Genomic DNA, 115343 nt, shown 5'->3' with positions numbered 1-115343 from the left:
CCAGCACGTGCACGTACGGGATCTTGTGCTGCGCGCCGACCGCCAGTTCCTCGATCATGAACTGGAAGTCGTAGTCGCCGGACAGGGCGACCACGGACGCCTCGGGATCGGCCTTGGCGACGCCCAGCGCGGCCGGGATCGTCCAGCCCAGGGGGCCCGCCTGGCCGCAGTTGATCCAGTGCCGCGGCCGGAAGACGTGCAGCATCTGGGCGCCGGCGATCTGCGAGAGGCCGATCGTGGAGACGTACCGGGTCTCCGGACCGAAGGCCTTGTTCATCTCCTCGTAGACGCGCTGCGGCTTGATCGGGATGTCGTCGAAGTGCGTACGGCGCTGGAGGGTCGCCTTCTTCTCCTGCGCCGAGGCCGCCCAGGCCGAGCGGTCGGGCAGGCGGCCCGCCGCCTGCAACTCCCTTGCCACCTCGACGAACAGCTCCAGGGCCGCCTTCGCGTCGGAGGCGATGCCGTAGTCGGGGGCGAAGATCTTGCCGATCTGGGTGGGCTCGATGTCGACGTGGACGAACTTCCGGCCGGCCGTGTAGACGTCCAGCTTGCCGGTGTGGCGGTTGGCCCAGCGGTTGCCGATGCCGAGGACGAAGTCGGACTCCAGGAAGGTCGCGTTGCCGTAGCGGTGCGAGGTCTGGAGGCCGACCATGCCGGCGTTCAACTCGTGGTCGTCGGGCAGCACGCCCCAGCCCATCAGGGTCGGCACGACCGGGATGCCGGTCAACTCGGCGAATTCCACCAGCAGTTCGGCCGCGTCGGCGTTGATGACACCTCCGCCGGCGACGATCAGCGGGCGCTCTGAGGCGTTCAGCAGCCCGATCGCCTTCTCGATCTGGGCACGGGTCGCGGCCGGCTTGTAGACCGACAGCGGCTCGTACGTCTCCGGGTCGAACTCGATCTCGGTGAGCTGGACGTCGATCGGCAGGTCGATCAGGACCGGGCCCGGACGTCCCGAGCGCATGAGGTGGAAGGCCTGCTGGAAGACGCCCGGGACCTGCGCCGCCTCCAGCACGGTGACCGCCATCTTCGTGACCGGACCCGCGATCGAGGCGATGTCGACGGCCTGGAAGTCCTCTTTGTGGATCACGGCGGTCGGTGCCTGGCCGGTGATGCACAGGATCGGGATGGAGTCGCCGATCGCGGAGTACAGCCCCGTGATCATGTCGGTGCCGGCCGGGCCCGAGGTGCCGACGCAGACGCCGATGTTGCCCGGGTGGGTGCGGGTGTAGCCCTCGGCCATGTGCGAGGCGCCCTCGACGTGGCGGGCGAGGGTGTGGTGGATGCCACCGGAGGCCTTGAGCGCCGCGTAGAAGGGGTTGATCGCCGCGCCGGGCACACCGAACGCGTCGCTGACGCCCTCGCGCTTGAGGATCTCAACTGCCGCGCGGGCAGCGGTCATTCGAGCCATTGCGTACTCCTGCTTCGGCTGTCGGAATGGCACTCCCGTCGCGCCCCGCCGCGAGTAGCTCTTCCGTAATACGGAAACTGTTTTCTACTATCTGGAAGCAATGTAGGTGGAGGGGCGGGGGCCGTCAAGAGAGCGGCGAGCAGTGCACGCCCGTCCGTCGGGCCACGCGAAGCGTCGGACAAGGGCGGGTGCGCAGGAGCACTATGGGACCGCCGTCCCGATGCGACGCCTTGGAGTGGCCATGCCCGAGAGCGTGCCGGTGCGCTGCCCGGCCTGCCGGCGCGAGCACCGCTACACCGCACCGTCCTATCCGTGCGTGTGCGGTGCGCCGGTCACTCCGCCGCTGGACCCGGGCGGTGTGCCGACGGCCGTCACGCACCGGGTCTGGGACGAGGAGTGGGTCGGCGTGCGCTGCGCCTCCTGCGACCGCCTGGACCAGTGGCCGCACCCGGAGCTGGGCTGCCCGTGCGGGACCCTGCTGCGGATCCCGGTGGCCCAGGCGGACGGCCGGTCCGCGCCCCTGGAGCGGCTGCCGCAGCCGGCCCCCACCGAGGTGCCGGTCGGCGGGACGCCGGCCCGCCGGGCCTTCCAGCCGGTCACGATCCGTACGGCGCGGGACGCGGTGACGGCCGCCGCCCTGTATCTGCGCTGGCTCGGCTACCAGGACATCCGCCGGGCCGACCAGAGACCCCCGTCCGGCATCGGGCTGGCCGCCAAGGGCCTGCTGGCCCAGGTCGACCCGACCGTCCGCCCGGCCGCGCTGCGGGACGTGGAGTGCCTGTGGCTGACGGCCATGACGGAGTCGTCGGCCTGCGTCTACTTCTCCCTCGCGGGGTACGACACCGACGCCCGCACCTGCGCCGACTCCCTCGGCATGCCCCTGTTCGTCCTCGACCTCACGGGCACCCCGCAGCCGGTCAACACCCTCGCCGACGACCTGGACGCGGCGGGCGCGTGACCGGCTCCCTCCGGAACCGGCCACCCTTCGGCAAGCGGCTCAGGAACCGTCCGCGTACCTCTCCCGCAGTTCGATCTTCCGCACCTTCCCGGACACCGTCATCGGGAAGGAGTCGAGCAGGTGCAGCCTGCTCGGGATCTTGTAGTGGGCGAGCCGGCCGTCGCAGAAGGCGCGCAGTTCGGTCAGGGTCAGCGGGTCGGCCGGGTCGCGGGTGATGACGCAGGCCAGGACCTCCTCGCCGTAGCGCTCGTGCGGGACGCCGACGACCTGGACGTCGGCGATCTTCGGATGGGCGTAGAGGAACTCCTCGATCTCGCGCGGGTAGATGTTCTCGCCGCCGCGGATGATGAGGTCCTTGATGCGGCCGACGATCTCGACGTAGCCGTCGTCGCGCATCATGGCCAGGTCGCCGGTGTGCATCCAGCGGCCGGGGTCGACGGCCTCGGCGGTCTTCTCTGGCTCGTTCCAGTAGCCGAGCATCACGCTGTAGCCGCGGGTGCACAACTCCCCCGCGGTGCCCCGGGGTCGGGTCACCCCGGTGGCCGGGTCGACGACCTTGACCTCGATGTGCGGCAGGACCCGGCCGACCGTGCCGGTGCGGTGCTCCAGGTCGTCGTCCCTGCGGGTCTGGAGGGAGACGGGGGACGTCTCGGTCATGCCGTAGCAGATGGAGACCTCGGCCATGTGCATCTCGGCGACCACGCGCTTCATCACCTCCACCGGACAGGGCGAGCCCGCCATGATGCCGGTGCGCAGCGTGGAGAGGTCGTAGCTCGCGAAGTCGGCCAGGTTCAACTCCGCGATGAACATGGTCGGTACGCCGTACAGGGAGGTGCAGCGCTCCTGCTGGACCGCCTCCAGGCTGGCCTTCGGGTCGAAGGACGGGGCCGGGATGACCATGCAGGCGCCGTGCGAGGTGGCCGCGAGGTTGCCCATCACCATGCCGAAGCAGTGGTAGAAGGGCACCGGGATGCACACCCGGTCCTGCTCGGTGTAGGAGATCAACTCACCCACGAAGTAACCGTTGTTGAGAATGTTGTGGTGGGAGAGGGTGGCCCCCTTGGGGAAGCCCGTCGTGCCCGAGGTGTACTGGATGTTGATGGGGTCGTCGCAGGACAGCTCCGGGTACGCTACCTCGCTCGTCGCGCGCCCGACCAGCACCTCCCAGCTCGGGTCGCCGATGTACACGACCTCGCGCAACTCGGGGCACCTGCCCCGCACTTCGTCGACCATCGCCCGGTAGTCGCTGCTCTTGTGGCTGAGGGAGGCCACCAGCAGCGAGATCCCGGCCTGCTTGAGGACGTACTCGACCTCGTGGGTGCGGTACGCCGGGTTGATGTTCACCATGATCGCGCCGATGCGGGCGGTGGCGTACTGGACGAACACCCACTCCGGGCAGTTGATCGCCCAGATGCCCACCCGGTCGCCCTTGGCGACCCCGCTCGCGAGCAGCGCGGACGCCAACTTGTCGACGTCGGCGACGAATTGGGCGTAGGTCCAGCGGCGCCCCGACGGCACGTCGACCAGTGCCTCGCGGTCGGGCCAGGCGGCGACGGCCCGGTCGAGGTTGGCGCCGATGGTGTCGCCGAGCAGGGTCGTCGCGCTCGTGCCGTGGGTGTACGAGGGTTGTGGGGTCACCGGAAGTCCTCCTCGCGGTACTCGTCCGCCGAGCCGGCGGCCGTGGCCTCTCGCAGCTCGATCCGGCGGATCTTGCCGGAGACGGTCTTGGGCAGCGCCCCGAACTCCAGTCGGCGGACGCGCTTGTAGGGGGCCAGTACCTCCCGGGAGTGCTCGAAGAGCACCTTCGCAGTGTCGGGACCCGGCTGCCAGCCCTCGGCGAGGACGATGTACGCCTTCGGTACCGCCAGGCGCAGTTCGTCCGGCGCGGGCACGACCGCGGCCTCGGCCACCGCCTCGTGTTCGAGCAGCGCGCTCTCCAGCTCGAAGGGGCTGATCTTGTAGTCGGAGGCCTTGAAGACGTCGTCGGACCGGCCGACGTAGGTGATGTAGCCGTCCGCGTCCCGGGAGCCGATGTCGCCGGTGCGGTAGTAGCCGGCGGCCATCGCCTCCGCCGTACGGTCGGGGTCGCCGTGGTAGCCGGTCATCAGGCCGACCGGGTGGGCGGACAGGTCGAGGGAGATCTCGCCCTCGTCGACGCCGGGGGCGCCGGTCACGGGGTCGAGGAGTTCGACCCGGTAGCCCGGGCTCGGCCGTCCCATCGAACCGGACTTCAGCGGCTGGCCCGGGCTGTTGGCGACCTGCACGGCGGTCTCGGTCTGTCCGAAGCCGTCCCGGACGGTGACTCCCCAGGCGCGCCGCACCTGTTCGATGACCTCGGGGTTGAGGGGCTCCCCCGCGGCCACCACCTCCCGCGGCGGGGTGCGCAGTTGGGTCAGGTCGGCCTGGATCAGCATGCGCCAGACGGTCGGTGGGGCGCAGAAGGTGGTGACGCCGGCGCGGTCCATCTCGGACATCAGCCGGGCCGGGTCGAAGCGCGTGTAGTTGTGGATAAAGACGGTCGCCTCGGCGTTCCACGGCGCGAACAGGTTCGACCAGGCGTGCTTGGCCCAGCCGGGCGAGGAGATGTTGAGGTGCACGTCACCGGGCTTGAGGCCGATCCAGTACAGGGTGGCGAGATGGCCGATCGGATACGACGTGTGGGTGTGCTCGACCAGCTTGGGGCGGGCGGTCGTGCCCGAGGTGAAGTACAGCATCAGCGGGTCGTCGGCGAGGGTGGGCCCGTCCGGGAGGAACTCGGCGGGGGCGACGTACCCGTCCTCGTACGGCTCCCAGCCCTCCTCCGGCAGTCCGCCGACGGAGATGCGGGTGTAACTGCCCGGCACGTCGGCGAACTTGGCGGTGTCCTCGGCGCGCACGATCGCGTGGCTCACGTGCCCGCGCTCGACGCGGTCGCGCAGGTCGGCGGGGCCGAGCAGCGGGGTGGCCGGGATGACGACGGCGCGCAGCTTCATCGCGGCGAGCGCGGTCTCCCACAGTTCGGCCTGGTTGCCGAGCATGACGAGGATGCGGTCCTCGGCGCCGACGCCCCGGTCGCGCAGCCAGTTCGCGATCCGGTCGGAGCGCTCGGACAGCTCCGCGAAGGACAGCCGGACCTCGGTGCCGTCCTCCTCGACGATGTGCAGGGCGGTCCGGTCGTTGCCGTCCGCGATGACGTCGAACCAGTCGAGCGCCCAGTTGAACCGCTCGGGCCGGGGCCAGCTGAACCCCTCGTACGCCTTCGCGTAGTCCTCGCGGTGCTCCAGCAGGAAGTCCCGCGCGCCGCGGAAGAGCTCCGTCGCCGTCGTCATCTTGCGTCCTCCTCGTTACCGGACCATTGCCGGGCGGCTCTCTGCCATCGTGTAATCCGTGATGCAGGTCTCACTACCCCCGAACGGGGGTGTGCGCTGCGGGAAAGGGCGATCAGGTGACGGCGGACGCTGCGGGGTCGGTGGAGATTCGGGGTGCGCTGCTGCGGATGCGGCGCCTGACCGGGCTGCCGGTGGCCTTCGGCGGCCTGGTCGAGGCGGGGCGCGGACAGGTGCGTATCAGCGAGCTCAGCGGCACCGCCACGCCCGCCCTGATGGCCCTCGCGGTGGCCTCCGGCAACGGCCTGGGCGGCCGGGCGGTCGCGCTGGCCCGCCCGTGCGCGGTCGCGGACTACTCGTCCTCGGCGCAGATCAGTCACGAGTACGACGCCCCGGTCGCCGCCGAGGGGCTGCGCTCGATACTCGCGGTGCCGGTGGTGGTACGGCGCCGGGTGCGCGGCGTGCTGTACGGCGCCCTGCGCTCGGCCCAGCCGCTGGGCGACCGGACACTGAGCCTGGCGATGGAGGCCGCGCGGGACGTGGAGCAGGCGCTGGTCGTCCAGGAAGAGGTGCGCGGTCTGATGGCGGTGGCCGCGCGGACCGAGCCGGACCGGGACCCGGCGGGAGGGGCCGTGGTGGAGCAGGTACGACAGGCGCACGCGGCGCTGCGGGCGCTGGCGCCGCGGATCACCGACCCGGTACTGCGGGCCGAACTCCTCGACGCCTGCGAGCTGTTGGCGTCGGGTACGTCGGCCGAGGAAGTGCGGCTGGCGCCCCGGGAGTTGGACGTACTGGCGTGTCTGGCGGCGGGCGCGACCAACGCGGCGGCGGCCGAGCGGCTGGGGCTGCGGCCGGAGACGGTGAAGAGCTATCTGCGCTCGGCGATGCGCAGGCTGGGTGCCCACACCCGGGGAGAGGCGGTGGCGTCGGCACGGCGCGCGGGACTGCTGCCCTAGGCGGGACTGTCGCCTTGGCCGGGACTGTCGCCCTGGGACTGTCCGGCGGGCGGCCTCAGGTGTGCCAGGGCTGCGGGGTGGGCAATCTATTCATTCAGCCACGCTTTGAATTTGCTTATGCCCCGCTGTTGTTATATCCCTCACCACCTGGTCCGTCCGAATTTCAATGAGATGTTGCCTAGAATTTGGCCCGGACACGACACACGGAGGGGAGCGGTGACCGTGCCACGGGACTTCAAGGAGCCTGCCAGATGCCGCTCCGACCTGGTCATCGGCAGGGAGGAGCTGTTCGGCGCGGCGCGCGAGCAGCTCGCCCACGGCGGCAGTGTGCTGCTCCACGGCCCCGCCGGAATTGGAAAGTCGACCGTGCTGCGGGCATTGGCCACCGAATACGGGGCGCATGCACGTACCGTCTTGCGCTGCTCGGCCACCGAGTCCGAATCCCATCTCCCCTTCCTGGCCCTGGCCGACCTGCTCGGACTGGTCGCCGACGAGGTCTCCCAGCAGCTGCCCGCGGCCCAGCGCACCGCCCTGGAATCGGCGCTCACCGGCCGCGGCGAATCGACTCTGCAACGCGACGGTCTCGCCCTGCGCCTGGCCGTGCTGTCCACCCTGCGCGCCCTCGCCGCCCAGGGCCCCGTCCTGATCGTCGCCGACGACCTCCAGTGGCTGGATCCGGCCAGCGCGGAGCTGCTCGGCTTCGCCGCCCGCCGTCTCGGCGACACCCCCGTGCAGGTGCTGTGCGCGGTACGGACCGAGGGGCAGGAGTACGACCGTCATCTACGCGCGTCCCCTCCGGACACCCTCGCCGTCCGGCTCGGCGCGCTCTCCCGCGCCCAGGTCTCCGCGCTGCTCGACCACCGCGGCTACACCGGTCTGCCCCGCTCCACGGTCCGCGACATCCACCGCACCAGCGCCGGCAACCCGCTCTTCGCCCTGGAACTCGGCCGCGCCCTGGCCGAGAACCCCACCCCGCCGCGCCCCGGCGAGCCGCTCCCGGTCCCGACCTCGCTGCGCGCCCTCGTCCTGAACCGGCTGGACATGCTCCCCGCCGCGGCCCGCCACACCCTCCTGGTGGCCAGCGCCGGCGCCCGTCCCACCCTGGCCCTGCTGCACGCGGCGGGCCGGGAGAACGCCGAGGCCGAGACCGCGCAGGCGGCCGAACTCGGGCTCCTCGCCACGGAACCCGAGGGCCCCGCCGTACGCTTCGCGCACCCGCTGATCTCGGCCGCGCTGTACGCGGAGGCGCCCGCGCAGGAGCGGCGGGCCGCGCACGCCGCGCTGTCCACGGCGGCCTCCGACCTCATCGAGCGGGCCCGGCATCTCGCCCTCGCCACCACCGGCACCGACCCGGAGGCCGCGGCCCGGCTCGCCGAGGCCGCCGCGCTGGCCCGGGACCGCGGGGCGCCCTCGGTGGCCGCCTCGCTCGGCCTGCTCGCCGCCCGGCACACCCCGGCCGACGACACCCCGGGCCCCGACGAACACCGGCTCCAGGCCGCCGAGGACGCGATCACCGCCGGCGAGGTGGACCTCGCCCGGGACATCGCGCGCGAGGTGCTGACCCGGGCGACCGCGGCCGCCGACCGGGTGCGGGCCTGGATGGTGGTGATCGAGGCGGCCGGACAGGCGATCGGCGAGGTCGACACCGTCTACCCGCAGGTGCTCGCCGACGCGGGCGACGACCCGCGGCTGCTCGGCCTGGTCCACTACCAACTGGCCTGGCGGGGACTGGTGGTGGAGGGCGACTTCGCCATCGGCCGGGAGGAGGCCGCGCACGCGGCGGAGCTGGCGGCCCGGGCCGGCGACCGGCGCACCGAGCTGCTCGCGCTCGCCTTCCAGGCGCAGACCGAGATCCTGATGGGCCACCCGGACGCCCCCGCGACCATCAAACGGGCCCTCAAGGAACCGCAGGACCCCACCGTCTCCTGCCATCACAACGGCGCGGGCGCCGCCCGGTACCGCTGGCTGATCATGAGCGACCAGCTGCCCGAGGCCCGCTCGACCGTCACCGCCCTGCTGCGCGAGGTGCGGCGGCGGGGCATGGTCGAGAGCGAGGTGCACTTCGTCCGGCTGCTCGCCGAGACCGAACTGCGCTCCGGGCACTGCGGACGCGCCCTCGACCTGGCCCGCGAGAGCATGCGGCTGGCCCGCGACTCCGGCATCGGCGAGATCCCCTCGGCCGTCCTCAACTCCCTCGCCGAGGCCTCCGGCGGCGACCCGGAGCGCGCCCTCGCCCTCGCCCACGAGGCCGTCGAGCAGGCCGAGCAGGTCGGCGACCAGATGTACGTCTCCCGGGGGCTGACCGCGCTCGGATTGGCCCAACTGGTCGCAGGGGACGCCGAGGGCGCGGCGCGCTCGCTGCGCCGGGTGCGGGAGCTGGAGCACGGCCTCGGCATCACCGACCCGGCGCGTGGACGCTGGCAGGGCGACCTCGCCGAGGCCCTCGTCCGGATCGGCGAGATCGAGGAGGCGCGTCAACTGGTCGCCGTCACCCGCGAGCACGCGCTGCGCCTGGGCCGCGAGAGCGTGCTGGCCGTCCTCGACCGGGCCGAGGCGCTGGTGCGGGCCGCGCGCGGCGAACACGAGGCCGCGCTCGCCCAGCTGACGTCGGTTCAGGACCGGCTCGCCAAGCTGGGCTACGGACTCGAGGAGGCGCGCGCCGCGTTCGCGCTGGCCGCCCTGCGCACCGACCCGCAGGTGCTCGGCCTCGCCGGACCGGGCGACCTCGCGAGACCGGGCGGGACCCCCGTCCCGGGACCGACGACCTACGACGAGGCGGCCCGGTTGTTCCGGCGCTGCCGGGCGCTGCCGTGGCTGCGTCAGGTGGACGCGGCGGCGGCTGCGGGAACGAGGGAACCGATCACCCCCTCCGCCGCGTCAGAGGGCGCGGAGGGACTCGCCGCCCTGGACGGGCTCGCCGCGATGGAGCGTCAGGTCGCCGCGCTCGTCATGGAGGGCGCGACCAACCGGGAGATCGCCGCGCGGCTGTTCATCAGCGTGAAGACGGTCGAGGCGACGCTCACGCGGGTCTACCGCAAGCTGGGGATCCGCTCCCGGGTGGACATCGTCCGACTGGCGGCGGGGCGCCGTACGAAGTGAGGCCGGCCCGGGTTTACTGAGGGCGACCGAGGGTTTTCCCTGCCCAACTCCCCTAGGGGGTTCCCTCATTGGGCGCGAGGTGTGCCGGGTTCTAGCGTGAGGACGTGCCGCTCGCCCGGGCACACGGGGGCCGGTCCCGCGGCCCCCGTGCACCACCCCCACACCCGCGCGAACCCCCACCGGCAACCCCCACTGAGGAGACTCATGTTCGGGCTCAACCGCGCCAAGAAGATCGCCGCCGTGCTCGCGGCGACCGCGGCCGCCGCGGCGACCGCACTGCTCAGCGCCCCCACCGCTGTGGCAGCCCCCCAGCCCATCGTGGGCGGCACGACGACCACGACGACGACGTACCCGTTCATGATGCAGATCACGGACGCCTCGCAGAACCAGTTCTGCGGCGGCACCCTGGTGTCGGCGACCAAGGTCGTCACCGCGGCCCACTGTATGGTCGGCGAGACCACCAGCAGCGTCAGAGTCGTCGGCGGCCGCACCTACCTGAACGGCACCAACGGCACGGTCAGCCGGGTCAGCAAGATCTGGATCAACCCGGACTACACGGACGCCACCAACGGCGACGACGTGGCCGTCCTGACCCTCTCGACGTCGATGTCGTACACCCCGGCCTCCTACGTCTCCTCCTCCCAGACCGGTGTGTACGCGGCCGGCACCACGGCCCGCGTCCTGGGCTGGGGCACCACCTCTTCGAACGGCAGCTCCTCCAACCAGCTGCGGACGGCGACGGTTCCGACCGTGTCCGACTCCAGCTGCCGTTCCTCCTACGGTTCCGACTACGTCGCGACCGACATGGTTTGCGCCGGATACACATCCGGTGGCGTAGACACCTGCCAGGGCGACAGCGGCGGTCCCCTGCTCATCGGGGGCGTCCTGGCAGGGATCACTTCTTGGGGCGAGGGCTGCGCGCAGGCCGGTTACCCGGGTGTCTACACCCGGCTGACCACCTTCTCCAGCCTGGTGACCGCGCAGGTCAACTCGTAGCCCAGAAGGTCTCCTGAGCACCCCTCAGGTGAAATACCAGGGGGCGTTGCGAGCTTCCACGAGCAGCTCGCAACGCCCCCTATCCATGCCCGGATCCATGTCCGGACGGATTCCACTTCCATGGGATCACCTCGGGAAAGGTTCCAGAAGGGTCCTAGAGGAGCGTGCCCTCCGCCTGTTTCAATGCGGCCGAGGGAGTTGATACGCATGGTGTCCACGGACCGTTTCCTGGCCTTCGCGGCGATGTCGCTGCTGGTGATCGTGATACCCGGGCCGAGTGTCCTGTTCGTCATCGGCCGGGCCCTGGCGCACGGCCGCCGCACGGCCGTCGCGACGGCGGTCGGCAACGTCTTCGGCTCGTATCTGCTGGTGGTGGCGGTCGCGGTGGGCATCGGCTCGCTGGTGGAGCGATCGGTGACGATCTACCTGGCGGTGAAGCTGGCGGGCGCGGCCTACCTCGTCTACCTGGGCATACAGGCCTTCCGGCACCGCAAGGAGCTGAGGGCGTCGGCGATGGCGACCGACTCCACGCAGCCCGCCCGCGGAGACCTCCGCACGGTCCTGGACGGCGCGCTCGTCGGGATCACCAACCCGAAGGGCGTGGTGTTCTTCGCCGCCGTGCTCCCCCAGTTCGTGGACCACTCGGCGGGCCACGTTCCGTTGCAGATGCTGGTGCTGGGCCTGATCCCGATCTCGATCGGCCTGGTCACGGACACCCTGTGGGGCCTGACCGCCTCGGCCGCCCGCGGCTGGTTCGCCCGCTCCGACCGCCGCCTGTCCATGATCGGCGGCGCGGGCGGCTTCACGATGATCGGCCTGGGTGTCACGGTGGCGGTGACGGGCCGAGCGGACTAGGCCCTCGCAGGCACGCTCACTGTCCTACGACGGTCCCGAACCGGATGTCGTACGACGTCCCCGGATGCATGATGCCGAGCATCCGCGCGCCTTCCTCGACCACGTCCGCCCGCTCGGCCTTGGTCAGCTTGCCGAAGGGCTCGACGACGAGCGCGTCCTCGGTCAGCTTCCACACGCCGGCGAGGAAGCCGTCGACCAGGAAGGTGGAGTACGCGAAGTTGCCCAGCCAGCTGCGGCCCCGGTACTCGGACGGCACCACGCGGGTGCGGTCGGCGTGGGACAGGAGCAGGTTGTCGAACTCGGGGAGGAAACGCGGCGGGGCCGGGATGTCGGCGTCGGGGCGCGGGGCGTCGGGAAGGTCGAACAGCTCGACGCCGTTCGGGTCGCGGAAGGTGACGAGCTGCGGGCGGAGGCGTTCGAAGACCTCGCGCAGCCGGGTCAGGCCGGCCCAGGTCTGCATGTCCTTGACGGAGGCAGGGCCGAAGGCGGCGAGGTAGCGCAGCACGGTGGCGTCCGGGGCGGGCGCCGGTTCTGCGGGGCGGCCCAGCCAGTGCTCGGCGGTGGTGAGGGCGACCTGGCCGCTGCTCCCCCACAGTCCGCGCGGGGTGACCTGGACGAGCGGGAGCCGGCAGCGGGCGGCGATGCCGAGGGCCTGCGGGTCGGCGTCCGGCCACTCGACGAGCAGCGCCTCGCGCAGCTGCTTCAGGGTGCGCGGCTCGGTCTCGACGAGGTCGCGCGCGAGGGCGGCGAGGCGGTCGAGGTCGACGCCGACAAGTCCCTTGCGGAACATGGTGAGTTCGCGTTCCCGGGCCGCCTGGACGAGCGGGCGCAGGGTGAGGCAGTCGTCGGCGGTGTGGGTGTGGATGGTCGAGCGCATGGTGACGATGCGGACGACCTCGCGGTCGGCCATGAGCCCGGACAGCTCCTCGGGGGCGAACCCTTCGAGGCGGGCGGCGAGCGCGTAGTACGGCGGCTTGACGTTCTGGGCCTGGAGACCGAGGAGGTGCTCGACGGCCGCGCCGGCGCCGAGCCGGGCGGGGCGCAGCAGCAGCTGCCGGTCCAGGGTCGCGCGGTTGAGCTCACGGATGCCGAGTACGGGAGCCGTCGCCGCGGCCGTCCCTGTCGTCTTCGTCATACCCCGCACGCTAACGGCGATCGCGGACAGGTACGGTCCGCAACTCTCACCGAATCCGGATCCGCCGGCCACCCGAGCGCCGTATGTCGCGTATATCCTGCCGTTGATCACACCAGCCCCGGCCAGCACCGACCCGCCCCCTCCTCACCCGCCCAGTCCCGGCCCGACCTGCCCAGGGCCCCGCGTCCCGCGTCCCGCAGCCGCGGGCTCGACCCGAGAGGCAGCCGTATGTCCGAGCGACGCGCCCGCCCCGGCTCCAGGAACCCGGTGAAGTCGGCCTGGCGCCGGGCCCTGACCCCGCCGCAACCGCCCGAGGCGCAGCCGTCTCCGCCGTCGGCCGAACCGGCACCCCAGGACCCGGCCGAGCCGGACAGCATCGTGCAGGCCGCCCTGTACCGCGACGGTGTGCGCGTCTCGGCCCCGGACTCCCTCGCCGACACCTTCCGCGAACTGCGGGAGCAGTCGTTCGGCATGGCGTGGATCGGCCTGGCCCGCCCGACGGAGGGCGAACTCCTCTCCCTCGCCGCGGAGTTCGACCTCCACCCGCTCGCGGTCGAGGACGCGCTGGAGGCCCACCAACGCCCCAAGCTGGAGCGCTACGGCGACACCCTCTTCGTCGTCCTGCGGGCAGCGCGCTACCTGGACGCCCTGGAGGAGGTCGACTTCGGCGAACTGCACGTGTTCGTCGGCCCCGACTTCGTGATCACGGTCCGGCACGGCGCGGCCCCCGATCTCTCGGCGGTACGCCAACGCATGGAGGAGACGCCGGAGTTGCTGAAGCTCGGCCCCGAGGCGGTCCTCTACGCCATCCTCGACGCGGTCGTCGACGGCTACGCGCCCGTCGTCTCCGGCGTCCAGAACGACATCGACGAGATCGAGACGGAGGTCTTCCGCGGCGACCCGGCGGTCTCCCGCCGCATCTACGAACTCTCCCGCGAAATGGTCGAGTTCCAGCGCGCCACCCGCCCCCTGGTCGGCATGCTGCACGGCCTGATCGCCGGCTTCTCCAAGTACGACACGGACGAGGAACTCCAGCGCTACCTGCGCGACGTGGCCGACCACGTCACCCACACCAGCGAACGCGTCGACGTCTTCCGCCAGGCTCTCTCGGACATCCTCACGGTGAACGCGACCCTGGTCACCCAGCAACAGAACGCGGAGATGCGGGCGTTGGCGGAGGCGGGCTTCGAACAGAACGAGGAGATCAAGAAAATCTCGTCCTGGGCGGCGATCCTCTTCGCACCGACGCTGGTCGGCACCATCTACGGGATGAACTTCCGGCACATGCCTGAGCTGCACTGGGCGCTCGGATACCCCTTCGCGATCGTCCTGATGGCGGTCGTGTGCACCAGCCTGTACGTCATCTTCAAGCGCCGGGACTGGCTCTGAGCAACCGCCCACGGGAGGCACTCCGGGCAGGCGCACGACGCGAGGTCACCGGCCCGTCCCCGCAGTGGCGGTCAGGATGCGGTCCAGCCAGCCGATGACGTCGTCGGCGCCGTTGACCACCAGCATGGGGCTGTTGCGGTCCTGGTCGAGCAGCGGGCGAAGGGAGAACTCGGCCGTGCGGAGCGCCACTTGCTCGGGGCCGGGCGGTGCGTCGAAGCCCAGCGCGTTGCCGACGATCCCGTCCCCCTGGGCGCCGCACTGGCCCATGCGCTGGCCGCGGCCGAGGACGATCCTCAACTGACGGAAAGCCGCGCCCAGTTCTGGCAGGCCCGCTACGACGTCGTCCGCGTCATCGTCGACCGCGCCGTCGACCGCCATGAGCTGGCAGCCGATACCGATCACCAGCTCGCTCTCGAACTGCTTGTCGCACCACTGCACTTCAGGGCGCTGCTCCTCCGACAACCCATCGAGGAGGACTGGATCGAGCGGACGGTCGACACACTGCTGCGCGGACTGACCGGACAGGGCCCCGGCTGAGGACGACCACGCCGAGCCCCTTGTCCGTCAGGCGCCGAACACCTGGAACTCCGAGACCTGCCCGGCCGGCCAGCCGGTGTTCGCGGTGAAGGTGAGGCGGACATAGCGGGTGCTGGTCGTGGCCGGGAGGGTGAGGGTCGCGGTGTTACCCGTTGCCGGGTTGAAGGTGTACGTCGCCGGGGCGAGGAGTTGGGTGGAGGTGCCGGCGTCCGTGCCGCCCTGGACCGAGATGGTCTGGGTGCGGGTGGACCAGGCGGTGGCCGGCGGGAGGGTGAGGACGATCCGTTTGATGCCGGTGGCGGCGCCGAGGTCGACCTGGAGCCACTGCGGGAAGGCGTTGTTCGCGGACTCCCAGTAGGAGTTGGCGTCGCCGTCGGTCGCGTTGCCCGAGCCGTAGACCTGGGTGTGGCTGCTCTCCGAAGTGGGGCGGTGGAGGGCGAGGTTGGTGGTGCTGGACGGGGGGTCGGTGGTGACGGTCGCCTGGTTGGAGGGTTGCGACACGTTTCCCGCCGCGTCGACGGCCACGACATCGAAGGTGTACGCGGTCGACGCGCCAAGTCCAGTGACGGTGAAGGTGGTTGAGCTGCTCGTGCCCACCTGGGTGCTGGTCGAGCCGGACACCTGACGGATCCGGTAGCCGGTCACGCCGACGTTGTCCGTCGACGGGTTCCAGGACAGCGAGGCCGAGTTGCTGGTGTGTCCGGTGACCGTCAGGGCACCCGGCGCGGTGGGCGGTGTGGTGTCGCCGCCGCCGGGAACGACCGGCTGTGTGGGGCGCGTCGCGGTCAGCGCGATCTGGCCCTTGAGCATGCGGCCGCCGTCCCCGGTCAGGCGCAGGTAGTAGTCGGACGAGCAGGCGGTGCCGTCCTCGTCGAGGGCGAGGAAGCCGGAATTGGTGGGCACCCACGCCTGGGTCTCGGCGGTCTTGGCGATCTGGTTGCCCTCGTTGTACTCGTCGAACATCGAGATGTAGATGCCCTGCACCCCGGCCCGCACCATGTTGTAGAACTGCCGCCACATGAAGTCGCCGTGCGCGCGCTGCCGGCCGGAGACATCGCCGGGCAGGACACAGGGCTGGAAGTCGATGCCGTTGGCGTTGCAGTCCGCCTGGTCGGGGACGGTGTACGTGTTGTAGGCGTTGTCGGCCTCGCCCACATTGCCGATGGCGCCGACCATCCACGGCGAGATCATGTTGAACGCGTGGTAGACGCCCAGGAAGCCGGGCTGCGAGCCCCCGGTCCCGGTCCGCCATTCGCGCGGGACGCCTCCGATGACGTAACACCCCTGGCTCTTGAACCAGTTGACGACGTCGAGGCAGGCGGCAGGAGTGAACGGGTGGTTGGGGTCGTTGAAGCCGAAGCCCCAGATGCAGACGACCGGCTTGCCGTTCTGCTTCGCGTACGCCGAACTCGCCGTGTGCGCCGACATCTTGTTCGTCCAGTCCGTCTTGATCTCGGACTGCATGTTCGTCCAGTTGGAGACGTCGTACATGATGTAGTACTTCCGGCCGTACGACTCGGCCGCACTGCGCACCTTGGTCGCCATGGCGTCGCGGGTGGGGCCCTCGCCGCCGGTGGGGTTGAAGCGCTGGAGCGCGGCAGTGTCGATGTTGTTCTGCTGCATCCACAGGAAGTGGGTGTTCACCGTCTGCTGGTCGTAGGACGAGAAGAGTCTGGCGGGCTGGCCGTTGCCCAGGGCCGCGTACGACGTCTGGTAGGTGTTGGTGTACTCGCGCACGTCGGGCCAGCAGCTGATGCCGGTGTTCGTCGGGGACGGCGGCTGGCCCCAGTTCTGGGTCCAGTGCCACCAGCCGTTGATGGGCGCGCCGTCGCCGATGCAGGCGAACCAGCCCTGGTAACCGACGGTGATCTTGCCGACCACGTCGCCCGGCGGACTGGCCGCCGACGCGCTCGGGGCGAGTGCGGTCCCGGTCGCTCCCACGGTTCCCACCGCGCCGGCCGCGACCGCGGCCCTCAGGAAGACTCTGCGTGTGACACCCATCTGGACTCCTCCGGGCTCTTGTTGGCTCCGCTTGGCCCCCCGCTTCGGTGGTCGGTGCCGCCGAGCGCGCTCACGCTCGCGCTCGGCGGCACCTTCAGGGGCAGGTCAGGTGTTCCAGACCTGGAACTCGGAGATCTGACCGGCCGGCCAGCCGTTGTTCGCCGTGATGTTCACCCGGACGTATCGCTGGGTGGTCGCGGTGAAGGTGATGGTGACCGTGTTGTTGGTGGCGGGATCGAAGGTGTACGTCGCCGACGACTTGAGGGTGCTGAAGGAAGAGCCGTCGGTGCTGCCCGACACGGACAGCGTCTGGTTGCGGGCGCCCCAGGTCGCGGGGAGTTGGAGGACCACGCGGCTCGCGCTCTGCGCGGAGCCGAGGTCCACCTGGACCCACTGCGGGAAGGCGTTGTTGGCGCTCTCCCAGTAGGTGCCCTGGTTGCCGTCCGTCACGTTCGACGACGGGTAGACGGAGGTATGGCTGGACTCGGTGGTGGCCGCGCCGGCCGCCAGGTTCCGGCTCACCGTGCCGGCCCCAACGCCCGTGAGCGCGACGGTGGTTGTGCCGTTGGACGCATTGCTGGCGATGCTGAGATCACCGGTGCGGGTGCCGGACGCGGTGGGCCTGAACGTGACGTTCACCGTGCAGGAGGCGCCCGCCGCGATCGACGTACCGCAGTTGTTGGTCTGCGAGAAGTCGCCCGTGACGGTGACGCCGGAGACGGTTGCGGCGGCGGTACCGGTGTTGGTCACCGTCACCGTCCGCGCGCTGCTGTCGGTGTTGAGCGCCTGGGTGGGATACGACAGTGACGTCGGGTCGGCCGACAGGGTCGCCGGCGAGGAGCCGCCGCCACTGGGGAACACCTCGAAGTCCGACAACTGGGCAGCGTTCCAGCCCGTGTTGGCGGTGATGTTCACCCGTACGTATCTCGCCGTGGCGGCGCTGAACGTGATGGTCGCGGTGTTGTTGTTGGCATTCGGGTCGAAGGTGTACCCGGCCGAGGCCTTGATCGTGGAGAAGCTGGAGCCGTCCGTGGATCCCTGTACCGACAGGGTCTCGGTGCGGGCCGACCACGCGGTCGCCGGCGGGAGCTTGAGCACGACCTTGCCGACGCTGTAGTTCTGGCCGAGGTCGACCTGGGCCCACTGCGGGAATGAACCGTTGGTGCCCTCCCAGTACGTCGAGGCGTCCGGGTCAGTGAGGTTGGACGCGACGTACGGGCTGTTGCCCGAACTCGCCGTCGCCGGGCGCCCGGCGGCGATGTTGGTGGTGCTGTCGATGCCGCTGCCGGTCAGGGAGACGGTGGTCGGACTGTTGTTGGCGTTGCTGGTGACGGTCAGGTTGCCGTTGCGGGTGCCGCCCATGGTGGGCTTGAAGCCGACGGTCACCGTGCAGGAGGCGCCGACCGCGAGGGTGGAGCAGTTGTTGGTCTGGCTGAAGTCACCGGTCGCGGCGACGGCCGAGACGGTCGCCGACGCGGTGCCCGAGTTGGTCACCGTCACCGTCTGCGCGCCGGCCGACGAGCCGACCACTGTGGCCGGGAAGGAGACGCTCGCCGGGTCGGTGTTCAGCACCGGGCCCGGCGCGGTGCCGGTGCCGGAGAGGCTGACCGTGTTGGTGGTTCCGCCCGCGGTGACGGTCAGCGTGCCGTTACGGCTGCCGGTCGCCGTCGGCGCGAACTTCACGCTGACGGTGCACGAGCCGTTCGCCGGGATCGACGAACCGCAGGTGTTGGTCTGGGAGTAGTCGCCGCTGGTGGACACCGACGAGACGGACGCGGCCGTGCCCGTCGGGTTGGAGACCGTCACGGTCTGCGCAGAGCTCGTCGAACCGGTCGCCACCGAACCGAAGTTGAGCGCGCCGGGAGTCGCCGTCACACCCTCGGGCGGGTAGGGCGGGAAGACCGGGGCCGGCCAGCCGCCGCAGTACGGCGTACCGCTGATGCCGGAGTTGCCGCCGCCGTCGGTGACGACGAAGTTGCCGCCCGAGCAGTTGTACACCGGGGAGGAGTAACCGACGCCGGTGGCTGTGACGTTGGTGAACTTGGCGGCGCCGCCGGTCTGTTCCTGGAGGGCGAAGGTGCCGGTGCCGGCGATGGTGACGTTGTTGAGGTTGACGCCGCTGATGGTGCCCTCGACCCACTGGACGGCTTCGTACGGGCTCTGTTGGATCAGTGCGTTGGTCACGTTGATGGGGCCGTTGATCGCGCCCTGGCTGCCGTCGAACCACAACGCGCCCACTCCGAACTGCCAGTTGGGGTCGAGGCTGCCGGCCCGGATCATGGTGTTGTCGGAGATCGTGGTGAGGCCGACCGGTGTCGACGTGAAGCGCTGCCCCACGTGGATGCCGCCGCCCTGGGCGAGGCCGGTGTCCACCACGCGGTTGCCGCTGACGGTGTTGTCGTGGCCGCCGTAGATCGCGATGGCGTTGGCGAGGATCTGTAGCGACACGGTGTTGTTGGAGATCGTGTCGTTGGCGTCGGCGCCTATGGCGGCGTCCGCCCAGGTGGCGATGCCGTCGTCGCCGGTGTTGCGGATGTCGCTGTTGGTCACCTTCGAGTTGGTGACGCCGCCGTGGAAGTTGATGCCGTCGGCGGTGGTGTCCCGGATGCGCAGGCCGGTGAGGGTCAGGCCGTCCATCGGCCCGTCCATCCAGGCGCCGACCTTCATGTGGGCGATCCACAGGTTGGCGACGGTGGAGTCGCTCATCGCGCCGCCGATGCCGTTGACCTGGGCGCTGTCGTCGCGTTCCTGCACATTGCCGAAGATCGCGAAGTTCTGGAGGCGCACACCGGTGCTGGCGTTGGGCGCGGAGTTGCCGTAGAAGCCGGGGGCCGTGCCGATGACGGTCGAGTACCACATGCCGGCGCCGGCGATCGTGACGTTGTTGACGCTGATGTGGCCGGGGATGTTGAAGGTGCCCGGCGGGATCCACACGGTGCCGCCGGGTCCGGCCGAGCTGATCGCGGCGTTGAACGCGCTGGTCGCGTCGGCCACTCCGGTGGGGTCGGCGCCCTTGCTGGTCACCGACACCGCACCCGAGGGCGCGGCCAGGGCGGCGCCGACCTGCTCGAAGTCGGCGAAGTCGATCGTGTACGAGGAGGCGGTGTCGCCCGCGTCGACCTGGAACTTGAAGGTCGTACCCGCCGGATACGTGGTGGTGAAGAGGCGGTGGGCCTCGTCGTAGAAGTGGTGCGGGTTGCTGCCCGGCGTGTTGGTGAAGGGGTAGCTGCCGTAGTACCAGCTGTAGGCGTTGGTCAGGGTGAAGTCGGGCTGCTTGACGTTGTTGATGTAGAGCGACAGGGCCGCGGTGTAGACCGAGCCGTTCGAGGTGTCGGGGATGCTGTAGCGGAAGTTGATCGAGTTGGTCGCCACCGGCGTGGTGAACGTGACGTACTTGCCGGTGCCCTGGAGGGTCGTCGCCTTGCGGTACGACGCCTCGTCGGCCAACTGGCCCGCGGTGTAACTCGGGCCGATGTTCGTGCCGTTGGTGTCGGAGTTCTCCGCCTGCACCTCGACGTAGGGCAGGCTCGCGCCGCTGCCGCCGGTGGCGGTGGACGCCGCCACGGCGGGCTGGACGGCCAGCACGACGACGCCGACGGCGGCCAGCATCACGGTGCTCACCGCCCAGACGAGGACGCGTCTCAGATCTCGGATGGAATGGAACACGTGCCACTCCTTACGTAACCAAATGCCGGAACTGTCCCGCTAGCGCCGCCAGGGAGGGAGGGGAGACAGGGGGTTGGTGACGATGCATGGGGGACCGTAATATCGTTGGCATGATCACGCAATAACCAGACAGAACTCTGCAACAAATAAAAATGAAGCCCGCAAGATCTAAGGCGCCCGTACACATGGCGGTGCCGCCGGACGGAGCGTCCGGCGGCACCGTGGGGAGCGTGGGGTCAGACGGCCCAGATCTGGAACTCGGAGACCTGGCCCGCGGGCCAACCGTTGTTGGCCGTGACGGTGACGCGGTAGTAGCGCTGGGTGGCGGCGGGGAAGGTGAGCGTGACGGTGTTCCTGGTGCTCGGGTCGAAGGTGTAGGCGGCCGAGGACTTCAGCGTGGTGAAGGTGGTGCCGTCCGCACTGCCGCCGAGCGTGAGGGTCTGCCTGCGGGCGCCCCAGCCGGCGGGCAGTTGCAGCACCACGCGCGAGGCGCTGCGGGCCGCGCCGAGATCGACCTGGACCCACTGCGGGAACCTGTTGTTGGCGCTCTCCCAGTAGGACCCTTGGTTGCCGTCCGTCACGTTCGACGACGGGTAGACGTCGGTGTGGCTGGACTCATTGGTGGGCTTGCCCGCGGCGAGATTGGTGGCCGGGATGTCGGAACCCCCGGTGAAGGTGAGGTAGTTGATGTTCCAGCCGCCGGTGTCCTGATGGAGCGTCAGGGTCTGGCGGCCGGCGGGCAGGGTCACGTGGGTGGTCGCGGTGCCCCAGGTCTGCCAGTCGCCGGTGGCGGGCAGGTCGACGGCGCCGCTGAGATTCGTACCGGAGGCGTCCGACAGGTGCAGCGCTCCGGGTGCCGCGACCGGGGCCGCGACGCGCAGGTCGACGGTGTAGGTGCCGGCCGTGGCGACGTCGACGGTGTAGCGGAACCACTGTCCGGCGCCGGTCCAGCCCAGGTTGTAACCGCCGCCGGTGTCCGAGGAGTTGTCCAGGTCGATGCCGTCGGCGCGGTAGGAGTTGGCGTTGCCGTTGACGGAGGTGACGTTGTACGCGACCCCCTGGCCGCCGGTGTCGTAGTTCTCCGCCTGCACCGTGCCGGGCACGGCGGCCGGGGTGCCGCCGTAGGGGGCTTCCGGAGCCGGCGGCGGCCAGTGGTTGTCACTCAACGTGGCCGTGAATCCGGTGGAGTTGTTGACGAAGGCCGAGGCGCCGGCGGTGAGCCCGGTGACCGTGTTGCCGGTGATCGTCGCGGAGCCGGTGGGCGCCGGGTAGAACGACGGTGAGATCGCGATGCCGTTGCGGCCGGGGTTGTTGACGGTGTTGTCCTGGAGCAGCGTGTTGGTCGAGGTGGAGAAGGCGATCCCGTCGTAGAGGGAGTCGGTGACGGTGTTGCCGGTCGCCGTGACCTGGTCGACGATCCCGGTGTTCTGTCCGTCGCCGCCGTTGCCGATGTGCAGGGCGGGTTGGCCCTGGCTGTAGGCGTTGCCGCCGGAGCGGACCACGGTGTTGCCGGTGACGGTCGCGGACAGCAGGTCGCTGCCGTTGACCCCGAAGCGCCCGGCGCCCAGACCGATGTAGCGAGCGGTGTCGCTGATGTAGTTGTTCTTCACCTGGTGGCCGCTGCCGCCGTAGATCCCGACGCCCTTGCCGCCCCAGGGTGCGATCGAGGTGTTGTCACTGACGGTGATGTTGGTCATCGGATGGTAGAAGGTCTGCGAACCGTCGCCGTTGGTGTTGTAGTTCACCGAGTTGATGGCGATCGCGTCGTCCCCGGTGCCGCGGACGAAGTTGTTCGTGACTGTCAGGTCGTTGCCGGTGTCCGCGTTCAGCGACACGTTGTTGACGTTGATCCCGTCCGCCCAGATCGAGGTCAGCCTGCTGTTCTTCACCGTCCCGCCGGTGCCGGAGGCCCAGAAGCCGGACATGGTGTGCTGGGTCCAGATGCCCTCGGCCAGCCAGTCGGTGCCGGTCGTGTCCATCGCGCCACCATCGCCGCCGATGGTGCTACGGCTGACGGCGTTGGCGTCGATGTGGAAGTCACGCACCATGCAGGACGTCAGGTCGAACAGGGCTGCCAGCGGTGTGCTGTTGGGGACCGGGACGTCACGGTAGACCGTGCTGTACCAGAGCCCCGCGCCCGCGATGGTGATGCCCTGCGCGTTCAGTCCCGCGGTGCCCTTCACGTAGAAGGTGCCCTGCGGGATCCACAGGATCTTGCCCTGCGCCTCGGCCTGGTCGATGCAGGTCTGGATGGCGGCCCGGCTGTCCACGGCCTGGCTGTCGGCCGCGCCGTTGGTCGGGGCGCTGGACGCCACCGCGCCGCAGCTCGTGATCGAGATCGAGTTCGCGGGCTGGGTCTGCGGCGCCGGCGGGTTCTCCGCGTCGACGGAGTCCACGTCGTAGAAGGACGCGCTGTTGGCGGCGTCCTTGCGCAGCGAGAACGTGGCACCCGCCGGGATCGGGGCGCCCGTGACGAAGGCGTGCGACTCGTCCCAGAAGACCCTCGGGTCGCCGTCGGCCGGGTTCTGGTTGTCGCTCGTGTTGTAGTTGCCGTTGCCCTCGTACACCCAGCTCTGCTTCGAGTTGAGGTTCAGGGCCTGCCGGAACACCCCGTTGACGTACAGGTTCAGCGTTCCGGTGATGCCGCCGCCGGACGCCGAATCCGGGATGCTCGCGCGGACGTTGAGGAAGGAGATCGGCTGCCCGGTGGTGTTCGTCCACTGCACCGACTGGCCCGTGTCGGCGAGATGGACATAGGAATGGCCCGAGGCCTCCAGGACAGCGCTCGAGTACTGGGTCGTCGGCGCCGAGGTCAGCGACCGGACGGACGCGCCCCCGGCCTGCGTTCCCGCCTCACCCTCGTAGATCTTGAACGGCGTGGTCGCGCCCACGGCCGCGGTCGGTGCGGCAGCGGCCGCAGCGGGTGTGGTGACGGACGCGACCGGTGTGGCGACGGCCGGTGGAACGGACACGCACATCGCGCCGACCGCGGTGACGGCGGCGACGACCGCCGCCAGTCGCCGGGGTCTGGGGATCGTCAGCATGTGGGGCTCCTTCACGGAGTGGGGGGAGACCGGCGCCCGTACCGTACTGAGACCTCATCCAGCCCGCTAGATTCCGACGAAGTAAAGAATGTACTGCGCAAGCCACTGCAAGTTTCTTGCTAGAAATACGCAAATACTGAACTAAACAGACCGACCTCCCGGCGCGCGGATGTAACCCGGATCACAGCCCTGAAGTGCAGCGCGGTGCGGGGTCCAGAGCCTTTCTCTCTGTGTAAGGGGCTTTGCCCGCACGGGGACGGTGGACGGTACGGATGGAACAGAGTCGGGCCGAGGGGTTCGACGGCTTCGTGGCAGCGCGCTGGTCGACGCTGTTCCATCTGGCCTGTCTGCTCACGGGAGGCGATCGGCACCGTGCCGAGGACCTGCTGCAGGAGGCCATGGTCAAGCTCTGGTTCGCCTGGCCGAAGGTCGGCGAGGAGGCACCGGAACCGTACGTGCGCAAGATCCTGGCACGGGCGGCGGCCCGATCGGCGCGGCGGCGCTGGTGGGGTGAGCGCCCGGTCGAGCAGCTGCCCGACCTCGCGCAGGTGGACGACGTGTCCGCGGCCGTCGTGGAGCGCTCACGGCTGGAGGCGGCACTGGCCCAGCTGTCGCCGGCGCAGCGGGCCGCCGTGGTCCTGCGCTACTACCAGGACCTGCCCGACAAGCAGGTCGCCGAAGTGCTGGGGTGTCCGGTCGGCACCGCCCGGTCCCATGCGTCACGGGGCGTGGCGCGGCTGCGCCGGATCCTCGGCGATGTCATCGAGACAGTGGGATGAGGGGGCGTTGATGGACCACTTCGAGCGGGAGCTCGCGCGGATGATGCGCGACGCCCAGGAAACGACCCCCTTCGAGCCCAGGCACCGGATCCGTCTGCGGTCCGGTGTGCAGGCCCGGCGCCGGGTGCGCGCGGCGCGCCGGGCCGTCGGCTCCGTCCTGGCCGTCGCCGGAATCGGCCTCGGCTTCTTCCTGGTACCCCATGCGCGGGTGGACGACAGGCCGCAGTCCCCCCTGCCCCGACCCGCCGTGAGTCCGACGCTCCCGACCCCCGGCCCGACCCTGACACCGGGCTCGTCCCCGAGCACGACCACCAGCCCGACACCGACAGACACCATCGGGTCGTCCGTCGGGTCGTCCATCACCCCGACCTCGACCCCGACCGGGAGTTCGAGCAGCGGGTCCTCGGACCCGCCCGTGACCGACTCGGCGGCGCCGCCGTCCGGCTCGGAGACGACCGGCGCGCCCACGGGTCAGAACTCCGCGACGGGTTCGATCACGACACCGCCGGCGACGGAGACGTCCGCGACCGTGGGCACGGCGGGCTCCGGGTAACCCGTCCCGCCCCCACCCCACCACCAGCCCCCCACCCGCATTCCCTGACCGCGGCACCGCCCTCAGGCGATACCGGCATGCCCCGCGACGGCCCACAGAAATGGACAGAACGTGACAACAGTGACGAGCCAGATACGCCGGACGAGCCCGAAGAGCCGGCCGAGCGGGATGAGCCGGATGAGTCGACTGCCGTTCCGCACACCGGTGTCGGCCCACCACCGCGAGCCCGTCCTCGACGTGGTCGTCCCCGTGTTCAACGAGCAGCAGGACCTGGAGCGGAGCGTACGACGACTGCACGCACACCTGCGCGAGACGTTCCCGTACCCGTTCCGCATCACCGTCGCGGACAACGCCAGCACCGACGAGACCCCGCGCATCGCGGCCCGACTGGCTGCCGAACTGGCCGAGTTGGAGTGGCTGCGGCTCGACGAGAAGGGCCGGGGCCGGGCGTTGCACGCGGCCTGGTCAGGGTCGCGGGCACCCGTGCTCGCCTACGTCGACGTGGACCTGTCGACCGACCTCGCCGCGCTCCTCCCGCTGGTCGCCCCGCTGATCTCCGGCCACTCCGACATCGCGATCGGCACCCGGCTGGCCCCTGGCTCCCGGGTGGTGCGCGGCCCCAAGCGGGAGGCCATCTCCCGTTGCTACAACGCCCTGTTGCGCTCCACGCTCGCCGTCGGCTTCTCCGACGCGCAGTGCGGTTTCAAGGCGGTACGGCGTGATGTCGCCGAGCGGCTGCTGCCCCTGGTGAAGGACTCGGGATGGTTCTTCGACACCGAACTGCTGGTGATCGCCGAACGGGCCGGACTGCGCATCCACGAGGTGCCGGTCGACTGGGTGGACGACCCCGACAGCCGGGTCGACATCGTGTCCACGGCACTGGCCGACCTGCGCGGAATCGCCCGCATAGGAAGGGAGTTGGCGCGCGGCACGCTCCCGACGGCGGCACTGCGCCGGGGCACGGACGGTTCACCCTCGGGCGGTCTGGCATGCCAACTGCTGCGCTTCGCCGCCGTGGGCGCGGTCAGCTCCGTCGGATACGTCCTGCTGTACCTGGTGTTGCGCCCGCAGACGGGCGGACAGGCCGCCAACGCGCTGGCCCTGCTGGTCTGCGCCCTCGCCAACACCGCCGCGAACCGCCGCCTCACCTTCGGTCTGCGCGGCCGCGGCGGCGCACTGCGTCACCAGGCCCAGGGCCTCGTGGTCTTCACGGTCGGTCTGGCCCTCACCAGCGGTTCACTGACGCTCCTGCACCGCACGGCGTCAACTCCCGCGCGCAGCACGGAGATCGGGGTCCTGGTCGCCGCCAACCTCGCCGCGACTCTCGTGCGTTTCCTGCTCTTCCGGGCCTGGGTGTTCCCCGCCAGGCGCAGCCGCGAGGCGGAGGAGACCGCGAAGTGAGCGACACGACGACCTTGACCCCGCCCGTCACCGAAGGCGCGCGCGAAGCCTCGACTGCCGTTCCCTACAAGGACATCCGCGCCTGCCTACGCCACACGGTCAGGTACTACGGCCCCGTGCTCGAGCTGTACGGCGTGCTGAAGCTGATCGGCTTCGCCGTCTTCATGTACCTCCTGGACTCCGACGGCGGCTTCCGGACGAAGGACCCGCGCTTCGGCGGCGGCGCCCACGTCTGGGACGTACTGGCCACCTGGGACGGCTGGTGGTACCAGCAGATCGCCGCGCACGGCTACCAACCGGCGCTCGTCCGGATCCCGGGCGCGACCGGACTGATCACCCTCGAAGGCAACTCGGCGGCCTTCTTCCCGCTCTATCCGGCGACGATGCGACTGGTCTCCGACTGCACGGGCCTGGGTCTGTACGGCTCCGGCCTGCTGGTCTCGGTCGTCGCCTCGTTCGCCGCCGCGCTCGGCATCTACGCCGTCACCGCCCGGTTCGGCGGCCGGCGGGCCGGGCTGGCCGCGGCCGGACTGTGGGCCGTGTGGCCCGGCTCCGGCACCGAGTGGTCGGCCTACTCGGACTCCCTCTACATCGCCCTCGCCGTCTGGGCCTGCCACGCCGTCATGACCGACCGCTGGCTCACCGCGGGCGTCCTCACCTTCGCCGCGGGACTGGGCCGCCCCACCGCGGTCGCGCTCATCGCCGCCCTCACCGTCGCTGCGCTGCGGACGCTGCACCGCAGTCGGGAGAACCTCACGGGCCCGTGGATCGCGATGGCGATCGCACCGCTCGGGCTGCTCGGCTACCTGCTCTGGGTCGGCGACCGAATGGGCGATCTGGGCGGCTACTTCAAGCTCCAGACCGGCGCCTGGGCGCACACCTTCGACTACGGCGAACACACCGTCGACGTGTTCGGCTCCATCGCGACCGGCCATTTCGACTACCTGTTCGCGTATCCCCTCGAAGACGTCATCGGCGTGGCCGTCGTCCTGCTGGCCGTACTCCTGCTCCCCCTCCTGATCCGGCTGCGCCCGCCGGCCGTCCTGATCGTCCACACAGTGCTCACCATCGCGCTGGTCCTGGGGAGCCAGCAGATATTCGGGAACGTCTCCCGCTATCTGCTCCCGTGCTTCCCTCTCTTCATCCCCCTGGCGATCAAACTCCGTACTCTCGGCCTGCCCACGTTGTGTCTGCTGCTCGGCATCGCGGCCGTCGCGTCGGGGTCGTACGCCGGATACGTGCTGTTCGAGGTGGGGGTCCCGTAGGTGGGGTCCGGACGGTCGTCCCGGCCGGCCCCACGGTCGGGTCAGCCCGGCTTGACCGCCAGCGTCGCAAAATAATGCGACAGGTATTGAGCGGATGCGTCGGACTGGTGCGGTGCTTCCGCGAAGCCGGTGAGGACGAACCCCGCGGCGAGTTGCCCGCCGATCTGGCCGGTGAGGGTGTGGCTGTACTCGAGAGGGGCGTCCGCACCGAACTTCGTGGCGCGTTCCTCGGCGGAGTACCGCGTCACATCGCTGTAGGGCAGTTTGTGCACGACGATCAGCTCGCCGCGCTCGTCGAGCGCCTCGTGGTCGAACAGATACACATCAGGGTTGAGGAAGCCCGCGAGCAGAGTTCCGCCCGGTCGCAGGACGCGGAAGCACTCACGCCACACCGGTGCCAGGTCCGGTACGAACAGGTTGGAGACCGGATGGAACACGACGTCGAACGCCGCGTCGCCGAAGGCGCCGAGGTCGCTCATGTCGCCCAGGACGGTGCGCAGTTCGAGGTGGTCGCGCGCCGCCACCATCCGGTCCTGGCCGAGCTGGCGGGGTGAGTTGTCGAACACGGTGACCCGCGCGCCCGCGGCGGCGAGGATCGGACCCTGCTGGCCACCACCGGAGGCCAGGCACAACACGTCCTTGCCGGTCAGGTCCGTCGGCAGCCAGGAGCGGTCGACCGGCTCATGCCCGACGAGAACGATCGACCAGTCGCCCGTGCGGGCGCGCTCGACATCCTCAGTACTCACCGGCCTCGACCACTCGTTGCCGTCCTGGACAGCCTTGTCCCAGGCCGCCCGATTGTGGGCGACGGGGTCGACAACCATGTCGTCCTGCACGTTCAACTCCTTGCTTCGGCCAAGCGGACCCTTGCAGTATCGGCCGCGCCATCGCGGAGGCCTTCCTCACGGCCGGCACTCTGAAGGCTGCTCCCTTCGACGTCGAGGTCCGGGAGGATCCGGTCCAGCCAGGCCGGCAGCCACCAGGCGCCCCGGCCCGCGAGCGCGAGGACCGCCGGTACGAGGGTCATGCGGACGGCGAACGCGTCGATGGCCAGGGCGAACGCGATGGGTTTGATGAGGGAGTCGTCCAGCGGGAAGAACCCGGCGAAGACGGTGAACATGATCAGGGCGGCGGCGGTGACGACCCGCACACTCTGCCGTGCGCCGTCGACGACCGACTGACGGGCCCGGCCGGTGCGGGCCCACTCCTCGCGCATCCCGGACACGAGGAACACCTCGTAGTCCATGGCCAGTCCGAACAGCACGCCGATCAGGATGATCGGCAGGAAGCTGACGACGGGACCGCTGTGCGGCACACCGAGGGCGTCGGCCAGCCAGCCCCACTGGAAAACGGCGACGACCAGACCGAGCGAGGCGCCCACCGAGAGCAGGAAACCGACGGCCGCCTTGACGGGGATCACCAGGGAACGGAACACGATCATCAGCAGGAGCAGGCTGAGGCCGACGACGATGGCGACGAAGGGCAGCAGGGAGTCGCTGAGCCGGTTGGAGACGTCGATGTTGACGGCGGTGGTGCCGGTGACCGCGATCGAGGCGCCGGTGGTGTCGCGGAGGCCGGGCGCGATGTCCCGGATCTCGCGGACCAGTTGATCGGTGCGGGCGCTGTCGGGGCCGGAGGCGGGCAGGACGGTGATGACACTCTGTGTCGGGTCGCTGGTGGGCTGGGCCGGCAGGACGGCCTTGACGTCCTTCAAGGTCCCCAGTTTCGCGGCCACTTGGGCACCGGCTCGTGAACTCTCCGCCGCCGTACCGCCGTTGGTCTCGGCCAGTACGAGCAGGGGGCCGTTGAAGCCGGGGCCGAACTTGTCGTCGATCGTGTCGTAGGCCGTGCGTTGCGTGGAGGCGTGCGGCGCCGAGCCGTTGTCGGGCAGGGCCAGGCGCAGGTCCGCGGCGGGCAGCATGAGGGTGATCAGAATGCCCGCGACGGCGAGCACGGTCAGCAGCGGCTTGGCGATGACCCACTTCGTCCAGCGGGTGCCCAGGGTGGTGCGGCGGGCGGTGCCCTCCGCGCCGATGGCCCGCCGGGCGGCGCGGCTGCCGGGCTCGGGAGCGAGCCGCGTACCGGCGAATCCCGCGATGGCGGGGACGAGCGTGATCGCGGCCAGTACGGCGATGAGGACGGCGCCGGCGGCTCCGAGGCCCATCGTGGTCAGGAACGGGATGCCGATGACGCTCAGCGCGGCGAGCGCGATGATCACGGTGGTGCCGGCGAAGACGACGGCACTGCCGGCCGTGCCGACGGCCAGCGCGACGGATTCCCTGGGGTCGGCGCCGCGGGCGAGTTGCTGTCGGTGGCGGGAGAGGATGAACAGGACGTAGTCGATGCCGACGGCCAGGCCCAGCATCAGGGCGAGCGTGACGGCCGTGGAGGAGATGCTGACCGCGGGCGCGAGAGCGAGCAGCCCGGCCAGTCCTGTGGCCACGCCGATCAGCGCGGGCAGCAGCGCCATGCCGGCGGCGAGCAGCGATCCGAAGGTGACGACGAGGACGAGCAGCGCCACGGCCACGCCGATGATCTCCGACGGACCGACGTGAACTCCGTTGCTGTTGAAGACGGATCCGCCCACCGATGTCCGCAGCCCGTCCTTCTCCGCCGCGCGGGCCGCGTCCTTGAGCGCGTCCACGGACGACGTACGGACCTCCGCGGTCTGCACGGCGTACTGGACCTGGACGATCGCCGTCGTCCGGTCGGCCGAGACGGCGCCGGAGGACCGGGGGTCGACGACCTCGCCGACCTGCGGCGCCTTCTCGGCTTCGGCCACGGCCCGGGCGATGACCCTCGCGTAGGCCGCCTCGGTGACCCGGTGTCCCTCGGGCGCGCTGAAGACGATCTGGGCGCTCGCGCCCGACGCCTCCGGAAGGGTCTTGCTCAGGCTGTCCAACGCCCGCTGCGACTCGGTGCCCGGCACCGAGAAGCGGTCGTCGAGCTTCCCGCCGAAGACGCTGACGCAGGTGATGAGCGCGGCCAGGACGAAGAGCCATATGCCCAGGACGAGCTTTCGGTGTCGGTAGGCACTGTGACCCAGCCGGTGCAGCAGGACGGCCATGACGAACTCCCTCGAACGGTGTCGATAGCCCGACTTTATCACCTGCTCAAGTCGAGTGACCTAGTCCATAGACCGTGATGAGCGTGATGGACGCCGCACAAACAGGTCAGGGCGCCCTCGTACGGAACGAGGGCGCCCTGTTGCGTGTCGAGTCGGTTCAGGGGCGCAGCCTGGGTACGGCCACCAGGTCCAGCCGGCCGCCGGCCATCGCCACCACCGCCGACACGAAGGCCTGGAGGCAGGTGTGTTCGGCCTCCTCGTCGGGGAGCGCGAGGTGTTGCAGCGTGAGCCCGTCGAAGCCGGCCAGGAAGAACCGCGCGATCGCGTCCACGGGCTGGGCGAGGGGTCGGCCGGTCCGTTCGGCCGCCTCGGTGATCAGTCGCGCGGTCACCTCGGTCACCCCCCGGTAGTGGGCTTCGAGGGCCTCGCTCAGAGCGGGCGAGCGGAGCGCGAACATGGTCAGCTCCGTGAGGAGTTGATGACTTTCGGGCTGCTCGAGCACCGTCCGCCACAGCGCCGTCACCAACGCGCTCGCCGTCTCCTCGAACCCTCCGTCGGCCGGCGCGGCCCCCTCGACCTGGGCCACCAGATCCTGCGTGAGCTGCTCCATGACCGCGAGGTACAGCCCTTCCTTCGTACCGAAGGTGTAGTGCACGGTGGCCTGGGCGACCCCCAGCTCGGCGGCGATGGCCCGGGTGCTGCCGGCCGCGACCCCCTCCCGGGTCATGAAGTCGATGGCCGCTTTGATCAGCTGGGGACGGCGCTCGGCCGCGGAGACATGAGCCATGGCACCGACTATAGCCAGGGCGACTCAGTCCCACGAACGAGTCATTCGATCAAGTCGTACGCGCGCAGCCGAACGCCCCGGCCGGACGCCCAGGGCGAACAGACTGATCGCGCCGCGGCCGCCGGGGTCCGGTCCTTGGCCGCGCGGGTCAGTTCCCGCCGGACGGCGGCTGCATACGTTTCCTCCACCACCCGCTCCGTGCAGCGGGACGAGCGAGGAGGCGGACCCGTGAGGCAAGACAGTGAGCTCGATACGTGTGTGATCGGCGCCGGACCTGCCGGGCTGGCGGTCGCCAGGGCCCTGGCGGAGCGGAATCTGCCGTACACGCACCTGGAGCGGCACACCGGGCCGGGCGGTATCTGGGACATCGACAATCCCGGCAGTCCGATGTACGAGTCGGCCCACTTCATCTCCAGCAGGACCCTGTCGGGCTTCGGCGGCTTCCCGATGCCCGACCACTTCGCGGACTACCCGCCGCACCGGCAGATCCTGTCGTACCTGCGGTCCTTCGCCGACGCCTACGGGCTGACCGACCGGATCGAGTACGGCGTCGAGGTCACGGACGTCGAGAAGAACGCGGACGGCACCTGGACCGTCACCCGGGCCGACGGCCGGGCGAGCGTGCACGGGCAGGTCGTGGTGTGCACGGGCGCGCAGTGGCACCCCAATATCCCAGAGCTGCCTGGGGAGTTCGACGGGGAGGTCCGGCACACCGTCGACTACCGCAGTGCGGAGGAGCTGCGCGGCAGGCGGGTCCTGGTCGTGGGGGCCGGGAACTCCGGCTGCGACATCGCGTGCGACGCGGCCCGCACGGCCGACCGCGCGGTGATCAGCATGCGGCGCGGGTACTGGTTCATTCCGAAGCACCTGTTCGGGCGGCCCGTGGACACCATCGCCGACAGCGGTCCCCATCTGCCGATGTGGCTGGCGCAGCGCGTCTTCGGCGGCCTGCTGCGGATCGTCAACGGCGACCCGACGCGCCTCGGGCTGCAGAAGCCGGACCACAGGCTCTTCGAGACCCACCCGGCCATCAACTCCCTGCTGATCCACCACCTCCAGCACGGCGACATCACCGCCAGGCCCGGGATCGCCCGCGCCGAGGGCAGCACCGTGCACTTCACCGACGGCACAAGCGACGACTTCGACCTCGTCCTGCTCGCCACGGGTTACGTCCACCGAGTGCCGGTCGCGCAGCGGTACTTCGGCGACGAGCAGCATCCCGACCTGTATCTGTCGTCGTTCTCGCGCGAGCACGAGGGTCTGTTCGGCATCGGGTTCATCGAGACCAACTCGGGCGCGTACCAACTCTTCGACGCGCAGGCCCAGTTGATCGCCGGGTATCTGCACGACGCGCGGCACCGGCTGCCGAACGCGGAGCGGTTCGCACAGCTGGTCCGCGCCGACCGTCCGGACCTGTCCGGCGGGCTGAAGTTCGTCGCCTCGCCCCGGCACACGGGCTACGTCGACAGCGGGGCGTTCGTGAAGTACCTCGGCAAGGTGGCACGGCAGATGGGCTGGCGCACCGAGGGCCGGGCGCCGCGGGCGCGCTCCTCGCGGCGCGTGGAGGCGACGGCATGAGCCGGTTCGACTTCACCGACAAGGTCATGCTGGTCACCGGTGGCGCGGGCGGTATCGGCAGTGCGCTGTGCCGCCGCTTCGCCGCCGCCGGCGCCCGCTGTGTCGTCGTCGACATCGACGGGGTCCGGGCCGAGAAGGTGGCCGCGGGGCTGCCGGGCGCCGGGCACACGGGCATCGGCTGCGACCTGTCGCAACGCGCCCAGCTGGAGCGGCTGTTCGAGCAGGTCGCCGACGGCTACGGCCGCCTCGACGTGCTCGTGAACAACGTGGGCATGACCAGCTCGGAGCGTTTCGACGTCCGCAGCGTCGACAGCATCGAGCGGGAGATCAGCCTCAACCTGATCTCCCCGCTGGTCGCGACCAGGATCGCGCTCCCCCTGCTCAAGGCCGCCCGGGACGCCCGGGTGGTCACCACGGTGTCCCTCGGCGGGGTCTTCCCCCTGGGCGAGACCCCGATCTACACGGCGTCCAAGTTCGGGCTGCGCGGCGCGATGCTCGCCATCGGGCTCGACCTGCGGAGCAAGGGCATCCTGGCCGGGTCGGTGCTCCCGTCGGCGACCGACACCCGGATGCTGCGCCAGGAGGCGGTCGACGGCGGGAACTCCATGCAGTTCCAGGAACCGCCGCAGCAGCCCGCCGACGTCGTCGCGGCCGTCGTGAGCCTGCTGGACAGGCCCCGCCTGGAGGCCTATCCGCGGGTCGGCGAGTCCCGGCTCGTGCGGTTCGCGATGCTCGTACCGAACCTGCTGCCCAGGCTCTTCCCCCTGTTCCGCAAGCGCGGCGACCGAGGCATGGCCCGCTATCTGGAGGAGCTCCGCCGCCGCGGACTGGCCCGACAGACCGACGGGCGCTGGGAGTTGGTGGAGGAGGCGTGACCAGGAACGAGACGCTGCACATCGGCAACCCCGCCACCGGCGAACCGATCACCACCCTCCCCGCCGCGAGCGCCGCCGACGTCACCAAGGCCGCCGAACGAGCCCAACTCACGTACGACTCCGGCATCTGGTCACGGCGGCCGGTCCGCGAGCGGGCCGCCGTGCTGCTGCGCCTGGCCGACCTGATGGGCCGTGACGCCGAGATCCTCGCCCGGCTGGACTGCGAGGACGCGGGCAAGCCGATCACGGAGTGCCGTACGGGCGACGTACCGGGTGCGATCGAGTCGATCCGGTGGTTCGCCGAGGCCGCCGACAAGGTCTTCGGCCGGGTCGCACCGGGCGGACCCGACGGCCTCGGGCTCGTCACCCGCGAACCGGTCGGCGTGGCCGCGGCGATCCTCCCATGGAACTACCCGTTGGCGATGGCGAGTTGGAAGATCGGTCCCGCCCTCGTCGCGGGCAACTGTCTGCTGGTCAAGCCCGCGGAGGCGACCCCGCGCTCGGCCCTGCACCTGGCCGCCCTCGCCGCCGAGGCCGGCCTGCCCGACGGCGTGCTCACGGTCCTGCCCGGCCACGGCGAGGAGGCCGGAGCGGCCCTCGCCCGCGATCCCCTCGTACGGGCGATCTCCTTCACCGGCTCCAACGCCACCGGCCGCCGCATCCTCAAGGCCGCCGCCGACAGCAACTTCAAGCGCGTCTCCCTGGAGATGGGCGGCAAGAGCCCCCAGGTGCTGATGGCCGACGCGCTCTCCTACGGCGACGACCTCATCGCCGACATGATCGAGGCCGCGTTCCTCACGATGGGCCAGAACTGCACCGCCGGATCACGGGTGTTGGTGCACCGCGCCATCGCCGAGGAGGTCGTGGAACGGTTCACCGCGGCGGCACGGGAGCTCGTCATCGGCGATCCCGCCGACCCCCGTACCCGGCAGGGACCGCTCATCGACCGCGCCGCCTTCGACCGGGTCGCGGGTGCCGTGGACGCCGCCCGGGCGGCCGGAGCCCAGATCCACACCGCGGGACTCCCCCACGGGCTGCCCCCGCGCGGCGCCTACTACCCGCCCACCGTGATCACCCGCGTCCCCGCCGAAAGTGCCGTCCTGACAAGGGAGTTGTTCGGCCCCGTGGTCACGGTCGAGACCTTCGGCTCGGAGGACGAGGTGGTACGGATGGCGAACGCCACCGAGTACGGGCTCGCCGCCTCCGTCTGGACCCGTGACCTCGACACCGCGCTGCGGCTGGCCCGTGGCATCGAGGCGGGCGTGGTCTCCGTCAACGCCTACAGCGAGGGCGACATCACCACGCCCTTCGGCGGCTGGAAGCAGTCCGGATTCGGTGGCGCGGAGAAGTCCACGAACGCCTTCGACCAGTGGACCCGGGAGAAGACGGTCTGGATCCGCACCCGTTGATCCCGTCCACACCCGTCGACCCCGTCCGCGTCCGTCACTCGCGGTGCGCCGCCGCCCGGAGCAGTTCCTCCCGCAGTCGGACCGGGGAGGTGCCGTGCCAGCGGCGCACCGCGCGACGCAGGGCCCGCTCGTCGGAGAAACCCGCCCGGTGGGCGATGTCACGCAGCGTCAACTCCGGGCGCAGCAGCAGCTGTTCGACGCGCTCGCGGCGTACTCCCTCGGCGAGTGCCTCGTAGGTGGTGCCGCAGTCGGCGAGCCTGCGGCGCAGGGTCCGTTCGCTCGTCGCGTGCCGTCTCGCCTGTTCGCCGAAGGACGGGATCATCGGGAGGCTCTGCGCGACGGAGATCTCCAGCACTTCCAGGAGGTCCTGCTGGTCGGTGCGGGCGGCCAGTTGGGCGTCGAGCGTCTCCAGGGTGGCGGCGTACGTCACCGGGTCCCGGCCGGGCATCCGGGCGCCGGCCCAGGCGGGGTCGACGACGATGCGGTCGGCCGGGGCGCGGAAGCGGACCGGACAGCCGAACAGGGCGCCGTACAGCTCGCGTTGCCGGGGCGGCGGCGCGGAGAACTCCACCACGCGCGGGACGAAGTCCGGGCCGACGGCCAGTCGGGACAGGGTGACCACGGAGGCGAACCCCTCCTCGATCAGGAAGGAGGCCACGCTCGGGTCGATGGCGGGGTCGGGCAGGTCGGCGCGCAGGACGAAGGCGCCGTCCTCGTGCACGCCGGTCGACCACACGGTCATCGCGCCGGAGATGTTCTGGTACCTCACCCCGGTCTCGATGGCGTGCCGCAGCGTGTCGGCGGCCAGCAGCGCGAAGCCGAGCAGCCCCCACGCGGTCAGGTGCTGGGCCGCGCCGACCTTGAGCCCCAGCCGCTCGTCCCCGGTGAGTTCCAGCGCGCGCTTGATCACCGCGCTGCCCTGCCGGTACGACACCCGCAGCGCGGCGGAGCGCATGAGCGTCTCGTCCAGGCCGACCCGGCCGAGCAGGGGCCGCAGGTCGATGCCGCGTTCGTCGGCGACCATGACGAGATAGCGCAGGATGTTCGGCTGGATCGTCGCCGACGTGCTGCGGTTGGTCCCCGACGGGTCCGGCGGGGTGGGGGCAGGGAGCATCGCACTCACCTTCTCGTGTGCGCCCACCGTAAGCACCCGGGCGCCGGGGGACGCCGGCCCTGGCCGCCCGGGTCCCCTCAACGGCCCCCGCCGTCCTGCGTCCGCCCTGCCGCGGCTGACTACGGTCCGTGCATGTCCCTCAGCGCTCCAGGTCGAGCCCAGGCCGGGCGCCCCGCCGCGAAGGCCGGTGCCCGCAGGTCGGCGACCCTCGCGTTCGCCGCGCAGGGTGTGTCCGTCGCCGCCGTGTACACGACCGTCCCGGCGGTCACCGAACACCTGCGGCTGCCCCCGCTCCTGACGACCGTCACGCTGGTCGCGGTGGCTCTGACGGCGGGCGCCGGCAGCTTCCTCGGCCTGGCCGCGGTCCGCGTCGCCGGTCCCGTCCCGACGACCCGCGGGGCCCTGGTGACGGCCGCCGCCGCGCTGACGCTGATCGGAGCGGCCCCCGGCCGGGCGACCGCGGTCTGCGCGTACGTCGTCTTCGGCATCGCGATCGGTGCCCTCGACGTTGGGATCAACACCCGGGCCGCCGCGATCGAACGCGCCTACGGCCGCAGCGTCTTCGGCTCCTTCTACGCGGCGTGGAGCGCGGGCGGGGTCGTCTCGGCCCTGCTCACCGCGGGGGCGGCCCGGCTGGGCTGGCCCGTGTCCGGCGGTCTGTCCATGCAGGCAGGCATCCTCCTGGTCGTCGCCTGCTGCCTGCGCACGCACACCCTGCCCGCCGCCGCGGAATCGTCGTCCCCGTCGGCGCAGCCGCCCCTGGGCCGCCGCCTCTGGCTCCGGCTCCTCCCCTTCGGTCTGGTCCTCCTCGTCGTCTACGTCGTGGACTCGACGGTCTCCGCCTGGTCCGCGGTCTATCTGCGCCGGAACCTCGCCGCGTCCCTCGCCGTGGCGCCGATGGCGTACGCGGCCTACCAGGCCGGCACGGTCGCCGGCCGTGCCGCCACCGACCGTCTCGTGCGGAGGTTCGGGGCGGTGGCCGTCGTACGCACCGCGGCTGTGCTGGTCGCGGGTGCGCTGGCGGGCATGGCCGCCGCGCCGACCTGGCCGTTCGCCGTGCTCGCGGCCGGGGCGGTGGGGCTCGGGGCGTCCGTGCTGGCCCCGCTGTGTCTGGCCACCGCGGCCCGGTTGCGGCCCGGCGCCGCGGAGGCCGTCCTGGCACGCCTGAACCTCTTCAACTACGCGGGTGTCGTCACCGGCGGCGCCGTGAGCGGACTCCTCGGCTCCACCGGCGAGTTCCGTCTGGCCTACGCGGCACCGGCCGCCCTGGCGATGCTCGTCCTGATCGCGGCCCGCCACTTCACCCCGCTACTGCTTGACCGCGCCGGCCAGTCCGTTGATGAAGAACCGCTGCAGCACGATGAAGATCACGACGATGGGCAGCAGGGTGATGACCGACCCCGCGCACACCAGGGTCCAGGCGGTGGAGTTCTGGCCGATGAAGTTGAACATGCCCACCGACAGCGTGTGCAGTTCGGGGCGGGAGAGGGTGAAGACCAGCGGGATGAAGAAGCTGTTCCAGGCGGTGATGCAGGCGAACAGGCCGACGGTCGCCAGCATCGGCCCGGACAGCGGCAGCATGATCCGCCAGAAGATCTGGTGGAAGTTGGCCCCGTCCACGCGGGCCGCGTCCTCGAGGCCCCGGTCGATCGTCGTGAAGTAGCCCATGAAGAGGAAGGTGCCGAAGACCATCCCGCCCGCCGACTGGACGATGACCACCGACCAGAGGGTGTTGAGGAGATGGAGGCGTTGGATCAGGTCGAAGACCGGGATGATCGTGTAGCCGTGCGGCAGGAAGAGCGTCACCCCGACCAGGCCCAGCCAGATCTTCTTGCCGGGGAAGTCGGTGCGGGCCAGGACATAGCCCGCCATGGAGGTGGCCAGCAGCGTGACGACGACGGTCCCCATGGCGAACAGGACCGTGTTGACGAAGAACCGGCTGAAGTCGGCCTGTGTCCAGGCCTCGCTGTAGTTGGACCAGTGGAACTCGTCCGGGATCGGGTTCAGCCCGCCGGAGAAGAAGCCGTCGGTGCTCTTGAGTGAACTGCCCAGCGCCCACAGGAACGGATAGAGCCAGACGAGGCCGCCGCCGAGCAGTGCGAGATAGAGCAGACCGCGTCGGCCTCGGCGCAGGCTCAACCGCGTTCGGAGGCGCGGACGTTGGGACAGTGTGGACATCGACGTAACCCTTTACTGGTTGGCGGCCGTGCGCCGACGGGTGAGCCGGCGCAGGGCGAGGACCTGCAGCGCGGAGAAGACGATGAGGAGCAGTCCGTAGAGGAACGAGGCCGCGGAGGCCAGGCCGACGTCCGGTTGCGCGGCGGCACCGGCCGAGCCGCCGAACGCCAGGTGGTAGATGTAGGTGTTGACGACCTCGGTGGCGAAGTACGGACCGCCACCGGTGAGGACCTGCACCAGGTCGAAGACCTGGAAGCTGCCGATGAACGCCAACACCACGATGACGACGCCGACTTGGCGCAGCATCGGGATGGTGATGCGGAAGAAGGACTGCACCGGCCCGCAGCCGTCGAGCTTCGCCGCCTCGTACAGCTCGGCGGGGATGGTCTGGAGTCCGGCGAGGAAGTAGACGAGGTTGTAGCCGAGGGTGTGCCAGATGCCGATCGCGATGATCACGGCCAGGGCGGTGTGCGGGTCGCCGAGCCAGTCGACATGTCCGTCCGTCACCCCGGTCTTGGCGAGCAGACTGCCCGCCGAGTCACCGAAGTTGGCGAGCATGAGCTGGATGACGACGCCGACGACCGCCGCCGAGGTGACGACGGGGATGAAGTAGACGGTCCGGAAGAACAGCGCGAACTTCAGCTTCGGGTTGTTCAGTACGAGGGCGAGCGCCAACGCCAGCAGGAGCTGCACCGGGACGAGCACGAACGCGTAGACGAAGGTGTGCTCGACGGCGCCCCAGAAGATGCGGTCGTGCAGGATCTGCCGGAAGTTGGCGAGGCCCACGTAGTCGCCTGGTTCACCGATGCCGTTCCAGCGGTAGAAGGTGTATCCGAAGGAGGCGATGATCGGGTAGATCACGAAGGCCAGCAACAGCACGGCCATGGGGGCGAGATAGACGTACGACCACGTGGCGGCGCGGATGCGGCGGCCGAGGCCGGGCCGGGGGGGGCGACCGGTGGTGCGGTGGGGGGCGGCAGTTCGCGCCGGCGGGTGGCGAGGAGTGACATGGCGGCGGCTCAGGCCTTCTTCGTGGTGTACGGCTTTGTGGGGTCCCAGTCCGCGAAGACGTAGTCGGACGTGCTGACCTTCTTGCCCTGCTCGGCCACGGCGGCGACCGCGTCGGACAGGAGCTGGAACTTCTTGTCGGCCAGGCTGCTCAACTCACCTTGTACGTCCTTGATCTGGCCGGTGTAGACGCCGGTCACCACGTCGCTGATGTCCGGCTTGGGGACGCTGGGTGCGACGGCGGCCAGTTCCGGGTTGCGCACGAGGGGCACGGGACCGCTCAGTACCTGCTCGGTCATGCCGACGAAGGCGGCGAAGGGCTTGGAGTCGATGCCGTCCGGGTTGTTGTTCGCGGGGTGCGCGGAGACGCCGTTGAGGTCCTCGACCCAGCGGCGCCCGGCGGCGGGGGACGTCAGCGCGTCCAGCCACTGGAAGGCCTCGTGCGCCTTCTTGGTCTTGGCGGAGACCGCGGCGAAGGAGCCGTTGCCGACCGGGTCGGCGTAGTAGTAGCCCTTCGGTGTCGTGGTGGGCGAGGGCAGGGTGACCAGGCTGTAGTCGGTGAACTTGTGCTGGGTCCACTCGGGTTGGTTCCACACGCCGCCGACGGTCATGCCGAACTTGCCGCGCTCGAAGAACGCGCGGGCCGCTTCGTCGGAGAGGCTGACGGAGTTGGGGTGGAAGAAGCCGCGCTTCTTCCATTCGACGAACAGCTCCAGGAAGTCGGCGTAGGCGCGGTCGGTGGCGAAGGTCCACTTCCCGACGCGGTAGTCGAGGCCGGCGCCGGGGAGGGTGGGGGCGCCGCCCGGTGCGCCCGCGCCGCGGACGAACAGGTCCAGCCACCAGGCGAGTACGCCGATGCCGTCGGCGTTGCCGAAACCGAGGCCGTACGCCTTGCCGCCGCTCTTCTTGGTGATCGTCTGGGCGGCACTGGTCACTTCGTCCCAGGTCCTGGGCACCTTCACGCTCCCGTCCGGGTTCGTGAGGCCGACGGACTTGAAGACGCCGTTGTGGATGTAGAGCTGGTACTGCGGGCCCGAGCCCTTCAGCGGGGCCGAATAGACCTTGCCGTCGAAGACGTTGGCGCCTTCCAGGAAGGTGCCCTCGGGGAAGCGCGCCCGCCACTTCGGGGTCGCCCACTCGTCGAGGGGGTGCAGCCAGCCCTTGGCGACCTGCTCGGCGACGCTGGGCACCTGCGGGATCATGAAGACGTCCGGCGGGTTGCCGCTGCGGTTGGCGAGCGCGACCAAGTCGGCGTACTTGGCGTTCTGTTGGGTCGTCTTCTTGACGCCGACCCCGCTGTGCCCCTTCTCGAAGAGGTCGATCTCCTTGTCGACCCAGGGGGCCTGGGTGACGTACCAGTCCCAGTAGGTGAGCGCGTCCGCCGACGAGGAGGACGAGCCGGAGCCGCAGGCGCTCAGGCCGCCGCCCACCGCGAGGGTGCCGGCGCCGAGTGCGGCGGTGCGCAGGAGGGCGCGTCTGGAGACGTTCGACGAAGTCATCTGGTGTTCCTCCGGCATGTAACGTTCACTGAACCGTTTACAGTAACGGGGACGTTAAGGGGGCGCCCCACAGCCGTCAAGAGGTTCGGCAATGCTGGGGAAACTCCGGACAGGCACCCGCACCTGGGCGTAGAGAATCCCGCGCCGGTTGTGTAACTTTTTCATCGGTGTTACTTACATCGGCCGTTCACCGGGGCAAGGAGAAGCAGCGCATGGCTCAAGGTCGGGGTTCCGCAGGTCGGGCGACGATCCGTGACGTGGCGTCGCGCGCGGGCGTGTCCGTCGCCACCGTGTCGCGGATCCTCAGCGAGGCGTACACGGCGCCTCCGGCCACGCACGAGCGGGTCATGCAGGCCGTGCGCGACCTCGACTACGTGGTCAACGCCAACGCCCGCACCCTCAGCACGACTTCGGGGCTGGTGGCGATGGTGGTCAACGACATCACCTCACCGTTCTTCATGAACGTCGCCTCCGGGGTGGAGGAGCAGGCCGTCGCCGACGGCCGGGTCTGCCTGGTCTGTTCCACCCAGGGGGTCCCGGAGCGCGAGCTGTCGGTGATCAACCTGATGCGCCAGCGCGGCGCGGAGGCGATCATCCTGGTCGGCGGCATGGCCGAGACCGAGGAGCATCTCACCCAACTCGCCGCCGCCGCCGAGGGGATGGACCGCGCCGGCGCCCGCCTGGTGCTCTGCGCCCGGCCGTGGAAGGGCACCAAGGCGCCGGTGGACGTGGTGGAGTGCGACATGGAGGCCGGCGCCTTCGCCGCCACCAGTCATCTGCTCTCCGCGGGTCACACCCGGGTGGCCCACCTGGCGGGCCCGCACGAGTTCAGCGTGGCCGGCCAGCGCCTCGAAGGATACGAACGGGCGCTGCGCGCACACGGCATCAAGCCCGACCCGGCACTCGTCGCCGAGACCGACATGACACGCGAGTCCGGCTACGAGGCGGCCGTGCGCCTCCTCACCGACACCGATGCCACCGCGATCTTCTGCGCCAGCGACATGAGCGCGGCGGGCGCCATCGCCGCCGCCCGCGACCTGGGCCGCTCGGTCCCCGACGAGCTCTCCGTGGTCGGCTTCGACGACATCCCGCTCGCCGAGGACCTCTACCCGCGCCTGACCACCGTGCACGTCCCCCAGCAGGAACTCGGCCGCTCCGCCGCCCGCCTGGCCCTGCACCGCCGCGCCACGGATCCGCCCAGTCGCCGTGTGGTGCTCGGCTCGCACGTCGTCGTACGCCGGTCGGTGGCACCCCCGGCCCGCCTCAACACCGCCGGAAAGGCGGACAGTTGACATCCGAAGACCGGCTCCTCTCGCCGTACACCGGCTGGACGCGTACGCACTGGGAGGCACTGGCCGACGCACAGCTGGCCGCCGTCCGCCCGTACGCCACCGACCACCACGCCCTCCTCCATCTGCCCGGCCCCGCCAGCCGCTCCGGCCGGCACAGTGACGGCCTCGAAGGCTTCGCCCGCACCTTCCTGCTCGCCGGGTTCCGCCTGGCCCACTCCGGCGACAACGACCCGGGCGGTCACGCGAGTTGGTACGCCGAGGGCCTGACCGCCGGCACCGACCCGGGCTCCCCGGACCACTGGCCGAGCATGCGCGAGTGCAGACAGGCCAAGGTCGAGTGCGCGTCGGTGGCCATCGCGCTGCACGAGACCCGGCCCTGGATCTGGGATCGGCTCGACGACGGCGTACGACAACGGATCGTCGCCTGGATGACGGAGCTGCTCGGCAGTGACGTGCCGGACAACAACTGGGTCTGGTTCAGGGCGATCACGTCGGCGTTCCTGCGTTCGGTCGGCGCCCCGTGGAGCGCGCCGGACATCGACCACGCGATCGCGCGGACGGAGGACTGGTACGCGGGCGACGGCTGGTACGCCGACGGCGGCACCGGCGGCACGCTGCGGCACTTCGACCACTACTCGGGCTGGGCCATGCAGTACTACCCGCTCTGGTACTGCCGCATCTCGGGCACGGCCGCGCACCCAGACCTGCTCCCCCGCTACCGGGCCCGGCTGCGCCGCTACCTCGACGACGTCCAGCACCTCGTGGCGGCCGACGGCGCCCCGCTGTACCAGGGCCGCTCCCTCACCTACCGCTACGCGACGCTCTGCCCGCTGTGGGTGGGCGCCGTCTTCGACGCCACTCCCCTGCCCGCGGGCCGCACCCGCCGCCTGGCGAGCGGAGTGCTGCGGCACTTCACCGAAGCCGGCTGCTTCGACGAGCGCGGGCTCCAACCGCTGGGCTGGCACGGGGAGTTCCCGGCCATCAGACAGCCCTACTCCGGGCCCGGCTCGCCGTACTGGTCGAGCAAGGGCTTCGCCGGACTGGTGCTGCCGCCGGAACACCCGGTGTGGACGGAGAAGGAGGAGGCCCTGCCGATCGAGACCCGGGACGTGCGGCGGACGGTGACCGCCCCGGGCTGGCTCGTCTCCGGCACGGCCGCGGACGGGGTGGTACGCGTCGTCAACCACGGCAGCGACCACGCCTTCGGTGACGGCGTCGACGTCGAGGCGGACGACCCGACGTACACCCGCCTCGCCTACGCCACCCACGCGGCCCCCGACAGCACGGAGGCGAGCCTGAACGACCCGCTCGACTCGCACTTCGCGCTGCTCGACGCCGACGAACGCCCCTCCCACCGCCGCCCGTTGACCCGGCTGCACCTCGGTGTGCGCACCGCCGTCTCCCGCCACCGCGCCCACTGGCCGCTCGGCCCGGTACCCGCCCCGTACGCCCACGACCCCGCGCCCGCCTTCCGTACGGGTCCGTGGCTCACGACGGCATCCGTGCTGAACGGCCCGCTGGAGGTGCGGCTCGCTCGCGTCGACGGCCCGTTCCAGGAACCACTCCGGCTGCGGCTCGGCGGCTACTGTCTGGCCGCCGACGAGCCGCCGCTCGCCCACGAGGAGACCGGGCCTGCCGCGTGGGTGAGCCGCTCGACCGGCCCGTCCAGCACGGTGGTCGGTCTGCGCGGCTTCGACCGAGCAGGCATCACCACCGCGCGGGACGCCAACGCCTTCGGCCCGTACTCGGCGACACCCTGGCTCGCCACGACCGAGGAGGTCGAACCGGGCGCGGTGTACGCCGCGTTGGTCTGTCTCTCCGGAGTGGTCGAAGGCCCGGGTGCCGCCGAAGCCGTACGTCTGGAGGTCGCGTACGACGGTGACGGCACCGCGCTCGCCTCCGTCAGCTGGCCCGACGGAACCGAGGACAACGTCCGTCTGGAGCCGTCGAGTTGACCCGTGCGCCGGGATCAGGCGCCGTACGTCTCGATCACGTGCCGTCGATGAGCCGGACCGCGATCGCTGGACTGAACTGGCCGGCGGGGACCGTCGGGGCGATGCCGCACTGTCCGTCGGAGTTGCCCGGTGTCTTCACCCACAGCAGCAGGTCCTCGGCGCCGCCCACGCGCGCGGTGACGCCGAGTCTGCGCCCGGCCGGGTTGCACCACTCGCCGTTGGAGCCGTTGCCGTTGCGGCTGGTGTCGACGACGAAGTGGGAGCCGCCGCCGAGCGCCGAGTTGATCGAGTTGCCGTAGGTCTCCGAGGACGAGGTGGTGTAGAAGTTCGAGACGTTCACGGAGAAGCCGCGGACGGTGGCGACGCCCGCGGACCTCAGTCGGCTCGCCATGGTCGCGGGGGCGACCCAGTTGGTGTGCCCGGCGTCCAGATAGGCCCAGGTGTTGGGTGCCTTCTGCTGGAACATCTGGGCGGCGTAGGCGAGCATCGCGAGGCGGTCGCTGATCTGCGCACTCGTCAGGCAGCCGAAGTCCGACAGGGCGTCCGGCTCGATGACGACCACGGCGGGGCGGTCGCCCACCGCCGCCGCGAAGGTGGAGATCCAGGTGCGGTACTCGGCCACGCTGCCCGCGCCGCCGGACGAGTGGCCGCCGCACGCGTCCCGGAGCGGGATGTTGTACGCGACGAGGACCGGCAGTTTGTCGTGGCTGTCGGCCGCACCGACGTAACTGGAGACGGCCGGCCCGATGCCCCCGCTCTCGGCGGCGAACCAGCGGGCGATCGGCTGCGAGGCGATGGCCGACTGGATGCGTGCGGCCCGGGTGTCGGAGGGGTTGTTCCGGACCCAGACGGCCGGGCCCGAGTCGGGGTTGGAGTAGAAGCCGCTGGTCAGGGAGATCGGACTGGCGGCGGCCGCCGAACCGGCTGACAGGAGCGGCAGCGGCGCAACGAGCAGACAGATCAGGGCGGTTCGGAGCGCCACGGTTTTGAGTGAGGCGGTCTTGAGCGAGCGGGTATTGAGTGAGGCGGTCGTGAGCAGGCCTTTCCAGCGCATGGGAATCCCTTCCTCTCAGCGGGCCGAGTCCGCGGCGAAGGTCGCCACCCAGGCGAGCGCGGAGTTCCAGTTGATGGCGATCTCGTTGGTCGAGTACGAGTAGATGTCGTCGATGTAGCAGGTGGCGGGGGCGCAGCCGACCAGGTTCTGCTGCGCGACCGGGTCCTGGAGGGCCGAGTCGGGGCCGCCGGCCAGTGAACCGGGCGGCGGGCTCGGCAACTTGGGGTCGATCTGGTGGGCCCAGATGCGGTTGTGCTGGTTGTGGCTGAACCGGGTGCCGTAGCCGGTGACGAAGGACTGGTTCAGGGCGTTGCGGCCGAGCAGGTAGTCCAGCGACTCCAGGACGGCGCCGCGGTAGACGTCCCGGTGGGTGAGGTCGTACGCGGTCGCGATGACCATGGCGTTGTTCGCGGTGACGCTGTTGGAGCCCCAGGCGTAGGCGCCGTCGGCGGGCAGGCTGGGGTTCGGGTAGCCCTGCGACCGCTCGTCCCGCACGAACCCGTCCGCGACCGCGAGGACCCGCTTGCGGGCGGCGGCGACCATGCGGTCGGGGAAGCGGTTCGGCAGCCGGACGACGGTGAGGTCGGCGAGCGCGCCGGTGTCCCGCCAGGAGAACCCGGCCGGGGTCATCCTCGTGTCGATCCGGGACAGATAGGCACGGTCGTGCGTGGTGGCGTACAACTCCGTTGCCGCCCAGGAGAATTCGTCGGTCACGTCCGTGTCGGCGTACGCTCCTCCGCCGACGCTGTCGCTGCTCGGGGCGTACACGTCGGGGTGGGCGAGCGCGGCCTTCCAGGCGGTCTCGGCGGCGGTCAGGCAGGTGCGGGCGAAGCCGGCGTCATATCGGGCCCAGACCCGGGCGCACTGGGCGCCCGCGGCGGCCAGGTTGAGGGTCGCGGCCGTGGACGGCGCGTGCAGGTAACGGGGTTCGGAGTCCTGGTCGGGCTGCGTGGGCAGGGCACTCCAGGCCAGGTCGTGGATCTTGTGGTGGGCCATGCCGGCCAGCGGCTCGCCCGCGGGTACCTGCATGCTCAGCAGGAACTCCGTCTCCCAGCGGGACTCGTCGAGGACGTCCGGGACGCCGTTGTGGTTCTCGGGGATGCTCAGCAGTCCGTCGCGCAGGCCTGCGGAGTCGCCCTGGGCGCGGGAGCGTTCGTAGGAGTCCATCAACTGCCATGCCGCGAGGGCCCCGTTGACGACGTACTTGCCCTGGTCGCCGGCGTCGTACCAACCTCCCTGGACGTCCAGGGAGTAGTCGCACGTGCCTGGCAGACAAGGGACGTCGGTGTCGCCCTTGTTCGGGGCCACGCCGATGTGACCGGCGGGCCGGGCGTAGGCGTCGCCCGCGTACCGGGCCTCGATGGGGGTGCCGCTGCGGACATCGTAGAAGTACCCCAACGCGTCCTTGCGCAGGGAGGTGTACGGGTTGTCCGCGATGGCGAACGGGTAGCTGGTCGCGTCGCCGACCGCGAGCGTGTACCCCGTACCGGCCTTGCGCACCGAGCTGAAGTCGGCGATGTGCACGTGGTCGCCGGAGGCGGTGTCCGTGCCCTGGACGTGGGTGCGTCCGACCTTCACGACCGCGCCGGAGGCGTCGAGCAGGCGCCAACGGACCGGTTCGGTCGAGGAGTTGACGATGGACGCCCTCTTGGGGCCGTGGACCGCGTAGCCGTACTGGTTCGTCCGCACCGGGGAGCCGAAGTCGCGTCCGCCGCCCGGGGGTGTCGCGCCGCCGGTGAGCGAGACGTCGTCCAGGCAGAGGGTGAACGGCTGGGTGGCGCCGCCCTGTTGGAAGGAGAGCTGGGCGTGCAGGTCGGCGCGCGTGGAGGTGCCGGTGAACTGGAAGGTCTTGGGTGTGGTGGTGACGGCGGCCGTCTTGTTCAGGGTGGTCGTGACCGGAGCGGTGGGCACCTGCAGTACGGCGTGGATCGACACGTCCCGGGTGGCGGACGCGGTGAAGCGGAGCGTGTAGGGCTGTCCGGCCTCCAGGGGGATGTCGTTCTGGCCGATCATGGAGTCCCATACGTTGACGGTCCCCGCGGGGACGTTCGCGCACAGGCGGCCCAGGTCGACGGTGGACGGCGTGTTGCCACTGCTCCACCACGGTGTCTTCACGCTGTCGAACGTGCCGTTGAGCAAACGTTCGTAGGGTGCTTCCGCGGCGTGCGCGGGCATTGTGGCGGTCGCGGCCAGGGTGGCGGCGGTCAGGGCGGGCGCGAGGAACACCGCGCCCCATCTGTGCTTGCGGAGTCTGGTCCTGCGGTACATACCGGGCCCTTCTCGGTGACAGGGTTCCCGGCTCGGTGCGGCGTCAGTGCCAGATGGTGGGTGGGGGCGACGAGGCTGTCAAGACTTCACACACAGGAGCCTTTTCCGCGTCCGGACCCTTCACAGACTGAACCCACCGCTCCTACTCTGCGACTGTAAGCGCTTCCAATTCCGACGGGAAGCATCACGCAGGTACCGGCCGAGCTGTGGCGTCACCCCAGCTTTACCCCTGTTCAGAAGCGAAATGCACGTCGGGGTCGATGGGACTCCCGGCTGTTATCGCTCTCGGATTTCGACAGACGGAGGTTCACCGCAGTGAGCACGTTCGATCCCGGCTTCCTGTGGGGTGCCGCCACATCGAGTTACCAGATCGAGGGCGCGGTCACGGAGGACGGCCGGGGTCCCTCCATCTGGGACACCTTCGCGGCCACCTCGGGCGCCGTCCGGGACGGTGACACCGGAGCCGTCGCGGCCGACCACTACCACCGCTTCCCCGAGGACATCGCGCTGATGGCCGAACTCGGCCTGCGCGCCTACCGGTTCTCCCTCGCCTGGCCCCGGATCCAGCCCTCCGGCTCCGGTCCGGCCGACCGGCGCGGCCTCGACTTCTACCGCCGCCTCACCGACACCCTCCTCGACCACGGCATCCAGCCCTGGCCCACCCTCTACCACTGGGACCTGCCCCAGCCGCTGGAGGACGCCGGCGGCTGGCCGGTCCGGGACACCGCCGAGCGGTTCGCCGAGTACGCCGCTCTCGCGCACGGCGCGTTGGGCGACCGCATCACCCACTGGACCACCCTCAACGAGCCCTGGTGCTCGGCGTTCCTCGGCTACGCCACCGGCCGGCACGCCCCGGGCCGCCGCGAACCCGCCGCCGCCGTACGCGCCGCCCACCACCTGCTGCTCGGCCACGGCCTGGCCGCCGAGGCGATACGGAGCGCCGGCACGCGCGTCGGCATCACCCTCAACCTCACGCACGTCACCCCGCTCTCCACCGAACCCGCCGACCTGGACGCGGCCCGCCGCATCGACGGCATGCAGAACCGGCTCTTCCTCGACCCGCTGCTGCGCGGCACCTACCCCGCCGACGTACTCGACGACCTCCGCGAGGTCACCGACGCCGGCCACATCCACGACGGCGACCTGAAGCGGATCGGGGCCCCGCCGGACCACCTCGGCATCAACTACTACGCGCCGATGCTGGTCGCCGGCAGTGCGACTCCGACCCAATCCGCCTATGTGGGCTCGCCGTTGGTCCGCGTCGCCGACGGGGGCCGGCCACGGACCGCGATGGGCTGGGAGATCGACGAGGGGGGACTGCTGCGCCTGCTCCTGCGGATCAAGGACGACTATCCGGCCCTGCCGCTGTACATCACGGAGAACGGGGCCGCCTTCGAGGACGTGGTGGCGCACGACGGGGTGCACGACGCGGACCGCGTGGCCTATCTGGACGGCCACATCCGCTCCTGCGCGGCGGCGATCGACCTCGGCGTGCCGCTCAAGGGCTACTTCGTCTGGTCGCTCCTCGACAACTTCGAGTGGTCCTTCGGCTACGCACCCCGCTTCGGCATCGTGCACGTCGACTACCCGACCCAGCGCCGCACACCCAAGGACAGCGCGCGCTGGTACGCGGCGGTCATCCGGCGCGGCGGCCTGTGACACCGCGGACTCCGTTCGCGCTTACAGTGCTGCTACCGCCCGCCCCGTCCGCAGGAACAGGAGCCGCCCCACATGACCAGACGGCCGCCGACGCTCGACGAGGTGGCGCTGCGCGCCGGGGTGTCGGTCGGGACGGTCTCGCGGGTGATCAACAACCGGCAGCACGTGAGCACGAAGGCGCGCCGGGCGGTGGAGAGTGCCGTGGCGGAGCTGGGCTACGTGCCCAACATGGCGGCGCGTTCGCTCGCCTCGCAGCGTCGCGGCGCGGTGGTGCTGGCGATCTCCAGCGACGACCCCGCGCTCTTCGCCAACCTCTTCTTCGCGGAGGTGATCACCGGCGTCAACGCGGTCATCGAGGAGACGGACCTCGAACTGCTGCTGGTCCTGGCCGCCTCCGAGCGCGGCCGGACCCGGCTGTCCCGCATCCTCCAGTCCCGGGGCGCGGACGGCGTGATGCTGCTGGCCCTGCGCGAGAACGATCCGCTGGCGAAGGTGGCCGAGGCGGGGGGCGTGCCCGTCGTGCACGGCGGCCGCTCCCTGGACCGGACCCCGCGCTGGTACGTGGACGCCGACAACCGGGGCGGGGCCCGCCAGGCCGTCGAGCATCTGATCTCGACGGGCCGCCGTGCCATCGGGACCGTCACCGGCCCGCAGGACCTGCACGCGGGCGTCTCCCGCTATCTGGGCTTCCGCGAGGCGGTCGCACTGGCCGGTCTGTCGGACCACCGCGTGGTCCACGCCGACTTCAGCGAGGTGGGCGGCGCCACCGCGACCGCCCGGCTTCTCGACGAACACCCCGATCTGGACGCGGTGTTCGTCGCCTCGGACGCCATGGCGGCGGGTGCTCTGCAAGTCCTGCGCGAGCGCGGCCGGGCCGTCCCCGAGGACATCGCGGTCGTCGGGTTCAACGACGTCCTCACGGCGCGGCACACCCAGCCGGCCCTGACGACGGTCCACCAGCCCATCGTCGCCCTCGGCCGCGAGATGACCCGCATGCTGGTGCGCGTGCTGGACGGCGAGGAGCCGACGCCCCTGATCCTGCCGACGGAACTGGTGATCAGGGGATCGGCGTGACAGGGTCCTTCGGCACGGCGGGCATCACCTGCGCCTTGACCTCGTCGTAGCAGCGCGCGGGCCGGTCAGGCGAGCTTGAGCAGCAGGTCGGTGAGTTCGGCCGGCGTGGTGATCATGCAGTCGTGGCCGGCGGTCAGTTCCCACACCTGGGTCGGGGTGCCGTTGGGCTGGGTCGCGGGGACGGGGCGCCGTTCGAAGCCTTCCGGCTCGCTGCCCACGCAGTGGATGTGGGTCCGGGGGACGGCGTTCGCGGCGGGGTTGTCCAGGCGGACCGGCTGTTGGAGGCAGCGCGCCGACTGGTCCGAGAGCGTCGTGCGCAGCCAGGCGATGTCCGCCGGGTCGGTGACCCCGAACAGGCCGCCGGGCGGCGGGAATTCGGGCAGCGGCGGAATCCGCCAGCCGGTGCCGGACCGCGCGGCGAGGTCGATCAGCGTCTGCGTCACGGGCATGACGTCGACCGCGCTTTCGCCGTCCCGCGGGACCATCGCGTCGAGGTAGACCAGGTGCGCGATGCGTTCGGGGACTCGGTTCGCCGCGACCGAGACGACCAGCCCCGCATAGCTGTGCCCCACGAGAACCACGTCGGTGAGGTCCTCCTCGACGATCAGGCCGACCACGTCGTCCACGTGTGTGTCGAGGCCGACCTCGGGGCCGAGCAGGTGCGCCTTGTCGCCGTGGCCGGTCAGCGACGGCGCGAGCACCCGGTGTCCGGCCGCCGTCAGCAGCGGGACCACCCGCTCCCAGGCCCGTCCGCTGTGCCAGGCACCGTGGACCAGTAGATACGTGGACATGGCTGTCGCTCCTCGTCGTGGTGGGATGGCCGGCGCCTCGTCGTGGCGGGAGTGGTCGGCGCCGCTGATCGGCGCGCCCTCCGCCGGCCACCGGTCACGCTGCCGCCCGGGCTCCGACCGAGCCAGGGCCCCCGCGATCCTGGGGGTGACAGGACCAGGCAGGCCCGCGACCACGCGACCTACAGTGGGGAGATGCCGGACGAACCGAATCCGCTGGGCGAGTACGTGCGCGCCCGCCGCGAGCTCGTCACCCCTGAGCAGGTCGGTATCCCCGTGATCGGGGTACGACGGGTGCCGGGGCTGCGCCGGGAAGAGGTCGCGATGCTCGCCGGTATCAGCGCCGACTACTACCTGCGCCTGGAGCAGGGCCGCGACCGCAACCCTTCCGTGCAGGTCCTGGAGTCCATCGCGCGCGTGTTGCGGCTCGACGAGGACGCGACGGCGCACCTGCTGCTGCTCGGCGCCGACCGGCCCCGGCGGCATCGCACCAGGCCCCGGCCGCGGAAGGAGACGGTCCCGTCGGGCATCGCAAAGCTCGTCGCCACGCTTCCACTCCCGGCGCTGGTCGAGGGGCGCTACTTCGACGTCCTCGCCGCCAACTCCCTGGCGACGGCGCTGTCACCGCGCTTCACGGCGGGCGCCAACCGGCTGCGGTCCCTGTTCCTCGACCCGGCCGAACAGGCGCTCTACCCGTACTGGGAAGGCGCGGCCGGGGGCATGGTCGCCGGCTTCCGCGAGTCGGTCGGCACCGACACGGACGACCCCCGGTTCATCGAGCTGGTCGGCGAACTCTCCCTCGCCAGCCCGCTGTTCAGCCGGCTCTGGGCCCGGCACGACGTACTGGCCTGCGAGGCCGCGCCCAAGTACATCGACCACCCGCAGGTCGGCGGGTTGCGGTTGAACCGGGAGCGGCTGAGCATCGACGGCGCGGCCGGCCAGACGCTCGTCGTCTACCACCCGGACCCCGGCACCGACAGCGCCGACCGACTGGCGCTGCTCGCTTCCGCCGCGCAGACACCAGCCGCCGGCGCCGGATCCGTCTGAGCGATTACCTGCCGTGGCCGTCGGAGCGCTTGCGGTGGAGGGTGAAGTTCTCGAAGACCGACAGCTCGCCGTGCGGCTTGTTCACGTTGTAGTAGGTGACGTGCATGCGGGTGGTGTCGCCCGGGTGGCGGCCGGGGTCGACGGTGAACGCGGCGAAGCCGTAGGGGTGTTCGGTGTCCCGGACGCCGATCCAGACCGCCTCCTCCTTGACGTACGTGGAGGTGCGCTTGCCGTTGGAGCCGGGGGTCGCCGACACTGCGGTGATCACCTTGCCGGTGCCGTCCTTGAAGAAGGCCTGGTTGGTGGTGCCGGAGACGCCTCCGCCGCCGAGGATCATGTGCACGGTGCCGAGGCCGGTGTCGATGGAGTCGGTAGCATGCGAGACCGGGTTGGGGGTCAGCGTCTCGCTGCCGTTGACCACACCGCGAACGGCCAGTGAGCGCTCGTAGTTGTGCTCGTGGCCGCACAGCACCAGGTCCACGCCGTAGCGGTCGAAGAGCGGGCCGTACTTCTGGCGCAGGCCCAGGTCGGCGCCGTTGGCGTCGGAGGAGCTGATCATCACCTGGTGCATGGCGACGACCACCCAGTCGACGTCACGGGAGTCCCGCGCCGCCTTCAACTCCTTCTCCAGAAAGGCGAGTTGGCGTCCGCCCGAGTAGCCGCTGATGTAGACGTCACCGCCGTCCTGGAGACAGTTGTCGTCGTTCTGCAGCACGATCACCCGGACGGAACCGGCCGTGAACGCGTAGTAGAGGCCCGCGAGTTCGGCGTCCGTCTCGGTGGAGGGGAGGTCGAAGTAGGTCTGGTAGGCGCCCAGGCCGATCGGGCCGTTGGCCTTCTCGATCTCGTGGTTGCCGGCCGCCGGCATCCAGGGGCGGAAGCGCGCCGAACGGGTGTTGTTGGTGAAGAAGTTGTTCCAGGTGCGCACCCGGTCGACGTCCAGGTTGGCGTAGCAGAGGTCGCCGTTGAGCAGGTGGAAGAGCGGGGCGACCTGCTCGATGCCGGTGACGATGTCCTTGGTCGCCGGGGTGGAGTTCGCGTCCAGCGCGACCGTGCCGTCGGCCGCCCAGGTCACCTGCGGCGCGGACTGGTCGCCGAAGCTGGTGAAGGTGAGCGGCTTGCGTCCGCGCGGGGCCGTGCGGAACGTACCGCTGTCGGGGGTCGTGCCCTCGTGCGTGGCGAGGTAGATGTAGTCGGTGCCCGGGGTGAGCCGGTTGAGCGCGGCGTGGTGGACGTACACCGTGCGGTTGGAGGTGCCGTCGACGTAGGTGACGGTCCGGGCCTTCGCGCTGGAGCCGAAGCCGTGCTCCAGGGTGCCGTAGCGCACCAGCGGTTTGGAGACGGGTCTGTCGGTGATCCACGACACCGTCATCTGGGTGCGCGGATCGGCCCCGAAGGTCAGGTGCAGCCCCTGGACCGGGGGTGCGCCGGACGAGTCGGCGGTGAGGTGAAAGGCCGGGTCGGCGAGCGGAGCCGCCTCCGCGGTGCCCGCCCCCAGCAGCGGGGTGACGGCGGCGCCGGCCCCCGCGGTGCCGAGGAGGCCCAGCGCGTGCCGGCGGCTGAACCCCTCGGAAGATTCGGATGTACTGGTCGACCCGTCCGATGTCCCCGCATGTGCGGTCATGGTGCCCTCCCTGACGAGCAGTTGAGCTGAACGACCGCACCCTGGCGGGCCACAAAGGCCCCTGAGTGAACGTTGCGTTGCCAGTTGGTCGTTGCGCCGCGTGGGACGGGCGGGGTAGGAGAACCTTGCCCCTGCCTTTGCCAGCGGTCGCCCAGCTGTTGGCACGACCGGGGGTGAACCGGCGCGCCGGGAGGGTTTGTTCGCTACTTCACGGGAGAGCTCGTCGGCTACTTCACGGGAGGGCGGGCCGGCTACTTCAGGACGTCGGGCTCCTGCTCCACGACCAGGTCGGCGAGCAGGTTGAAGTTGTGCCGGGCCATGTTCGCGTTGCTGAACTGGCGGTGCGCGAGGACCACTTCCTCCTCGCTCATGACGCGCGGGGTGCCTGCGGCATCGGCCAGGAGCTGCATCTGGCAGGCGCGTTCCATGGTGATGAACCACCAGGCGGCCTCCTCCACGGACCGGCCGACCGTCAGCAGCCCGTGGTGGCGGAGGATGGCCGCCCGGCGAGCGCCGAGGCGGACGGCGATCCGCTCGCCCTCGGACTTCTCCAGGACCAGGCCCTTGTACTCGTCGAACAGGACGTGGTCGTCGTAGAACGCGCACGACTCCTGGACGATCGGCGCGAGCGGCTTGTCCAGGGAGGCGAAGGCGCGGCCGTGGATCGTGTGGGCGTGGGAGACCGCGACGACGTCCGGGCGCGCGTGGTGGATGGAGGAGTGGATCCAGAAGGCGGCCTTGTTGGTCCGGCGCTCCCCCTCGATCACCCGCCCCTCCTCGTCGATGAGCAGCAGGTCGCTCACCCGGATCTTGGAGAAGTGGACCGCGTACGGATTGACCCAGAACCGGTCCGGGAACTCCGGATCCCGCGCGGTGATGTGCCCCGCGATCCCCTCGTCGTAGCCGTAGCGGGCGAAGATCCGGAACGCCACCGCGAGCTGCCGCTTCCGGTGCGCCCGCTCGGCCTCGACGCTGTCCTGCGCCTCCGCGAGCTGGGGGATGTCCAGCTCCTGGACGTCTTCCGTGTTCGTTGTGCTGCTGTCAGCGGTGACGGCCATCGAGTCCCGCCCTCCCATGCGCCGAAGTGAAGTGAAGTTCCGTTCAGACTGCAACCATCTCCCTCCACGCGTCAACCTCCCAGGCAACAGGACTTGCCTACTGGGCAACTCGACACGCCACTCACAGGACGCCGGCTCACAGGACGCCGGCGAGTCAGTCCCCCCGCCGCCAGGTGCCCAGCACCATCAGCGTCTTCGTGCCGATCACCGCGCCCGTACGCCGAAGCCGGTCGATGACGTCACGCAGGTGCTGGACGTTGGTGACCCGGACACGCACCAGGGCGTCGGGGTCACCGGCCACCGTGAACACCTCCTGGGCCTCCGCGACGCTGGCGGCGGCCATGGCGATCGTCTCGACCTTGACGTCCCCGGCGAACCGGAGCTCGACGAAGGCCTCCAGGCTGGTGCCGAGCTTGCCGTGGTCGAGCAGGACGGTGTAGCCGGAGATCACCCCGACCCGTTCCAGCCGGTCGACCCGCCGCTTGACCGCCGACGGCGACAGCCCTACACGGTCGGCGATCTCGGTCATGGTCCGGCGGCCGTCCTCCACGAGCAGGTCGAGGATGGCCCGGTCGACGCCGTCGATCAGCTCCGTGTCTTTCATGTGCCACCTCGGTCATAGGTGCAGGTTCTTTGCTTGAAGTCGCTTCATCGTCGGAGTTCCTTGCGTCGTGCGCAAGATGTCCGCCACTTAATTGCAATGCCCTCGGAGCGCGGGCTCCACTGTCTGCATCCGCCCGCAGCCGACCCCCGGACGACGGGGGCAGAAGACAAGGGGCCCAGCGGTGAAGGTTGAGCGCGAACTGCCCTCCAGCGAAGCCCGCGAGCTGCTGGAGCTGACGATCGACATCGCGGACCGTGAACTCGCGCCCCGCGCGGCCGAGTTCGAGGAGACGGAACGCTTCCCGCGCGAGGTGTTCGGCCTGCTCGGCGAGGCCGGACTGCTGACGCTGCCCTACAGCGAGGACGCGGGCGGCGGCGGCCAGCCCTACGTCGTCCATCTCCAGGTCCTCGAAGAACTGGCCGCGCGGTGGGCCGCCGTGGCGGTCGGGGTCAGCGTGCACATCCTGTCCTGCCACCCGGTCGCGGCCTTCGGGTCGGCGGCGCAGCACGAGGAGTTGCTGCCCTGGCAGCTGAGCGGTGTGGCCCTCGGGGCCTACTGCCTGTCGGAGGAACACGCGGGCTCCGATCCCGCGGCTCTGCGCGCGGTCGCCGACGAGGACAAGGACGGGGACCGCTGGCTGGCCCGGGGCACCAAGGCCTGGGTCACCCATGGCGGACAGGCGGACTTCTACACCGTGTTCCTCCGGACCTCGCCGGACGCCCGGCGCGGGATCTCCTGCTTCCTGGTCGACGCCACCGCCCCCGGGCTCAGCGCGGGCGCCCCGGAACGCAAGATGGGCCTGCGCAGTTCGACGACGGCGGTCATGCACTTCGACGACGTGGCGATCCCCGCCGACCGGCTGATCGGTGAGCCCGGGCAGGGGCTGCAGATCGCCCTGTCCGCACTCGACGCCGGCCGGCTCGGCATCGCCGCCGTGGCCGTGGGGATCGCGCAGGCCGCGCTGAACCACGCCGTCGGATACGCCCGTGAGCGGCGGACGTTCGGGCGCTCGATCATCGAGCACCAGGGGGTGGGCTTCCTGCTGGCCGACATGGCCGCGCGGACCGAGGCCGCCCGGGCCACGTATCTGGCCGCCGCCCGCCGCAAGGACGCCGGGCAGCCGTACAGCCGGCAGGCGAGCATCGCCAAGCTGATCGCTTCGGACACGGCCATGTCGGTGACCACGGACGCGGTGCAGGTGCTCGGCGGGGCGGGGTACGTCCGGGAGCACCCGGTGGAGCGCTATATGCGGGAAGCCAAGATCACCCAGATCTTCGAAGGCACCAACCAGATCCAGCGGTTGGTGATCAGCCGGCATCTGGCCGGTGAGTGAACCGGTGCGTGAGCCGGTGAGTGAGCCGGCGCCCGTTCCGGTGACCCGTCCGACGCAGAGCACTCCCGGAAAGAGACCTCACATGGCACACCCCGAACACCCGGATCCCGAAGTGGCGTCCGCCGACCCGCCGTTGCAACTCCTGGACCCCGCGGGAGCGCTCCGCACCGATCCCCGGCTGGAGTTGGATCCCGCGACCGTCGATCTCCCCGCCCTGTACCGCGACATGGCGCTCACCCGGCGCCTGGACACCGAGGCCATCGCCCTGCAACGGCAGGGCGAGTTGGGGCTGTGGCCGTCGCTGCGCGGTCAGGAGGCGGCGCAGATCGGCGCGGCGCACGCACTGCGCGGCCAGGACATGGTCTTCCCGACCTACCGCGAACACGGTGTGGCCTGGTGCCGCGGCCTGGACCCGGTGTCCCTGCTGGGGCTCTTCCGGGGCACCACGCTGGGCGGTTGGGACCCGTACGCCCAGCGCTTCAATCTGTACACGCTGGTGATCGGGGCCCAGACCCTGCACGCCGTGGGGTACGCGATGGGCCTGTTCCGGGACGACCGCACCGGCTCGGGGCGGGCCGATCGCGACACGGCGGTGCTGGCGTTCCTCGGTGACGGCGCGCTCAGCGAGGGCGAGACGAACGAGGCGTTCGTCTGGGCGGCCGCGCAGAGTCTGCCGGTGGTCTTCTTCTGCCAGAACAACCAGTGGGCGATCTCCGCGCCCTACAGCGTGCAGAGCCCGGTCCCGGCGGCCCGGCGCGCGGCCGGGTACGGCTTTCCCGGTATACGGGTCGACGGCAACGACGTACTCGCCTGTCTGGCCGCCACCCGGCAGGCGCTCCAGCGGGCCCGTTCGGGCGGCGGTCCGACGCTGATCGAGGCGGTCACCTACCGGATCAACGCGCACACCACGGCCGACGACGCGAACCGGTACCGCGACGCCGCCGAGACCGAGGACTGGGCCGCGCGTGACCCGTTGGCCCGGCTCCGCGCCCACATGGTGTCGGTGGGTGCCGTGGACGAGGAGTACTTCGCGGGTGTCGACCAGCGCGAGCGCGAACTGGCCGATCGGCTGCGCGCCGGCTGCCGTGCCCTGCCCGAACCGGATCCGGCCGCCCCCTTCGAGCACGCGTACGCGGAGATGCCGGCCGAACTGCGCCAACAGCTCGACGACCACCTGGAGTTCGTCGCCCTCGGGCAGCAGGACGGAGGACCACGGTGACCGTGTCCATGGTGAAAGCCCTCAACGACGGCCTGCGCCAGGCCCTGCGCGACGATCCCAAAGTGCTCCTCATGGGTGAGGACATCGGCCGGCTCGGAGGCGTGTTCCGCGTGACGGACGGGCTACGCAAGGAGTTCGGCGACCTGAGAGTGCTCGACACCCCGCTGGGCGAGGCGGGCATCGTCGGCGCCGCCATCGGTCTGGCGATGCGCGGCTACCGGCCGGTCTGCGAGATCCAGTTCGACGGTTTCGTCTATCCGGCCGTCAACCAGATCGTCAGCCAGCTCGCCAAACTCCGGCACCGCTCGGCGGGGTTGCTGTCCATGCCCGTGACGATCCGTATCCCGTACGGCGGTGGCATCGGCTCGATCGAGCACCACTCGGAGTCGCCGGAGACCTACTTCGCCCACACGGCCGGCCTGAAAGTCGTCACCTGCTCCTCGCCGCACGACGCCTTCCACATGATCCGGCAGGCGGTGAGCGACGACGACCCCGTGGTGTTCCTCGAACCCAAGCGGCACTACTGGGCCAAGGGCGAGGTCGGCCTGGACGTCCAACTCCCCCTGCACCGGGCCGAGATCCGACGCGCCGGAACCGACGTGACCCTCATCGCCTACGGGCCCACCGTCCCCGTCGCGCTCAAGGCGGCCGACGCGGCGGCCGAGGAGGGGCGCAGCGTGGAGGTCGTGGACCTGCGCAGCCTCTCCCCGTGGGACACCGCCACCGTCCGCGCGTCCGTGCGGCGCACCGGCCGGGCCGTCGTCGTCCACGAGGCCGCCCGCTCCCACGGGTTCGGCGCGGAGGCCGCCGCCCGGCTCCAGGACGAGGAGTTCTACCACCTCGAAGCACCCGTCGTGCGCGTGACCGGGTACGACACCCCCTACCCGCCGAGCCGGCTGGAGTCGGACTGGCTCCCCGGTGTCGACCGGATCCTCAACGCCATCGACCGCAGCCTGAGTTACTAGGAAGGGTCCGTCACCGTGTCGAACCCGCAGCAGTTCCTGCTCCCCGACGTCGGCGAAGGCCTGACAGAGGCGGAGATCGTCACCTGGTCGGTCCAGCCCGGCGACACCGTCGAGGTCAACCAGGTCCTCGTCGAGGTGGAGACGGCCAAGGCCGTGGTCGAACTCCCTTCGCCGTACGCCGGTGTGGTGATCGCCCTGCACGCCGAGGTGGGCGACTCGCTCGACGTCGGCAAGCCCCTCATCACGATCGGCTCCGCATCGGTGGCGCCCGCGCAGCAGCAGTCGGACCCGGAACAGGCGGCGCTCCTGGTCGGATACGGGCCGCAGGAGCAGAGCACCCGACGTCGGCGCGGCACGCCCGTCACCGCTCCCCCGGCCACGCCTCCGGAAGCCGGGCCGGCGAACGGCGCCGTCACCCGAGCCGCCGTCACCCGAACCGCCGCCAAACCCCCCGTACGCAAGCTCGCCAAGGACCTCGGAGTCGACCTCGCCACCGTCTCCCCCACCGGCCCCGGCGGAACCGTCACCCGCGACGACGTCCACCGGGCCGCCGAACGCACGCCAACGGCACCAACGGCACCCATCGCAACCGAGCCCGCCGCCGAGACCCGCGTCCCCGTCCGAGGAGTGCGCAAGCACACGGCCGCCGCCATGGTCGCCTCGGCGTTCACCGCACCGCATGTCACCGAGTTCATCACGGTCGACGTGACCGCCACGATGCGGCTGCGCGAACTCGTCGCGGGCAGGCGGGAGTTCCGGGACGTACGGGTCACTCCCTTGCTCTTCTTCGCCCGCGCTCTCCTGATCGGCCTGGCCAAGACCCCCGAGGCGAACAGCAGTTGGGACGAGGACCCGCAGGAGATCGTGCTGAAGCACTACGTCAATCTCGGGGTCGCGGCGGCCACGGACCGCGGTCTGGTCGTGCCGAACATCAAGAACGCGGACCGGATGTCGCTGCGGGACCTCGCGGACGCGCTCGCGGAGTTGACCGCCACGGCCCGCTCCGGCCGCACGTCTCCGCAAGCCATGCAGGGCGGCACGGTCACCCTGACCAACGTCGGCGTCTTCGGCGTCGACACCGGCACCCCGATCCTGAACCCGGGCGAGGCCGCCATCCTCGCCGTGGGCGCCATCCGCCGTATGCCCTGGGTGGTCCAGGACGACCGCGGCGAGGAGCGCATCGAACCGCGCTGGGTCACCCAACTGGCGCTCTCGTTCGACCACCGGCTCATGGACGGCAAGCAGGGGTCCGAGCTGCTGGCGGATGTGGCGGCCGTGCTGCACGAGCCGGGGCTGGCTCTGCTGTAGGCGCACCTCAGACCAACCAAGCCTAGCAGGCAATAAAACTTGCCTATCAGGTTGACCCGGGTGGAGTCTGCCCACGATCCTGTACGCATCGGCCGCGCGGTCGTGGGACCTCGGGCCGTCGAAGCCCGGGTCGGACCTCAGGGAGAGTGGAAGCGATGGCGACCTTCGTACTCGTGCACGGTTCGTGGGGCGGCGGCTGGGTCTGGGACCGGCTGCGGCCGCTGCTGGAGGAGGCGGGCCGCACCGTGCTGACGCCCACCCTCACCGGTCTCGCCGAACGGCACCATCTCTCCACGCCGGACGTCGGGGTGAGCCTCCACGCCCAGGACATCGCCGAGCTGCTGACCTTCGACCGCGTCGAGGACGCGATCCTGGTCGGGCACAGCTACGGCGGAATGGTCATCACGGGGGCGGCCGCGCTCGTCCCCGACCGTGTCGGGCAGGTGGTGTACGCGGACGCGTTCTCGCCGACGACCGGTGACTCGGCGTTCTCCCTGGTGCCCTGGCTGGAGAAGGCGTTCGCCGAGACGCCCGCGCCGGTGGAGTGGGAGGTGGCACCGCTGGATCCCACCCTTCTCGGCGCGGACGAGGAGGGCGCCGCCTGGCTGGCCGGCAGGCTGACGCCGATGCCCCTGCGCACCCACCAGGAACCGCTCGGACCGGGCAGCGAACAGGTGCTCGCCGCGAAACCGGTCAGCTACCTCCACTGTGCCGATCAGGGTTTCTTCGCGGACCTGATCCCCTCCGCACAGAGTCGCGGGTTCCGGGTCGTCGGCCTGACCGGGATCAACCACATCGGCCTGCTGACCGAGCCGCGGACGCTCGCGGACGAGCTGCTGGCCCTGGTCCCGGCGGCGGATTGACGGCCGACAGACGGAGGACAGCCGCCGACCGACCGTACCCGACAGGCGCGCCGAATTGCCTCACAGGCGTGTTATCGTGCCGAAATGTCGATCGAGGACGACGCGGATCTCTGGGTGGCCCAGCGCCTCAAGGACCTGCGCAGCGAGCGTGGCATCACCCTGACGACGCTGGCCGAGCAGACGGGCATCTCGTCGGCGCACCTGTCGCGCCTGGAGAAGGGGCTGCGCAAGCCGTCCATCGGGAGCCTGCTCCAGATCGCCCGCGTCTACGGCGTCTCCATCAGCGAGTTGGTGCAGGAACCGGACGCGGACGACTTCCATCTGGTGCGCGCCGACGCGGCGATGACCCGCGACGGCCAGGACGGCCGGTACACGGTCCTGAGCGGACCGCGCGAGACGATGTCCGTGATCCGGGTGGTGCTGGAGTCCGGCAAGCACACCAAGATGGCCAAGCACGTCGGCGAGGAGTGGCTGCACGTGCTGTCGGGGGCGATCACGCTCGACATCTCCGGCAGGTCGCTGGACCTGGCGGCGGGCGACTCGGTGCACTTCGACTCGTCGAAGGAGCACCGTGTCCTCAACGACGAGGATGCCGACGCCACCGTCCTGATCGCGTCCACGGCCGCGACCGTCCCTATGCGCCACCCCATCCCCGCGTCCCGACGCGGCGCGGCCGGCTGATCACGCCGGTGCCACTCAGTCGTCCGGTACGCCGATGCCGCTCAGCGCGCTGACGGTCTCCTCGGTGCGCGCGAGAGAGCGGGCGCCTAGGCGGAACTGGGCGAGTCTGTCGACGATGGTCTGCCCGACCGGCGTGTGGCCCCAGATGCTGATGCCCTGGTGGGTACTTGGCTGCCAGGTGGACTCGTCGACGACGACCGGGTTCCAGCCGACCTCCCATTCGAAGCCCGACGGGGTGACGGCGTAGTACGACAGCTCCTTGTCGTTGGTGTGCCGGCCGACGGACAGGGCCATGTCGAAGCCGAGTTCGTGCACCCGCTGGTAGCTGCGGGCCACGTCGTCGAGGGTGGCCGCCTGGATGTTGAGGTGCTGGACGCGGGTGCGGACCGGGTCGACGGGCAGTCCCTTGAGCGCGGCCACCGCGATGGAGTGGTGGCGTTCGTTGACACGCAGGAAGCGGATCCGGATCTTGGCGCCACTGATCGTCTCGTCGATGTAATCGGTCAAGCGAGCGTCGAAGACGGTGGTGAAGTAGCCGCGGATCCGCTCCGGTCGGGTGGACGTCAGCGCGATGTGCCCCATGCCGGAGTCGCCGGTGACGAAGCCGGACGCGAGCATGCGCAGCGGCTCGGGCGAGGTCAGCGGGGTCGTGTAGATCTCCTGGGCGATGCCCTTCGGACCGGGGAAGCGCAGCAGGCGTTCGACACCCCTCAACTGCGCCTCCTCCGCGGTCCCTTGGGTGACGGGAACGCCATGGGCCCGGATCCGTGCCTCGATCCGCTCGAAGCTGACGTGGTCGTCGATGTGCCAGCCGGTGGCGACGACGTCCTCGGCCGGCCCGCGCCGCAGCAGGAAACGGCACTCCTGGTCGTCGAGGCGGAACCGCATCAGGCCGCTGTCGAGGGCGTCGTGGTGCATGCCGATGGCGTCGGTGCCGAAGCGGCGCCAGTCCGTGAGGCGTTGGGTCTCCACGACGAGGTAGCCGAGGTGGACCGCGCCGAAGACGGACGCCTGTCCAGGGGCGCTCATCGTCGGCCCGCCAGGAAGTCGGCGCACACGCGGTTGAACAGGTCGGCACGCTCGAACTGCACCCAGTGGCCCGTGTTGGCGACCAGATAGAGATCGCAGTTGGGCAGCCGCTCCGCCAGCATGCGGCCGCCGGAGGGCCGGTTGACCTGGTCGGCGGCACCCCACAGGACCAGGGTGGGCACGGGCAGCCGGGACAGGCGTTCGTCGCGCGTGAAGTCCATCCTCCACAGCGTCCGCAGCGCGTTCGGGCCCGACGGGCGGGTCAGCGGCGGTGCCGCGACGACCTCCGGGTCGATGCTGTCCCGGTAGCGCGCGTCGATGACGCTGTCGGGCACGTCGGCCGCGTTGAAGACGAGGTACTGCCGGATGAACTTCTCCAGTTTCGGCCGCGAAGGGCCGTCCCCCGAGTAGTAGTTGAGGAGGCTGCGCAGGCCCGGCGTGGGCAGCGAGCGGGTGGTGCCGATACCGCCGGGACCCATCAGGACCATACGGTCGACCCGGTCGGGAGTGTCCAGGGCGAGCCGCAGCGCGCAGGCGCCACCGTAGGAGTTGCCGACCAAGTGGGGGCGGTCCAGGCCGAGTCGGTCCAGCGCACCGCGTAGCGCGTCGGCCAGGTGTCCGAAGGGGTCGGCGGCGTCGACGCCCTTGGTGCTGCGGCCGTAGCCGGGCAGGTCGGGCACGATCACCCGGTACGTCTTCGCCAACTCCGCGATGTTGCGCGCATAGTTGGCGACCCCGGAGGCGCCCGGTCCACCGCCGTGCAGCAGCACCACGGGTGGGCCGTCACCGGTCTCGGCGACGAAGATCTCCTTGCCGGAGACGTCGAGCACGTACTCCTGCATGGTGGGCAGTTCGGTGTGCGTGGTCATGGCGGTCCTCATCCCGTGGTCGTGACCGTAGTAAGGGGTGCCGGGGTGAACCCGGCCGGCGGGGGCGGGAGTTGGGCTCCCGCGGGTGCCGCCGCGTAGACGTAGCCGTCCGGGCGCAGGGCGAGGACGGTCGCGCGGTGCTCGGTCAGCCAGGGCAGCAGCACGCCGTCGCTGTCGACGACCGTGCCCTCGGCGGGGCGGGATCCGGCGGGCGTGACGGTCAACGCGGGGATGTTCCAGCGGGGTTGGGCCGTGGCGGTGCGCGCGTGCAGCAGCAGCCAACGGCCGGCTAGTACGTCGTCCAGCCGGACGCGTGTTCCGTCGGGTGCGGTCACCCAGGGCTGGGGGATCTGGCTGCCGGACGCCTTGGTGCGCGGCCGGGCCTGGAAGCCGGCCGCGTAGCGCGCGACGGGTATCCACTGGGAGTCCTGCAACCGGTCGCCGAAGCCGGGCACCCGTCCGAGGACGCGCAGCCCGTTGTCGCGCGCGGCCGCCACCGCCCGCCGCCGCTCGGTGATGACCCGGCCGACGAACACCGCTCTCCTGGTGACCTCTTTGACATGCGGCTTCCGCTCGGCCTCGTAGCTGTCGAGCACGTCCGCGCCCAACTCGCCCCGCAGCACCGCGTCGAGCTTCCAGCACAGGTTGGCCGCGTCGCGCACCCCGGCCGCCATCCCCTGTCCGATCCACGGCGGCATGGCGTGCGCGGCGTCGCCCGCGAGGAAGACCCGGCCCACCCGGAAGCGGTCGGCGAAGCGGACGTGATGGCTGTAGACCGCGGCCCGTTGGATCCTGACGTCGTCCCTGCCGATCCCGTACCGCGCGAGCAGCCGGTGGATCGCCTCGTCGGTCGTCAACTGCCTCTCGTCGTCGCCCGGCAGGATCGGGAACTCCCAGCGGTGGTGGCCGAGCGGGGTCGGACAGTCCACCGCGGGCCGGGCCGGGTCGCAGCGGAACCGCAGCCGGTCGTGGCCGGGCCACGGCTTCAGCATCTCGGTGTCGATGACGACCCAGCGGTCCTCGTACGTCCGTCCCTCGTACCCGACGTTCAACTGGGCGCGGGTGAGGCTGGAGCCGCCGTCGGCCGCGATGACGTAGGCGGCGCGGATCCGTCGTACCGAGTCGTCGTCGGTGGAGACCACGGTCAGCTCGACGCCGTCGGCGTCCTGGCGCAGCCGCAGGCACTCGTGCCGCAGCAGCACCTCCACGTTCGGGTAGCGGTCGACGCCCTCGCGCAGGACCTGCTCCAACGCCGGCTGGTAGATGAACATCTGCGGCGGATGGCCGTGGCCGCGCGGTGTGGGGCGGGCGCTGAGGAAGGACCGGCCCCGGGCGTCCACGAAGTCGACCGGCCGCTCGGCCAGCATGTCCTGCTTCAGCCGCTCGGCGAGGCCCGCGCGCTGCCAGATCCGTACGACCTCCTCGTCAGTGGAGATCGCCCGCGCTCGGGAGTGGACCTCGGCGTCCCGCTCCACGACGACCACCCGCAGGCCCGTCGCCCCGAGCAGGTTCGCGGCGGTGACGCCCGTGGGGCCGTAGCCGATCACCGCCACGTCGTAGGCACCGTCTGTGTCCATCAGCCACCTCACTGTGGTCGTGCTGTACTGCCGCGGCTCGTTGCTGTAACGCTCACTCCAATTGGAGTGGTCGATACGGTAAGCTCGTCGCCAGAGCCGGTCAAGGGCCGGGCGGGAGCTGAGCAGGACAGGAGGGTGCATCCCATGACCAGCGGGAACGCCACGCGCAAGCAGCGCGCCAACGGGGTGGAGTCGCGGCGGCGCATCCTGGACGCGACCGTGGAGATCGCCGGTGAGCGCGGCTACGAGGGCACGTCCATCGCGGCCGTGAGCGCCAAGTGCGGACTGCCCGCCAGCTCCATCTACTGGCACTTCAAGGACAAGGACGACCTCATCGCGGCCGTCATCGAGCGCAGCTTCGAGACCTGGCTGACCGCGGTCGAGCTGCCCGACGAGGACACCGGAACTCCTCTCGAACGTGTCCTGGTCATGGCCGCGAACATCGCCAACTCACTCCTGGACGCACCGGACTTCCTCCGCCTCGGCCTGATGCTCGCGCTCGAACGCCGGCCGACCGAACCGCGCGGACGCACCGTCTTCCTCCAGGTCCGCGAGATCTCCCGGCAGCGGATCGCCGCGGTGACCGCAAGCCTCTTCCCCGACCTGGGCGCGAAGGACGTGGAGACGCTCACCGCCTACGCCATCGCCGGTGCCGACGGGCTGTTCGTACACCGGGAGATCAACGGCGACTCCGTCGACCTGGTGGCGATGTTCGAACTGCACGCCCGGCTGGTCCACGACGCGGCCGTCCGCATGGCGAGCACGGCAGCTACGACAGACACGGCAAGCACGGCCGAGAGGAACCAGGGATGACCGCCGCCGCCCGTCGCATCGACGTCCACCAGCACGTCGTACCGCCCTTCTACCGCGACCTGCTCGCCAAGGCGGGGCTCACCGAGGCCGGTGGGCGGGCGCTGCCGGCGTGGAGTGCCGAATCGGCTCTGGAAGCAATGGACTTGCTGGGGACGGAGACGGCTTTCCTGTCGGTCTCCACGCCGGGCACGGCCTTCCTGGACCCACCGGCAGAGGCGGCCGATGTGGCGAGCCGGCTCAACGACCACTCCGCCGCCCTCTCCGCCCAACACCCCGGCCGCTTCGGGTACTTCGCCACCCTGCCGATGCCCGATGTCGCAGCCTCCACCGCGGAGGCCGTACGGGCGCTGGACCAACTCGGCGCCGACGGCGTCACGTTGCTCGCCAACAACCAAGGGGTCTACCTGGGCGCGGACGGTCAGGACGCGCTCTGGCGGGCCCTGGACGAGCGGAGTGCCGTGGTGTTCGTCCACCCGGCCGAGCTGCCCGCCCCCGCGGTCGACGGCATCCCCCCGTTCGCCGCCGACTTCCTCCTGGACACCACGCGGGCCGCCTACCTCCTCGTACGCAACGGCATTGTGCGCACGTACCCGAACATCCGGTTCATCCTCAGCCACGCGGGCGGGTTCGTGCCGTACGCCTCGCACCGCATGGCCATCTCCCTCGCCGGTGACATCGGGCGCAGCCCGCTGGACACCCTGGACGACTTCCGGAGCTTCTACTTCGACACCGCGCTGTCCTCCAGCCCGGCCGCGCTGCCGACGCTGCTGGCCTTCGCCCGGCCCGGGCACGTCCTGTTCGGCAGCGACTGGCCGTTCGCGCCCGTGCCCGCCGGCCAGTACTTCGCCCAGGGCCTCGACACCGGCGTGCCGCCCGAACTCCTGCACGCCGTCAACCGCACCAACGCCGAAGCCCTGTTCCCCCGCCTGGGCGGCACACCGGCCCCCGCTCCTCGCGTCCAGCTGCGGCAAACCGCTCGCCGAGCGGCCGCCCGCCTCCTGTTCAAACTCGTCCAGCCCGGCACCGGCTGAGAACCGACCGAGGAACCCGGGCGGCGGGTCGGGCGTTGGATCATCAGAGATCGTCAGGAGTCATCAGGACGGTCGTGGTGGAGCCGGAACGGGGAGCTACATGGCACGGGTACGGGTACTGGTCATCGGCGGCGGCATCGCCGGTACGACGACGGCGCTGGCCCTGCACAAGGCGGGACTCGACGTCGTCGTGTACGAGGCGCACCCCGACTCGGCCGAGGACATCGGCGCGTTCCTGACCCTGGCGAGCAACGGCATGCGGGCCCTCGCCCAGCTCGACGCGTCGGCGGCGGTCGGCGCGGCCGGTTTCCCGCTGACCTCGATGCGCGTACTCGACGACAACGGTGCGCAGTTGGCGCAGGTGCCCCTGGGCGAGGCGAACGACCCGCCGCTGAGATACCGGTGCCTGCGCCGCGGCGAACTCAACACCGCGCTCCAGGCGGAGGCGGGGCGCCGGGGCATCGACATCCGGCACGGCGCACGGCTCGCCGGCGTCGAGGAGGGCCCGGCCGGAGTGACGGTCCACTTCACCGACGGCAGCACGGCCACGGGCGACCTCCTCATCGGCGCGGACGGCCTGAACTCCACGGTCCGCACGATGTTCGCCCCGGAGGTGCGGCCGGTCTACGCGGGGCAGCGGGTGTTCTACGGCTATGTGGGCGGCCGGGGTGGGGCGGGGGCCGAGCCCTCGGCGGACCCCTCATCCGCCACCTCGCCGTCCCCCGCCTCCGCTGAGGACGCCCGTATCACCATGGTGCGTGGCAGTTCCGTCGCCTTCGGATACACGGTGTCGCCCGCCGGGGAAACGTTCTGGTTCGCGCGCGTGGGCGGTGATCCGCTGTCCGCCGACGAGTTGGCGCAGGGCACGCCCGCCGACTGGCGCGAGCTGCTCGTGCCGTTGCTGCGCAAGGACAGCACGCCCGCCGCCGACCTGGTCGCGGCCACCGCCGACGAGCTCATGGTCACCAACGCCACCGAGATCCCCACGGGCACCCGCTGGCGCTCCGGCCGGACCCTGCTCATCGGCGACGCCGCCCACGCCGCCTCGCCCGCGACCGGGCAGGGCGCGTCGATGGCGATGGAGGACGCCGTCATCCTCGCCAAGTGCCTGCGCGACGCCCCGGACACCGACTCCGCGCTCAGCCGCTACGAGACACTCCGCCGCCCGCGCGTGGAGCACAACATCACGGTCAGCGGAAACATCTCCCGAGGTGCGCAGGCCCCGTCCCGGCCGGGCGCCGAGGGGTCTTTGTCCCGGCCGGGCGCCGGTGGGCCTCCGCCCCGACCGGCCCCGAGCGCGCCACCAACCCGACCGGACACGGCCGCGCCGCCCAACCGGCGGCCCGACCCGAGCGCACCACCGACTCACCCCGGCCCGCCCGCGCCCCCGTCCCGCCCGGGCGAGGACGACCTCGTCCGGCACCTGGACTGGGACACCAACATCTGGGAGCCGAAGGGCTGTTGACGGATCGTCAGCCGCGACGAGAGGTCAGTCGACGAGAGGGCGGTCCGCTCAAGCTCCCCGGCCCACAGTGACCCTCCCTCCACGCGGCGCGAGCCTCTCCGTGGCGAGCCGCTGAGCCTCGCGCAGCGGAGTCGTGCCGTTCCTGCGGGCCGCGTCCAGCAGCACGGTGACCGTGTCGCCGATGCCCTCGACCCGGAGTACCGCCTGCTCCTGGTCGAGCCGGTCGATCTCGCGGCCGAGGGTGTAGACGACGCCACCCGCGCTCGCGACGAAGTCCGGTACCCAGACGACGCCCCGCTCGGCGAGGAGGTCGGCGACCGAGTCGTCGGTGAGCTGGTTGTTCGCCGGGCCGACCACGAGCCGTACGTCGAGCAGGGGCGCCGTCCGCGGGCTCAGCACTCCCCCGACGGCGGCCGGGACCAGGACGTCCGCCTGCGTGTCGAGCACCGCGTCGGGGTCGACCCAGTCGAAGCCGGAGCGCGCGGCGACCGCCCGCTTGGCCGGGTCCACGTCGGAGACCAGTACCCGCGCGCCGTCCGCGGCGAGGCCGGCCGCGACCCGGCCGCCGACCGAGCCGAAGCCGCTGACCAGGACGGTGCGGCCGGCGAGGGACGGCTTCCCGAAGACGTGGTCCCCACCGGCCCGCAGGGCGGCGAGCACACCGGTGGCGGTCGGGACACCGGAGTCGCCGGTGCCGCCGTGCTCCTCGGGGAGGCAGAAGACGTACGGGGAGGAGCGGCGCAGCACGACCATGTCGTCGGGCGTGGTGCCCACATCGGGGCCCGCGAGGTAGGAGCCGTCGAAGGAGGCGATGACCTCGCCCAGGTCCGCCAGTGCCGACTCCCGTAGTTCCGGGGTGAGTTCGGTGCGCTCGTCGAGGGCGACCACGCTCTTGGCGCCGCCGAAGTCAAGGCCGGACGCGGCGCACTTGTAGGTCATGGCCTCGGACAGCCGCAGGGCGTCGGTGAGTCCGTCGCGCCAACTGCCGTAGCGCCGCATCCGGCAGCCTCCGACGGCGGGGCCCAGGGCCCGGGAGTGGATCGCGACGATGATCGGCAGCCCGGAGCGGGGGCCACGACGGAGGGTCACCTCTTCGTGCTCGAATGTTTGCGTCATGGTCGAGAAGCTAGGGTGATGTTCCGGACCGTGGTGAAGATCCCGAACGAAATTCGGCAGCGCCCGCACGGAGGCGATCGTGGACGAACTTGATACGGCGATCCTGCGGCATCTGCAGGAGGATGCGCGGCAGTCCAATCGGGCGATCGCGGAGAAGGTCGGCATCGCCCCCTCCACGTGTCTGGAGCGCATCCGGCTGCTGCGGCAGCGCGGGGTGATCCGGGGCTATCGCGCGCAGGTCGCGCTGCCGGCGTTGAACCGCGGGGTGCAGGCGATGGTGGCGGCGACGGTCCGGCCGCTGAGCCGGGAGGTGGTGGCGGCCTTCGAGCAGTCGGTGTCCCGGCTGCCCGAAGTGCTGTCCGTCTACACGATGGCGGGCAACGACGACTTCCTGGTCCATGTCGCGGTCCAGGACATCGAGCACCTGCACGCCTTCCTGCTGGACCGGTTCACCAACCGCCGCGAGATCCTGAGCTTCCGCACGATGATCATCTACCAGCATCTGGCCAACCCGGTCCTGGAGCCGCTGCCGGTCCCCGGGGCCGACCTAAATCGCTGAGCGCGGGGTGCCTCCCGCCGCGCGCCTCACACGCTGAGCGCCTCCCGCACCGTCTGCTCGGACTCCGCGCCGCCGGCTCCCGTGGAGGTGACCCGGCCCGCCTCGAGCACGTAGTACCGCTGGGCCGCGCGCATGGCGAAGCCGACGTGCTGCTCGACGAGCAGGACCGACAGACCGCCGCGCCGGGACAGCGCCAGGATCGTCTCCTCTATCTCGGCGACCACGGAGGGCTGGATGCCCTCGGTCGGTTCGTCGAGCAGCAGCAGCCTCGGCCGGGTCACCAGGGCACGTGCGAGGGCGAGTTGCTGACGCTGGCCGCCGGAGAGCAACCCGGCCCGGCGGCCGGAGAGTTCACGCAGCACGGGGAAGAGGTCGAGGGCCTCCGCGATCGCCTCCTTCCCGTCCGGCCGCCCGTCGGCGACGAGTTGGAGGTTCTCCGCGGTGGTCAGGTGCGGGAAGGACTGCTGACCCTGCGGCACATAGGCCATGCCGCGGGCCACCCGCTGGTGCGGGGCGAGACGGGTGATGTCCTCGCCGTCCAGCAGCACGGTCCCCGACTTCGGCTTCAACAGGCCCATCGCGGCACGCAACAGCGTGCTCTTGCCGGCGCCGTTGTGACCGAGGACGGCCGCGACACCGTCCTTGGGGACGGAGACGGTCACGCCGTGCAGGACGGGGCTGCGGTCGTAACCGGCCCGGACGTTGCTCAACTCCAGCATGGCGTCACGCCTCCTCGGTGACAGCGACAGCGGCGGGTTCTGGCTCCGAGGCCCGCCCCAGGTAGACCTCCTGCACCTTCGCGTCGGCCTGCACCTCGGCCACCGTGCCCTCACTCAGCACCTTGCCGGCGTGCAGGACGCTCACGCTGCGCGCGAAGGAACGCATGAAGTCCATGTCGTGCTCGATGACGACGACCGTGCGCTCGGCGCTGACGCGGCGCAGCAACTCGCCCGTCGCCTCTCGCTCTTCGTGGCTCATGCCCGCCACCGGCTCGTCCAGCAGCAGGAGTCGGACGTCCTGCACGAGCAGCATGCCGATCTCCAGCCACTGTTTCTGCCCGTGCGCGAGAACACCGGCCGGGCGGTCGCGCAGCTCGGTCAGGCCGGTGGTCTCCAACGCCTTGGTGACCGACTCGGGAATGCCTGTACGCCGCCGCAGCATGGTCAGCGGTCCGCGCCCGGCGCCGGCGGCGATGTCAAGGTTCTGCAGCACCGTCAACTGCTCGAAGACCGTGGCTGTTTGGAACGTACGGCCGATCCCGAGGCGGGCGATCCGGTGCACCGGCTTGCCCAGCAGCTCGTCACCGCCGAAGCGCACCGATCCGGTCGCCTTGACCAGGCCGGTGACCGCGTCGACGAGTGTCGTCTTGCCGGCCCCGTTCGGGCCGATGAGGAAACGCAGGTCGCCCGGGCGGATGTCCAGGTCGACACCGTCGACCGCGGTGAAGCCGTCGAAGGTGACCCGCAGATCGCGAACGGTCAGGCCCCCGCCGTTCATGCCCTCGCCCTTGAGTACCTCGCCGCTCATGCCGTCTCCCCCACCGTCACAGCAACCGGTTCTTCCGTACGGATCAAGGGCGTTGGCCCCGCACGCCGCCTGCGCAGGACCACCCACAGGGACGCGAGTCCGCCCGGCAGGAAGCCGACCGCCAGTACGAACAGCAGGCCCTGGAGGTAGGTCCACGCGGCCGGGAAGGCGTCGGAGAGCGTGCTCTGCGCCCAGGCCACGGCGATCGCGCCGAGCACCGCGCCGACCAGCGAGGCCCGGCCGCCGACGGCCGCGCCGATCACGAAGCCGATGGACGGCACGATCCCGATCAGCGCGGGCGAGATGATCCCCACGGCCGGTACGAACAGGGCGCCCGCGAGTCCCGCCATGCCCGCGGCGACGACGTACGCGACGAGCTTGACGTTGGCGGGGTCGTAGCCGAGGAAGCGGACCCGTTCCTCCGAGTCCCGTACCGCGACGAGGAGTTCGCCGTAGCGGCTGACGAACAACTGGCGGGCCAGGGCCATCAGCGCGAGCAGCACGGCGGCGATGATGAAGTACACCATCCGCTGGTTGACCGGGTCGTCCAGCGAGTAGCCGAAGAAGCCCTGGATGTCGGTGAGTCCGTTGGTGCCGCCGGTGGTGGCCTGTTGGCCGATCAGCCAGATCGACAGGGCGGCGGCGAGCGCCTGGCTGAGGATCGCGAAGTACGCGCCCTTCACCCGGCGCCGGAAGACGAAGAAGCCGAGCACCGCGGCGACGGCCATGGGCAGCAGCACGGTCATGGCGAGCGCGAAGAGCGGGTTGGTGAACGGCTCCCACCACCAGGGAAGCGCGTCCGAAGTCCCGTACAGCTGCATGAAGTCGGGGAGTTTCTCGCCGGTGGCGGCCGCGTCGGTGAGCTTGAGGTGCATGGCCATGGCGTAGCCGCCGAGGCCGAAGAAGACGCCCTGGCCGAGGACCATCAGGCCGCCGCGGCCCCAGGCGAGGCTGACGCCGACGGCGACGATGGCGTAGCAGAGGTACTTGGCGAACAGGGAGAGGCGGAAGTCGGAGAGGGCGAGCGGGGCGACGCCCAGCAGCAGGACGGCGCCGAGGAGGAAGGCGCCCGGGACGCGGAGGCGGGTGAGGGTGGTCGTCATGCCAGGCTCCGGGTGCGCAGGGTGTACAGGCCCTGGGGCCGCCACTGGAGGAAGGCGACGATCGCCACGAGCACGCCGACCTTGGCGACGCTGACCGTGGTCGAGTACTCCAGGACCGACTGGAGCACGCCCAGTGCGAAGGCCGTGATGACGGCGCCCTTGAGCTGTCCGATGCCGCCGACGACCACGACGAGGAAGGCGTCGACGATGTAGTTGGTGCCCATCGTCGGGCCGATCGGGCCGACCAGGGTGAGCGCGACACCGGCCACGCCCGCGAGGCCCGAGCCGATGAAGAAGGTGATCCGGTCGACCTGTCCTGTCGCGATGCCGGAGACCTCGGCGAGGTCGCGGTTCTGCACGACGGCCCGTATCCGGCGGCCGAGCGGGGTGAACCGCAGGACCAGCGTGAGGCCGAGGACGCACAGGAGCGCCAACCCCAGAATGAACAGGCGGTTGTTGGCGAAGGTGACCCCGCCGGCCGAGATGTTGCCGGTGAGCAGATCGGGCGCGGCCGTCTGCACGTTGGGGGCGCCGAAGACGTCCCGGGCCAGCTGCTGGAGCATCAGGGAGACGCCCCAGGTGACCAGCAGGGTGTCCAACGGGCGGGTGTAGAGGCGCCGGATGAGCAGCCATTCGAGCAGCGCGCCCATGGCACCGGCCACGAGGAAGGCCAGCGGCAGCGCGACGAGCAGGGAGGCGCCGGCGCTGCTGATGGACTTCTGGAGGACGTACGTCGTGTAGGCGCCGGCCATGATGAACTCGCCGTGGGCCATGTTGATCACGCCCATCTGACCGAACGTCAGGGTCAGTCCGAGGGCGATGAGAAGCAGGACGGCACCGATGCTGATGCCGGTGAACGACTGGTTGAGGACGACCGTCATGAAGCGGCTCCGGGGGCTCCGGGAGGGGACGGGGGTGCGGGTGCCGGTGGGGGCGACCAGGAAGTGACGGGCAGTCAGGACAGGCTGCTCGCCCAGGAGTAGCCCTTCAGGTACGGGTCCGGCTTGATGGGCTTGCCGGAGTTCCAGACCTCCTCGATGAGGCCGTCGGAGCCGACCTTGCCGATGCGGGCCGTCTTGTAGACGTGCTGGGTGGCGCCGTCGACGGTGACCTTGCCCTCGGGAGCGTCGAGGAGGATGCCGTCGCTGGCCGCCTTGACCTTGGCGACGTCGAAGGAGCCGGCCTTCTCGACCATCTCCTTCCACAGGTAGAGGGAGATGTAGGCGGCCTCCATCGGGTCGGAGGTCGGCTTGTCCTTGCCGTAGGCGGCCTGGTAGGCCTTCACGAACGTGGTGTTGGCGGTGCCCGGGGTGGTCTCGTAGTAGTTCCAGGCGGTCAACTGGCCTTCCAGGTACTGCGTTCCGATGCTCTTGACCTCCTCCTCGGCGATCGAGACGGAGAGCACCGGAAGGCTCTTGGCGGTCAGGCCCGCGGACTTGTACTCCTTGAAGAAGGCCACGTTGCTGTCGCCGTTGAGGGTGTTGAAGACGGCGTCCGCGCCGGCGCTCTTGACCTTGTTGGTGATGGTGCTGAACTCGGTGGAGCCCAGCGGCGCGTAGTCCTCGCCGACCACCGTCATACCCTTGGCCTTCGCGTACGCCTTGATGATCTTGTTGGCGGTGCGCGGGAAGACGTAGTCGCTGCCGACCAGGTAGAGGCGGGTCAGCCCCTGCTTCTTGAGGTAGTCGAGGGCGGGCACGATCTGCTGGTTGGTGGTGGCGCCGATGTAGAAGATGTACGGCGACTGCTCCAGGCCCTCGTACTGCACCGGGTAGAACAGCAGCGACTTGTAGCGCTCGAAGACCGGCTTGACGGCCTTGCGGCTGGCCGAGGTCCAGCAGCCGAAGGTGGCGACGACCTTGTCGTCCTTGATCAGGGCCTCCGCCTTCTCGGCGAAGGTCGGCCAGTCGGAGGCGCCGTCCTGGCTGATCGGCTTGAGCGTCTTGCCCAGCACGCCGCCGGCCGCGTTGATCTCCTTCACGGCGAGCAGCAGCGCGTTGTGGACGGTCACTTCGCTGATGGCCATGGTGCCCGAGAGCGAGTTCAGCAGACCCACCTTGACGGTGCTGCCGGAGGTGTCGGCCTTGGCGCCGGCGCCGGACGAGGTCTCGGTGCCGGTCTTCGCGCCACAGGCGCTGAGCGCGGCGGACGCGCCGACGGCCGAGGCGCCGACCAGCAGACCACGTCGGCTGATGCTGAACCCGGACATGCAATACCTCCTTGCCCGAAGGCAGATGAAAAGAGATCGTGAAATTCGGGAAGGGAAATACGAACCGCCAGCGTGGCGGCCTGAGCTGCGGAAGCGCGGACCACAGACTGCGCCGGGCCTGTTTCCTTCGCGTTTCGCGGCGATTGATGAACCGTTGCGCTTGACGCACGGCAAAAGAATCAACAGGCGGCCAGGGATGCGCGGTTGGCGACATCTCGGTAAGGGAAATTATTGCTTCCTGCGGAAAGTATCCTGTTCACGGACTAAGTGAGCGGCTCCCCGACCGGGCTGCGTCTTTCGACGGTCGCGCCACTGGGCCAAGTGCGTGACGGGCGGACGAACACGCCGTTGAGCAGCCGCGATTCCTTACGATCGTGTCGTGGTCACCTTCGAGCTCGAACGCACGGCACCCCTCCCCCTGGCCGAGGCATGGCGCCGCCTCACCGAGTGGCCCCGGCACGGTCAGGTGGTCCCGCTGACCCGGGTCACCGTGGCCACGCCCGCCCCGACGCACGTGGGCACGGTGTTCGTGGCCCGCTCGGGGCTGGGCCCGCTCCGCTTCGACGACCGGATGGAGGTCACACTGTGGCAGCCCCCGTCGGACGACGAGCCCGGCCTGTGCCGGCTGGAGAAGCGGGGGCGGGTCGTACGGGGCTGGGCCGAGATCGAGGTGCGGCCGGGCCCCGGCGGACGCAGCCGGGTGGTGTGGCGCGAGGAGCTGGGGGTGCGGCTGCTGCCGGGGCTCTTCGACCCGGTGCTCGCGCGGGCGGGCCGCTTCGTGTTCGGGCGGGCGGTCAACCGGCTGCTCAGGATGGAGTGACGGAAGGTGACCGACCGGTCGGTTCCTCGGTCGGTGCACCGGCCCGCGAACCGACGCCCTAGTGTGAACCCCTTGAGTGGTCCGTCCAGGCGAGGGAATGGGGAAAGGTGACCGGCGCATGTCGCTGAGCTCCGGAAATGCCGAGTCCACCGGCGCGTCCATAGCCGGCTACACGCTGATCGACCGACTGGGCAGCGGCGGCATGGGCGTGGTGCATCTGGGGCTCTCGGCCTCGGGGCGGCAGGTCGCCATCAAGGTCGTGCACGCGCAGTACGCGCTCGACGAGGAGTTCCGGGCCCGCTTCCGCCAGGAGGTCGCGGCGGCGAGACGGGTGAGCGGCGCGTTCACCGCGCCGGTCGTGGACGCTGATCCCGACGCCGAGCAGCCGTGGATGGCGACGCTGTACGTGCCGGGCCGGACGCTGACCGAAGTGGTCGCCGAACAGGGCCCGTTGAGCGGACGCCGGCTGCGCACCCTCGCACTGGGCCTGGTCGAGGCGTTGCGGGACATCCATCGGGCCGGGGTCGTGCACCGGGACCTGAAGCCGAGCAACGTCCTGATCGCGGAGGACGGTCCGCGTGTGATCGACTTCGGCATCTCGCGCGCCGCCGACAACGAGGACCTCACCGTGACGGGCCGCCTGATCGGCACCCCTCCCTTCATGTCGCCGGAGCAGTTCTCCTCCCCCAGGGACGTCACCGCCGCCTCGGACGTCTTCTCGCTGGGCTCGCTCCTGGTGTACGCGGCCACCGGGAACCGCCCCTTCGAGGGCGGGAGTCCGTACCTGACCGGCTATCAGGTGATGTACGAGGCACCGAAGTTGGACGGGGTGCGCGAGCCCCTCCGCTCCCTCGCCGCCCGCTGTCTGGAGAAGGACCCGGCGGCCCGGCCCGGTCTGGAGGAACTCCACCGCGACCTGCTGGCGCTGCCGGTGGACGAGTCCGCGGAGTCCCTGCCGGACCTGGCCTCCGACCTCACCGTGCCGGACGGCACGACGGGGACGGGGTCCGGCCGTCGCCGAAGCTTCCGCCCGCGCCCCGGACCGGCGGCCCACCAGGCGGACACCGCGACGGACACGGGATCCGGGGCGGTCGCGGGGCGCGGCCGTCGGACGCGGCGCGTTCTGCTCGGCGTCGGCGCGGCCCTGGCGGTGACCGCGATCGGCATCACCACCGCGCACCTCGTAGCGAGCGGCGGAACCGGCGGGGCCTCCTCGGACGCCTCCGCGAGCCCGACCGCGCCCGCCGTGAGCCTGCCCGCCGACTGGCGCCCCTGGCGGGCGAGCCTGCTCTCCGCGAAGAAGGGCGACCCCCTCGACGAGCTCAAGCCCGGTTGCGTGGCGGGCGGTTCGACCGCCGTGTACTGCGCGGGCACCGGCTTCACGACCGTCCGGCTGAACGCCGCCTCCGGCCGGGTCGCGTGGCGGAAGGGCACCAGCCCCGAGACCTCGCGCCCCGTCGGCGTCCGGGACGGCCGCGTCTACACCTACGTCAAGCCGGACTCGACCGAGACCTACATCCCCCGGCGCCTGGTCGCCCTGGACGCGGGGACCGGCGCCCAACTGTGGGCACGCCCGGTCAGCGAGGACCGTGACGCCGTCCTCTTCGACAGCGGGGTCCTGGCGATGGACGAGAAGGCGACGCAGTACGTCGCCTACGACGAGACGGGCCACCAGCTGTGGACCACGCGCGCCTCGTCGAGCGTCGGCGACGCCTGCACCCCGGCGGTCCTCGGCGGCACCCCGTACGGCCTGTGCACACCCGCGGACGATCCCTCCAAGGGCGAGGTCGCCCTGGTGCACCTGGACCCCGTCGACGGCACGGCGAAGGAGATCGCCACCCTGCCCACGGGGGCCGTGCCGCTGGGCACCGCCGACGGACGGCCGCTGTTCGCGGTACCGGAACTGGCGGAGGGTTCCTTCGGCAGCGGCGAGGACCAGCCGTACACCACCCTGATGGCGGTGGACCCCCTCGGCGGGGGCCGGCGGATCCCGCTGCCCGGCACGACACGCGGCACGCCCACGCTGGTCGGGGATGCCGTCCACTTCGTCCGCCCCAACGGCACGGTCACCGCCGTGCGGGTGAGCGACGGCAAGCGCCTGTGGCAGCGGGAGACGGACATCGAGAACCTCTCCACGCCGGTGTACTCGGCGAAGTCCGACACGCTGTACCTCGCCAACCAGTACGGCCGGCTGCTGGCCCTGAACGCCCGTACCGGTGTGGTGCGTTGGCGCACCTCCGCGCTCCAGGACCCCGGTGACTCCGCGAGCGACACCGTGCCGTCGGTCCTGCTCGTCAAGGACGCGATCGTGGCCGTCGCGGGCGACACGGCCTTCTCGGTACGCCCGGACAGGCCGAAGTCCGTCGCGAAGTGACCGGCCCTTCCCAACGCCTTTGTCAGTGACGCCCGTTCAGGCCACCGACCCGATCCGCCGGGGTGGCGCCGACGTGGGGTCGTGGTGGATCGGCGTGTGGGCGCCGGCGAGGGAGACCCCGCTGCCGCCGCGCCGGTCGGCGACGATCTCGGAGGCGATCGACAGCGCCACCTCCTCCGGCGTCCGGGCGCCCAGGTCGAGGCCGATGGGCGACCGCAGCCGCGCCAACTCGATCTCGGTCACGCCGACTTCGCGCAGCCGCTCGTTGCGGTCCAGGTGGGTGCGGCGGGAGCCCATCGCGCCGACGTAGGCGACCGGCAGCCGCAACGCCAGCTCGAGCAGCGGGACATCGAACTTGGCGTCGTGGGTGAGCACGCACAGGACGGTTCGGCCGTCCACCCGCGTCCGCTCCAGGTACTTGTGGGGCCACTCGACGACGATCTCGTCGGCATCCGGGAAGCGGGTGCCGGTCGCGAAGACGGGACGCGCGTCGCACACCGTCACGCGGTAGCCCAGGAACTTGCCGATGCGGACCAGCGCCGACGCGAAGTCGATCGCACCGAAGACGATCATCCGGGGCGGTGGCACCGAGGACTCCACAAGGAGTGTGAGCGGCGCCCCGCAGCGCGAGCCCTGTTCGCCGATCTCCAGGGTGCCGGTGCGGCCCGCGTCCAGGAAGGCGCCGGCCTCGGCGGCGACCGTGCGGTCCAGTTCCGGATGGGCACCGAAGCCACCCTCGTAGGAGCCGTCGGGGCGGACCACGAGCGCGCGGCCGGTCAGGTCCGCCGGGCCGGAGACGATCCGCGCGACCGCCGCCGCCTCACCGCTCGCGGCGGCGGCCAGCGCGGCGGCGACCACCGGCCGGGCGGGATCGCCGGCCCGTACCGGGGTCACGAGGATGTCGATGACTCCGCCGCAGGTCAGACCCACGGCGAAGGCGTCCTCGTCGCTGTAGCCGAAGCGCTCAAGGACGGTCTCGCCGTCCTTGAGGGCTTGCCGGCACAGCTCGTACACCGCACCCTCCACGCAACCGCCGGAGACCGAGCCGATCGCCGTGCCGTCGGCGTCCACCGCGAGGGCGGCCCCCGGCTGACGGGGGGCGCTGCCGCCGACGGCCACGACGGTGGCCACGGCGAAGTCGCGGCCCCGCTCGACCCAGCGGTGCAGCTCCTCGGCGATGTCCAGCATCTCTCGGTCTCCTTAACAGCGGTTGCGCGAAGGGCAGTTGGCGGGGCGCTAGTGCACGCCCATCCAACTCTCAATGGGGTTGAGGGAGAAATAGACCAGGAAGATCACTGTCAGGCCCCACATGAAGGCACCGATCTCCCGCACCCGCCCCTGGGCGATCTTGATGGCGACGTACGAGACGACACCGGCCGCGACACCCGCGGTGATCGAGTAGGTGAACGGCATGATCACGACGGTCAGGAAGACCGGGATCGCGGTGGCCCGGTCGGCCCAGTCGACGTGCCGCGCGTTCATCATCATCATGGCGCCGATGACCACCAGGGCGGCGGCCGCGACCTCGCCCGGGACGATCGCGGTGAGCGGGGTGAAGAAGAGACAGGCCGCGAAGAACAGGCCGGTGACGACGGAGGCGAGTCCGGTACGGGCCCCCTCGCCGACGCCGGTCGCCGACTCGACGAACACGGTCTGCCCCGAGGCGCCCGCGACACCGCCGATCGCACCGCCCGCGCCGTCGATGAACAGCGCCTTGGACAGACCCGGCATCCGGCCCTGCGCGTCGGCCAGTTTGGCCTCGGTGCCGACGCCGATGATGGTCGCCATCGCGTCGAAGAAGCCGGCCAGCACGAGCGTGAACACGATCATGCCGACCGTCATCGCGCCGACCTGCCCCCAGCCGCCGAACTCGACCTTGCCGAAGATCGAGAAGTCCGGCATGGAGACCGCGCTGCCGTGCAGTTCGGGAGCGCCGCTCGCCCACTGCTTGGGGGCGATGGCGCCGACGGCGTTCAGGATCACGGCGAGCACGGTGCCGCCGACGATGCCGATCAGGATGGCGCCCGGGATGCCGCGCGCCTGGAGCATGAAGATCGCGAGGAGGGTCACGGCGAACAACAGCACGGGCCAGCCCGCCAGTTCACCGGTCGGGCCCAGGGTGACCGGGGTCGCCTTGCCCTGGTGCACGAAACCGGCCTTGTAGAAGCCGATGAGCGCGATGAACAGGCCGATGCCCATGGTGATCGCGTGTTTCAGCGCCAGCGGGATCGCGTTCATGATCAGCTCGCGCAGGCCGGTGACGACCAGCAGCATGATGACCACGCCGTACATCACGCACATCCCCATGGCCTGCGGCCAGGTCATCTGCGGGGCGACCTGCGAGGAGAGCACGCCGGAGACGGACAGGCCGGCGGCGAGGGCGAGCGGCACCTTGCCGAAGAAGCCCATCAGGAGCGTGGTGAAGGCCGCGGCGAACGCGGTCGCGGTGATCAACGCGTTCTGGCCGAGGGTGTGGCCCGCCACGTCCTTGCCGGACAGGATCAGCGGGTTGAGCAGGAGGATGTACGCCATCGCCATGAAGGTGGTGACGCCGCCGCGCACTTCGCGTGCGACGGAGGATCCGCGTTGGGTGATGTGGAAGTACCGGTCGAGCCAGGACCTGCCGGCCGGGACGCGGGTGCCTTCGCCCGCGTCTTCGGCCGTGGTCCTGGGCTCCAGGGACTGCTGGGTCATGGTGCCGTCTCCCAAGGTTCAAAGGTGCACCCGTGAACGTCCTCGCGTTCAGCGGGATTTGGGATGTGCACGACCCGGGGGACGGCCCAGGACGAACAGCTGGGACCTGGGGGACGATCCCCCAGGAAAAGAGGCGCCGGTCACAACTCCCGGAGGATCACGTTCCCGTGAGGTGCTCGGGGCGTACCGGCGTCCGGTTCAGTTCCAAACCGGTCGCGTTGCGGATGGCGGCCAGGACCGCCGGCGTCGACGAGAGGGTCGGCGCCTCGCCGATGCCGCGCAGCCCGTACGGGGCGTGGTCGTCGGCGAGTTCGAGGACGTCGACCGGGATGGTCGGCGTGTCGAGGATGGTCGGGATGAGGTAGTCCGTGAAGGAGGGGTTCCTGACCTTCGCGGTCTTCGGGTCGACGATGATCTCCTCCATCACCGCGACGCCCAGGCCCTGGGTCGTGCCGCCCTGGATCTGGCCGATGACGGAGAGCGGGTTGAGCGCCTTGCCGACGTCCTGGGCGCAGGCCAGTTCGATGACCTTGACCAGGCCCAGCTCGGTGTCGACCTCGACGACGGCCCGGTGCGCGGCGAAGGTGTACTGGACGTGGCCGAAGCCCTGTCCGGTCCGCAGGTCGAAGGGCTCGGTCGGCCGGTGCCGCCACTCCGCCTCGACCTCGACGGCCTCTCCGTCGAGCACGTCGACCAGGTGGGCCAGCACCTCGCCGCCGTCGGTGACGACCTTGCCGCCCTCCAGGAGGAGCTCCGCGGTGGCCCAAGCGGGGTGGTACGTACCGAACTTGCGGCGCCCCAGCTCCAGGACCTTCTCGCGGACCAGCTCGCAGGAGTTCTTGACGGCGCCGCCGGTGACGTAGGTCTGGCGGGAGGCCGAGGTCGAACCGGCGCTGCCCACCCGGGTGTCCGCCGGCTGGATCGTCACCTGCGTGACGCCCAGCTCCGTGCGGGCGATCTGCGCGTGGACGGTGACGCCGCCCTGGCCGACCTCCGCCATCGCGGTGTGCACGGTCGCGACCGGCTCGCCGCCGACAACTTCCATACGCACCTTGGCTGTTGAGTAGTCGTCGAAGCCCTCGGAGAAGCCGACGTTCTTGATGCCGACCGCGTAGCCGACACCTCGTACGACGCCTTCGCCGTGTGTGGTGTTGGACAGGCCGCCCGGCAACTGCCGTACGTCGGCGGCCTCTCCGGCCGCGAGCCACTGCTGCTCCGGGGGCATGGGCATCGCCTGGACGCGGCGCAGGAGTTCGGCGACGGGCGCCGGGGAGTCGACCACCTGCCCGGTCGGCATCACCGTCCCCTGTTCCATCGCGTTGAGCTGGCGGAACGCGACCCGGTCCATGCCCACCTTGTCGGCGAGCTTGTCCATCTGGGCCTCGTAGGCGAAGCACGCCTGGACCGCGCCGAAGCCGCGCATCGCGCCGCAGGGCGGGTTGTTGGTGTAGAGGGCGATGGCCTCGATGTCGACGTTGTCGATCACGTAGGGGCCGGCGCCGAGCGAGGAGGCGTTGCCGACGACCGCCGGGGAGGCCGACGCGTAGGCGCCGCCGTCCAGGACGATCCGCGCCTTGAGGTGCGTGAGCTTGCCGTCCTTCGTCGCGCCGTGCTCGTAGTGGAGCTTGGCGGGGTGGCGGTGGACGTGCCCGAAGAAGGACTCGAAGCGGTTGTAGACGATCTTCACGGGTTTGCCGGTGCGCAGGGCCAGCAGACAGGCGTGGATCTGCATCGACAGGTCCTCGCGACCGCCGAACGCCCCGCCGACGCCGGACAGCGTCATCCGGACCTTGTCCTCGGGCAGGCCGAGGACGGGCGCGATCTGCTTGAGGTCCGAGTGCAGCCACTGGGTGGCGATGTAGAGGTCCACGCCGCCGTCCTCGCCCGGCACCGCGAGACCGGACTCCGGGCCCAGGAACGCCTGGTCCTGCATGCCGAAGGTGTACTCGCCCTCGACGATGAAGTCGGCGCGCTCGCGGGCGGATTCCACGTCTCCGCGGACGATCGGCTGCCGGTGCACGATGTTCGGGTGCGGGACGTGGCCGATGTGGTGGTCGTCGCGGCCCTCGTGGACGAGGACCGCGTCCGGCGCGGTCGCGGACAACTCGTCAGTGATGACCGGGAGTTCGCGGTACTCGACCTTGATCTTCGCAGCCGCACGGCGTGCGGTCTCCGGGTGGTCGGCGGCGACGATCGCGACCGGCTCGCCGTGGTGGCGGACCTTGCCGTGCGCGAGGACCGGGGTGTCCTGGATCTCCAGGCCGTAGTTCTTCACGTCGGTCGGCAGGTCGTCGTACGTCATGACGGCGTACACGCCCGGGGTCTTGAGCGCCTCGACGGTGTCGATGGAGACGATCTCGGCGTGCGCGACCGTGGAGCGCAGGATCTGGCCCCAGAGCATGTCCTCGTGCCACATGTCGGAGGAGTACGCGAACTCGCCGGTGACCTTGAGGGTGCCGTCCGGGCGGAGCGTGGACTCGCCGATGCCGCCCTTGGTCTGGGAACCCTGGGTGACCTTGGTGGGAGTGCCGATGGGGGCGCCTTTTGCGGAGGTGCCGGGCATGTCAGACCGCCTCTCCCTGTCGGGCGGCCGCCAGGCGCACCGCGTCCATGATCTTCTCGTAGCCGGTGCAACGGCACAGGTTGCCCGAGAGCGCCTCGCGGATGTCCGCGTCGGTCGGGTTCGGGTTGTGCTCCAGCATCTCGTCGGCGGCGACGAGGAGACCGGGGGTGCAGAAGCCGCACTGGACGGCGCCGGCGTCGATGAAAGCCTGCTGGATGGGGGCGAGTTCGACGCCCTCGCCGGTCTGCGAGTCAAGGGGCTTCGCGTTCCAGGCCTTGGCCTCGTCGAGTGACGTACCGCAGGATCCCGTTCCGCAACTCCCGTGCTCGGCGCGCTGCTTGGCGAAGTCCGCGAGGCCTTCGACGGTCACCACGTCCCGGCCCTCGGCCTGTCCGGCCGCGACCAGACAGGAACACACCGGCACGCCGTCCAGGCGGACCGTGCAGGAGCCGCATTCGCCTTGCTCACAGGCGTTCTTGGAGCCGGGCAGGCCCATCCGCTCGCGCAGGACGTACAGCAGGGACTCGCCCTCCCACACGTCGTCCGCTTCCTGCAGGCGGCCGTTGACAGTGAAGTTGACGCGCATTACGCAGCTCCCTCCGAGGCGCGGCGGGCGCCGCGGTAGGACTCCCAGGTCCAGGTCAGGGTGCGGCGGGCCATGATGCCGACCGCGTGGCGGCGGTAGCTCGCCGTGCCCCGGACGTCGTCGATCGGGTTGCAGGCGGCGGCGCACAGGTCCGCGAACTGCTTGGCGACGGACGGGGTGATGACCTTGCCGTTGTCCCAGAAGCCGCCCTCGTCGAGGGCCGCGTTCAGGAACTCCTCGGCCGTCTTCGCGCGCACCGGGGTGGGGGCGGCGGAGCCGATGCCGGTGCGGACCGTGCGGCTCTCGGGGTGCAGCGCGAGGCCGAAGGCGCACACCGCGATCACCATGGCGTTGCGGGTGCCGACCTTCGAGTACTGCTGCGGGCCGTCCGCCTTCTTGATGTGGACGGCGCGGATGAGCTCGTCGGGCGCCAGCGCGTTGCGCTTCACGCCGGTGTAGAAGGCGTCGATGGGGATCAGTCGGGTGCCGCGCACCGACTCGGCCTCGACCTCGGCGCCGGCCGCCAGCAGCGCGGGGTGCGCGTCGCCGGCCGGAGAGGCGGTGCCGAGGTTGCCGCCGACACCGCCGCGGTTGCGGATCTGCGGGGAGGCGACCGTGTGCGAGGCGAGGGCGAGCCCCGGCAGCTCGGACCGCAGGTGCTCCATGATCCTGGTGTACGGGACGGAGGCACCGAGCCGCACACTGTCCTCGCCGGTCTCCCACTCGTAGAGGTCGGCGACGCGGGTCAGGTCGAGCAGGTACTCGGGCCGGCGGTGGTCGAAGTTGATCTCGACCATCACGTCGGTGCCGCCCGCAATCGGCACAGCGGTGGGGTGCTCGGCCTTCGCGGCGAGCGCCTCCTCCCAGCTGGCGGGGCGAAGGAAGTCCATGACCGGCTCTCTTCTTCGTCTCGTGGGTCGTACGGGTCGTACGCGTCGTACGGAATGAGCCAGATCGTGTGCGGCGGCCCCGGCTCGTTCATGTGCTGTTTACGCGGAGTGGGCTCAGTACACAGCGCCGTACTCCACCAGGGTCAGTCACCGAAACCATGAAGGAGTTGGCTGGCCAACGCGGGCATCTTGTAGATTCGTATGAATAGAGGTCATCAGCAACCTCTCGGATTTCCTGTGGAAACGTGGGACACGGTCCCGCGCCCACGGCCCCTCAGGATTCATCGTAGTTTTCGAGACACGGAACGGCGGCGACGAGATGCGGCTGCGCGCGCTTCTGGACACGGATGCGTTGGGCCTCAGGCTGCTCGGCGGTGCGGACGAGCTGGATCGCACCGTCCGGGGTGTCATGACCACCGACCTCAGGGACCCCAGCCGCTATCTGTCCGGCGGCGAACTGGTCCTCACGGGTCTGGCCTGGCGCCACGACGCCACCGACTCCGAGCCGTTCGTACGACTCCTGTCGCAGGCCGGGGTGGCGGGCCTGGCGGCCGGCGAGGCCGAGCTCGGGGCCGTCCCCGACGACCTGGTGACGGCCTGCGCCCAGCACCGGCTGCCGCTGTTCGCGGTGCACGAGTCCGTTGCCTTCGCGACGATCACCGAGCATGTCGTACGGCAGGTCAGCGGCGAGCGCGCCGGGGACCTGGCGGCGGTCGTCGACCGGCACCGCCGGATGATGACCTCGGGCCCGACGGGCGGCGGTCCCGACGTGGTCCTCGACCTGCTCGGCTCCGACCTGGACCTGCGGGCCTGGGTCCTGTCCCCCACCGGCCGCCTGATCGCCGGCCCCAAGGTGACCGGCGCGCTGCCCGCGGACACCTGCGCCAAGCTGGCCGGCGCGCAGCTCGCCGCCGCCCGCACCGGCCGCCGCGGCCCCCACCGGGTGACGCTCGGCCCGTCGACGTACAGCCTCTTCCCGATCCGCAGCACCGGCCGGCCCGCGCAGGCCGGCCGGGACGTGCGCGAGACCGTGCTGTCGGACTGGCTGCTGGCCGTCGAGGCGGACGCAGGCGACTGGCCCGCGGAGCGGCTCGACCTGCTCCAGGGCGTCACCCAGCTGATCTCGGTCGAGCGCGACCGCCGGGACGCGGCCCGCACGGTCCGCCGGCGCCTGGCCCAGGAGGTCCTCGAACTCGTCCAGGCCGGCGCGGCCCCCGGCGAGATCGCGGCCCGGCTGAGAGTCGCGGCGCCGGTACTGCTGCCCGGCCTGGGCGCGGCCCCGCACTGGCAGGTGGTCGTGGCACGGGTCGACTGGGCGGGCACCGACATCGAGCCGGGACCGGTCGCACAGGCCCTCCTGGAGGAGATCCTGGTCGACCCGCTCGCCACCGGACCCGAACCCTCCGACCGCATCGCCGTCGCCCACACCGGCGACGAGGCGGTCGCCCTGGTCCCGCTGCCCGCCGTCTCCGCCGAGCACGACGGCTCGGAGTCCGGGATCGTCGCCGACGCGCTCCTTGAGTCCGTACGGCAGCCGCTGTCGGCCGGTCTCGACGACGACGGACAGGTCACGCTCGGCGTCAGCGCGGCCGTGCACTCGGCGGAGGGCCTGCGCGGCGCCCTGGAGGAGGCCCGGCACGCCCGTCGGGTGGCCGCGGCCCGCCCCGGCCGGGTCAGCGCGGCGGGCCACCAGGAACTGGCCTCGCACGTCCTGCTGCTGCCGTTCGTCCCCGACGACGTCCGGCGCGCCTTCACCGCCCGCCTGCTGGACCCGCTGCGCGAGTACGACCGCCGCCACCGCGCCGAGCTGATCCCCACCCTCGAGGCCTTCCTGGACTGCGACGGCTCCTGGACCCGCTGCGCGACCCGGCTCCACCTGCACGTCAACACGCTGCGCTACCGCGTCGGCCGGATCGAGCAGTTGACGAGCCGTGATCTCTCCCGCCTTGAGGACAAGCTGGATTTCTTCCTGGCACTGCGGATGAGCTGATCTCGGGCGGGGCCTGCGGCCCCCCAGTCACCCACGACTTTGTGAAATCCTTCACCTACCCCCTTGGCCCGGTACCTGGATTCGTGCTGAGATGCGGCCACCACTCAAAGCTCGATGGCGTGCTCGGGGAGGGCAACGTGGCGCATACCGCCATGTCTGGTACCGGAACGACCGCAGGTGACGATCCCCTCCAGACCGCGGTATGGCGGCTGCGCTCGCGGGCCTGCTGGGCCGACGCGGCGGCCCTGCTCCAACCGGTCACGGCACCGGCCGCGTTGCAGCGCGCGTCGCTGCTGGTCGAACGGTGTCTGTACACCGAGCAGGGCTGGGAGGACGCGGAGGACGCGCTGCGTACGGCGGAGGCGCTGGCCCATGCCGACGAGGAGCGGGGCGCTGCCGCTTGTGAACGCGGGTACCTTGCGTACGCGGCGACGCTGCACACCGTGCGGGACCGGGCCGACGAGGCGCGGGCCGCGCTCGGTCGGGCTGCGGCACTGATCCCTCCGGGGGCTTCCGGTCGGGCTCTGTTGGACTTTCGGCGCGGGCTGCTTGCCGAGAATCTGACCGGGTCTCCGCAGTCCGCGCGGGCCGCGTACCGGCGGGCGCATGCGGGGGCCACCGCGTTGGGGGATCCGTTGTTGCTGTCGTTCACGTGGCGACACCTGGCCGGACTCTCTTTGCGGGACGGGGAGTTGGTCGAGGCGCGGCACGGCTTCGCCGAATCGCTGAGGATCCGGGAGGAGTTGGGGTACCTCGTGGGGACCGCGCCCGCCCTTGTCTCGCTGGCCGATGCGGAGTCCGAGCCGGAGGCTTCGCGGTTGCGGGAGGAGGCTCGGCGGTTGTTCCGGTTGCTGGGCGGGGTGCCGACTTGGTTGGCGCGGCAGTTGGCTCCGCCGGCGGCGGATGCGGCCAGCGCTTAGAGATTCAGAGGTGGTGCCGCGCCGGGTTGTGTGTCCGGTGCTGCGCCGTCGTGGCTGGTCGCGCCCACGCGGCGGAGCCGCATATCAATACAGTCCCGCGCCCCTAAGGGCGTTGACGGACCCGCCCGTTTCCTACGACATGCCTGTGAAGTGCTCCCCCGCCAAGCCCCTGACCGCCTCCACGTCCTTGGCGATCAACGCCTCCAGCAGGACCGTGTGTTCTGACGCGTCCGCCAAGAGGTCGGCTCGGCCTCGGGTCGGGGGGCCGCCTACCAGGGGCCACTGGGCTCGGCGGTGCAAGTCGTCGGCTATCTGGACCAGTTGGTCGTTGCCGGAGAGGGAGAGGACCGCGCGGTGGAAGGTGCGGTCGGATTCCGCGTAGGTGGCCCGGCAGCCGGAGGTCGCGGCGCGGACCGTGGCGTCGGCCAGGGGGCGCAGGTCGGACCAGCGTTCCGGCGGGACCGTGCGGGCCAGGCGGAGCATGACGGGGATCTCTATGAGGGCGCGTATCTCGGCCAGTTCGGCCAGCTCGCGCGCCCCGCGTTCGATCACCCGGAAGCCGCGGTTGGGGACGACCTCGACGGCGCCTTCTTGGGCCAGTTGCTGCATCGCCTCGCGGACCGGTGTGGCCGATACGCCGAAGCGGTCGCCGAGAGCGGGGGCCGAGTAGACCTCGCCGGGTATCAGGTCGCCGGCGACCAGTGCGGTGCGCAGGGCGTCGAGGATCTGGCCGCGGACGGAGGCCCGCTGGATCGGGCGGGGGCCCGGGATCGGCAGCTCGCTGTGGGTGTGCTCGCCGCGGGTGGTGCCGGCGGCGACGGCCCGCTCCCGCCGCACGTCGGCCGCGCCGGCCTGCGGCGGCACCCGGGTCGCGCCGGTCCAGGTCTGAGGAATTCCCGTCTCCGCGGAGCTCTGCGTGCTCTGCCTCACGGGTCCTCCTCGGACGTTTCGGTACTTGGGGTCATTAACGGCGCGATGTTACTCGTCCGTCAAGCACCATAAGGGCACAAGCCGTCAGTTCAAATACCGATGATCTTGGGTAAGGTAAGCCTTACCTCTAGACGATCGTGGATTGGGTGGTCCTCGCATGCCGGTGCCGGGTTCGCCGCTCACTGCCGCGTACACCCGCCTGACCGGGGTCCTTCCGGACCTGGAGATCGTGGAGCGGTCGGCCGGGGAGCCGGCCCCGCGGGGCGCCGGCTGGGTCGCCGCCGACTCGCTCGCAGCGGGCGACGAAGGGCTGGAGACGTTCCTGACCTGGGACGACGACCAGGTGGTGCGGGACTACGGACAGCGCGCCCGCCCTGATGTCGTGGCCAGCTTCGGACTGCACCGGTACGCCTGGCCGGCCTGTCTGCTGATCACCGTGCCGTGGTTCCTGCTGCGCCGCGTGCCGCGCTACCCCGTGACGCACGTCTCGTACGACCGCACCGTGCCGGATCTCGGCATGGGCCGCCTGTCGGTGCGGGCGGAGGGTTTCGCCTGTCTGCCCGGCGATCCGGCGGCGGCCCTGCCCGGCGCCCGGGTGGTCGCCGACGAAGAGGCGCTGCGGGCCGAGGTGCGGGCCGCCGTCGCCGAGCACCTCGAACCCGTACTCGCCGGCTTCGGCCCGCGCATGCGGCGGCGCGGACGGGCCCTGTGGGGCATGGCGACCGACGAGATCGTGGAGGGGCTCTGGTACGTCGGTCATCTGGTCGGCGAGGAGGAGCGGTCCAAGCGCGAGCTGGAGGCGCTGCTGCCGGGGGCGACCCGGCCCTACGTCGGTTCGGCGGCGTTCCGTCAACTCACCGGCCCCCGCGGGGAGTCGCTGCCCACCCGGGACCGGGCGAGCTGCTGCCTGTCCTACACGCTGGTCTCCGAGGACACCTGCGCCACCTGCCCGCGCACCTGTGACGCCGACCGGGTCACCAGGCTGCTGGCAGAGGCGAGTTGAGGGACCCTCAGGCGCAGGGCCCGCGAGCCGTCCCGTAAGATCACCCGCGAACTAGGCTTCCGGCGGGTTACAGGGGATTCACAATTTCCTCACTTGCCGCAGGAACTTTCCGTGGAACCACCCGTACGGGTAGTCTTATTCGAACTCAACTCCCGCCCCTCATGCGGCAGTTCGAGCAGAACGCCGCCCTGGGCATCCCCTTGCACTTCCTTGGCGGCCTCTTGCCCCGAAAACGCCTGAGGGCCGTTGGGATTGGGCCACTATGGCGGGCGTTACGCCCTATCCCAATGCAAGGGACCCCTAGATGAGACTGACCGACATATCGCTGAACTGGTTGCTTCCGGGCGCCGTACTGCTCCTGGGCATGCTGGCAGCGGTAGCGGTGCTCGCGCGGAGCAAGCGGTCCGGCGGGGAGCACGCGAAAGACGACTCGTGGGAGCGCAGCGAGGAGCGCCGCAGGCGCAAGGAGGCCATATACGGCACCGCCTCCTACGTCCTTCTGTTCTGCTGTGCGGCGGTGGCGGCCGCCCTCTCCTTCCGCGGCCTGGTCGGCTTCGGTGAGGAGAACCTGAGCCTCTCCGGCGGCTGGCAGTACCTGGTGCCGTTCGGCCTGGACGGCGCGGCCATGTTCTGCTCCGTCCTCGCGGTGCGCGAGGCCAGCCACGGTGACGCGGCGCTCGGCTCCCGGATACTGGTGTGGACGTTCGCGGGTGCCGCGGCCTGGTTCAACTGGGTGCACGCGCCCAGGGGTCTCGGCCACGACGGCGCTCCGCAGTTCTTCTCCGGCATGTCGCTGTCCGCGGCTGTGCTGTTCGACCGCGCGCTGAAGCAGACCCGCCGGGCCGCGCTGCGCGAGCAGGGTCTGGTGCCGCGTCCGCTGCCGCAGATCCGTATCGTGCGCTGGCTGCGTGCTCCCCGTGAGACCTACAGGGCCTGGTCGCTGATGCTGCTGGAGAACGTGCGCAGCCTGGACGAGGCGGTCGACGAGGTGCGCGAGGACAAGCGCCAGCACGAGCAGAACCGGCTGCGCCGCCGGGAGCAGGACCGTCTGGAGCGCGCGCAGCTCAAGGCCATCAGCCGGGGCCACCGCGGCTTCGTCGGCCGTGGCGGCGGCAACGGCGGGCGCCAGATGGAGGCCCTGGAGCGGGCGTCCGCGCCGGCCTCCGCGGAGACCGCCATATCGGCGCCCGAGCCGCTGCCCGTCCGCTCGCGGCCCTCGCTCCAGCCCGTCCGCAAGGCCGGCGCCGAGTCGCTGACCGTCGACCTCACCGCGGAGGACGACACAATGGCCCTGCCGCGCCTTGACTCCCTGGAGCGCAAGCTCAAGGACCTGGAGCAGCAGTTCGGTTAGCCGAGCGGGCTCTTGCAACGGCGGAAGGGGCGCGACCCACACGGGTCGCGCCCCTTCCGCCGTGCCCGGACATGTCGATCGCGTGCCCGCGGGCCTCAGGCGATCTCGGCGTCGTCCAGTTCGAACCACACCGCCTTGCCCACCGCGTGCGCGCGCACGCCCCAGGCGTCCGCGAGGGACTGCACCAGGACCAGGCCTCTGCCGTGCGTGCCCTCGTCGGCGCTCGGCACGCGCAGCCGCGGCCTGCGGGCCACGAAGTCCCGTACCTCCACCCGGAGTCCGTGCGGTCCGACGGTGGCCGTCAGGACCGCGTCGTGGTCGGTGTGGATGAGCGCGTTGGTGACTAGCTCGCTGGTGAGCAGTTCCGCTATCTCCGATCGTCCGGGCCTGCCCCACTGCCGCAGCAGCTCGCGCAACGCCCGTCGTGCCTCGGGCACTTCCTTCAGATCGGCGCGCCCGAGTCGGCGCCGAAGCTGTGGCGACCGCGCCTGCTCCATGGCACTGTCGTCCTCTTCCTCCACTGTCCTGGCCGAGGAGGCCCCGATCGCCACAGGACCGCCCCCTCGTGCGTACCTCTTCATGACCCCCGCCCGCGTGCCGATGTCGGCTCCCCTCCTTGTCGAACACGTTCACGGGGATCCATGCCCTCTGGGACACGCGCCAGTCATGTCCAATCCTGGACGACCAGGTGTTCGGCCACGGATACGGCGCTGCCCGTCGGGTGGATGACACCCTGGACCGAGCCGTCCGAGCGTCGAAGGAGCCGCCGTGCACGACGACCGACTGTTGGTTGAGGCCCGACTGGAGCGCGCGGTACGGCAGTTCGTGCAGCCCGCGCGGTACGGGGCGCGCGTGCCGCTGGCCCTGTCCGTGTGGCATGTGCCGGGCGAGCCGGTGCCGGTGGACCAGGCGCTGCAGGCCGCCTACGAGCCCTTCACGACCGGCACGGAGTGGGGAAAGCCCTGGTCGACAAGCTGGTTCCGGTTGACCGGGCGGGTGCCCGAGGAGTGGGCGGGCCGACGGGTCGAGGCGGTGATCGACCCCGGATTCACCGGCGACGGACCGGGTTTCCAGGCGGAGGGACTGCTGTACGACGCCGCGGGCGTCCCCCTCAAAGGCGTTCACCCGCGCAACCGCCACCTGACTCTCGGGGCCCCGGCGAGCGGAGGCGAACCGGTGCATCTGCTCCTGGAGGCGGCCGCCAATCCGGCCGTACTGCACGGCTTCGAGCCTACGCACCTGGGCGACGTCCTGACCGCCGGCGATGCGCCCATCTACCGATTCCGGGCTGCCGACCTGGCCGTACTCGACGAAGAGGTGTGGCAGTTGGGCCTCGACATCGAGGTGCTGTCGGAGCTGATGCACGAGCTGCCGATGGACCGGGCCCGGCGGCACGAGGTGCTGCGCGCCCTGGAGGACATGCTCGACGCGCTGGACCTGCACGACGTGTCCGGCACGGCGCCGGCGGCCCGCGCGGCCCTCGCGGACGTGCTGTCCCGGCCGGCGTCGGCGAGCGCGCACCGGGTCTTCGCGACCGGACACGCGCACATCGACTCGGCCTGGCTGTGGCCGCTGCGCGAGACGGTCCGCAAGGCCTCGCGCACCTTCGCCAACGTCACCGCGCTCGCCGCCGACTACCCCGAGCTGGTCTTCTCCTGCTCGCAGGCCCAGCAGTACGCGTGGGTGAAGGAGCACCAGCCGCACATCTGGGAGCGGATCAGGAAGGCCGTGCGAGAGGGCAACTGGGCGCCCGTGGGCTCTATGTGGGTCGAGTCGGACGCCAACATGCCCGGCGGCGAGGCACTGGCCCGCCAACTCGTGCACGGCAAGCGGTTCTTCGCCGAGGAGCTCGGCACCGAGACCGAGGAGGTCTGGCTGCCGGACTCCTTCGGCTACACGGCCGCCTTCCCGCAGCTCGCGAAACTGGCCGGAATCCGTTGGTTCCTGACCCAGAAACTGAGCTGGAACCAGTCGAACCGGATGCCCCACCACACTTTCTGGTGGGAGGGCATCGACGGCACCCGCGTCTTCACCCACTTCCCGCCGGTCGACACGTACAACTCGCAACTGCACGGTCGCGAACTCGCGCACGCGGAGCGCAACTTCGCCGACAAGGGCCGGGCGACGCGCTCACTGGTCCCCTTCGGCTGGGGCGACGGTGGCGGCGGTCCGACCCGCGAAATGCTGGAGAAGGCACGGCGGTTGCGCTCCCTGGAGGGCTCACCGCGGGTCACGGTCGGCAGACCGTCCGCCTTCTTCGCCGCCGCCGAGGAGGAGTACGGTCCCCAGGCGCCGGTGTGGTCGGGCGAGCTGTATCTGGAGCTGCACCGGGCCACCTACACCACCCAGGCCAAGACCAAGCAGGGCAACCGGCGCTCCGAACACGCGCTGCGCGAGGCGGAGTTGTGGTGCGCGACGGCCGCGGTGCGGGATCCCTCGTACGCCTACCCGTACGACGCGCTCGACCGGCTGTGGAAGACGGTGCTGCTGCACCAGTTCCACGACATCCTGCCCGGCTCCTCGATCGCCTGGGTGCACCGGGAGGCGCGCGAGACGTACGCGCGGGTGCTGGCGGAGGCCGAGGAGATCACGGCCGCGGCGGTGACCGCGCTGGGGTCGGCCGACGGGCCGGGCAGTGCGTCGGGCGAGGGGCGGAGCGTCTTCAACGCCTCGCCGTACGCGCGGACCGAGGTCGTGGGGGACGGTCTGGTGACCGTGCCCGGGCTGGGCAGCGCGCCGGTGCCGGACACGGCGGACGAGAGCGTCCGGACCCAACAGGTCGGTGACACCTATGTGTTGGAGAACTCCCGGCTCCGGGTCACCGTGGACGCACGGGGTCTGCTCACCTCGGTGCGGGACCTGCGGGCCGATCGCGAGGTGCTGTCCGGTCCCGGCAATCTCCTCCAGCTGCATCCCGACCACCCCAATGCCTGGGACGCCTGGGACATCGACCGGCACTACCGGCGCCGGCACACGGACCTGACGGACGTCGAGTCGGTGGAGCCGGTGGCGGACGGGCCGCTGCTCGCGGCGGTGCGGGTGACGCGGACGTTCGGGAAGTCACGGATCACGCAGGAGATCCGGCTGGCCGCGGCCGGCCGCCGGGTGGACGTCGTCACGGACGTCGACTGGCAGGAGTCGGAGAAGGTGCTCAAGGCCGCCTTCCCGCTGGACGTGCACGCCGAACGCTCCACCGCGGAAATCCAGTTCGGGCACGTGCACCGTCCCACGCACGCCAACACGTCCTGGGACGCGGCCCGTTTCGAGATCTGCGCGCACCGCTGGATCCGGGTCGCGGAGGAGGGGTACGGCGTCGCGATCCTCAACGACTCGACGTACGGCCACGACGTGACCCGCTCCCCGCACGCCGACGGCCTCGGCACGACCGTACGCCTGACCCTGCTGCGCGCCCCGCACAGCCCGGACCCGGAGACGGACCTGGGACAGCACCGCTTCTCCTACGCCCTGTTGCCCGGCGGGGACGTCGTGCACGCGGTCGCCGAGGGGCTGGCACTGAACCTGCCGCTGCGGGTGGCCGAGGGACCGGTCGTGGCACCCCTCGTCCGGGTCGACCACCCGGGCGTGACCGTCGAGTCGGTCAAGCTCGCGGAGGACCGGAGCGGCGATGTGGTGGTCCGGCTCTACGAGTCCCGGGGCGGCCGGGCGCGGGCCACACTGAGCGCCGGGTTCCCGGTGGCCCGGGCCGAGGTGACGGACCTGCTGGAACGGCCGCTGCACGACAGCGACTTGGCCATCGAACTGCGGCCGTTCCAGATCCTCACCCTGCGACTGCGCCCGGAGTGACCGCCTCCTGGCCTACTTCTTCGCCAGGCCCTTCGCCCCGATGTGGTAGATCTCGCGGCTGTCGCGGGCCATGTCGACGACGACCTTGGTGGTGCTGTTCTTGCTCCAGGTCAGGGTGACCACGGCCTCCGTGTACTTCTTCGTGGAGCCGTTGTCGGTGACCTTCCAGGAGAGCGGGACGTTCTGGGCGCGCAGGACGCCGTCGGCGTGCTCCCTGTCCTCCCAGGCGGCCAGCTGCTTCTGGTAGGCGGGGGTCAGGTAGTGCCCCCGCAGCGTGTCGCCGAGGTCGCCGCTGCCCTCGTCGGTCACGGCGTCGATGTAGGCGCCGTAGAAGTCGGCGATGCGGGTGATGTTGTTCGACGGCGTCCCGCTGACGCTGCGCGGCGCTCCGGCGGAGGCCTGGGCGGTGATGCCGAGGCCGAGGGCCAGGGCGAGGCCGGCGGCCACGGTGGAACGGCGGGCGATGCTCTGCTTGCTGCTCATGTCTGTTTCCCCGTTTTGTGTCGTGCGTCGCTGGTCGAGCGTCGCTGTCGTGCTCTGCGTGCGATGAGAGGTATGGGGCCGCCCGCCCGACCCCCGTGCGGGAGGGCGGCCCCAGCTGGTGGCGGCGGTCAGTGGAGCTTGTTGACCGCCGTGACGGTCGTCTTCTTGAAGGCCTTCACGGGCGCGTCCTTGAGATCGCCCATCTGGGCCCAGTTCACGACCGTGACCGTCTTTCCGTCCCGGCCGACCGAGACGAGACGGACGTCGCTGGCGCCCCAGGAGGCCTCGGTGTGCACGCCGTAGACGTGGGCGCCCTCTTCGACGGCGAGCGTCCCGTAGTCCTTGCCGGAGGCCTTGATGTCCGGGTCGGCGTCGAGCCGGGCCGGGCAGGACTTGAGGTCCTTGTTCAGCTTCGAGACCAGCGCCTTGGCCGCCTTGGTGTTCGCCAGGGTGACGGAGATCTGGCGGGCGTTCGTGTCGAGGTCGGTCCGGAAGTCACGGTGCCAGGCGTTCTTCTGGCCCGGCAGGGCCCGCAGGCAGGTGTCCCACTCCGTCTCCTCCGGCACGCCGGCGGTGACCTTATCGGCCGTCCAGGCGGAGCTGGGGTGCGGCGGCAGTTGCTTGGCCGCGAGGAAGCCGGGCGCCTTCGGAGCCGCGCTCGCCGGTGCGGCGAGTGAGGTACCGAGAGCGAGACCCGCGATGGCGAGTACGGTGAGCGCGCCGGCTTTGCTGCGCTTGGGCATGGGTGTCCCCCGTGGGTGAGTGCATGGGTGTCGGAGTCGTACCGGCGGCGGATGGTCGGTCCGGCCCTGGTCGGTGCGACACCAAGAGCATCGGCCGTCACCTCGGCCGACCGCAAGCGCCGCCGCCCGATGCGCCATGATGGAACCATCCCAGCCCATCTGACGTGCAGGTATATGGAGTGCCTGGGATACGGGTCCGAGCCTGGGATCCGACATATTGACGGGGGTACGGTGTCGACTCGGGACGACGTCGAGGAGTTCGCGGCGCTGCTGCGGCAGCTGAAGGCGCGCACGGACCGGAGCTACGGCTCGCTGGCCCGGCGGCTGAACATGAACACCTCCACGCTGCACCGCTACTGCGCGGGCGAAGCGGTGCCGACGGACTTCGCGCCCGTGGAGCGGTTCGCCGCCTTCTGTGATGCCACGCCCGAGGAGCGGCACGAACTGCACCGGCTGTGGCTGCTCGCCGTGGCGGCCCGGCAGCGTCCGCGCGCCGCCGAGGCGGCGTCGGCCGAGGACACCGAAGTGATCGCGAGCGCCGAGGGCGGGCTGCCCGGCCCGGACTCCGCGCCCGCGTCGGGCCACCCCTGGTACCGCCGGCGCCGCATCCTGGTCGGCGCCGCCGCGGCCTCCGTCCTGATGCTCACGCTGGGCAGCCTGTCCGCCCTGTCGGACGACCGTCCGCCGTCCCGCTCGGCCCAGTCGCCGGACATGGCCGGTACGACGGAGGCCGGCACCGCCACCCGCTCGGCGACCCCGAGCGGCAGCCCGTCCGCCGGCCGCTCGGCCTCGTCGTCGCCGTCGCCGTCGGGCAAGAAGTCCTCGGCGTCCCCGACCCCCAAGAAGGAGGGTCCGGCGGGCAAGGGGACCAGCGGGCCCGCCTCGGGCGGCGGCGGTACGCCGCTCACGTGGACGGCCGACGACCAGATCTGGGAGGGGACCTGCGGCCACGACTACGTCATCGACAAGCCGATCACCGAGGTCCCGCCGCCGCCGGCCCAGCAGGACGCCGGTGTGTGGGCGGCGACCCAGGGCGCGGTGCACGGGCGGCTGACCAAGGTGCAGATCACGGTGCAGGGACGGTCCTCGACCGCGGTGGTCCTCGAAGGCCTGCGGGTCCGGGTCGTCGGCCGCGCCGCCCCGATGGCCGGCATCGACTACGCCATGGACCAGGGCTGCGGCGGCGGACTCACCCCGCGCTACTTCGCGGTGAACCTCGACAAGGACCGCCCCGTCGCCCGCGCGCAGGCAGGCAACGACACCGGGACGCCGATCCCGGCGGTGAAGTTCCCGTACAAGGTCTCCGCCCAGGACCCCGAGGCGCTGCTGGTCGACGCGACGACCGCGACCTGCGACTGCAGCTGGTACCTGGAGCTGGAGTGGTCCTCCGAGGGCCGCACCGGCACCGTCCGCATCGACGACCACGGCAGCCCGTTCCGTACCACCAGCGCCAAGGGCCTGCCGCGCTACTGGTACGGGACGAACGACGCCGGCGCGCGGGCCTGGGTGCCGACCGAGCGCTACTAGGAAGCGGTCGGACCGCCCTTACGGCCGGGGCACGTTGCGCAGGTTGGAGCGGGCCATCGTGAGCATGCGGCCGACGCCTCCGTCCAGGACGATCTTCGAGGCGGACAGGGCGAAGCCGGTCACCATCTCGGCGCTGATCTTCGGCGGGATGGACAGGGCGTTGGGGTCGGTGACGACGTCGACGAGGGCCGGGCCCTTGTGTTTGAGGGCGTCCTTCAGGGCGCCCGCCAGGTCCTTGGGCTTCTCCACCCGCACGCCGTAGGCACCGCAGGCGCGGGCGACGGCCGCGAAGTCGGGGTTCTTGTTGGTGGTGCCGTAGGAGGGCAGTCCGGCGACCAGCATCTCCAACTCGACCATGCCGAGGGAGGAGTTGTTGAAGAGGACGACCTTCACGGGCAGGTCGTACTGCACCAGCGTCAGGAAGTCCCCCATCAGCATGGAGAATCCGCCGTCCCCGGACATCGACACGACCTGCCGCTCCCGGTCGGTGAACTGGGCGCCGATCGCCATGGGCAGCGCGTTCGCCATCGAGCCGTGGGAGAACGAACCGATCACGCGGCGGCGGCCGTTGGGCGTGATGTAGCGGGCGGCCCAGACGTTGCACATACCGGTGTCGACGGTGAACACGGCGTCCTCGTCGGCGAGTTCGTCCAGTACGGAGGCCACGTACTCGGGGTGGATCGGGGTGTGCTTCTCGACCTTGCGGGTGTAGGCCTTGACCACGCCTTCCAGCGCGTCCGCGTGCTTCTTGAGCATCTTGTCGAGGAAGCGCCGGTTCTCCTTGGGCTTCACCCGCGGGGTCAGACAGCGCAGGGTCTCCTTCACATCGCCCCACACGGCCAGGTCGAGCTTGGAGCGACGCCCCAAATGCTCGGGCCTGACGTCGACCTGAGCGATCGTCACATCGTCGGGGAGGAAGGCGTTGTACGGGAAGTCGGTGCCGAGCAGGATCAGCAGGTCGCACTCGTGGGTGGCCTCGTAGGCGGCGCCGTAGCCGAGCAGACCGCTCATGCCGACGTCGAACTTGTTGTCGTACTGGATCCACTCCTTTCCGCGCAGTGCGTGGCCGATGGGCGACTTGATCTTCTCCGCGAACTCCATCACCTCGGCGTGCGCGCCCGCCGTGCCGCTGCCGCAGAAGAGGGTGACCTTCTCGGCCCGGTCGATCAGGTCGACGAGCTTGTCGATCTCGGCGTCGCCGGGCCGGACGGTGGGCCGGGAGGTGACGAGGGCGGTCTCCACGGCCTTGTTGGGGGCGGGTTCGGCGGCGATGTCGCCGGGGAGGGAGACGACGCTGACGCCCGACTGCCCGACGGCGTGCTGGATCGCGGTCTGGAGCAGCCGCGGCATCTGCTTGGGGCTGGAGATCAGCTCGCTGTAGTGGCTGCACTCGGTGAACAGCCGGTCGGGGTGGGTCTCCTGGAAATAGCCGAGGCCGATCTCGCTGGACGGGATCTGCGAGGCGAGGGCGAGCACGGGAGCCATGGAACGGTGGGCGTCGTACAGGCCGTTGATGAGGTGGAGGTTGCCGGGCCCGCAGGAACCGGCGCAGGCCGCGAGTTTGCCGGTGATCTGGGCCTCCGCGCCGGCCGCGAAGGCGGCGGTCTCCTCGTGGCGCACGTGCACCCAGTCGATGGCGGAGTTGCGGCGGATCGCGTCCACGACGGGGTTGAGGCTGTCGCCGACGACTCCGTAGAGGCGTTTGACTCCGGCGCGGACGAGGATGTCGACAAACTGTTCGGCGACGTTCTGCTTGGCCATGGTTCTGGGCGCCCCTTAGGTCTCCGCTGGATCTCCGCGGTCTTCCGGTCCCCCTGGGTTCCATGAATTCACAGCCCGAAGCCTCACGCCTCCCAAACGGCCGCGGCGGTCCGGTCGTCCGCGTAACCCTTGACCCTGACTTGGGTGTCGGCGAGGAAGGCGGCGAGCCCGGGGGCTTCGCCCCCGGACCACCGGCCGGTGAGATACCGGCACAGGTCGGGTTCGCCGCGCAACGGCTCGGCGAGACCTCCGGTGCACATCAGGAGCGTGTCACCCGGCTGGGCCACCGAGGCGCGGAAGCGGAAGGGTTCGTGGGGCGGCTCGGGGGCGGGCTCGTAGGGACTCGGCGGGGTCGGGATGCCGAGGTCCATGGTGAGCCGGTCGCCCTCGGGCGTCTCGGAGGGCAGCGAGCCGAAGCCGACGACGGCGTCGCCGGTGACATCGGTGACCCGCGGTTCGATGTCCTGCCACTCGCCGCCCCTGAGCCGGAAGAGTCCGCCCGTGCCGACGCCGAAGAAGACGCGCGTACGGCACTCGGGGTCGGCCGGCAGCAGCAGACAGCGCAGGGTCGCGGAGTACTCCTCCGGGTCGATGCCCTGCTCGGCGGCGCCCGCCCGGAGCTTGCCGAGACTGCGGTCGGTCAGCCGGTGCAGCCCCGACTTCAGGTCACCGCGCCGGCCGGACCTGATGTCCTCCGCGAGCCGGGCATGGCTGCGGCCGACGGCCCGCCCGATCCAGTGGCAGGCCTCGGCGGCGGCCTGGTGCGCGCCCGGCGTGGCCCGGGCACCGGTCGCCATCGCCACCAGCACCAGCGCGTGCTCACCGGTGCCGAACCTCGCGGTGAGCAGCGAGTCGCGGCGCGGCTCGCCCCGGAACCGTGCGGAGTCCCCGCGCACGGACACGGCCCGCAGCGTGCAGGCCCCGTACCGGGCGCCGTCCAGCACGGTGTCCGCGACCAGATCGTCGAGGTCGTCCGGGTCGGCGAGCGGCAGGGCGGTGGGTTCGGCGTCGTAGGTGGGCGGTCCGGAGCCGACGTAGTCGACGTTGGGTGGGGGGAGGGTCGGGAGGTCCAGGTGGGTGGCGGTGCGCAGGACCGGGGAGGTGGATGGGACGGGTGCGGCAGGTGGGGCGGGTGGGGCGTCCTGGACGGAAGCGATGAACCCGGCCGGCGGGGGCCCGAGCGGGGTCGGCGGGGTACCGGGCGGCGTACGGGGTTCGGGGGGTGGTGCCGTGGGGGCCGGCGGGGCTGCCGACAGGGGTTCCGGACTCTGGGGTGCCGCGAGCGGCGGTTCCCAGGGGACACGGTCCCGGACGGGCCCCGCGCGAGGCGGCTCCGGGGTGTCGGCGATCACCGGACGCTGCGGGGGAACACCGGTCCCCGCACGGCCGCCGGCACTCGCACCTGAACCGTCCGTCACCGCTTCCGTCGCCGACGCGAAACGGTCGTCGAGGGAGTCGGCGGCGCCCGCCGGGCCCGTGTCCTCGGTGGAGTCGTCGTACAGCTGTCCCCACCAGTCGTCCTCGTGACCGGTGGGACTTCCCCCCTGCTGGCTCATGCCCCTAATTGTCCACCGCGCGGGCTCGATGAAAACGGGGCGTCAGGAAAAACCGGCGCGACATGGCGCATCGAACGGCGTGTCGAGCTACCTGTCGAACAGTGATGCGGGAGTGGCGAGTTGAAGCCGCCGGACGGTTCCACCCCCCACGGGAGAACCGCCCGGCGACACCGAGGTGACCCGGGCCCGGATCCCCTGCGTGCCGGCGACACGTCTCGGACCCTGATCACGATCTGAGTGACCGCGTCCCGCCCCGCGCCTGCCGGACCGGCCTGATTGTGCCCCCGCACCCTGAAGACCAGCTGTGATTCAGGAATGCGTCCGCGGTGGCGCCACCTTGGCAGAGTGCCGGGTGGTACGGCGATGATGTGCCGAGGCGGGTTTGCGCCATGGCTGTTTTCCGCCATACGTGGGCACGCGCGAGGTTGGTTCGACGGGGAGGGCGACAGCTGATGCTGGAAGTGCTGGGACTGGACGAGACACACGAGTCGGCGTACCGCGCCCTCGTGTCCGTGGGCGCCGCCGACGTGTCCGACCTGGCCCGGCGGCTGACACTCGGCGAACGCGACACAGAACGCACCCTGCGCCGCCTTGAGCGGCACGGCCTCGCCGCCCAGTCCTCGGCCCGCCCCGGCCGCTGGGTCGCCGCCCCGCCCGGCGTGGCCCTGGGCGCGCTGCTCACCCAGCAGCGGCACGAGCTGGAGAAGGCGGAACTGGCGGCCGCCCTGCTGGCGGAGGAGTACCGGGCGACGGCGGCCGAGCCCGCCGTGCACGACCTGGTCGAGGTGGTGATCGGCGCGGCGGCGGTCGCCCAGCGCTTCCTCCAGCTCCAGCTCGGCGCGAGCGAGGAGGTGTGCGCGCTGGTCACCGGCAACCCGGCCGTCGTCTCCGGCGTCGAGAACGAGGCGGAGGAGCAGGCGACCGATCGGGGCGTGGTCTACCGGGTGGTGGTCGAGCGGTCCGTCCTCGACCTGCCGGACGGCATGACCGAACTGTCCGCCGCGCTCGCCCGCGAGGAGCGGATCCGGGTGGTGGAACGGGTCCCGACCAAACTGGTGGTGGCCGACCGGACGACCGCCCTGGTGCCGCTCACCTCGCACACCGCGGAACCCGCCGCGCTGGTGGTCCACGCGAGCGGCCTCCTCGAACTCCTCTCCGGCCTGTTCGAGTCGGTGTGGCGGGACGCGCTGCCGCTGCGCCTCGGCGCGTCCGGGGTCACCGAGGAGACCCCGGACGGCCCCGACACCATCGACCTGGAGGTGCTGTCCCTGCTGCTGGCCGGCCTGACCGACGCGAGCGTCGCCAAACAGCTCGACCTGGGCCTGCGGACGGTGCAGCGCCGGGTGAAGCGCCTGATGGAACTGACCGGCGTGACGACCCGCCTCCAGCTGGGCTGGCACGCGTACGAACGGGGCTGGGTGACCAGGGACGGGTCCTTCTGACCGCCGCGCGCTGGGCCCTTCTGACCCGCGCCGGCTCAGCCCGACCCGCGACCGCTCACCGCTCCCGCCCCACGCCCGACCGGCCCTTACCGGCCACGCCTGATCTGCGGCTTCGTCTCCCCTCCGGCACTCTGGTCAGATGGGAGTGTGGGACCTCCTGCTGGTCGGCCTGGTCCTCCTGCTCGGCCTGTGTGGAGTACTCGTGCCCGGGGTGCCGGGATCGTGGCTCGTATGGGCCGCGGTTCTGTGGTGGGCGCTGAAGGACCCGCAGCCGGTGGCATGGGGCGTGCTGGTGGGTGCCACCATCGCGCTCCTCGTCTGCCAGGTGGTGCGCTGGATGCTGCCCCCGAGACGGCTGCGCGCGAGCGGCGCCACCCCCCGAATGGGCGTGTACGCGGGGACGGGCGCGCTTCTGGGCTTCGTCCTCGTCCCCGTCCTGGGCGCGATACCCGGCTTCATGGGCGGCATCTACGTCGGCGAACGGCTCCGCCTGGGCGGGCACGGAGAGGCACGGGCGGCACTGCGGACGGCGATGCGCTCGGGCGGGTCCAGCGTGCTGGCGGAACTGTTCACCTGCCTGCTGATCGCGGGGGCGTGGCTGGGCGCGGTGATCTGGGGCTGACGGCACGCGCCCGGCTCGCTCGACGGCACGCCCGGCTCGCTCGTGCGGATGTAGGCCCGCGGTCCTGGTCCGTGCGGCCGATGCGCGGGCCGACGGTGGGTGCTTGGCTTGCCGCCATGACCGAATTCACCGAGGCCGAGCGTACGTATCTGAAGTCGCAGCGGCTGGGCCGGCTGGCCACCGTCGATCCGCACGGGCAGCCGCAGGCGAACCCGGTCGGCTTCTTCCTCCAGGACGACGGCACCGTCCTGATCGGCGGGTACGCGATGGGCACCACCAAGAAATGGCGCAACCTCCTCAAGAACCCGAAGGCCGCCCTGGTCGTGGACGACATCGCGAGCCTGCGCCCGTGGCGGGTACGCGGCGTGGACATCCGCGGCGAGGCCGAACTCCTCACCGGACCGCACGAGTTGGGCCCGCACTTCAGTGAGGAGGTGATCCGCGTCCACCCACGCCGGATCCACAGCTGGGGCCTGGACGAGGTGGACACGGAGGCCTAGAGCACGCCCTCCAAGGACAGCAGTACGGTCTTGCGCTCCAGACCGCCGGCATACCCGGTCAGGGAGCCGTCCGCGCCGATCACCCGATGGCAAGGCCGCACGATCAGGAGGGGATTGGCGCCGATCGCTCCACCCACGGCCCGCACGGCGGCACGGGAGGCCCCGATACGCGCGGCGATCGCACCATAGGTCGTGGTCTCCCCGTACGGCACGGCCCCGAGAGCACCCCACACCCGCTCCCGGAACTCACTGCCTTCGCTGCGCAACTCCAGCTCGAACTCCTTGAGTTCACCACCGAAGTAGGCGGCGAGCTGTTCACCGGCGGCACGGAAGAGGTCGGGCGTGTGCAGCCAACCTTCCTGAACCGTACGGCCGTTCTTCTGTCCGGGCACGGACAGGGAGGTGAGCGTGCCGTCCTCGCCGTCGGCGGTGAGGAGCAGCGGCCCCACGGGACTGTCGACACTCGCATAACGCACAGGGCCACTCATCAGAACTCCAACTCCCCTGCGGCACGCAGGTGTTGCAAGGCGTACGAGCGCCAGGGGCGCCAGCTGTCGGGTACGTCGAGGAAGGGCGGGGCGACGTCGGGATCGCCGAGGGCGCGGGCGCGGATCGTGGCGACCGTGGCCGCGTCCATGCCGGGCAGCGCGAGCAGGGCCGCCGCCGCGTCGTCCCGGTCGACGCCGGCATCGAGGCGTACGGCGCCGTCGGCGAGGGCGGCGGTGAGCGCGCCCAGGGTGCCGTGCGGTTCGGCCTCCGCCAGGACCGCCGGTTCGGGAAAGAGGTGGGTGAGGCTGCCGCAGGGCGCGTCGAGCGCCTTGCCGTACCGCTGGACGAGCCGTTCGGCCGCGTCCCGCCCGACCAGTGCCCGCACCGCCAGTTCGGCCGGATCGGCGGCACCGGGCGACCGTATCCCCGGCCGGGCGGCGACCATGGGCGCGAGCCGCTCATCACTGCCGAGCCGCTCGTCGACGGCGTACGGATCGGCGTCGAGGTCGAACAGCAGCCGCAGCCGCTGCACGGCGGTGGTCAGATCGCGGGGGTCGGTGAGGTGCAGCCGGGCATCCAGCCATCCACCGGGGTGAGCGCCGGTCGTGGACCGGACGGTACCGCCCCGCTCGTCGACGGCGACGATGCCGGTGCCGTGCGGAAGCCGGAGGCTACGGCGGTACACGCGCCGCCCGACCACCCCATCCACGTCCTCCACACCGGCCACGGCCTCGGCCGCGAGCAGATCGAAGACGGCACCGGCCTGATAGGGCCCGCGATGGGCGAGCCGAAGGGGAATCCCGGCGGTCGGAGCGGCCTCCCGCAGCCCACCCCTCCCGGTCCGGGGCGCGGCGGCCCGCAGGGCACTCGGCGTGGCCGCGTACACGGCCCGCACGGTGTCGTTGAACTGCCGCACACTCGCGAACCCGGACGCGAACGCGATCTCCGTGATCGGCAGGTCGGTGGTCTGCACGAGCACCCGCGCGGTGTGCGCCCGCTGGGCGCGGGCGAGCGCGACGGGCCCGGCACCGAGCTCGGCGGTGAGCTGCCGCTGCACCTGCCGAGCGCTGTACCCGAGCCGCGTGGCGAGCCCGGCGACGCCTTCCCGGTCGACGACCCCGTCACCGATAAGCCGCATGGCCCGCCCCACGACATCCGCCCGCACGTTCCAGTCCGCGGACCCCGGCACGGCGTCGGGCCGACACCGTCGGCAGGCCCGGAACCCCGACCCCTGCGCGGCGGCGGCCGTGGCGAAGAACCGCACGTTCCGCCGCTTCGGCGTCACCGCCGGGCAGCTGGGCCGGCAGTAGATCCCGGTGGTCAGCACGGCGAAGAAGAACTCCCCGTCGAACCGCCCGTCCCTGCTCCGCACGGCTTCGTACCTGCTGTCGTCGTCCATCACGGAACCAAGTCTCCGCCGGGAGAAGCCGCCGAGCTAGCGGAAATCAGACGTCAAGCCGGACACTCCGGGTTCGTCGATCTTCAGCCCGTCCGGCGTTTGAGGACGAGGCCCCTTCAGGGCCGACAGCGGGGGCCTGGGGGCGGCAGCCCCCAGACGGCCACGACAACCCCGGTCACCACCGACCCCGCTTCGCCTCCATCGCCGCCTTCCCGTCAGAACCCTTCCGCTTCCACTCCCGCCGAAGCTCCGCACGGACCCGCGCATCGGTTTTGGCCACGATCCACTGGTTCTCCCGCATCAACTTCCGGTAACTCTCCAACCGCCGCACCGACAACTCCCCGGAGTCGAGCGCGGCAAGCACCGCGCACCCCGGCTCGCGCTCGTGTGCGCAGTCCTGGAAGCGGCAGCGTCCGGACAGTTCCTCGATCTCGGCGAAGACCTGGCCGACCCCGGTCTCGGCGTCCCAGAGGCCGACGCCCCGCAGTCCGGGTGTGTCGATGAGGACTCCGCCGCCGGGCAGGGCGAGGAGGTTGCGGGTGGTCGTCGTATGACGGCCCTTTCCGTCCGCGTCCCGGGTGGCGTGTACGTCCAGGACGTCCTCGCCGAGGAGCGCGTTCGCGAGGGTGGACTTGCCCGCGCCGGACTGGCCGAGCAGCACGGACGTACCGCCGGAGACGAGGGCGACGAGGACGTCGAGGCCTTCACCGCGTACGGCGCTGACGGTCAACACCGGCACTCCGGGGGCGGTCGTCTCGACGTCCTCGACGAGGTACGACAGGCCGACCGGGTCCGGCACGAGGTCGGCCTTGGTGAGCACGACGACCGGCTGGGCGCCCGACTCCCAGGCCAGGGCGAGGAAGCGTTCGACGCGGCCGAGGTCGAGTTCGACGGCGAGGGAGACGGCGACGATGGCGTGGTCGACGTTGGCGGCGAGGATCTGCCCCTCGGACCGCTTGGAGGAGGTGGAACGGACGAAGGCGGTACGGCGGGGCAGATACGTCCGTACGTAGCGCGGGTCGCTGCCCGCGGGGTCGACGGCGACCCAGTCACCCGTGCACACGACCTTCATCGGGTCACGGGGAACGACGAACTCGGTGTCGGCCCGTACGGTCCCGTCGGCGGTGACCACGTCGCACTGGCCGCGGTCGACGCGGACGACCCGCCCGGGCAGGAGGCCTTGGGTGTCGTAGGGCGCGAACGCGTCGGCCCATGCGTCGTCCCAGCCGTAGGGAGCGAGCGCGGAGGAGACGGAGGCAACAGAGCTGGAACTGCTGGAAGTCAAGGGGAATCCTTCACAAGGACGGCCCCGGCTGAGGGAGTTGAGGTCAGCCGGCTGCCAGGGAGGTGGACTTGATGAACTCGTGGGGGCGGGCAGCGCCCAGCGCGACGACAGTCATCGGTCAACACCTCCAAGGTCTTCCTCGTGAACGAGCACGGTCCGAACGAGCACGACTTTAAAGGCACTCGGGCCGAGACGCCACTGAATTGCGGCGCACCGAATTGCGGCGCACCGGATCACAGCGCATCGAGATGGTCCCGTACCCGTCCCATCGGCCAGACCTCGCCGATCTTGTGCCTGATGTCGAAGAGGTTGGCCGCGTGGATGTCGGCGTCCCGGTCGCCCACGGCCTCCTCGACCACGATGGGGACGAACCCGTACTGCATGGCGTCCAGGGCGGTGGCGCGGACGCAGCCGCTCGTCGACAGGCCGCCGATGAACAGGGTGTCGATGCCGTTCGCCGTGAGGTGACCGGCAAGGCCGGTGCCGAAGAAGGCGCTCGGGTACTGCTTCGTCACGGTCAGCTCGTCCGCCGCCGGGGCCAGCCCGTCGATGAAGTCGCCGAAGGGACTGCCTTCGACGAAGGCCCGCAGGACGGGCACCTTGCGGAAGAAGAGGCCGCCGTCGCTGCCGTCTGGCCGCAGCAGCACCCGCGTGACGATCACCGGGATCCCGGCCCGGCGTGCGTCGGCCAGCAGGAGCCTCATGGCCTCGGCCGCCGGTTCGACGCCCGCGTAGAGCGGGCAGTCCGGGTCGACGTAGGCGCGGGCGGGGTCCACCAGGAGGAGCGCCGGGGAGGTGCCGGGGGTGAGCCGGCCGCCGAATCCGGCCTGCTCGTAGTCCTCCTGCCGGGAACCGGTCATGGCGATGCCCTTCGTGAAGTGGCGGACTCCGGGCGGGCGTTGGCGACGGCCGCGTCGGTCGTACGTGGCGCTCGCAGCGAGGTCGGGAACGCGAGGCAGATCGCTCCCCCCACCACGAGGATGCCCGTGAGGACGAACCCCGTGACGCGGATGTTGGCGACGAAGCGGCTCAACTCGCCCGACGCGAGCACGTTCAGCGTGCCGAGTGTCCCGTCGTACGCGGCATGCCGGGCCGGTTCGCTCAGTCCCGTCGTGGTGAACGCGAGCGCGAGTGCCGTACTGAGCAGGTAACCCACGTTCTGTGTGGTCGACCGCAGGCCGTTGGCCATCCCGCGCCGGTCCGCCGGTGCGCTGAGCATCAGGGCACTCGTGCTGGGTGTCATGAACAGCCCGGTGCCGGCCCCCACGAGGAAGAGGAACGGGGCCACCTCCGGGAACGGCACCGCCGTGGTCGAGAGCGTCAGCGAGAAGCCCAGCAGTCCGCACGCCGTCATGGCCGTGCCTGCCGTCGTCAACGCTCGCGGGGTGAAGTGGTCGAACAGCGGACCGGCGACGGCCGAGGTCAGCAGCGTGCCGACCGCGACCGGTGTCACCAACACCCCCGCCTGCAGGGACGTGGCACCGGTCACCGCCTGCTCGTGCAGGGAGGCCAGGAGTACGACGGCGTAGGAGCCGACCGCGTTGGCGAGCACGGCGACGAGCACCAGGGCGATCGCCCGGGTACGCAGCAACGCCACGTCGACCAGGGGGTGCGACCGCTTTGCCTGGACGACGACGAAGGCCGTGAACAGCGCGAGGGTCGCGCCGGCGCAGACCCACGGCAGCCAGCCGGCGACGGTGGCCGTGCCGCCCGGGGTCAGGGTGAGGACCAGCGCGGTCAGCATCGCGGAGGACAGCAGCGCGCCCGGCAGGTCGAAGGGTTCGCGGGCCCCGCCGGACCGCCGGACGGTGTCGCCTCCGGTCGGCGGAGTGCGCGGGACGACCAGCGCCGAGGCGACGATCGCGAGCAGCCCGATCGGCACGCAGACGACGAACAGTCCGTGCGCGCCGAGGAGTTGGGTCGCCGCGCCGCCGACGAGCGGTCCGGCGATCTGGGCCAGCGCGGCCACCGTGACGTTCCAGCCGAGGGCCCGGCCCAGGCTCCGCGCGGGGAAGACGTCGGTCAGCAGGGCGGTGTTGTTGGTGATCACGGCGGCGGCCCCGACCCCCTGCGCGACCCGGGCCGCGATCAGGAGCTCCGCCGTCGGGGACAGCGCCGCGAGCCCGGTCGCGACGGTGAAGACGACGAGTCCGGCGAGATAGAGCCGGCGGCGGCCGACCAGGTCGGCGATCCGGCCGAAGACGAGGATCAGTGCGGTGGTGACCAGCATGTAGCCGAGCAGGATCCAGTCGGCCTGCCCGGGGCCCGCCCCCAGCTCCCGGGCGATCGTGGGCAGGGCGACGGCGAGACCGCTCATGTTGAGGAACACGGCGACCACGCCCACGGCGGTGGCGGCGAACACCCACCGCGGGTCACGGACGGCGGGCCGCGCCCCGGACATCAGGCCGGCCACAGGTCCGGCGGATCGGTCACGGGGTCGGTGGTCACCGCGGGACTGAGCGCGACTTCATCAGCGGCTGGATGCGCGTGCCGAAGTTCTCCAGGCCTTCGAGGAAGTCGTCGAAGACGAGCATGATCCCCTTGGTGCCGTCGACCTCGGCGACCTCGTCGAGCAGTTTCGCGACGGTCTCGTACGACCCGACCAGCGTGCCCATGTTGAAGTTCACCGCACCCTCGGGCAGCGCGATGGTCCGGGCGGTCGAGGTGCCGTCGGAGGTCGTGTCGGTGGCCGTCTCCCCCGCCATGTACGCCAGCGCCGCGCGGTCGGCGTTGTCGTGGTAGTCCTGCCACTTGGCGTGGGCGGCCTCGTCGGTCTCGTCGGCGATGACCATGAAGAGCGAGAGCGCGCCGACGTCACGGCCGGTCTCGCGCGCCGCCTCGACGAGGCCGGCCGTGGTGCCCGAGAGCGCGAGCGGGGTGTTGACTCCGCTGCCGAGGATGAAGTTGTACTGGGCGTGCTCGGCGGCGAATTTCATGCCGGTGGTGCTCTGGCCGGCGGCGACGATGTCGATGTGCCCGTCCGTCGGGCGCGGGGACAGCACGCAGTCGTTCATCTCGTAGAACTCGCCCTTGAAGTTGCTGACGCCCTCGCTCCACAGCTCCTTCATCACGGTGACGTACTCGGCGGCGCGGGCATAGCGGTTGCCGAAGTGCTGGTCGCCGGGCCACAGGCCCATCTGGGAGTACTCGCCGGGGGCCCAGCCGGTGACGATGTTGATGCCGAAGCGGCCGGGGGCGATGGAGTCGATCGTCACCGCCATGCGGGCGACGATGGCGGGCTCCAGCGCGAGGATCGGGGTGGAGGCGTACAGCTTGATGCGCTCCGTCACGGCGGCCAGGCCGGCCATCAGCGTGAACGACTCCAGGTTGTGGTCCCAGAACTCCGTCTCGCCGCCGAACCCCTTGAGCTTGATCATCGACAGCGCGAAGTCGAGCCCGTGCTCCTCCGCCTTCTGCACGATGGCCTTGTTCAGCTCGAAGCTCGGCAGGTACTGGGGTGAACTCTTCGATATGAGCCAGCCGTTGTTGCCGATGGGGATGAAGACGCCGATGTCCATACCGCTCCTCGCTGACGGGTGGGGTGAATCTGACGGGGTGACAACGAGCTTGCATGATCGGAGAGTTCCGCGAATTCCGCTGGTTCCAGGGGGAGTTCCGGGCCGGCCTCGACCGTATGCGTCGATCATTACTACCCTCGTCCCGATCTGTGAACGCGGCGCTACGCACGGCGGCCGGCTCACCCCGCCACGGGCCGGCGCGACACGCACCGTCACCGATCATCACCCCAGCGTGATCAATTCACAACTCGCCCTGAATTCACGTCAGTTGAGCACGTGTCGACGGTCGGAGTCGCTGGTGGGAATCGTGCGAAGCTGTACGTCACCTGAGACCGGAACGGTAAAGTCCAGAGTATGAACGCGCGTCTGGCTCTCCTCGGCACGGTGGACCCCGGCGTGGCGGAGAGCGAGGTCTTCCGGCTGGCGCTCCAGCACGCCGTGGGCGAGCTGAGCGCCCTCGGGGGAACGATTCACCTGCGCGGCCCCATGTCGATGCTGCGCCTGGTGTCGTCGACCGGTCTGCCCCCCGCGCTCGCCCGCTCCTGGGAGATCATCGACCAGGAGGGTCCGTCGGCCCAGGCCCGGGCCCTGCACCAGGGCCGCGGCGTGTGGCTGCCGCTGGAGCCGGCACCCGTGGCCGCGTCGGCCCCCGCGCCCGTGGCCGCGTCGACCCCGGACCTCAGCTGGCCCGGCACCGGCCTCGCCGCCCTGCCGCTGTTCGGCGGCGACCGCAGCATCGGCGCGCTCACGGTGCTGGCGGGCGACCAGGGCGAGCCGACCTCGCGGCAGTGGGACTTCCTCCAGGACCTGGTCGCCTGGACCGAGGAGCGCATGAGTCAGGCCGCGCCGCCCTCCACCCCCTCCCGGACGGAGCTGACCGGCTCCCGCGACCGCCTGCGGCAGGCCCTCAAGGAGGTCAGCGTCGGCTCCTGGGACTGGGACATCCAGGGCGGCGAGCTGCTGTGGGACGAGGCGGCCGTGGAGCTGTACGGCTTCCGGCCGGAGGACTACACCGCCAGGGTCGAGAACTGGATGGTGTGCGTCCACCCCGACGACCTGGCGCCGACGCTGGACGCGGTGGACCGGGCGATCCGCGACCACGGCGTGTTCGAGGCGGAGTACCGGGTACGGCGGCTGGACGGGACGTACGGCTGGACGCAGGCCCGCGCCCGGGTGACGTACCACGAGAACGGCGAGCCCCACCGGATGATCGGCGTGGGCTGGGAGAGCAACGAGTCGCGGTCCGCCCGGGACGCGCTCGGCCGCGCCCTGCGCCACATGAGCGACGGCTTCCTGGCGGTGGACGACGAGTGGCGGATCACCTTCGCCAACCTGGAGGCGGAGCGCACGCTGGGCTTCTCCGAGGAGGAGCTGTTCGGGCAGCTGCTGTGGGAGCTGCCCGCCACCCGCGAGGTGCCCGGCATGGAGAGCCGCTGCCGGGAGGCCGCGGCCGAGGAGAGATCCGTCGGGTTCGACGTGCGGATGGGGGACACCGGGCGGCGCCACCACGTGCGCCTGGTGCCGGGTCCCGACGGCCGTACCCTCTACTTCACCGATGTCACCGAGAAGCGGCAGCACGAGGAGGAGCGCCGGGCGTCCGAGCGCGCGGCGGTCGAACGCGCGGCCCGGATGGGCGAGTTGACGAAAGCCCTGGCCAAGGCGACGACCTCGCAGGACGTGGTGGCCGCGGTCGCCCGCCGGGTGCTGCCGCCGTTCGCCGCGGCCGGCCTGCTGGTGCAGGCCGTCGAGGGCGACCGGCTGCACACCGTGGGAGCGGACGGCTACCCGGACGACTTCCTCGCCATCGTCGACGGCCACTCCCGGACATCCGGTGAGCCGTCCTGGGACGTGATCGAGTCCGGTGTGCCGCTGTTCCTCTCCTCGGTCGAGGAGTACACGGCCCGCTACCCCGCCCTGACCGGCAGACCGGCCCGGGCCGAGAAGCAGGCGTGGGCGTTCCTGCCGCTGACGGCGTCCGGCAACACCTTCGGCGTCTGCGTCGTCGCCTTCGAGCGCTCCCGCCGGCTCTCCGACGAGGAGCGCACGCTGCTGACCACGATCAGCGCCCTCGTCGCCCAGGCCCTGGAGCGGGCGCGGCTCTACGACGCCGAGCACACCCGGTCCCGCGAACTCCAGCGCAGCCTGCTCCCCCGGGACCTGCCCGATCTGCCCGCCTGCACCGCGGCCGCCCGCTACCTTCCCGCGGGCCAGGGCATGGACGTGGGCGGCGACTGGTACGACATCATTCCGCTCTCGGGCGGCCAGGTCGCCCTGGTGGTCGGCGACGTCATGGGCCACGGCCTGCCGGAGGCGGCGACGATGGGCCGCCTGCGCACGGCGGTCCACACCCTGGCCGACCTGGAACTCCCACCCGACGAGATCATGAGCCACCTCAACGACCTGGTCGCCGGCATGGGCGAGGAGTCGTACGCGACCTGTCTGTACGCGCTCTACGACTCGACCTCCCGGATCTGCTCCATCGCGCGGGCCGGCCATCCGCCGCCGGCGGTGGTGCACCCCGACGGCACGGTCCACTTCCCGCCGCTGGAGGCGGACCCTCCGCTGGGCGCGGCGGAACCCCCTTTCGAGACCGTCGAGTTGGAGGTTCCGGAGGGCAGCCTGCTGGTGCTCTACACCGACGGTCTGGTGGAGTCGTCCAAGCGCGAGATGGAAGAGGGCATGGCGGACCTGGCGCGTCTGCTGCACGAGGCGCACAAGGCCGATCCGGGCACGGAGCTGGACCTGCAACGCCTCTGCGACACCTTGACAGCCGGGCTGCTGCCCGCCGAGAGCGCGACGACGGACGACGCGGCCCTGCTGGTCGCCCGGCTGCACGCCCTCACCGGCGACCGGATGGCGTCCTGGGCGCTGCCCGAGGACCCGCGGGCGGCCGGTCAGGCCCGCCGCCACGTCCGTGAGCAGCTCACCCTGTGGGGCCTGGACGATCTGATCCCGACCACGGAACTCCTGGCCAGCGAGATGGTGGGCAACGTGATCCGCCATGCCAGGGGCCCGCTGCGGCTGCGCCTGCTGCACGGCGCCGAGCTGATCTGCGAGGTCTTCGACGGCAGCCTGACGATGCCCCGGATCCGCCGTGCGACGGACACGGACGAGGGCGGCCGCGGCCTTCAGCTGATCACGGCCCTCTCCCAGCGCTGGGGCACGCGCTACACGGCCACGGGAAAGTGCATCTGGACGGAACAGTCCCTGTTCACACCGGAGAACCGACCGGAGCCGGCGTCGGACGCCCTGGACCTGATGTTCCTGAACACGGCCGAGTTCGCGGGGGACCTGGACGCCCTGCTCCTGGGGGACGAGGACCGCTAGCGGTCCTCGTCCGGAGGGTGTCGCGAGGTCAGGACTTCGCGCAGCTCTGCCCGTTCAGCGTGACGTCGTACGGCGGGGAGTTCTTGCCCGACCAGGTGGCGATGAAGCCGAAGGAGAACGTGCCGTTCGCGGGGACCGACTTGTTGTAGTCGGCGGCGGTGGCGGTGACCCGGGAGCCGTTCTGGGCGAAGTTGGCGTCCCACATCTGGCCGACGCGCTGGCCGTCCTTGAAGGACCAGGCCACCCGCCAGTCGCCGAGGGCCTTCTCGGTGGTGACGCTGATGGTGGCCTGGAAGCCGTCGGGCCACTGGTTGACGAGGTCGAACGCGAACGCGCAGGTGGGCGAGGCGCTCTTACTCGGGGACGGCTTGCCGTCAGCGGTGGACGAGGAGGTGCCCTGGGGTTCCGGGTCCGGGTCCGCCTTCTTGCCCTGGCCGGTCGGCGTCGCCGTCGTGGTGGCGGACGGGGTCGGGGAGGCCGTCTTCGGGAGCGGTATGGAGGACGGCAGGGACGGCTGCGGCGCGGCCACCGGGCTGGTGCCGGCCGAGGGGTCGCCGGAGGCCGACGCGTCGTCGTCCATGCCACCGCCCATCGGCATCATGGACACGGCCAGCGCCAGCAGCGACACCAGGACGGCGGCGACGAGCAGACCGTTGCGCAGGGCCTTCGCCCGCTTGGCGGCGTCCTGCGGCTCACCGCCCATGCCGGCGGTCAGCTCCGGGCGTCCGGCACCCATCCGCACCTCGGCGGCCCGGCGGCGGCGCTCCAGGTAGGCGAGGCCGCCCCAGCCGATCACTCCGCCGGCCAGCGCGACGGGCAGCCCGCCGCTGTTGGGCCGCAGACAGGCGGCGGCCTCCGCGCAGGCCACGCACCGGGCGAGGTGGTGCGAGAGGTCGTCCGGGATGTCGGCGGTGGGCGACCGGGTGACCGCGTCGAGCAGCCGCACATAACTGCGGCACTGCGCGTCCATCGGGGTGTCGACGTGGTTGCGGTGGCAGCGGTCCCGGAACAGGCCGCGCACCTGGGCGAGTTCGTCGGCGACGAGGGCCGCGTCGAGACCGAGGCGGCGGGCCACCACGGGCAGCGGCAGCGCCTCCACCTCGGCCAGCCACAGCAGCGCGGCGTCCGCCTCCTGGAGGTCACGCAGACCACGCAGGGCGATCGGGCGCAGCAGCGGCGGTCCGGTGTAGCGCGCGGCCTTGTCGGAGTTGAGCCACAGCCGCAGATCGGAGTCGAGGTCGTGACCCTGTCCACCCGCTTCCCAGGCCGCCGCGGTGGTGCGTACGGCGGTCAGCAGCAGGGGGATCACGGGGAGGTTGGGCGCGCGGCGGCCGGTGCTCCTGGCATTGCCGCTCTCGGCGGCGCGTGCTTCGCGTATGCCGAGCGCGAATGCCTCCGTGGCCAACTGTGTGGCCGCGGTGGAACCCGCGGTGCACAGGTCGGCGTAGGACAGCACGGCGTCCCAGCACTCCGAGAACAGCGCGGCCTCGGCGGCGTCCTTCGGGGTCGGCAGGTCGGGCATGGGTCTCCTGCATCCACAAGCGAGGTCAACTCACCATATTGGCAACGGAGTTGTGGGGAGCCTCGCGGCAGGGCCCGAGCCTTTCACGTCGTCGACACAACTGACAAGCGCCCGTTTCAATTTCGGTTACCGGCGGTCGCCTGACGACGACCCCCGGTGCACCTCACCGCTAGGGCCTGTCCGGCGGATCAGTCCGGCGTCGCGGGCCCTGGCACGCACATCTGCGGCGTTGTCGTCGGTCGCCGACGCTCCGCGTCGACTCCCTCCTCCGCCTTGCAGCTGCACGCAC

At 71.0% G+C, this 115343-nt stretch carries 90 protein-coding genes and 1 pseudogene (1 of these 91 running past the window's edge); 42 read left to right on the top strand and 49 right to left on the bottom strand.

Annotated features, from left to right (window positions below; translation table 11 throughout):
• Positions 1-1411, bottom strand: partial view of a glyoxylate carboligase gene (gene gcl / locus ACWD5F_RS30135; protein ID WP_451259089.1) — the 5' portion only. 374 nt of this gene lie to the left of the window's left edge; 1411 of the gene's 1785 nt are visible here — the first part of the coding sequence; its start codon is at positions 1409-1411; the stop codon falls past the left edge of the window.
• 241 nt (positions 1412-1652) lie between these two features.
• Here gcl and ACWD5F_RS30130 point away from each other — a divergent pair, with 241 nt between their 5' ends.
• Positions 1653-2369: a hypothetical protein gene (locus ACWD5F_RS30130; RefSeq protein ID WP_451259087.1), complete on the top strand. Its 717-nt coding sequence runs from the start codon at positions 1653-1655 to the stop codon at positions 2367-2369.
• Between the two features lie 39 nt (positions 2370-2408).
• Here the strand turns inward: ACWD5F_RS30130 and ACWD5F_RS30125 are convergent, their stop codons facing one another.
• Together ACWD5F_RS30125 and ACWD5F_RS30120 are read right to left on the bottom strand one after the other, a co-directional pair.
• A complete protein-coding gene (locus tag ACWD5F_RS30125; RefSeq protein WP_451259085.1) occupies positions 2409-4007 on the bottom strand; it encodes an AMP-binding protein in 1599 nt (532 codons plus the stop codon).
• A complete protein-coding gene (locus tag ACWD5F_RS30120) occupies positions 4004-5677 on the bottom strand; it encodes an AMP-binding protein (RefSeq protein ID WP_451259083.1) in 1674 nt (557 codons plus the stop codon). Before ACWD5F_RS30120 ends, ACWD5F_RS30125 begins: the two co-directional genes overlap by 4 nt.
• Positions 5678-5793: 116 nt before the next feature.
• Here ACWD5F_RS30120 and ACWD5F_RS30115 point away from each other — a divergent pair, with 116 nt between their 5' ends.
• From ACWD5F_RS30115 to ACWD5F_RS30100, 4 genes are all read left to right on the top strand, one after another.
• Complete coding sequence (locus ACWD5F_RS30115) at positions 5794-6630, top strand: response regulator transcription factor (RefSeq protein WP_451259081.1); 837 nt, start codon at positions 5794-5796, stop codon at positions 6628-6630.
• Between the two features lie 216 nt (positions 6631-6846).
• Positions 6847-9729 (top strand): AAA family ATPase, encoded by a 2883-nt coding sequence (locus tag ACWD5F_RS30110; protein WP_451259079.1) that lies wholly within the window; start codon positions 6847-6849, stop codon positions 9727-9729.
• Between the two features lie 204 nt (positions 9730-9933).
• The gene (locus ACWD5F_RS30105; protein ID WP_451259077.1) at positions 9934-10725 is read left to right on the top strand and encodes a S1 family peptidase; all 792 of its coding nucleotides are present in this window, start codon (positions 9934-9936) and stop codon (positions 10723-10725) included.
• 207 nt (positions 10726-10932) lie between these two features.
• A complete protein-coding gene (locus ACWD5F_RS30100; RefSeq protein ID WP_451259075.1) occupies positions 10933-11580 on the top strand; it encodes a LysE family translocator in 648 nt (215 codons plus the stop codon).
• Positions 11581-11596: 16 nt separating this feature from the next.
• Here ACWD5F_RS30100 and ACWD5F_RS30095 read toward each other — a convergent pair whose 3' ends face one another.
• Positions 11597-12715 (bottom strand): winged helix DNA-binding domain-containing protein, encoded by a 1119-nt coding sequence (locus ACWD5F_RS30095; protein ID WP_451259073.1) that lies wholly within the window; start codon positions 12713-12715, stop codon positions 11597-11599.
• Between the two features lie 228 nt (positions 12716-12943).
• On the opposite strand from ACWD5F_RS30095, the gene ACWD5F_RS30090 reads away from it, so the two are divergent.
• A complete protein-coding gene (locus ACWD5F_RS30090) occupies positions 12944-14104 on the top strand; it encodes a magnesium and cobalt transport protein CorA (protein ID WP_451259071.1) in 1161 nt (386 codons plus the stop codon).
• 45 nt (positions 14105-14149) lie between these two features.
• On the opposite strand, the gene ACWD5F_RS30085 is transcribed toward ACWD5F_RS30090, so the two are convergent.
• Positions 14150-14293, bottom strand: a complete 144-nt coding sequence (locus tag ACWD5F_RS30085; protein WP_451259069.1) for a hypothetical protein — start codon at positions 14291-14293, stop codon at positions 14150-14152.
• On the opposite strand from ACWD5F_RS30085, the gene ACWD5F_RS30080 reads away from it, so the two are divergent.
• Complete coding sequence (locus tag ACWD5F_RS30080) at positions 14294-14641, top strand: TetR-like C-terminal domain-containing protein (RefSeq protein ID WP_451259067.1); 348 nt, start codon at positions 14294-14296, stop codon at positions 14639-14641.
• A 27-nt stretch (positions 14642-14668) separates the two neighbouring features.
• On the opposite strand, the gene ACWD5F_RS30075 is transcribed toward ACWD5F_RS30080, so the two are convergent.
• The 3 genes from ACWD5F_RS30075 to ACWD5F_RS30065 form a co-directional block, all read right to left on the bottom strand.
• Positions 14669-16642: a galactose-binding domain-containing protein gene (locus ACWD5F_RS30075; RefSeq protein WP_451259065.1), complete on the bottom strand. Its 1974-nt coding sequence runs from the start codon at positions 16640-16642 to the stop codon at positions 14669-14671.
• 105 nt (positions 16643-16747) lie between these two features.
• Positions 16748-20308: a choice-of-anchor D domain-containing protein gene (locus ACWD5F_RS30070; RefSeq protein ID WP_451259063.1), complete on the bottom strand. Its 3561-nt coding sequence runs from the start codon at positions 20306-20308 to the stop codon at positions 16748-16750.
• Between the two features lie 236 nt (positions 20309-20544).
• On the bottom strand, positions 20545-23352 hold the full coding sequence (locus ACWD5F_RS30065; protein WP_451259061.1) for a carbohydrate-binding protein: 2808 nt from the start codon (positions 23350-23352) through the stop codon (positions 20545-20547).
• A gap of 272 nt (positions 23353-23624) precedes the next feature.
• Here ACWD5F_RS30065 and ACWD5F_RS30060 point away from each other — a divergent pair, with 272 nt between their 5' ends.
• From ACWD5F_RS30060 to ACWD5F_RS30045, 4 genes are all read left to right on the top strand, one after another.
• Complete coding sequence (locus tag ACWD5F_RS30060; protein ID WP_401717704.1) at positions 23625-24131, top strand: SigE family RNA polymerase sigma factor; 507 nt, start codon at positions 23625-23627, stop codon at positions 24129-24131.
• Positions 24132-24141: 10 nt separating this feature from the next.
• A complete protein-coding gene (locus tag ACWD5F_RS30055; protein WP_451259059.1) occupies positions 24142-24684 on the top strand; it encodes a hypothetical protein in 543 nt (180 codons plus the stop codon).
• Positions 24685-24861: 177 nt separating this feature from the next.
• Entirely contained in the window at positions 24862-26085 is a 1224-nt protein-coding gene (locus ACWD5F_RS30050) for a glycosyltransferase (RefSeq protein WP_451259057.1), read from the top strand.
• Between the two features lie 74 nt (positions 26086-26159).
• Positions 26160-27350 (top strand): hypothetical protein, encoded by a 1191-nt coding sequence (locus tag ACWD5F_RS30045; RefSeq protein ID WP_451259523.1) that lies wholly within the window; start codon positions 26160-26162, stop codon positions 27348-27350.
• A 41-nt stretch (positions 27351-27391) separates the two neighbouring features.
• Here the strand turns inward: ACWD5F_RS30045 and ACWD5F_RS30040 are convergent, their stop codons facing one another.
• The 3 genes from ACWD5F_RS30040 to ACWD5F_RS30030 form a co-directional block, all read right to left on the bottom strand.
• Positions 27392-28174: a class I SAM-dependent methyltransferase gene (locus tag ACWD5F_RS30040; protein ID WP_451259521.1), complete on the bottom strand. Its 783-nt coding sequence runs from the start codon at positions 28172-28174 to the stop codon at positions 27392-27394.
• 14 nt (positions 28175-28188) lie between these two features.
• Positions 28189-30417: an MMPL family transporter gene (locus tag ACWD5F_RS30035; protein ID WP_451259055.1), complete on the bottom strand. Its 2229-nt coding sequence runs from the start codon at positions 30415-30417 to the stop codon at positions 28189-28191.
• Between the two features lie 157 nt (positions 30418-30574).
• Positions 30575-31204: a TetR/AcrR family transcriptional regulator gene (locus tag ACWD5F_RS30030; RefSeq protein WP_451259053.1), complete on the bottom strand. Its 630-nt coding sequence runs from the start codon at positions 31202-31204 to the stop codon at positions 30575-30577.
• 258 nt (positions 31205-31462) lie between these two features.
• Here ACWD5F_RS30030 and ACWD5F_RS30025 point away from each other — a divergent pair, with 258 nt between their 5' ends.
• From ACWD5F_RS30025 to ACWD5F_RS30015, 3 genes are read left to right on the top strand one after another with little or no spacing between them, the layout of a single operon-like run.
• Positions 31463-32782 (top strand): flavin-containing monooxygenase, encoded by a 1320-nt coding sequence (locus ACWD5F_RS30025; protein WP_451259519.1) that lies wholly within the window; start codon positions 31463-31465, stop codon positions 32780-32782.
• On the top strand, positions 32779-33657 hold the full coding sequence (locus ACWD5F_RS30020; RefSeq protein WP_451259051.1) for an SDR family NAD(P)-dependent oxidoreductase: 879 nt from the start codon (positions 32779-32781) through the stop codon (positions 33655-33657). The genes ACWD5F_RS30025 and ACWD5F_RS30020 overlap by 4 nt, the downstream gene beginning before the upstream one ends.
• A complete protein-coding gene (locus tag ACWD5F_RS30015; protein ID WP_451259049.1) occupies positions 33654-35066 on the top strand; it encodes an aldehyde dehydrogenase family protein in 1413 nt (470 codons plus the stop codon). The genes ACWD5F_RS30020 and ACWD5F_RS30015 overlap by 4 nt, the downstream gene beginning before the upstream one ends.
• Positions 35067-35100: 34 nt before the next feature.
• On the opposite strand, the gene ACWD5F_RS30010 is transcribed toward ACWD5F_RS30015, so the two are convergent.
• Both ACWD5F_RS30010 and ACWD5F_RS30005 read right to left on the bottom strand, forming a co-directional pair.
• Entirely contained in the window at positions 35101-36180 is a 1080-nt protein-coding gene (locus ACWD5F_RS30010; protein ID WP_451259047.1) for an AraC family transcriptional regulator, read from the bottom strand.
• Between the two features lie 119 nt (positions 36181-36299).
• Positions 36300-36668 (bottom strand): hypothetical protein, encoded by a 369-nt coding sequence (locus tag ACWD5F_RS30005; protein ID WP_451259045.1) that lies wholly within the window; start codon positions 36666-36668, stop codon positions 36300-36302.
• Between the two features lie 175 nt (positions 36669-36843).
• On the opposite strand from ACWD5F_RS30005, the pseudogene ACWD5F_RS30000 reads away from it, so the two are divergent.
• Positions 36844-37428: pseudogene (locus ACWD5F_RS30000) on the top strand (MFS transporter); the annotation flags it as partial.
• A gap of 60 nt (positions 37429-37488) precedes the next feature.
• Here the strand turns inward: ACWD5F_RS30000 and ACWD5F_RS29995 are convergent.
• From ACWD5F_RS29995 to ACWD5F_RS29985, 3 genes are all read right to left on the bottom strand, one after another.
• Positions 37489-38358, bottom strand: coding sequence for a carbohydrate ABC transporter permease (locus ACWD5F_RS29995; protein WP_451259043.1), 870 nt, complete (start codon positions 38356-38358; stop codon positions 37489-37491).
• A gap of 12 nt (positions 38359-38370) precedes the next feature.
• Positions 38371-39243: a carbohydrate ABC transporter permease gene (locus tag ACWD5F_RS29990; protein WP_451259041.1), complete on the bottom strand. Its 873-nt coding sequence runs from the start codon at positions 39241-39243 to the stop codon at positions 38371-38373.
• 134 nt (positions 39244-39377) lie between these two features.
• Positions 39378-40865: an ABC transporter substrate-binding protein gene (locus tag ACWD5F_RS29985; RefSeq protein ID WP_451259039.1), complete on the bottom strand. Its 1488-nt coding sequence runs from the start codon at positions 40863-40865 to the stop codon at positions 39378-39380.
• Between the two features lie 257 nt (positions 40866-41122).
• Between ACWD5F_RS29985 and ACWD5F_RS29980 the strand changes: the two genes are divergently transcribed.
• Both ACWD5F_RS29980 and ACWD5F_RS29975 read left to right on the top strand, forming a co-directional pair.
• Positions 41123-42157, top strand: a complete 1035-nt coding sequence (locus ACWD5F_RS29980; RefSeq protein ID WP_451259037.1) for a LacI family DNA-binding transcriptional regulator — start codon at positions 41123-41125, stop codon at positions 42155-42157.
• Positions 42154-44112 carry a DUF2264 domain-containing protein gene (locus ACWD5F_RS29975; RefSeq protein WP_451259035.1) on the top strand — a complete coding sequence of 653 codons (1959 nt, stop codon included), beginning with the start codon at positions 42154-42156 and terminating at the stop codon, positions 44110-44112. Before ACWD5F_RS29980 ends, ACWD5F_RS29975 begins: the two co-directional genes overlap by 4 nt.
• A 34-nt stretch (positions 44113-44146) precedes the next feature.
• On the opposite strand, the gene ACWD5F_RS29970 is transcribed toward ACWD5F_RS29975, so the two are convergent.
• Positions 44147-45166: a glycoside hydrolase family 6 protein gene (locus ACWD5F_RS29970; RefSeq protein WP_451259033.1), complete on the bottom strand. Its 1020-nt coding sequence runs from the start codon at positions 45164-45166 to the stop codon at positions 44147-44149.
• Between the two features lie 15 nt (positions 45167-45181).
• Positions 45182-47434, bottom strand: a complete 2253-nt coding sequence (locus ACWD5F_RS29965) for a glycoside hydrolase family 9 protein (protein ID WP_451259031.1) — start codon at positions 47432-47434, stop codon at positions 45182-45184.
• A gap of 315 nt (positions 47435-47749) precedes the next feature.
• Here ACWD5F_RS29965 and ACWD5F_RS29960 point away from each other — a divergent pair, with 315 nt between their 5' ends.
• A complete protein-coding gene (locus ACWD5F_RS29960) occupies positions 47750-49093 on the top strand; it encodes a GH1 family beta-glucosidase (protein ID WP_451259029.1) in 1344 nt (447 codons plus the stop codon).
• Between the two features lie 72 nt (positions 49094-49165).
• The gene (locus tag ACWD5F_RS29955) at positions 49166-50167 is read left to right on the top strand and encodes a LacI family DNA-binding transcriptional regulator (protein ID WP_451259027.1); all 1002 of its coding nucleotides are present in this window, start codon (positions 49166-49168) and stop codon (positions 50165-50167) included.
• A 65-nt stretch (positions 50168-50232) separates the two neighbouring features.
• Here ACWD5F_RS29955 and ACWD5F_RS29950 read toward each other — a convergent pair whose 3' ends face one another.
• Positions 50233-50958 carry an alpha/beta fold hydrolase gene (locus tag ACWD5F_RS29950; protein WP_451259025.1) on the bottom strand — a complete coding sequence of 242 codons (726 nt, stop codon included), beginning with the start codon at positions 50956-50958 and terminating at the stop codon, positions 50233-50235.
• A gap of 192 nt (positions 50959-51150) precedes the next feature.
• Between ACWD5F_RS29950 and ACWD5F_RS29945 the strand changes: the two genes are divergently transcribed.
• Entirely contained in the window at positions 51151-52002 is an 852-nt protein-coding gene (locus ACWD5F_RS29945; protein ID WP_451259023.1) for a helix-turn-helix domain-containing protein, read from the top strand.
• 4 nt (positions 52003-52006) lie between these two features.
• Here ACWD5F_RS29945 and ACWD5F_RS29940 read toward each other — a convergent pair whose 3' ends face one another.
• The 3 genes from ACWD5F_RS29940 to ACWD5F_RS29930 form a co-directional block, all read right to left on the bottom strand.
• Positions 52007-53626, bottom strand: a complete 1620-nt coding sequence (locus ACWD5F_RS29940) for a purple acid phosphatase family protein (RefSeq protein ID WP_451259021.1) — start codon at positions 53624-53626, stop codon at positions 52007-52009.
• Positions 53627-53877: 251 nt separating this feature from the next.
• Positions 53878-54684 carry a class II aldolase/adducin family protein gene (locus ACWD5F_RS29935; protein ID WP_451259019.1) on the bottom strand — a complete coding sequence of 269 codons (807 nt, stop codon included), beginning with the start codon at positions 54682-54684 and terminating at the stop codon, positions 53878-53880.
• A 154-nt stretch (positions 54685-54838) separates the two neighbouring features.
• Positions 54839-55288 (bottom strand): Lrp/AsnC family transcriptional regulator, encoded by a 450-nt coding sequence (locus tag ACWD5F_RS29930; RefSeq protein ID WP_450356909.1) that lies wholly within the window; start codon positions 55286-55288, stop codon positions 54839-54841.
• 181 nt (positions 55289-55469) lie between these two features.
• On the opposite strand from ACWD5F_RS29930, the gene ACWD5F_RS29925 reads away from it, so the two are divergent.
• The 6 genes from ACWD5F_RS29925 (at position 55470) to ACWD5F_RS29900 (ending at position 61657) form a co-directional block, all read left to right on the top strand.
• Positions 55470-56621 carry an acyl-CoA dehydrogenase family protein gene (locus ACWD5F_RS29925; protein WP_451259017.1) on the top strand — a complete coding sequence of 384 codons (1152 nt, stop codon included), beginning with the start codon at positions 55470-55472 and terminating at the stop codon, positions 56619-56621.
• An 82-nt stretch (positions 56622-56703) separates the two neighbouring features.
• On the top strand, positions 56704-57840 hold the full coding sequence (locus ACWD5F_RS29920) for a thiamine pyrophosphate-dependent dehydrogenase E1 component subunit alpha (RefSeq protein ID WP_451259015.1): 1137 nt from the start codon (positions 56704-56706) through the stop codon (positions 57838-57840).
• 8 nt (positions 57841-57848) lie between these two features.
• The gene (locus ACWD5F_RS29915; protein WP_451259517.1) at positions 57849-58805 is read left to right on the top strand and encodes an alpha-ketoacid dehydrogenase subunit beta; all 957 of its coding nucleotides are present in this window, start codon (positions 57849-57851) and stop codon (positions 58803-58805) included.
• 15 nt (positions 58806-58820) lie between these two features.
• A complete protein-coding gene (locus ACWD5F_RS29910; RefSeq protein WP_451259012.1) occupies positions 58821-60113 on the top strand; it encodes a dihydrolipoamide acetyltransferase family protein in 1293 nt (430 codons plus the stop codon).
• 155 nt (positions 60114-60268) lie between these two features.
• Positions 60269-60976, top strand: a complete 708-nt coding sequence (locus ACWD5F_RS29905; RefSeq protein ID WP_451259010.1) for an alpha/beta fold hydrolase — start codon at positions 60269-60271, stop codon at positions 60974-60976.
• A gap of 84 nt (positions 60977-61060) precedes the next feature.
• A complete protein-coding gene (locus tag ACWD5F_RS29900) occupies positions 61061-61657 on the top strand; it encodes a helix-turn-helix domain-containing protein (protein WP_401717633.1) in 597 nt (198 codons plus the stop codon).
• Positions 61658-61672: 15 nt separating this feature from the next.
• Here ACWD5F_RS29900 and ACWD5F_RS29895 read toward each other — a convergent pair whose 3' ends face one another.
• Genes ACWD5F_RS29895 through ACWD5F_RS29885 form a run of 3 tightly spaced genes read right to left on the bottom strand, consistent with a single transcriptional unit; the run spans position 61673 to position 65132 of the window.
• Positions 61673-62686: a VOC family protein gene (locus ACWD5F_RS29895; protein WP_451259008.1), complete on the bottom strand. Its 1014-nt coding sequence runs from the start codon at positions 62684-62686 to the stop codon at positions 61673-61675.
• A complete protein-coding gene (locus ACWD5F_RS29890) occupies positions 62683-63555 on the bottom strand; it encodes an alpha/beta fold hydrolase (RefSeq protein WP_451259006.1) in 873 nt (290 codons plus the stop codon). Before ACWD5F_RS29890 ends, ACWD5F_RS29895 begins: the two co-directional genes overlap by 4 nt.
• 8 nt (positions 63556-63563) lie before the next feature.
• Entirely contained in the window at positions 63564-65132 is a 1569-nt protein-coding gene (locus ACWD5F_RS29885) for a bifunctional 3-(3-hydroxy-phenyl)propionate/3-hydroxycinnamic acid hydroxylase (RefSeq protein WP_451259004.1), read from the bottom strand.
• Between the two features lie 144 nt (positions 65133-65276).
• On the opposite strand from ACWD5F_RS29885, the gene ACWD5F_RS29880 reads away from it, so the two are divergent.
• From ACWD5F_RS29880 to ACWD5F_RS29870, 3 genes are all read left to right on the top strand, one after another.
• On the top strand, positions 65277-65945 hold the full coding sequence (locus ACWD5F_RS29880) for a TetR/AcrR family transcriptional regulator (protein WP_451259002.1): 669 nt from the start codon (positions 65277-65279) through the stop codon (positions 65943-65945).
• Positions 65942-66976 (top strand): amidohydrolase family protein, encoded by a 1035-nt coding sequence (locus ACWD5F_RS29875; protein WP_451259000.1) that lies wholly within the window; start codon positions 65942-65944, stop codon positions 66974-66976. Before ACWD5F_RS29880 ends, ACWD5F_RS29875 begins: the two co-directional genes overlap by 4 nt.
• 100 nt (positions 66977-67076) lie before the next feature.
• Entirely contained in the window at positions 67077-68441 is a 1365-nt protein-coding gene (locus ACWD5F_RS29870) for an FAD-dependent oxidoreductase (RefSeq protein ID WP_451258998.1), read from the top strand.
• 48 nt (positions 68442-68489) lie between these two features.
• Here the strand turns inward: ACWD5F_RS29870 and ACWD5F_RS29865 are convergent, their stop codons facing one another.
• A complete protein-coding gene (locus ACWD5F_RS29865; RefSeq protein ID WP_451258996.1) occupies positions 68490-69557 on the bottom strand; it encodes a Glu/Leu/Phe/Val dehydrogenase dimerization domain-containing protein in 1068 nt (355 codons plus the stop codon).
• A gap of 79 nt (positions 69558-69636) precedes the next feature.
• Between ACWD5F_RS29865 and ACWD5F_RS29860 the strand changes: the two genes are divergently transcribed.
• On the top strand, positions 69637-70116 hold the full coding sequence (locus tag ACWD5F_RS29860) for an Lrp/AsnC family transcriptional regulator (RefSeq protein ID WP_451258994.1): 480 nt from the start codon (positions 69637-69639) through the stop codon (positions 70114-70116).
• Positions 70117-70142: 26 nt separating this feature from the next.
• On the opposite strand, the gene urtE is transcribed toward ACWD5F_RS29860, so the two are convergent.
• The 5 genes from urtE to urtA form a co-directional block, all read right to left on the bottom strand.
• The gene (gene urtE / locus ACWD5F_RS29855; RefSeq protein WP_451258992.1) at positions 70143-70835 is read right to left on the bottom strand and encodes an urea ABC transporter ATP-binding subunit UrtE; all 693 of its coding nucleotides are present in this window, start codon (positions 70833-70835) and stop codon (positions 70143-70145) included.
• Positions 70836-70839: 4 nt separating this feature from the next.
• The gene (gene urtD, locus ACWD5F_RS29850; RefSeq protein WP_451259515.1) at positions 70840-71613 is read right to left on the bottom strand and encodes an urea ABC transporter ATP-binding protein UrtD; all 774 of its coding nucleotides are present in this window, start codon (positions 71611-71613) and stop codon (positions 70840-70842) included.
• A 26-nt stretch (positions 71614-71639) separates the two neighbouring features.
• Complete coding sequence (urtC, locus tag ACWD5F_RS29845) at positions 71640-72746, bottom strand: urea ABC transporter permease subunit UrtC (protein ID WP_451258990.1); 1107 nt, start codon at positions 72744-72746, stop codon at positions 71640-71642.
• Positions 72743-73627, bottom strand: a complete 885-nt coding sequence (gene urtB, locus ACWD5F_RS29840) for an urea ABC transporter permease subunit UrtB (protein ID WP_124001598.1) — start codon at positions 73625-73627, stop codon at positions 72743-72745. The genes urtC and urtB overlap by 4 nt, the downstream gene beginning before the upstream one ends.
• A 74-nt stretch (positions 73628-73701) precedes the next feature.
• Positions 73702-74955: an urea ABC transporter substrate-binding protein gene (gene urtA, locus ACWD5F_RS29835; protein ID WP_451258988.1), complete on the bottom strand. Its 1254-nt coding sequence runs from the start codon at positions 74953-74955 to the stop codon at positions 73702-73704.
• A gap of 379 nt (positions 74956-75334) precedes the next feature.
• Here urtA and ACWD5F_RS29830 point away from each other — a divergent pair, with 379 nt between their 5' ends.
• Both ACWD5F_RS29830 and ACWD5F_RS29825 read left to right on the top strand, forming a co-directional pair.
• Positions 75335-75775 carry an SRPBCC family protein gene (locus ACWD5F_RS29830; protein ID WP_451258986.1) on the top strand — a complete coding sequence of 147 codons (441 nt, stop codon included), beginning with the start codon at positions 75335-75337 and terminating at the stop codon, positions 75773-75775.
• Positions 75776-75893: 118 nt separating this feature from the next.
• A complete protein-coding gene (locus ACWD5F_RS29825; protein ID WP_451258984.1) occupies positions 75894-78149 on the top strand; it encodes a protein kinase domain-containing protein in 2256 nt (751 codons plus the stop codon).
• A 36-nt stretch (positions 78150-78185) separates the two neighbouring features.
• On the opposite strand, the gene ACWD5F_RS29820 is transcribed toward ACWD5F_RS29825, so the two are convergent.
• The 5 genes from ACWD5F_RS29820 to ACWD5F_RS29800 form a co-directional block, all read right to left on the bottom strand.
• Positions 78186-79337: an XdhC family protein gene (locus ACWD5F_RS29820; protein ID WP_451258982.1), complete on the bottom strand. Its 1152-nt coding sequence runs from the start codon at positions 79335-79337 to the stop codon at positions 78186-78188.
• A 48-nt stretch (positions 79338-79385) separates the two neighbouring features.
• Positions 79386-80843, bottom strand: a complete 1458-nt coding sequence (locus tag ACWD5F_RS29815; RefSeq protein WP_401717591.1) for an NCS2 family permease — start codon at positions 80841-80843, stop codon at positions 79386-79388.
• A gap of 157 nt (positions 80844-81000) precedes the next feature.
• Positions 81001-83406: a xanthine dehydrogenase family protein molybdopterin-binding subunit gene (locus tag ACWD5F_RS29810; protein ID WP_451258980.1), complete on the bottom strand. Its 2406-nt coding sequence runs from the start codon at positions 83404-83406 to the stop codon at positions 81001-81003.
• Between the two features lies 1 nt (position 83407).
• On the bottom strand, positions 83408-83992 hold the full coding sequence (locus ACWD5F_RS29805; protein WP_451258978.1) for a (2Fe-2S)-binding protein: 585 nt from the start codon (positions 83990-83992) through the stop codon (positions 83408-83410).
• On the bottom strand, positions 83992-84882 hold the full coding sequence (locus tag ACWD5F_RS29800) for an FAD binding domain-containing protein (RefSeq protein ID WP_451258977.1): 891 nt from the start codon (positions 84880-84882) through the stop codon (positions 83992-83994). Before ACWD5F_RS29800 ends, ACWD5F_RS29805 begins: the two co-directional genes overlap by 1 nt.
• Before the next feature lie 319 nt (positions 84883-85201).
• Between ACWD5F_RS29800 and ACWD5F_RS29795 the strand changes: the two genes are divergently transcribed.
• Positions 85202-86872, top strand: a complete 1671-nt coding sequence (locus ACWD5F_RS29795) for a PucR family transcriptional regulator (protein WP_451258975.1) — start codon at positions 85202-85204, stop codon at positions 86870-86872.
• Between the two features lie 137 nt (positions 86873-87009).
• On the top strand, positions 87010-87792 hold the full coding sequence (locus ACWD5F_RS29790) for a hypothetical protein (protein ID WP_451258973.1): 783 nt from the start codon (positions 87010-87012) through the stop codon (positions 87790-87792).
• Between the two features lie 132 nt (positions 87793-87924).
• On the opposite strand, the gene ACWD5F_RS29785 is transcribed toward ACWD5F_RS29790, so the two are convergent.
• Positions 87925-88722, bottom strand: a complete 798-nt coding sequence (locus ACWD5F_RS29785; RefSeq protein ID WP_451258971.1) for a GntR family transcriptional regulator — start codon at positions 88720-88722, stop codon at positions 87925-87927.
• A 157-nt stretch (positions 88723-88879) separates the two neighbouring features.
• Between ACWD5F_RS29785 and ACWD5F_RS29780 the strand changes: the two genes are divergently transcribed.
• Both ACWD5F_RS29780 and ACWD5F_RS29775 read left to right on the top strand, forming a co-directional pair.
• Positions 88880-89725, top strand: a complete 846-nt coding sequence (locus ACWD5F_RS29780; RefSeq protein WP_451258969.1) for a (2Fe-2S)-binding protein — start codon at positions 88880-88882, stop codon at positions 89723-89725.
• A 304-nt stretch (positions 89726-90029) separates the two neighbouring features.
• A complete protein-coding gene (locus tag ACWD5F_RS29775; protein WP_401717568.1) occupies positions 90030-91076 on the top strand; it encodes a DUF2637 domain-containing protein in 1047 nt (348 codons plus the stop codon).
• A 95-nt stretch (positions 91077-91171) separates the two neighbouring features.
• On the opposite strand, the gene ACWD5F_RS29770 is transcribed toward ACWD5F_RS29775, so the two are convergent.
• Positions 91172-91573: an ATP-binding protein gene (locus ACWD5F_RS29770; protein WP_401718525.1), complete on the bottom strand. Its 402-nt coding sequence runs from the start codon at positions 91571-91573 to the stop codon at positions 91172-91174.
• Positions 91574-91844: 271 nt separating this feature from the next.
• On the opposite strand from ACWD5F_RS29770, the gene ACWD5F_RS29765 reads away from it, so the two are divergent.
• Complete coding sequence (locus ACWD5F_RS29765) at positions 91845-94880, top strand: alpha-mannosidase (protein ID WP_451258967.1); 3036 nt, start codon at positions 91845-91847, stop codon at positions 94878-94880.
• A gap of 12 nt (positions 94881-94892) precedes the next feature.
• Here the strand turns inward: ACWD5F_RS29765 and ACWD5F_RS29760 are convergent, their stop codons facing one another.
• Complete coding sequence (locus ACWD5F_RS29760; RefSeq protein WP_451258965.1) at positions 94893-95363, bottom strand: hypothetical protein; 471 nt, start codon at positions 95361-95363, stop codon at positions 94893-94895.
• A 128-nt stretch (positions 95364-95491) separates the two neighbouring features.
• A complete protein-coding gene (locus ACWD5F_RS29755) occupies positions 95492-96106 on the bottom strand; it encodes a hypothetical protein (protein WP_451258963.1) in 615 nt (204 codons plus the stop codon).
• A gap of 231 nt (positions 96107-96337) precedes the next feature.
• Between ACWD5F_RS29755 and ACWD5F_RS29750 the strand changes: the two genes are divergently transcribed.
• A complete protein-coding gene (locus tag ACWD5F_RS29750; protein WP_451258961.1) occupies positions 96338-97633 on the top strand; it encodes a helix-turn-helix domain-containing protein in 1296 nt (431 codons plus the stop codon).
• Positions 97634-97651: 18 nt separating this feature from the next.
• Here the strand turns inward: ACWD5F_RS29750 and ACWD5F_RS29745 are convergent, their stop codons facing one another.
• Positions 97652-99394, bottom strand: a complete 1743-nt coding sequence (locus ACWD5F_RS29745; RefSeq protein WP_451258959.1) for a pyruvate dehydrogenase — start codon at positions 99392-99394, stop codon at positions 97652-97654.
• Between the two features lie 83 nt (positions 99395-99477).
• On the bottom strand, positions 99478-100950 hold the full coding sequence (locus ACWD5F_RS29740; protein WP_451258957.1) for a protein phosphatase 2C domain-containing protein: 1473 nt from the start codon (positions 100948-100950) through the stop codon (positions 99478-99480).
• Between the two features lie 452 nt (positions 100951-101402).
• Between ACWD5F_RS29740 and ACWD5F_RS29735 the strand changes: the two genes are divergently transcribed.
• The 3 genes from ACWD5F_RS29735 (at position 101403) to ACWD5F_RS29725 (ending at position 103514) form a co-directional block, all read left to right on the top strand.
• Positions 101403-102392, top strand: coding sequence for a helix-turn-helix domain-containing protein (locus ACWD5F_RS29735; protein ID WP_451258955.1), 990 nt, complete (start codon positions 101403-101405; stop codon positions 102390-102392).
• Positions 102393-102531: 139 nt separating this feature from the next.
• Positions 102532-103014, top strand: a complete 483-nt coding sequence (locus tag ACWD5F_RS29730; RefSeq protein WP_451258953.1) for a DUF456 domain-containing protein — start codon at positions 102532-102534, stop codon at positions 103012-103014.
• 116 nt (positions 103015-103130) lie between these two features.
• Positions 103131-103514, top strand: a complete 384-nt coding sequence (locus ACWD5F_RS29725) for a PPOX class F420-dependent oxidoreductase (protein ID WP_401717545.1) — start codon at positions 103131-103133, stop codon at positions 103512-103514.
• On the opposite strand, the gene ACWD5F_RS29720 is transcribed toward ACWD5F_RS29725, so the two are convergent.
• From ACWD5F_RS29720 to rutA, 6 genes are all read right to left on the bottom strand, one after another.
• Complete coding sequence (locus tag ACWD5F_RS29720; protein WP_451258951.1) at positions 103511-104002, bottom strand: methylated-DNA--[protein]-cysteine S-methyltransferase; 492 nt, start codon at positions 104000-104002, stop codon at positions 103511-103513. The two genes, ACWD5F_RS29725 and ACWD5F_RS29720, sit on opposite strands and share 4 nt — an antisense overlap.
• A complete protein-coding gene (locus ACWD5F_RS29715; protein WP_451259513.1) occupies positions 104002-105402 on the bottom strand; it encodes a bifunctional transcriptional activator/DNA repair enzyme AdaA in 1401 nt (466 codons plus the stop codon). Before ACWD5F_RS29715 ends, ACWD5F_RS29720 begins: the two co-directional genes overlap by 1 nt.
• A gap of 175 nt (positions 105403-105577) precedes the next feature.
• Positions 105578-106687 (bottom strand): ribosome small subunit-dependent GTPase A, encoded by a 1110-nt coding sequence (rsgA, locus tag ACWD5F_RS29710; RefSeq protein WP_451258949.1) that lies wholly within the window; start codon positions 106685-106687, stop codon positions 105578-105580.
• A 233-nt stretch (positions 106688-106920) separates the two neighbouring features.
• Entirely contained in the window at positions 106921-107547 is a 627-nt protein-coding gene (locus ACWD5F_RS29705; RefSeq protein ID WP_451258947.1) for an isochorismatase family protein, read from the bottom strand.
• A complete protein-coding gene (locus ACWD5F_RS29700; RefSeq protein ID WP_451258945.1) occupies positions 107544-109088 on the bottom strand; it encodes an MFS transporter in 1545 nt (514 codons plus the stop codon). Before ACWD5F_RS29700 ends, ACWD5F_RS29705 begins: the two co-directional genes overlap by 4 nt.
• 43 nt (positions 109089-109131) lie before the next feature.
• Complete coding sequence (gene rutA / locus ACWD5F_RS29695) at positions 109132-110205, bottom strand: pyrimidine utilization protein A (protein ID WP_451258943.1); 1074 nt, start codon at positions 110203-110205, stop codon at positions 109132-109134.
• A gap of 354 nt (positions 110206-110559) precedes the next feature.
• Here rutA and ACWD5F_RS29690 point away from each other — a divergent pair, with 354 nt between their 5' ends.
• Entirely contained in the window at positions 110560-113532 is a 2973-nt protein-coding gene (locus ACWD5F_RS29690) for a SpoIIE family protein phosphatase (RefSeq protein WP_451258941.1), read from the top strand.
• A gap of 28 nt (positions 113533-113560) precedes the next feature.
• Here ACWD5F_RS29690 and ACWD5F_RS29685 read toward each other — a convergent pair whose 3' ends face one another.
• Positions 113561-115054, bottom strand: coding sequence for a cellulose binding domain-containing protein (locus ACWD5F_RS29685; RefSeq protein ID WP_451258939.1), 1494 nt, complete (start codon positions 115052-115054; stop codon positions 113561-113563).
• Positions 115055-115343 lie beyond the last annotated feature (289 nt).

This window comes from Streptomyces sp. NPDC002499, from assembly GCF_053595415.1.
Note: the sequence above shows the minus strand (reverse complement) of the source record. Positions and strands in the feature narration are given on the sequence as shown.

Excerpts from the sequence above, each read along its gene's own strand:
- ACWD5F_RS30130 (WP_451259087.1), top strand. The coding sequence starts at position 1,653 with ATGCCCGAGAGCGTGCCGGTGCGCTGCCCGGCCTGCCGGCGCGAGCAC.
- ACWD5F_RS30120 (WP_451259083.1), bottom strand. The coding sequence starts at position 5,677 with ATGACGACGGCGACGGAGCTCTTCCGCGGCGCGCGGGACTTCCTGCTG.
- ACWD5F_RS30105 (WP_451259077.1), top strand. The coding sequence starts at position 9,934 with ATGTTCGGGCTCAACCGCGCCAAGAAGATCGCCGCCGTGCTCGCGGCG.
- ACWD5F_RS30100 (WP_451259075.1), top strand. The coding sequence starts at position 10,933 with ATGGTGTCCACGGACCGTTTCCTGGCCTTCGCGGCGATGTCGCTGCTG.
- ACWD5F_RS30095 (WP_451259073.1), bottom strand. The coding sequence starts at position 12,715 with ATGACGAAGACGACAGGGACGGCCGCGGCGACGGCTCCCGTACTCGGC.
- ACWD5F_RS30090 (WP_451259071.1), top strand. The coding sequence starts at position 12,944 with ATGTCCGAGCGACGCGCCCGCCCCGGCTCCAGGAACCCGGTGAAGTCG.
- ACWD5F_RS30075 (WP_451259065.1), bottom strand. The coding sequence starts at position 16,642 with ATGGGTGTCACACGCAGAGTCTTCCTGAGGGCCGCGGTCGCGGCCGGC.
- ACWD5F_RS30065 (WP_451259061.1), bottom strand. The coding sequence starts at position 23,352 with ATGCTGACGATCCCCAGACCCCGGCGACTGGCGGCGGTCGTCGCCGCC.
- ACWD5F_RS30060 (WP_401717704.1), top strand. The coding sequence starts at position 23,625 with ATGGAACAGAGTCGGGCCGAGGGGTTCGACGGCTTCGTGGCAGCGCGC.
- ACWD5F_RS30055 (WP_451259059.1), top strand. The coding sequence starts at position 24,142 with ATGGACCACTTCGAGCGGGAGCTCGCGCGGATGATGCGCGACGCCCAG.
- ACWD5F_RS30050 (WP_451259057.1), top strand. The coding sequence starts at position 24,862 with ATGAGTCGACTGCCGTTCCGCACACCGGTGTCGGCCCACCACCGCGAG.
- ACWD5F_RS30040 (WP_451259521.1), bottom strand. The coding sequence starts at position 28,174 with ATGGTTGTCGACCCCGTCGCCCACAATCGGGCGGCCTGGGACAAGGCT.
- ACWD5F_RS30035 (WP_451259055.1), bottom strand. The coding sequence starts at position 30,417 with ATGGCCGTCCTGCTGCACCGGCTGGGTCACAGTGCCTACCGACACCGA.
- ACWD5F_RS30030 (WP_451259053.1), bottom strand. The coding sequence starts at position 31,204 with ATGGCTCATGTCTCCGCGGCCGAGCGCCGTCCCCAGCTGATCAAAGCG.
- ACWD5F_RS30020 (WP_451259051.1), top strand. The coding sequence starts at position 32,779 with ATGAGCCGGTTCGACTTCACCGACAAGGTCATGCTGGTCACCGGTGGC.
- ACWD5F_RS30010 (WP_451259047.1), bottom strand. The coding sequence starts at position 36,180 with ATGCTCCCTGCCCCCACCCCGCCGGACCCGTCGGGGACCAACCGCAGC.
- ACWD5F_RS30005 (WP_451259045.1), bottom strand. The coding sequence starts at position 36,668 with ATGCCGAAGACGACGTACGCGCAGACCGCGGTCGCCCGGCCGGGGGCC.
- ACWD5F_RS29995 (WP_451259043.1), bottom strand. The coding sequence starts at position 38,358 with ATGTCCACACTGTCCCAACGTCCGCGCCTCCGAACGCGGTTGAGCCTG.
- ACWD5F_RS29990 (WP_451259041.1), bottom strand. The coding sequence starts at position 39,243 with ATGGCCGTGCTGTTGCTGGCCTTCGTGATCTACCCGATCATCGCCTCC.
- ACWD5F_RS29985 (WP_451259039.1), bottom strand. The coding sequence starts at position 40,865 with ATGACTTCGTCGAACGTCTCCAGACGCGCCCTCCTGCGCACCGCCGCA.
- ACWD5F_RS29970 (WP_451259033.1), bottom strand. The coding sequence starts at position 45,166 with ATGCGCTGGAAAGGCCTGCTCACGACCGCCTCACTCAATACCCGCTCG.
- ACWD5F_RS29965 (WP_451259031.1), bottom strand. The coding sequence starts at position 47,434 with ATGTACCGCAGGACCAGACTCCGCAAGCACAGATGGGGCGCGGTGTTC.
- ACWD5F_RS29955 (WP_451259027.1), top strand. The coding sequence starts at position 49,166 with ATGACCAGACGGCCGCCGACGCTCGACGAGGTGGCGCTGCGCGCCGGG.
- ACWD5F_RS29950 (WP_451259025.1), bottom strand. The coding sequence starts at position 50,958 with ATGTCCACGTATCTACTGGTCCACGGTGCCTGGCACAGCGGACGGGCC.
- ACWD5F_RS29945 (WP_451259023.1), top strand. The coding sequence starts at position 51,151 with ATGCCGGACGAACCGAATCCGCTGGGCGAGTACGTGCGCGCCCGCCGC.
- ACWD5F_RS29940 (WP_451259021.1), bottom strand. The coding sequence starts at position 53,626 with ATGACCGCACATGCGGGGACATCGGACGGGTCGACCAGTACATCCGAA.
- ACWD5F_RS29935 (WP_451259019.1), bottom strand. The coding sequence starts at position 54,684 with ATGGCCGTCACCGCTGACAGCAGCACAACGAACACGGAAGACGTCCAG.
- ACWD5F_RS29930 (WP_450356909.1), bottom strand. The coding sequence starts at position 55,288 with ATGAAAGACACGGAGCTGATCGACGGCGTCGACCGGGCCATCCTCGAC.
- ACWD5F_RS29920 (WP_451259015.1), top strand. The coding sequence starts at position 56,704 with ATGGCACACCCCGAACACCCGGATCCCGAAGTGGCGTCCGCCGACCCG.
- ACWD5F_RS29915 (WP_451259517.1), top strand. The coding sequence starts at position 57,849 with ATGGTGAAAGCCCTCAACGACGGCCTGCGCCAGGCCCTGCGCGACGAT.
- ACWD5F_RS29905 (WP_451259010.1), top strand. The coding sequence starts at position 60,269 with ATGGCGACCTTCGTACTCGTGCACGGTTCGTGGGGCGGCGGCTGGGTC.
- ACWD5F_RS29900 (WP_401717633.1), top strand. The coding sequence starts at position 61,061 with ATGTCGATCGAGGACGACGCGGATCTCTGGGTGGCCCAGCGCCTCAAG.
- ACWD5F_RS29895 (WP_451259008.1), bottom strand. The coding sequence starts at position 62,686 with ATGAGCGCCCCTGGACAGGCGTCCGTCTTCGGCGCGGTCCACCTCGGC.
- ACWD5F_RS29890 (WP_451259006.1), bottom strand. The coding sequence starts at position 63,555 with ATGACCACGCACACCGAACTGCCCACCATGCAGGAGTACGTGCTCGAC.
- ACWD5F_RS29885 (WP_451259004.1), bottom strand. The coding sequence starts at position 65,132 with ATGGACACAGACGGTGCCTACGACGTGGCGGTGATCGGCTACGGCCCC.
- ACWD5F_RS29880 (WP_451259002.1), top strand. The coding sequence starts at position 65,277 with ATGACCAGCGGGAACGCCACGCGCAAGCAGCGCGCCAACGGGGTGGAG.
- ACWD5F_RS29875 (WP_451259000.1), top strand. The coding sequence starts at position 65,942 with ATGACCGCCGCCGCCCGTCGCATCGACGTCCACCAGCACGTCGTACCG.
- ACWD5F_RS29870 (WP_451258998.1), top strand. The coding sequence starts at position 67,077 with ATGGCACGGGTACGGGTACTGGTCATCGGCGGCGGCATCGCCGGTACG.
- ACWD5F_RS29865 (WP_451258996.1), bottom strand. The coding sequence starts at position 69,557 with ATGACGCAAACATTCGAGCACGAAGAGGTGACCCTCCGTCGTGGCCCC.
- urtE (WP_451258992.1), bottom strand. The coding sequence starts at position 70,835 with ATGCTGGAGTTGAGCAACGTCCGGGCCGGTTACGACCGCAGCCCCGTC.
- urtD (WP_451259515.1), bottom strand. The coding sequence starts at position 71,613 with ATGAACGGCGGGGGCCTGACCGTTCGCGATCTGCGGGTCACCTTCGAC.
- urtC (WP_451258990.1), bottom strand. The coding sequence starts at position 72,746 with ATGACGACCACCCTCACCCGCCTCCGCGTCCCGGGCGCCTTCCTCCTC.
- urtB (WP_124001598.1), bottom strand. The coding sequence starts at position 73,627 with ATGACGGTCGTCCTCAACCAGTCGTTCACCGGCATCAGCATCGGTGCC.
- urtA (WP_451258988.1), bottom strand. The coding sequence starts at position 74,955 with ATGTCCGGGTTCAGCATCAGCCGACGTGGTCTGCTGGTCGGCGCCTCG.
- ACWD5F_RS29825 (WP_451258984.1), top strand. The coding sequence starts at position 75,894 with ATGTCGCTGAGCTCCGGAAATGCCGAGTCCACCGGCGCGTCCATAGCC.
- ACWD5F_RS29820 (WP_451258982.1), bottom strand. The coding sequence starts at position 79,337 with ATGCTGGACATCGCCGAGGAGCTGCACCGCTGGGTCGAGCGGGGCCGC.
- ACWD5F_RS29815 (WP_401717591.1), bottom strand. The coding sequence starts at position 80,843 with ATGACCCAGCAGTCCCTGGAGCCCAGGACCACGGCCGAAGACGCGGGC.
- ACWD5F_RS29810 (WP_451258980.1), bottom strand. The coding sequence starts at position 83,406 with ATGCCCGGCACCTCCGCAAAAGGCGCCCCCATCGGCACTCCCACCAAG.
- ACWD5F_RS29805 (WP_451258978.1), bottom strand. The coding sequence starts at position 83,992 with ATGCGCGTCAACTTCACTGTCAACGGCCGCCTGCAGGAAGCGGACGAC.
- ACWD5F_RS29800 (WP_451258977.1), bottom strand. The coding sequence starts at position 84,882 with ATGGACTTCCTTCGCCCCGCCAGCTGGGAGGAGGCGCTCGCCGCGAAG.
- ACWD5F_RS29795 (WP_451258975.1), top strand. The coding sequence starts at position 85,202 with ATGCGGCTGCGCGCGCTTCTGGACACGGATGCGTTGGGCCTCAGGCTG.
- ACWD5F_RS29780 (WP_451258969.1), top strand. The coding sequence starts at position 88,880 with ATGCCGGTGCCGGGTTCGCCGCTCACTGCCGCGTACACCCGCCTGACC.
- ACWD5F_RS29775 (WP_401717568.1), top strand. The coding sequence starts at position 90,030 with ATGAGACTGACCGACATATCGCTGAACTGGTTGCTTCCGGGCGCCGTA.
- ACWD5F_RS29770 (WP_401718525.1), bottom strand. The coding sequence starts at position 91,573 with ATGGAGCAGGCGCGGTCGCCACAGCTTCGGCGCCGACTCGGGCGCGCC.
- ACWD5F_RS29760 (WP_451258965.1), bottom strand. The coding sequence starts at position 95,363 with ATGAGCAGCAAGCAGAGCATCGCCCGCCGTTCCACCGTGGCCGCCGGC.
- ACWD5F_RS29755 (WP_451258963.1), bottom strand. The coding sequence starts at position 96,106 with ATGCCCAAGCGCAGCAAAGCCGGCGCGCTCACCGTACTCGCCATCGCG.
- ACWD5F_RS29745 (WP_451258959.1), bottom strand. The coding sequence starts at position 99,394 with ATGGCCAAGCAGAACGTCGCCGAACAGTTTGTCGACATCCTCGTCCGC.
- ACWD5F_RS29740 (WP_451258957.1), bottom strand. The coding sequence starts at position 100,950 with ATGAGCCAGCAGGGGGGAAGTCCCACCGGTCACGAGGACGACTGGTGG.
- ACWD5F_RS29735 (WP_451258955.1), top strand. The coding sequence starts at position 101,403 with ATGCTGGAAGTGCTGGGACTGGACGAGACACACGAGTCGGCGTACCGC.
- ACWD5F_RS29730 (WP_451258953.1), top strand. The coding sequence starts at position 102,532 with ATGGGAGTGTGGGACCTCCTGCTGGTCGGCCTGGTCCTCCTGCTCGGC.
- ACWD5F_RS29725 (WP_401717545.1), top strand. The coding sequence starts at position 103,131 with ATGACCGAATTCACCGAGGCCGAGCGTACGTATCTGAAGTCGCAGCGG.
- ACWD5F_RS29720 (WP_451258951.1), bottom strand. The coding sequence starts at position 104,002 with ATGAGTGGCCCTGTGCGTTATGCGAGTGTCGACAGTCCCGTGGGGCCG.
- ACWD5F_RS29715 (WP_451259513.1), bottom strand. The coding sequence starts at position 105,402 with ATGGACGACGACAGCAGGTACGAAGCCGTGCGGAGCAGGGACGGGCGG.
- ACWD5F_RS29705 (WP_451258947.1), bottom strand. The coding sequence starts at position 107,547 with ATGACCGGTTCCCGGCAGGAGGACTACGAGCAGGCCGGATTCGGCGGC.
- ACWD5F_RS29700 (WP_451258945.1), bottom strand. The coding sequence starts at position 109,088 with ATGTCCGGGGCGCGGCCCGCCGTCCGTGACCCGCGGTGGGTGTTCGCC.
- rutA (WP_451258943.1), bottom strand. The coding sequence starts at position 110,205 with ATGGACATCGGCGTCTTCATCCCCATCGGCAACAACGGCTGGCTCATA.
- ACWD5F_RS29690 (WP_451258941.1), top strand. The coding sequence starts at position 110,560 with ATGAACGCGCGTCTGGCTCTCCTCGGCACGGTGGACCCCGGCGTGGCG.
- ACWD5F_RS29685 (WP_451258939.1), bottom strand. The coding sequence starts at position 115,054 with ATGCCCGACCTGCCGACCCCGAAGGACGCCGCCGAGGCCGCGCTGTTC.